The organism is Maribacter aestuarii (genome assembly GCF_027474845.2).
GTDB classification, from domain to species: Bacteria; Bacteroidota; Bacteroidia; order Flavobacteriales; family Flavobacteriaceae; genus Maribacter; species Maribacter aestuarii.
The window spans coordinates 2,318,619-2,433,961 of the sequence record NZ_CP107031.2 but is presented as its reverse complement, the minus strand read 5'-3'; the positions used below and the strand labels follow the sequence as shown (position 1 = coordinate 2,433,961).

General features: G+C 39.7%; 111 protein-coding genes, 3 tRNA genes and 2 pseudogenes (1 of these 116 only partly in view). 47 read left to right on the top strand and 69 right to left on the bottom strand.

The genetic code is table 11. The features are described from left to right. The 3 genes in view from N8A89_RS17800 to rimP are tightly spaced (at most 42 nt apart) and all read right to left on the bottom strand, a layout consistent with a single transcriptional unit that may run on beyond the window. Positions 1 to 93 carry the 5' portion of a translation initiation factor IF-2 N-terminal domain-containing protein gene (locus N8A89_RS17800; protein ID WP_430681982.1) on the bottom strand. It extends 1,524 nt beyond the left edge of the window, so 93 of the gene's 1,617 nt are visible here — the first part of the coding sequence; it begins with the start codon at positions 91 to 93; its stop codon lies beyond the left edge, outside the window. A 42-nt stretch (positions 94 to 135) separates the two neighbouring features. Continuing rightward, positions 136 to 1,368, bottom strand: coding sequence for a transcription termination factor NusA (gene nusA, locus N8A89_RS11010; RefSeq protein WP_281542318.1), 1,233 nt, complete (start codon positions 1,366 to 1,368; stop codon positions 136 to 138). 12 nt (positions 1,369 to 1,380) lie between these two features. Next, on the bottom strand, positions 1,381 to 1,842 hold the full coding sequence (gene rimP, locus N8A89_RS11005) for a ribosome assembly cofactor RimP (protein WP_281542317.1): 462 nt from the start codon (positions 1,840 to 1,842) through the stop codon (positions 1,381 to 1,383). Between the two features lie 323 nt (positions 1,843 to 2,165). Between rimP and N8A89_RS11000 the strand changes: the two genes are divergently transcribed. Then, a complete protein-coding gene (locus N8A89_RS11000; RefSeq protein ID WP_281542316.1) occupies positions 2,166 to 3,551 on the top strand; it encodes a cation:proton antiporter domain-containing protein in 1,386 nt (461 codons plus the stop codon). Positions 3,552 to 3,599: 48 nt separating this feature from the next. On the opposite strand, the gene N8A89_RS10995 is transcribed toward N8A89_RS11000, so the two are convergent. Both N8A89_RS10995 and N8A89_RS10990 read right to left on the bottom strand, forming a co-directional pair. Next, on the bottom strand, positions 3,600 to 3,911 hold the full coding sequence (locus N8A89_RS10995) for a hypothetical protein (RefSeq protein WP_281542315.1): 312 nt from the start codon (positions 3,909 to 3,911) through the stop codon (positions 3,600 to 3,602). A 279-nt stretch (positions 3,912 to 4,190) separates the two neighbouring features. Beyond that, positions 4,191 to 4,262, bottom strand: a tRNA-Gln gene (locus tag N8A89_RS10990). A 269-nt stretch (positions 4,263 to 4,531) separates the two neighbouring features. Between N8A89_RS10990 and N8A89_RS10985 the strand changes: the two genes are divergently transcribed. After that, the gene (locus N8A89_RS10985) at positions 4,532 to 7,885 is read left to right on the top strand and encodes a glycosyltransferase family 117 protein (RefSeq protein WP_281542314.1); all 3,354 of its coding nucleotides are present in this window, start codon (positions 4,532 to 4,534) and stop codon (positions 7,883 to 7,885) included. Positions 7,886 to 7,911: 26 nt separating this feature from the next. On the opposite strand, the gene N8A89_RS10980 is transcribed toward N8A89_RS10985, so the two are convergent. The 3 genes from N8A89_RS10980 to N8A89_RS10970 are packed head-to-tail and all read right to left on the bottom strand — an operon-like array spanning position 7,912 to position 10,311. Beyond that, positions 7,912 to 8,208 carry a thioredoxin family protein gene (locus N8A89_RS10980; protein ID WP_281542313.1) on the bottom strand — a complete coding sequence of 99 codons (297 nt, stop codon included), beginning with the start codon at positions 8,206 to 8,208 and terminating at the stop codon, positions 7,912 to 7,914. 41 nt (positions 8,209 to 8,249) lie between these two features. After that, a complete protein-coding gene (locus N8A89_RS10975; RefSeq protein WP_289644315.1) occupies positions 8,250 to 9,530 on the bottom strand; it encodes a metallophosphoesterase in 1,281 nt (426 codons plus the stop codon). Between the two features lie 55 nt (positions 9,531 to 9,585). After that, positions 9,586 to 10,311: a copper homeostasis protein CutC gene (locus tag N8A89_RS10970; RefSeq protein ID WP_281542311.1), complete on the bottom strand. Its 726-nt coding sequence runs from the start codon at positions 10,309 to 10,311 to the stop codon at positions 9,586 to 9,588. A gap of 38 nt (positions 10,312 to 10,349) precedes the next feature. On the opposite strand from N8A89_RS10970, the gene N8A89_RS10965 reads away from it, so the two are divergent. The 3 genes from N8A89_RS10965 to polA all read left to right on the top strand — a co-directional run bounded on the left by N8A89_RS10965 (position 10,350) and on the right by polA (position 14,729). After that, positions 10,350 to 11,342 carry an isoaspartyl peptidase/L-asparaginase family protein gene (locus tag N8A89_RS10965; protein WP_281542310.1) on the top strand — a complete coding sequence of 331 codons (993 nt, stop codon included), beginning with the start codon at positions 10,350 to 10,352 and terminating at the stop codon, positions 11,340 to 11,342. Between the two features lie 35 nt (positions 11,343 to 11,377). Then, entirely contained in the window at positions 11,378 to 11,794 is a 417-nt protein-coding gene (locus N8A89_RS10960; RefSeq protein ID WP_281542309.1) for a VOC family protein, read from the top strand. 100 nt (positions 11,795 to 11,894) lie between these two features. Then, positions 11,895 to 14,729, top strand: a complete 2,835-nt coding sequence (gene polA, locus N8A89_RS10955; RefSeq protein ID WP_281542308.1) for a DNA polymerase I — start codon at positions 11,895 to 11,897, stop codon at positions 14,727 to 14,729. Positions 14,730 to 14,796: 67 nt separating this feature from the next. Here polA and N8A89_RS10950 read toward each other — a convergent pair whose 3' ends face one another. Then, positions 14,797 to 15,363 (bottom strand): hypothetical protein, encoded by a 567-nt coding sequence (locus N8A89_RS10950; RefSeq protein ID WP_289644313.1) that lies wholly within the window; start codon positions 15,361 to 15,363, stop codon positions 14,797 to 14,799. 344 nt (positions 15,364 to 15,707) lie between these two features. Here N8A89_RS10950 and N8A89_RS10945 point away from each other — a divergent pair, with 344 nt between their 5' ends. Continuing rightward, a complete protein-coding gene (locus N8A89_RS10945; protein WP_281542306.1) occupies positions 15,708 to 15,986 on the top strand; it encodes a T9SS type A sorting domain-containing protein in 279 nt (92 codons plus the stop codon). A 2-nt stretch (positions 15,987 to 15,988) separates the two neighbouring features. On the opposite strand, the gene N8A89_RS10940 is transcribed toward N8A89_RS10945, so the two are convergent. From N8A89_RS10940 to N8A89_RS10915, 6 genes are all read right to left on the bottom strand, one after another. Continuing rightward, positions 15,989 to 18,346 carry a TonB-dependent receptor gene (locus N8A89_RS10940; RefSeq protein WP_281542305.1) on the bottom strand — a complete coding sequence of 786 codons (2,358 nt, stop codon included), beginning with the start codon at positions 18,344 to 18,346 and terminating at the stop codon, positions 15,989 to 15,991. Between the two features lie 66 nt (positions 18,347 to 18,412). Next, positions 18,413 to 19,549 (bottom strand): DUF4249 domain-containing protein, encoded by a 1,137-nt coding sequence (locus N8A89_RS10935; RefSeq protein ID WP_289644312.1) that lies wholly within the window; start codon positions 19,547 to 19,549, stop codon positions 18,413 to 18,415. Between the two features lie 22 nt (positions 19,550 to 19,571). Continuing rightward, a complete protein-coding gene (locus tag N8A89_RS10930; RefSeq protein WP_289644311.1) occupies positions 19,572 to 20,744 on the bottom strand; it encodes a DUF4249 family protein in 1,173 nt (390 codons plus the stop codon). An 80-nt stretch (positions 20,745 to 20,824) separates the two neighbouring features. After that, on the bottom strand, positions 20,825 to 21,517 hold the full coding sequence (locus N8A89_RS10925) for a carboxylesterase family protein (protein WP_281542301.1): 693 nt from the start codon (positions 21,515 to 21,517) through the stop codon (positions 20,825 to 20,827). 8 nt (positions 21,518 to 21,525) lie between these two features. Beyond that, positions 21,526 to 22,113: a hypothetical protein gene (locus N8A89_RS10920; RefSeq protein ID WP_281542300.1), complete on the bottom strand. Its 588-nt coding sequence runs from the start codon at positions 22,111 to 22,113 to the stop codon at positions 21,526 to 21,528. A gap of 174 nt (positions 22,114 to 22,287) precedes the next feature. Continuing rightward, complete coding sequence (locus N8A89_RS10915) at positions 22,288 to 22,788, bottom strand: lipocalin family protein (protein ID WP_281542299.1); 501 nt, start codon at positions 22,786 to 22,788, stop codon at positions 22,288 to 22,290. A gap of 306 nt (positions 22,789 to 23,094) precedes the next feature. Between N8A89_RS10915 and rplM the strand changes: the two genes are divergently transcribed. The 4 genes from rplM to tsf all read left to right on the top strand — a co-directional run bounded on the left by rplM (position 23,095) and on the right by tsf (position 26,279). Further along, on the top strand, positions 23,095 to 23,550 hold the full coding sequence (rplM, locus tag N8A89_RS10910) for a 50S ribosomal protein L13 (RefSeq protein ID WP_281542298.1): 456 nt from the start codon (positions 23,095 to 23,097) through the stop codon (positions 23,548 to 23,550). Beyond that, a complete protein-coding gene (gene rpsI / locus N8A89_RS10905; protein ID WP_281542297.1) occupies positions 23,550 to 23,936 on the top strand; it encodes a 30S ribosomal protein S9 in 387 nt (128 codons plus the stop codon). Before rplM ends, rpsI begins: the two co-directional genes overlap by 1 nt. Before the next feature lie 263 nt (positions 23,937 to 24,199). Then, positions 24,200 to 25,384 (top strand): 30S ribosomal protein S2, encoded by a 1,185-nt coding sequence (rpsB, locus tag N8A89_RS10900; protein WP_289644310.1) that lies wholly within the window; start codon positions 24,200 to 24,202, stop codon positions 25,382 to 25,384. Positions 25,385 to 25,454: 70 nt separating this feature from the next. Then, a complete protein-coding gene (tsf, locus tag N8A89_RS10895; RefSeq protein WP_281542294.1) occupies positions 25,455 to 26,279 on the top strand; it encodes a translation elongation factor Ts in 825 nt (274 codons plus the stop codon). 97 nt (positions 26,280 to 26,376) lie between these two features. On the opposite strand, the gene N8A89_RS10890 is transcribed toward tsf, so the two are convergent. The 5 genes from N8A89_RS10890 to N8A89_RS10870 form a co-directional block, all read right to left on the bottom strand. Beyond that, a complete protein-coding gene (locus tag N8A89_RS10890; RefSeq protein ID WP_281542293.1) occupies positions 26,377 to 27,189 on the bottom strand; it encodes a DUF4097 family beta strand repeat-containing protein in 813 nt (270 codons plus the stop codon). Between the two features lie 18 nt (positions 27,190 to 27,207). Then, positions 27,208 to 28,065, bottom strand: a complete 858-nt coding sequence (locus tag N8A89_RS10885; RefSeq protein ID WP_281542292.1) for a DUF4097 family beta strand repeat-containing protein — start codon at positions 28,063 to 28,065, stop codon at positions 27,208 to 27,210. A gap of 72 nt (positions 28,066 to 28,137) precedes the next feature. After that, complete coding sequence (locus tag N8A89_RS10880) at positions 28,138 to 28,941, bottom strand: HEAT repeat domain-containing protein (protein ID WP_281542291.1); 804 nt, start codon at positions 28,939 to 28,941, stop codon at positions 28,138 to 28,140. Positions 28,942 to 28,943: 2 nt separating this feature from the next. Further along, the gene (locus tag N8A89_RS10875; RefSeq protein WP_281542290.1) at positions 28,944 to 29,498 is read right to left on the bottom strand and encodes an RNA polymerase sigma factor; all 555 of its coding nucleotides are present in this window, start codon (positions 29,496 to 29,498) and stop codon (positions 28,944 to 28,946) included. 139 nt (positions 29,499 to 29,637) lie between these two features. Next, positions 29,638 to 31,509 carry a M61 family metallopeptidase gene (locus tag N8A89_RS10870; protein ID WP_281542289.1) on the bottom strand — a complete coding sequence of 624 codons (1,872 nt, stop codon included), beginning with the start codon at positions 31,507 to 31,509 and terminating at the stop codon, positions 29,638 to 29,640. A 167-nt stretch (positions 31,510 to 31,676) separates the two neighbouring features. Between N8A89_RS10870 and pyrH the strand changes: the two genes are divergently transcribed. From pyrH to N8A89_RS10840, 6 genes are all read left to right on the top strand, one after another. Beyond that, positions 31,677 to 32,384 (top strand): UMP kinase, encoded by a 708-nt coding sequence (gene pyrH, locus N8A89_RS10865; RefSeq protein ID WP_281542288.1) that lies wholly within the window; start codon positions 31,677 to 31,679, stop codon positions 32,382 to 32,384. A 42-nt stretch (positions 32,385 to 32,426) separates the two neighbouring features. Then, the gene (frr, locus tag N8A89_RS10860) at positions 32,427 to 32,981 is read left to right on the top strand and encodes a ribosome recycling factor (RefSeq protein ID WP_281542287.1); all 555 of its coding nucleotides are present in this window, start codon (positions 32,427 to 32,429) and stop codon (positions 32,979 to 32,981) included. Positions 32,982 to 33,093: 112 nt separating this feature from the next. Next, complete coding sequence (locus tag N8A89_RS10855) at positions 33,094 to 35,481, top strand: efflux RND transporter permease subunit (protein ID WP_281542286.1); 2,388 nt, start codon at positions 33,094 to 33,096, stop codon at positions 35,479 to 35,481. Positions 35,482 to 35,580: 99 nt separating this feature from the next. Next, positions 35,581 to 37,014: an asparagine--tRNA ligase gene (gene asnS, locus N8A89_RS10850; RefSeq protein WP_281542285.1), complete on the top strand. Its 1,434-nt coding sequence runs from the start codon at positions 35,581 to 35,583 to the stop codon at positions 37,012 to 37,014. Positions 37,015 to 37,148: 134 nt separating this feature from the next. Next, positions 37,149 to 38,606: an RNA polymerase factor sigma-54 gene (gene rpoN / locus N8A89_RS10845; protein ID WP_281542284.1), complete on the top strand. Its 1,458-nt coding sequence runs from the start codon at positions 37,149 to 37,151 to the stop codon at positions 38,604 to 38,606. Then, positions 38,606 to 39,211: a hypothetical protein gene (locus N8A89_RS10840; RefSeq protein ID WP_281542283.1), complete on the top strand. Its 606-nt coding sequence runs from the start codon at positions 38,606 to 38,608 to the stop codon at positions 39,209 to 39,211. The genes rpoN and N8A89_RS10840 overlap by 1 nt, the downstream gene beginning before the upstream one ends. Here the strand turns inward: N8A89_RS10840 and N8A89_RS10835 are convergent. From N8A89_RS10835 to N8A89_RS10800, 8 genes are all read right to left on the bottom strand, one after another. Continuing rightward, on the bottom strand, positions 39,206 to 39,892 hold the full coding sequence (locus N8A89_RS10835; RefSeq protein WP_281542282.1) for a porin family protein: 687 nt from the start codon (positions 39,890 to 39,892) through the stop codon (positions 39,206 to 39,208). The genes N8A89_RS10840 and N8A89_RS10835 overlap by 6 nt on opposite strands. Before the next feature lie 76 nt (positions 39,893 to 39,968). Then, the gene (locus N8A89_RS10830) at positions 39,969 to 40,451 is read right to left on the bottom strand and encodes an ExbD/TolR family protein (protein WP_281542281.1); all 483 of its coding nucleotides are present in this window, start codon (positions 40,449 to 40,451) and stop codon (positions 39,969 to 39,971) included. 20 nt (positions 40,452 to 40,471) lie between these two features. Next, complete coding sequence (locus tag N8A89_RS10825; RefSeq protein WP_281542280.1) at positions 40,472 to 41,095, bottom strand: ExbD/TolR family protein; 624 nt, start codon at positions 41,093 to 41,095, stop codon at positions 40,472 to 40,474. Positions 41,096 to 41,106: 11 nt separating this feature from the next. Continuing rightward, positions 41,107 to 41,538 (bottom strand): hypothetical protein, encoded by a 432-nt coding sequence (locus N8A89_RS10820; RefSeq protein ID WP_281542279.1) that lies wholly within the window; start codon positions 41,536 to 41,538, stop codon positions 41,107 to 41,109. 27 nt (positions 41,539 to 41,565) lie between these two features. Continuing rightward, a complete protein-coding gene (locus N8A89_RS10815; RefSeq protein WP_289644309.1) occupies positions 41,566 to 42,315 on the bottom strand; it encodes a MotA/TolQ/ExbB proton channel family protein in 750 nt (249 codons plus the stop codon). A 228-nt stretch (positions 42,316 to 42,543) separates the two neighbouring features. After that, positions 42,544 to 42,631: transfer RNA gene (locus N8A89_RS10810), tRNA-Ser, on the bottom strand. Between the two features lie 69 nt (positions 42,632 to 42,700). Beyond that, complete coding sequence (locus N8A89_RS10805; RefSeq protein ID WP_281542277.1) at positions 42,701 to 43,732, bottom strand: asparaginase; 1,032 nt, start codon at positions 43,730 to 43,732, stop codon at positions 42,701 to 42,703. Between the two features lie 15 nt (positions 43,733 to 43,747). Then, a complete protein-coding gene (locus tag N8A89_RS10800) occupies positions 43,748 to 44,515 on the bottom strand; it encodes a TatD family hydrolase (RefSeq protein WP_289644307.1) in 768 nt (255 codons plus the stop codon). 67 nt (positions 44,516 to 44,582) lie between these two features. On the opposite strand from N8A89_RS10800, the gene N8A89_RS10795 reads away from it, so the two are divergent. Further along, the gene (locus N8A89_RS10795) at positions 44,583 to 45,029 is read left to right on the top strand and encodes a retropepsin-like aspartic protease (RefSeq protein ID WP_281542276.1); all 447 of its coding nucleotides are present in this window, start codon (positions 44,583 to 44,585) and stop codon (positions 45,027 to 45,029) included. Between the two features lie 80 nt (positions 45,030 to 45,109). Here the strand turns inward: N8A89_RS10795 and odhB are convergent, their stop codons facing one another. Then, positions 45,110 to 46,384: a 2-oxoglutarate dehydrogenase complex dihydrolipoyllysine-residue succinyltransferase gene (gene odhB, locus N8A89_RS10790; protein ID WP_289644306.1), complete on the bottom strand. Its 1,275-nt coding sequence runs from the start codon at positions 46,382 to 46,384 to the stop codon at positions 45,110 to 45,112. 27 nt (positions 46,385 to 46,411) lie between these two features. Beyond that, a complete protein-coding gene (locus tag N8A89_RS10785; RefSeq protein WP_281542275.1) occupies positions 46,412 to 49,210 on the bottom strand; it encodes a 2-oxoglutarate dehydrogenase E1 component in 2,799 nt (932 codons plus the stop codon). 118 nt (positions 49,211 to 49,328) lie between these two features. Here N8A89_RS10785 and N8A89_RS10780 point away from each other — a divergent pair, with 118 nt between their 5' ends. Continuing rightward, a complete protein-coding gene (locus N8A89_RS10780) occupies positions 49,329 to 49,844 on the top strand; it encodes an alpha-ketoglutarate decarboxylase (RefSeq protein WP_281542274.1) in 516 nt (171 codons plus the stop codon). Here N8A89_RS10780 and N8A89_RS10775 read toward each other — a convergent pair whose 3' ends face one another. The 3 genes from N8A89_RS10775 to N8A89_RS10765 form a co-directional block, all read right to left on the bottom strand. After that, positions 49,845 to 50,195: a hypothetical protein gene (locus N8A89_RS10775; protein ID WP_281542273.1), complete on the bottom strand. Its 351-nt coding sequence runs from the start codon at positions 50,193 to 50,195 to the stop codon at positions 49,845 to 49,847. A gap of 76 nt (positions 50,196 to 50,271) precedes the next feature. Further along, positions 50,272 to 51,288, bottom strand: a complete 1,017-nt coding sequence (gene galE / locus N8A89_RS10770) for a UDP-glucose 4-epimerase GalE (protein WP_281542272.1) — start codon at positions 51,286 to 51,288, stop codon at positions 50,272 to 50,274. A gap of 44 nt (positions 51,289 to 51,332) precedes the next feature. Continuing rightward, entirely contained in the window at positions 51,333 to 52,487 is a 1,155-nt protein-coding gene (locus N8A89_RS10765) for a DegT/DnrJ/EryC1/StrS family aminotransferase (protein ID WP_281542271.1), read from the bottom strand. 90 nt (positions 52,488 to 52,577) lie between these two features. On the opposite strand from N8A89_RS10765, the gene N8A89_RS10760 reads away from it, so the two are divergent. The 4 genes from N8A89_RS10760 (at position 52,578) to N8A89_RS10745 (ending at position 54,746) form a co-directional block, all read left to right on the top strand. Next, the gene (locus N8A89_RS10760; protein ID WP_289644304.1) at positions 52,578 to 53,813 is read left to right on the top strand and encodes a 3-deoxy-D-manno-octulosonic acid transferase; all 1,236 of its coding nucleotides are present in this window, start codon (positions 52,578 to 52,580) and stop codon (positions 53,811 to 53,813) included. Positions 53,814 to 53,831: 18 nt separating this feature from the next. Further along, a complete protein-coding gene (locus N8A89_RS10755; protein ID WP_289644303.1) occupies positions 53,832 to 54,083 on the top strand; it encodes a hypothetical protein in 252 nt (83 codons plus the stop codon). A gap of 156 nt (positions 54,084 to 54,239) precedes the next feature. Then, positions 54,240 to 54,371 carry a hypothetical protein gene (locus N8A89_RS10750; protein WP_281542270.1) on the top strand — a complete coding sequence of 44 codons (132 nt, stop codon included), beginning with the start codon at positions 54,240 to 54,242 and terminating at the stop codon, positions 54,369 to 54,371. Between the two features lie 252 nt (positions 54,372 to 54,623). Further along, on the top strand, positions 54,624 to 54,746 hold the full coding sequence (locus N8A89_RS10745; protein WP_281542269.1) for a hypothetical protein: 123 nt from the start codon (positions 54,624 to 54,626) through the stop codon (positions 54,744 to 54,746). Between the two features lie 52 nt (positions 54,747 to 54,798). Here N8A89_RS10745 and N8A89_RS17795 read toward each other — a convergent pair. From N8A89_RS17795 to N8A89_RS10735, 3 genes and pseudogenes are all read right to left on the bottom strand, one after another. Then, positions 54,799 to 54,906: pseudogene (locus N8A89_RS17795) on the bottom strand (hypothetical protein); the annotation flags it as partial. Between the two features lie 15 nt (positions 54,907 to 54,921). After that, positions 54,922 to 55,863 (bottom strand): L,D-transpeptidase, encoded by a 942-nt coding sequence (locus tag N8A89_RS10740; protein WP_281542268.1) that lies wholly within the window; start codon positions 55,861 to 55,863, stop codon positions 54,922 to 54,924. Positions 55,864 to 56,128: 265 nt separating this feature from the next. Then, positions 56,129 to 57,154: a zinc-dependent alcohol dehydrogenase family protein gene (locus N8A89_RS10735; protein ID WP_289644302.1), complete on the bottom strand. Its 1,026-nt coding sequence runs from the start codon at positions 57,152 to 57,154 to the stop codon at positions 56,129 to 56,131. Between the two features lie 246 nt (positions 57,155 to 57,400). Between N8A89_RS10735 and N8A89_RS10730 the strand changes: the two genes are divergently transcribed. After that, the gene (locus tag N8A89_RS10730; RefSeq protein ID WP_289644300.1) at positions 57,401 to 58,075 is read left to right on the top strand and encodes a dienelactone hydrolase family protein; all 675 of its coding nucleotides are present in this window, start codon (positions 57,401 to 57,403) and stop codon (positions 58,073 to 58,075) included. Continuing rightward, positions 58,062 to 58,703 carry a phosphoribosyltransferase gene (locus tag N8A89_RS10725; protein ID WP_289644299.1) on the top strand — a complete coding sequence of 214 codons (642 nt, stop codon included), beginning with the start codon at positions 58,062 to 58,064 and terminating at the stop codon, positions 58,701 to 58,703. Before N8A89_RS10730 ends, N8A89_RS10725 begins: the two co-directional genes overlap by 14 nt. Here N8A89_RS10725 and N8A89_RS10720 read toward each other — a convergent pair. The 6 genes and pseudogenes from N8A89_RS10720 to N8A89_RS10695 form a co-directional block, all read right to left on the bottom strand. Beyond that, positions 58,693 to 59,942, bottom strand: a pseudogene (locus N8A89_RS10720) (RtcB family protein). The gene N8A89_RS10725 and the pseudogene N8A89_RS10720 sit on opposite strands and share 11 nt — an antisense overlap. 205 nt (positions 59,943 to 60,147) lie before the next feature. Further along, positions 60,148 to 60,561 (bottom strand): archease, encoded by a 414-nt coding sequence (locus N8A89_RS10715; RefSeq protein ID WP_281542262.1) that lies wholly within the window; start codon positions 60,559 to 60,561, stop codon positions 60,148 to 60,150. Further along, a complete protein-coding gene (locus N8A89_RS10710) occupies positions 60,558 to 61,196 on the bottom strand; it encodes a class I SAM-dependent methyltransferase (RefSeq protein ID WP_281542261.1) in 639 nt (212 codons plus the stop codon). The genes N8A89_RS10715 and N8A89_RS10710 overlap by 4 nt, the downstream gene beginning before the upstream one ends. A 280-nt stretch (positions 61,197 to 61,476) precedes the next feature. After that, on the bottom strand, positions 61,477 to 61,986 hold the full coding sequence (locus N8A89_RS10705) for a nicotinate-nucleotide adenylyltransferase (protein WP_281542260.1): 510 nt from the start codon (positions 61,984 to 61,986) through the stop codon (positions 61,477 to 61,479). 158 nt (positions 61,987 to 62,144) lie between these two features. Next, the gene (locus tag N8A89_RS10700; RefSeq protein ID WP_281542259.1) at positions 62,145 to 62,627 is read right to left on the bottom strand and encodes an archease; all 483 of its coding nucleotides are present in this window, start codon (positions 62,625 to 62,627) and stop codon (positions 62,145 to 62,147) included. Positions 62,628 to 62,762: 135 nt separating this feature from the next. Further along, a complete protein-coding gene (locus N8A89_RS10695) occupies positions 62,763 to 63,935 on the bottom strand; it encodes a baeRF7 domain-containing protein (RefSeq protein ID WP_281542258.1) in 1,173 nt (390 codons plus the stop codon). A 991-nt stretch (positions 63,936 to 64,926) separates the two neighbouring features. Between N8A89_RS10695 and N8A89_RS10690 the strand changes: the two genes are divergently transcribed. The 5 genes from N8A89_RS10690 to N8A89_RS10670 all read left to right on the top strand — a co-directional run bounded on the left by N8A89_RS10690 (position 64,927) and on the right by N8A89_RS10670 (position 69,252). Beyond that, positions 64,927 to 65,760, top strand: a complete 834-nt coding sequence (locus N8A89_RS10690; protein ID WP_281542257.1) for a S1C family serine protease — start codon at positions 64,927 to 64,929, stop codon at positions 65,758 to 65,760. Further along, on the top strand, positions 65,757 to 65,954 hold the full coding sequence (locus N8A89_RS10685) for a hypothetical protein (protein WP_281542256.1): 198 nt from the start codon (positions 65,757 to 65,759) through the stop codon (positions 65,952 to 65,954). The genes N8A89_RS10690 and N8A89_RS10685 overlap by 4 nt, the downstream gene beginning before the upstream one ends. A gap of 40 nt (positions 65,955 to 65,994) precedes the next feature. Continuing rightward, a complete protein-coding gene (locus N8A89_RS10680; RefSeq protein WP_281542255.1) occupies positions 65,995 to 66,930 on the top strand; it encodes a 1-phosphofructokinase family hexose kinase in 936 nt (311 codons plus the stop codon). A gap of 1,008 nt (positions 66,931 to 67,938) precedes the next feature. Beyond that, positions 67,939 to 68,574 (top strand): hypothetical protein, encoded by a 636-nt coding sequence (locus N8A89_RS10675; protein ID WP_289644298.1) that lies wholly within the window; start codon positions 67,939 to 67,941, stop codon positions 68,572 to 68,574. Positions 68,575 to 68,646: 72 nt separating this feature from the next. Beyond that, positions 68,647 to 69,252, top strand: coding sequence for a hypothetical protein (locus tag N8A89_RS10670; protein WP_289644297.1), 606 nt, complete (start codon positions 68,647 to 68,649; stop codon positions 69,250 to 69,252). A 35-nt stretch (positions 69,253 to 69,287) separates the two neighbouring features. On the opposite strand, the gene N8A89_RS10665 is transcribed toward N8A89_RS10670, so the two are convergent. From N8A89_RS10665 to N8A89_RS10620, 10 genes are all read right to left on the bottom strand, one after another. Continuing rightward, positions 69,288 to 70,292: an AI-2E family transporter gene (locus tag N8A89_RS10665; protein WP_281542251.1), complete on the bottom strand. Its 1,005-nt coding sequence runs from the start codon at positions 70,290 to 70,292 to the stop codon at positions 69,288 to 69,290. Positions 70,293 to 70,437: 145 nt separating this feature from the next. Next, positions 70,438 to 71,133, bottom strand: a complete 696-nt coding sequence (locus N8A89_RS10660) for a hypothetical protein (RefSeq protein WP_289644296.1) — start codon at positions 71,131 to 71,133, stop codon at positions 70,438 to 70,440. A 242-nt stretch (positions 71,134 to 71,375) separates the two neighbouring features. Next, positions 71,376 to 71,942, bottom strand: a complete 567-nt coding sequence (locus N8A89_RS10655; protein WP_281542249.1) for a lipid-binding SYLF domain-containing protein — start codon at positions 71,940 to 71,942, stop codon at positions 71,376 to 71,378. An 87-nt stretch (positions 71,943 to 72,029) separates the two neighbouring features. Beyond that, the gene (locus N8A89_RS10650; RefSeq protein WP_281542248.1) at positions 72,030 to 72,398 is read right to left on the bottom strand and encodes a VOC family protein; all 369 of its coding nucleotides are present in this window, start codon (positions 72,396 to 72,398) and stop codon (positions 72,030 to 72,032) included. A gap of 342 nt (positions 72,399 to 72,740) precedes the next feature. Beyond that, entirely contained in the window at positions 72,741 to 73,616 is an 876-nt protein-coding gene (locus N8A89_RS10645) for a universal stress protein (protein WP_289644294.1), read from the bottom strand. Between the two features lie 133 nt (positions 73,617 to 73,749). Beyond that, the gene (locus tag N8A89_RS10640) at positions 73,750 to 74,619 is read right to left on the bottom strand and encodes a universal stress protein (RefSeq protein ID WP_281542246.1); all 870 of its coding nucleotides are present in this window, start codon (positions 74,617 to 74,619) and stop codon (positions 73,750 to 73,752) included. 158 nt (positions 74,620 to 74,777) lie between these two features. After that, a complete protein-coding gene (locus N8A89_RS10635; RefSeq protein ID WP_281542245.1) occupies positions 74,778 to 75,509 on the bottom strand; it encodes an LOG family protein in 732 nt (243 codons plus the stop codon). Positions 75,510 to 75,584: 75 nt separating this feature from the next. Beyond that, the gene (locus N8A89_RS10630) at positions 75,585 to 76,685 is read right to left on the bottom strand and encodes a fatty acid desaturase family protein (protein ID WP_281542244.1); all 1,101 of its coding nucleotides are present in this window, start codon (positions 76,683 to 76,685) and stop codon (positions 75,585 to 75,587) included. A gap of 190 nt (positions 76,686 to 76,875) precedes the next feature. Beyond that, positions 76,876 to 78,381 (bottom strand): Do family serine endopeptidase, encoded by a 1,506-nt coding sequence (locus N8A89_RS10625; protein WP_281542243.1) that lies wholly within the window; start codon positions 78,379 to 78,381, stop codon positions 76,876 to 76,878. A 27-nt stretch (positions 78,382 to 78,408) separates the two neighbouring features. Then, a complete protein-coding gene (locus N8A89_RS10620) occupies positions 78,409 to 78,831 on the bottom strand; it encodes a hypothetical protein (RefSeq protein WP_281543378.1) in 423 nt (140 codons plus the stop codon). 246 nt (positions 78,832 to 79,077) lie between these two features. On the opposite strand from N8A89_RS10620, the gene N8A89_RS10615 reads away from it, so the two are divergent. The 10 genes from N8A89_RS10615 (at position 79,078) to N8A89_RS10570 (ending at position 90,616) form a co-directional block, all read left to right on the top strand. Further along, complete coding sequence (locus tag N8A89_RS10615) at positions 79,078 to 79,944, top strand: lysophospholipid acyltransferase family protein (RefSeq protein WP_281542242.1); 867 nt, start codon at positions 79,078 to 79,080, stop codon at positions 79,942 to 79,944. A gap of 280 nt (positions 79,945 to 80,224) precedes the next feature. Continuing rightward, complete coding sequence (locus tag N8A89_RS10610) at positions 80,225 to 80,596, top strand: carboxymuconolactone decarboxylase family protein (protein ID WP_281542241.1); 372 nt, start codon at positions 80,225 to 80,227, stop codon at positions 80,594 to 80,596. A gap of 98 nt (positions 80,597 to 80,694) precedes the next feature. Further along, the gene (gene ftsH / locus N8A89_RS10605; protein ID WP_289644292.1) at positions 80,695 to 82,536 is read left to right on the top strand and encodes an ATP-dependent zinc metalloprotease FtsH; all 1,842 of its coding nucleotides are present in this window, start codon (positions 80,695 to 80,697) and stop codon (positions 82,534 to 82,536) included. A gap of 29 nt (positions 82,537 to 82,565) precedes the next feature. Then, the gene (locus tag N8A89_RS10600; RefSeq protein WP_281542239.1) at positions 82,566 to 82,958 is read left to right on the top strand and encodes a hypothetical protein; all 393 of its coding nucleotides are present in this window, start codon (positions 82,566 to 82,568) and stop codon (positions 82,956 to 82,958) included. A 156-nt stretch (positions 82,959 to 83,114) separates the two neighbouring features. Next, positions 83,115 to 83,621: a hypothetical protein gene (locus N8A89_RS10595; protein ID WP_281542238.1), complete on the top strand. Its 507-nt coding sequence runs from the start codon at positions 83,115 to 83,117 to the stop codon at positions 83,619 to 83,621. A gap of 38 nt (positions 83,622 to 83,659) precedes the next feature. Further along, the gene (locus tag N8A89_RS10590; RefSeq protein ID WP_281542237.1) at positions 83,660 to 84,253 is read left to right on the top strand and encodes an HdeD family acid-resistance protein; all 594 of its coding nucleotides are present in this window, start codon (positions 83,660 to 83,662) and stop codon (positions 84,251 to 84,253) included. Between the two features lie 260 nt (positions 84,254 to 84,513). Next, complete coding sequence (locus tag N8A89_RS10585; protein WP_289644291.1) at positions 84,514 to 87,504, top strand: CheR family methyltransferase; 2,991 nt, start codon at positions 84,514 to 84,516, stop codon at positions 87,502 to 87,504. Further along, positions 87,488 to 89,206, top strand: coding sequence for a sensor histidine kinase (locus tag N8A89_RS10580; RefSeq protein ID WP_281542235.1), 1,719 nt, complete (start codon positions 87,488 to 87,490; stop codon positions 89,204 to 89,206). The genes N8A89_RS10585 and N8A89_RS10580 overlap by 17 nt, the downstream gene beginning before the upstream one ends. A gap of 145 nt (positions 89,207 to 89,351) precedes the next feature. Then, on the top strand, positions 89,352 to 89,729 hold the full coding sequence (locus tag N8A89_RS10575) for a response regulator transcription factor (RefSeq protein ID WP_281542234.1): 378 nt from the start codon (positions 89,352 to 89,354) through the stop codon (positions 89,727 to 89,729). Between the two features lie 218 nt (positions 89,730 to 89,947). Next, the gene (locus N8A89_RS10570; RefSeq protein WP_281542233.1) at positions 89,948 to 90,616 is read left to right on the top strand and encodes a BON domain-containing protein; all 669 of its coding nucleotides are present in this window, start codon (positions 89,948 to 89,950) and stop codon (positions 90,614 to 90,616) included. Positions 90,617 to 91,143: 527 nt separating this feature from the next. On the opposite strand, the gene N8A89_RS10565 is transcribed toward N8A89_RS10570, so the two are convergent. Then, the gene (locus N8A89_RS10565) at positions 91,144 to 91,512 is read right to left on the bottom strand and encodes a hypothetical protein (protein ID WP_281542232.1); all 369 of its coding nucleotides are present in this window, start codon (positions 91,510 to 91,512) and stop codon (positions 91,144 to 91,146) included. A gap of 43 nt (positions 91,513 to 91,555) precedes the next feature. Then, positions 91,556 to 91,954 (bottom strand): hypothetical protein, encoded by a 399-nt coding sequence (locus tag N8A89_RS10560; protein WP_289644290.1) that lies wholly within the window; start codon positions 91,952 to 91,954, stop codon positions 91,556 to 91,558. Between the two features lie 342 nt (positions 91,955 to 92,296). On the opposite strand from N8A89_RS10560, the gene N8A89_RS10555 reads away from it, so the two are divergent. The 3 genes from N8A89_RS10555 (at position 92,297) to N8A89_RS10545 (ending at position 95,238) form a co-directional block, all read left to right on the top strand. Further along, the gene (locus N8A89_RS10555) at positions 92,297 to 92,968 is read left to right on the top strand and encodes a BON domain-containing protein (protein ID WP_281542230.1); all 672 of its coding nucleotides are present in this window, start codon (positions 92,297 to 92,299) and stop codon (positions 92,966 to 92,968) included. Positions 92,969 to 92,979: 11 nt separating this feature from the next. Next, entirely contained in the window at positions 92,980 to 93,861 is an 882-nt protein-coding gene (gene ligD, locus N8A89_RS10550) for a non-homologous end-joining DNA ligase (protein ID WP_289644289.1), read from the top strand. A gap of 66 nt (positions 93,862 to 93,927) precedes the next feature. After that, positions 93,928 to 95,238, top strand: coding sequence for an erythromycin esterase family protein (locus N8A89_RS10545; protein ID WP_281542229.1), 1,311 nt, complete (start codon positions 93,928 to 93,930; stop codon positions 95,236 to 95,238). A 227-nt stretch (positions 95,239 to 95,465) separates the two neighbouring features. Here the strand turns inward: N8A89_RS10545 and N8A89_RS10535 are convergent, their stop codons facing one another. The 4 genes from N8A89_RS10535 to N8A89_RS10525 all read right to left on the bottom strand — a co-directional run bounded on the left by N8A89_RS10535 (position 95,466) and on the right by N8A89_RS10525 (position 99,508). Next, complete coding sequence (locus tag N8A89_RS10535; protein WP_488251362.1) at positions 95,466 to 97,406, bottom strand: cation-translocating P-type ATPase; 1,941 nt, start codon at positions 97,404 to 97,406, stop codon at positions 95,466 to 95,468. Continuing rightward, complete coding sequence (locus N8A89_RS17835) at positions 97,403 to 98,119, bottom strand: HAD-IC family P-type ATPase (RefSeq protein ID WP_488251361.1); 717 nt, start codon at positions 98,117 to 98,119, stop codon at positions 97,403 to 97,405. The genes N8A89_RS10535 and N8A89_RS17835 overlap by 4 nt, the downstream gene beginning before the upstream one ends. A gap of 119 nt (positions 98,120 to 98,238) precedes the next feature. Then, positions 98,239 to 98,703: an Hsp20/alpha crystallin family protein gene (locus tag N8A89_RS10530; protein ID WP_281542228.1), complete on the bottom strand. Its 465-nt coding sequence runs from the start codon at positions 98,701 to 98,703 to the stop codon at positions 98,239 to 98,241. Between the two features lie 115 nt (positions 98,704 to 98,818). Next, positions 98,819 to 99,508: a hypothetical protein gene (locus N8A89_RS10525; RefSeq protein WP_289644288.1), complete on the bottom strand. Its 690-nt coding sequence runs from the start codon at positions 99,506 to 99,508 to the stop codon at positions 98,819 to 98,821. 397 nt (positions 99,509 to 99,905) lie between these two features. On the opposite strand from N8A89_RS10525, the gene N8A89_RS10520 reads away from it, so the two are divergent. From N8A89_RS10520 to N8A89_RS10500, 5 genes are read left to right on the top strand one after another with little or no spacing between them, the layout of a single operon-like run. After that, positions 99,906 to 100,676, top strand: coding sequence for an outer membrane lipoprotein-sorting protein (locus N8A89_RS10520; RefSeq protein ID WP_281542226.1), 771 nt, complete (start codon positions 99,906 to 99,908; stop codon positions 100,674 to 100,676). Further along, positions 100,673 to 101,896 carry an ABC transporter permease gene (locus tag N8A89_RS10515; RefSeq protein WP_289644287.1) on the top strand — a complete coding sequence of 408 codons (1,224 nt, stop codon included), beginning with the start codon at positions 100,673 to 100,675 and terminating at the stop codon, positions 101,894 to 101,896. The genes N8A89_RS10520 and N8A89_RS10515 overlap by 4 nt, the downstream gene beginning before the upstream one ends. 2 nt (positions 101,897 to 101,898) lie before the next feature. Then, positions 101,899 to 103,116: an ABC transporter permease gene (locus N8A89_RS10510; protein WP_281542222.1), complete on the top strand. Its 1,218-nt coding sequence runs from the start codon at positions 101,899 to 101,901 to the stop codon at positions 103,114 to 103,116. A gap of 4 nt (positions 103,117 to 103,120) precedes the next feature. After that, on the top strand, positions 103,121 to 103,819 hold the full coding sequence (locus N8A89_RS10505) for an ABC transporter ATP-binding protein (protein ID WP_281542221.1): 699 nt from the start codon (positions 103,121 to 103,123) through the stop codon (positions 103,817 to 103,819). Positions 103,820 to 103,845: 26 nt separating this feature from the next. After that, the gene (locus N8A89_RS10500; RefSeq protein ID WP_281542220.1) at positions 103,846 to 104,976 is read left to right on the top strand and encodes a hypothetical protein; all 1,131 of its coding nucleotides are present in this window, start codon (positions 103,846 to 103,848) and stop codon (positions 104,974 to 104,976) included. A gap of 82 nt (positions 104,977 to 105,058) precedes the next feature. Here the strand turns inward: N8A89_RS10500 and upp are convergent, their stop codons facing one another. The 11 genes from upp to N8A89_RS10445 form a co-directional block, all read right to left on the bottom strand. Continuing rightward, positions 105,059 to 105,712, bottom strand: coding sequence for a uracil phosphoribosyltransferase (gene upp / locus N8A89_RS10495; RefSeq protein ID WP_281542219.1), 654 nt, complete (start codon positions 105,710 to 105,712; stop codon positions 105,059 to 105,061). A gap of 36 nt (positions 105,713 to 105,748) precedes the next feature. Further along, positions 105,749 to 105,934 carry a YgaP family membrane protein gene (locus N8A89_RS10490; protein WP_281542218.1) on the bottom strand — a complete coding sequence of 62 codons (186 nt, stop codon included), beginning with the start codon at positions 105,932 to 105,934 and terminating at the stop codon, positions 105,749 to 105,751. 13 nt (positions 105,935 to 105,947) lie between these two features. Continuing rightward, on the bottom strand, positions 105,948 to 106,253 hold the full coding sequence (locus N8A89_RS10485; RefSeq protein WP_281542217.1) for a hypothetical protein: 306 nt from the start codon (positions 106,251 to 106,253) through the stop codon (positions 105,948 to 105,950). Positions 106,254 to 106,321: 68 nt separating this feature from the next. After that, the gene (locus N8A89_RS10480; protein ID WP_289644286.1) at positions 106,322 to 109,552 is read right to left on the bottom strand and encodes an efflux RND transporter permease subunit; all 3,231 of its coding nucleotides are present in this window, start codon (positions 109,550 to 109,552) and stop codon (positions 106,322 to 106,324) included. A gap of 10 nt (positions 109,553 to 109,562) precedes the next feature. Further along, positions 109,563 to 110,651, bottom strand: a complete 1,089-nt coding sequence (locus tag N8A89_RS10475; protein ID WP_281542216.1) for an efflux RND transporter periplasmic adaptor subunit — start codon at positions 110,649 to 110,651, stop codon at positions 109,563 to 109,565. Between the two features lie 3 nt (positions 110,652 to 110,654). Further along, the gene (locus tag N8A89_RS10470; RefSeq protein ID WP_289644285.1) at positions 110,655 to 111,959 is read right to left on the bottom strand and encodes a TolC family protein; all 1,305 of its coding nucleotides are present in this window, start codon (positions 111,957 to 111,959) and stop codon (positions 110,655 to 110,657) included. A gap of 173 nt (positions 111,960 to 112,132) precedes the next feature. Then, entirely contained in the window at positions 112,133 to 113,041 is a 909-nt protein-coding gene (locus N8A89_RS10465; protein ID WP_281542215.1) for a hypothetical protein, read from the bottom strand. 69 nt (positions 113,042 to 113,110) lie between these two features. Next, the gene (locus N8A89_RS10460; protein ID WP_281542214.1) at positions 113,111 to 113,785 is read right to left on the bottom strand and encodes a DUF6799 domain-containing protein; all 675 of its coding nucleotides are present in this window, start codon (positions 113,783 to 113,785) and stop codon (positions 113,111 to 113,113) included. Between the two features lie 204 nt (positions 113,786 to 113,989). Continuing rightward, complete coding sequence (locus tag N8A89_RS10455) at positions 113,990 to 114,334, bottom strand: rhodanese-like domain-containing protein (RefSeq protein WP_281542213.1); 345 nt, start codon at positions 114,332 to 114,334, stop codon at positions 113,990 to 113,992. A 346-nt stretch (positions 114,335 to 114,680) separates the two neighbouring features. Beyond that, a complete protein-coding gene (locus N8A89_RS10450; RefSeq protein WP_281542212.1) occupies positions 114,681 to 114,956 on the bottom strand; it encodes a hypothetical protein in 276 nt (91 codons plus the stop codon). A gap of 228 nt (positions 114,957 to 115,184) precedes the next feature. Further along, positions 115,185 to 115,266, bottom strand: a tRNA-Leu gene (locus N8A89_RS10445). Between the last annotated feature and the right edge of the window lie 77 nt (positions 115,267 to 115,343).

Genomic DNA, 115,343 nt, shown 5'->3' with positions numbered 1-115,343 from the left:
TCCTTTGGAGCTCAAATAGTCTATCGCCCTATCCAAGGAAATATTAAGTTCCCGAAGAACTTTATTAAGCCTAATTGTTGCATTATCTGCCATAAATACTGATTCCCGTTCTTATATTCTAGTGCTAATATATAGCTAATCTTCTAATTCTTCTTTTAGGATACGTACAACTTCCAATATTGTCTCCTCCTCTAAATCCGTACGTTTTACCAAATCGTCTACATCTTGTTCCAGTACACTTCTTGCGGTATCCATACCTATCTTCTTAAACTCGTCTATAATCCAAGCTTCTATCTCATCTGAAAACTCTGTCAATTCCACATCCTCCTCAACACCTTCCCTAAATACATCTATCTCATAACCAGTTAACTGACCAGCAAGTCTAATGTTATGCCCACCTCTACCAATGGCCTTTGAAACCTCCTCTGGTTTAAGGTAAACCTGCGCTGTCATCTTCTCATCGTTCAACTTAACGGAAGAAACTCTTGCCGGACTCAATGCCCTTGTCACCAATAACTGGGGATTTGAAGTCCAGTTTATCACATCTATATTTTCGTTACCCAACTCCCGAACTATGCCGTGAATACGAGAACCCTTCATACCTACACAGGCCCCAACCGGGTCTATACGGTCATCATATGAATCCACCGCTACCTTGGCCTTTTCCCCAGGAATACGTACCGCTTTTTTAATGGTGATTAAACCATCAAAAACCTCTGGGATTTCTTGGAAAAACAATTGCTCCAAAAACAAAGGGGAACTTCTGGACATGATAATCGTTGGTTTTGCTCCTTTAAGCTCAACACTTTCAATGATACCCCTAACATTATCACCTTTACGAAAGAAATCGGAAGGGATTTGACGATCTTTTGGAAGTATAATTTCATTCCCTTCATCATCCAACAAAATTATAGCCTTATGACGGATATGATGTACCTCAGCGGTGTATATTTCTCCCTCCAAGTCTTTAAATTGCTTGTAAATGGTTGTATTATCGTGCTCATGAATTTTAGAAATAAGGTTTTGACGCAATGCCAAAATGGCCCTTCTTCCCAAGTTAATGAGCTTAACCTCTTCTGATACATCTTCCCCTACCTCAAAATCAGGTTCTATCTTTCTTGCCTCGCTCAAAGAAATTTCTTCGTTAGGCTCTTCTACTTCCCCGTCCTCTACAACGACACGATTACGCCAAATCTCCAAATCTCCCTTGTCCGGGTTAATGATGATATCAAAATTATCGTCTGAACCAAACTTCTTCTTTAGAGCGTTACGGAAAACATCCTCTAAAATTGCCATGAGCGTTACTCGGTCAATGAATTTATCATCTTTAAATTCCGAAAAAGATTCTATTAACGCAATATTTTCCATTTGTGATTACAATTAAAATTTTAATACAACTTTTGCTTTCTTAATATCAGGAAATGCTATTTCCTGTCTTTTCTGTACCGTAACCTTACCTTTACCAATAGGTTTTGGCTCCCTTGCCTTCCATTCCAAGACAATTGAATCCTCATCGGCAGCAGTCAGATTGCCTTCATATTTAGTATCCGTTGTTTCAACGGCCAACTTTCTTCCAATATGCTTTTTGTACTGTCTGGGGAGCGTCATTGGTTCCGTGGCACCTGCCGATGCAACTTCCAAAGAAAAATCAATTTCTTCCCTATCTAAATTATGTTCTATACTTCTACTTATTTTTACGCAATCCGCAACAGTCACCCCATTATCACCATCTATCACTACATGTATCCTGTTATCACCGGATATGGAAAAGTCTATCAAAAAGAGTGACTCATCCTCCTGTAAACCCGCCTCTAAAAGCCTCTTAACTTTGTCCTGTAACATCTAGCAATACTTCCAAAAGCGCAATCTATTTGAAACATCAATATAACTAACGCCTTACATTTTCATTAATATCCAAAAGGACGCAGTAAAATATTGCTAATAAAAGAGGGGACAAATTGTCCCCTCATGAATACTTTTATATCCTTTCAGTGGTGCAAATATACAATAATTTTAATTTCTACAACAACCTCTTAAAGTCCAATTAATCGAATTGTAAGGTTGATGCAGGCAAAAGGGATGAAATTTACTTGAGCTACAATCAAAACTATTTCCTTAATTAAACCTATTTTTAGGGCGCTCTAACCTCGTAAACCAAATTAGTTATGGATATTTTATCTTCTTATAACCTTATTATTGAAGCTTCAGTAATTGTCATTCTTTCTTTTTGGTTTAATGGAATTTCTAAAAAAACCAATATTCCTTCAGTACTCATGCTTATTATATTGGGAATCATACTTCAATACGTATTGAAGTATTTTGTCCCGGAAGAGCTAGACTTTTCAGGTGGACTTGAAATTTTGGGAATTGTAGGGCTTATAATGATTGTTTTGGAAGCTGCTTTGGAACTAGAGCTCAAGCGAGAAAAATTAGTCCCAATTCTAAAATCGATGGCCATTGCCCTTATTGGACTAGTAGGTTCGGCTTGGGTAGCGGCGTTGATTTTATTTCAATTTATCCCTGATATGTCCATGCAGTCGGCTTGGTTATATGCCACACCACTTTCCATACTTTCAAGTGCTATCATAATACCCAGTGTAAGTGGTCTATCCGAAGCAAAAAAAGAATTCCATATCTACGAAAGTACGTTCTCCGATATTATGGGTATAATGATGTTTTATTACCTCATTGGTGGATTGAATCCCGCAGAAGATGCAGGGGTCGTAGGTTTTGCGGGAAATTTAGTTTTAACAATTGTAATAGGACTCGTTGCCAGTTATGCCATAATCCTGATTTTTCAGCAAATCAAAAGTCAAGCGAAGTTGTTTTTGCTCATTGCCGTACTTCTCTTGTTATACGCCATTGGTAAAAAACTACATCTATCATCACTTATTATTATCTTGATTTTTGGATTGGTCATTGCTAACGTAAAATTATTTTTTCCAGGAAAAATGGCTGTTTTTTTAGAAAATGAAAAATTAAACCAAATTTACCATGAACTCCATATTATCACATTGGAAACAGCCTTCGTTGTAAGAACATTTTTCTTTGTGGTATTTGGGCTTACCATTGTTATCTCCTCCCTGTTCAGCCTAAACGTTGCGCTTATTAGTGTATTGATTGTATTGTCTATCTACGCCATACGTTTTTTAATCCTCAGGGTTTTCATTGGAAAAGACATATTGCCTCAACTATTTGTTGCTCCAAGGGGATTGATTACCGTTTTACTTTTTTACGCTATACCAGTGGAAGCACAGATTGAAGGTTTTGAATCTGGAATCCTGCTATTCGTGATTATTGCTACCAGTTTGGTCATGACCTGGGCCATGATAAAAGATAAGCGTAAAATGAGTACGCTTTTGGATGAGATAGATGAAGAAATTAAGGAAAGGAATTTTGCCGAAGATGCCCTACGGGCGTCCGAAAACAAATCTGTTATTGATAGTCCCGAATCAAATCAACCTCCTTCAACGGAAGAAACTCAGGACAATATCGATACCGGAATTTCTTTAAAGCCAAGAAGTTTAGATGATGAACTACCAGACATTTAATGGGCGAAAAGCTTCACAGGCTAGCAGTTAGCAATACTTAACGAATTTCTAATCTTGAAGCAATGCAGTATGGGATTGTACTTTGGATAGGTTTAAACTATCTACTTCCCTTCTAAATCGCAATATCATAAGCGTATCCATTTGGCGCGCAATACTATCCTTCATTACTTTCCAATTACTGGAGTTCATTTTTTTGTTGTACTCGGTAATCTTATCAAATTTGGAAAGATTATGCCTGTTGGCCTTCCAAGCATGGGCAGTACTCTTACGATGCTCCAAGTCCTGTAAGTAGATACCAACACCAAACCCTACTATAACAAGGATTAGAATTATTTTTAAGCTTTTAACGGTCAACTTCATAGTATTTACTTCGTTAGGGTGGGGTAAAACTAACAGAGACATGCTAGAACAAGGTTCTTTTTACCTTTAATTCTTAACTCATATCGCGTCCAAGATACAAAATATGCGATTTGTATTACAAAATCATGTATAATCTGCTACTTTCTATCGACAACCTGTACGATATTTTTCAATTCGGTAGTAAGTGTGTTTCCTTCAAAAATTCTTGAATATTTCCTACAAAACATTTTAAAAACAAAAATCCCGACATCATATGATAGCGGGATATAAAAAAAATTGTTGGCCCACAAGGACTCGAACCTTGAATGACGGTACCAAAAACCGGAGTGTTGCCAATTACACCATGGGCCAATATCTAATCACTAAAGCAAGTTTAGCTTTCGAGCGTGCAAATTTAAAACAAAGTTTGGTTTGCACAAACATTTTTACTCACAATAATCCAAAATATTCATCTAATGAAAAGGGCACACTCTTCCGCATCAAGATTCAAAAAACTCAAAAAAATACCGTTAATCCAAACGTTAGAGCCGCCATAGAAAGCTTGTTAAAGGTTTATAAAAATTGTCGTCGGTTCTATATTTTAATTAGTAAATTCGCCCCATAGCTTTAACCAGGGTTACATGTTTTCAAAGAACTTCCAGAAATGGGACACTATTTTAGGGTGGACCGTATTTTTTATAGCATTCATAACTTACTACATCACCGTTGAACCTACTAATAGTTTTTGGGATGCCGGGGAGTACATAGCCACTTCAGCTAAGCTCCAGGTAGGACACCCTCCGGGAGCACCACTATTACAAATGATTGGGGCGTTTTTTGCTATGTTCGCCTTTGAACCTAGTCAAGTAGCCATGATGGTGAACTTGGTTTCCGGAGTGTCCAGTGCGTTTACTATTTTATTTATGTTCTGGACCATTACCAACATAACCCGGAAACTCATAGACACCAATGAGCAATTTACGAATAGTAAGGCAATAGCCGTTTTAGGTAGTGGAATTGTAGGATCTTTGGCCTTCGCCTATTCCGACAGTTTTTGGTTCAATGCAGCAGAGACGGAGGTATATGCTATGGCCAGTTTCATTATGGCCTTGCTACTTTGGTTAGGTCTTAAATGGACAGACAACCTCGAAGACCCGAGAGGTAACCGATGGCTAATTTTGATATCATTTGTGGTCGGACTGACCTTTGGAATTCAGTTTATGGGCTTCTTGGCCATACCCTCCATCGGGCTTCTTTATTATTTCAGAACGTATAAAAAAACTACGGTCAAGAACTTTCTGTTAGCCAATATCGCCGTCATTGCTATTTTAATGTTAGTCTATAAGTTTTCATTGACTTACGTACTACAGCTCTTTGGCTGGGGTGAGGTTTTCTTTATCAATAGTATAGGGCTTCCATTCAATTCTGGCTCCATAATTATTGGCATTCTGTTTATCGCTACCTTTTATTTTGGTCTCAATTACACTCGAAAGAATCAATACAGGACAGCAAATACCATTGTCCTATGTTTGATGTTTCTCTTCCTTGGATTTTCTTCGTGGCTAATGCTCCCAATACGTGCCAATGCTAATGTTGTTATCAATGAAAATAACCCTGAAGACGCTAGAGCACTTTTAGCTTATTATAACCGAGAACAATATCCGGGCGTTGATAGCCCAATCTATGGCACCTACTATTCTGATATGTTCGCTGGAGCGGGTGAGGACAGGGATGGAAAACCCAAATACGAAAAGGATTACGCCCTTGGAAAATACATTATCGTTAATAAATACATTGATGCAGAGCAGGGCCCTAATCCCAAACATCAGGGCATACTTCCCCGTATGTGGAGTTCGCAACACGCTGCAAATTATATGCAATACTTTGGACCGTTGGAGTTTCGGATGACACAATCCAATGAGGAACTCCGACAAGCGGTAGAGCAAGTAAAAAGTGGTTTCGCAAACGGTGAAATAGACGCTGACCAGTACATAAGTTTCTTAAAACGTTTTAGTGATTACATAGAAGTAGAACCCCCATCGGTTTGGCAGAATGTTAAGTACATGTTCGAGTTTCAGTTTAATTATATGTACATGCGCTATTTTATGTGGAATTTTGTAGGCAAACAAAATGATGTGCAGGGACGTTACAATGATAACGGTAACTGGTTGAGCGGTATTAAGTTTATTGATAGCTGGCGTTTGGGGAATCAGGATAATTTGCCAAGTGATATAGAAAATAACAAAGGACGGAACACCTATTTTTTCCTACCCCTGTTGCTAGGTATTATAGGTCTTGTTTTCCAAATCTCTAAAGATTCCAAACAGTTCTGGGTACTCTTGGTCTTTTTCCTGTTTACGGGTATCGCTATTCAATTTTACACGAATCCCTATATTTTTCAGCCTAGGGAGCGTGATTATTCTTTGGTCGGATCGTTTTATGTCTTTGCACTTTGGATTGGTCTTGGCGTTTATGGGCTATATGACGGTTTTAAGGATTGGTTAGCCCCAAAAATTCTTGCGCCTTTGGTTGTCGTTATCTGTTTATTTGCCGTGCCCACGGTTATGGCGGTCCAAAACTGGGACGATCATGACCGCTCCAATCGCTTTACCGCAAACGCCTCGGCCAAAGCATATTTAGACTCCACACAAAAGGACGCAGGCGCCATTCTATTTACCATTGGGGACAATGATACTTTTCCACTTTGGTACGCTCAAGAGATTGAGGGGTACCGAACAGATGTTCGCATTGTTTGCACCAGTCTTTTCGAAACCGATTGGTACGTAGACCAGATGAAGAAGAAGGCCTATGAAAGCGACCCGATTCCATCACAAATTGAACATGACAAATATCGCTGGGGCTCCAGGGACGTGCTCTACCATCAAGCGATCACAGAAAATAGGTGGCCCATCAAGGATTTCATCAATTGGATAGATAGTGACAAACCTAGGACTAAACTCAAGTACCTATTTGAACAGAATAATGCAGATTTAAGCAACTATTCAGAAAACACACAAAATATAGTGTATTACCCTACCAACAAAATCAGGGTGCCCGTGAACAAGAAGAACGCATTGGAAAGTGGTTTGGTCAAAGAAAAAGACTCGGCCCTTATCGTTGACTATATTGACATTGACCTCCCTAGCGCCATTACCAAAAAAAGTATGATGATGTTAGACATCCTTGCCAACAACAACTGGAAAAGACCTCTATATTTTTCTGGCGGGAGTTTTGATGATGCGGAATACCTTTGGATGAAAGACTACTTGCAGTTGGACGGATTGGCCTACAAACTGGTACCTATACGTACCGAACGCCCCAACTCTTTTGATATGGGTAGAATAGATACGGATTTAATGTATGATATTGTCACCAAATGGGACTGGGGAAATGCCGGAAGCCCAGATATTTACCATGATACGCAGACCCGAATCCAAAGTGTTTCTTACCGGGGTAATTTGGCTCGTCTTATGGAAGCACTCATCAAAGAGAACAAAATAGATAGGGCAAAAGAAGTAATAGAAATATCTCTAACGAACATGCCCGTAGATTTATTTGGATACTACACGTTAGTAGAACCTTTTGTTGACGGTTATTATAAGGTTGGGGAAACACAAAAAGCTCGAGAGCTATTTGGTAAACTCAAAAAAGTATACCAAGAGCGATTGGAGTACTATGCCAGTAGTAGTTTGGATGAGCAGTATAGCAAAATTGATGAAATTATTGCCGATATGGAGGCCTACAGAAGGAACATTGATATTTTAATCGCCAATGATGATCGGGAAATCGCAGAAAAAGAAACGCTCATCTTTAATGAGTATATAGATAAATTCCAACATTTTTATAAGGATGAGGATGATATGGAATTTCTGGAACCCGAATCTGGTGATAATCCAGACATGCAAGATTCTGTTTCTATATCCGATAGTATTCAACCGGACAACACCAGAACGGACTTGATTCAAGATACAGTAGGAGTATCTCCGGAAAATTAAATGTATAATTAAAAATTGGTATTTTACTAAGCGTATTCGTTCAAAATACCGATCAGTGTATTGGCATCTTGCTCACCACTTTGGCGCCAAACCATTTCACCTTTTTTGTAAATCATAAGGGTAGGTAAACCCTTAACCCGTAAAGCTTGGGAAAGTTCCTTATTCTTGTCCACATCTATTTTAATGACCTTGCCCTTGTCTCCGAGTGCAGCGGCAACATCCCTTAGAACGGGATGCATTGCAGTGGACTGCTCGTTCCACTCCGCATAAAAATCCAAGAGTACAGGAACGTTTAAATCTATAAGTTCACCAAATTTAGACATATAATCGGCTTTGCTTTATTCGCCAAATGTAGTAAAAATTGTTAAAATAGTAACGATACCGTTATTTTTGTAGCCCCGAGCCAGGTTAAAATCATGTTAACGACTTCTTTTTTTAATGTAATCACAGTAATTTCGGGCCAAATCCCTACTCTTCCGGGATATCCCAAAAATCCAAAACCACGGTTCACATTAATGAACTGTCCCATTTCCTTATAGATGCCCGCCCAATACCTGTAACGCCACTTTACAGGGCTCCATTTAATCCAACCGGGAATTTCAATACCGAACTGCATGCCATGGGTATGACCGCTGAGGGTAAGGTGATAGTGCTTGGAATCATTAATTACCTCCTCTTCCCAATGAGATGGGTCGTGACTCATCAAAATCTTGAAATCATCATTCCCGATTCGTGAAGAGGCTTTCTTTAAATCACCTGCTTTTTTAAAGCCACCCTTTCCCCAGTTCTCAACACCTATAAGGGCAATCTTATCCGTTCCCTTTTGCAAATAACGGTGTTCGTTCAACAAAAGGTCAAAACCCATATTTTTCTGCAACACCTTTAAGTCCTTGAGGTTTTGTTGTTTTAGCTCTTCGGTTTCCCATGGGATATAGTCTCCATAATCATGATTTCCCAACACGGAAAATTTACCGTCCTTGGCCTCCAAGGAAGAAAATAAATCCGCCCATGGCAGCATTTCTTCCGTTTTATTATTTACCATATCACCAGTAAATAAAATGGTGTCACTTTTCTGTTTGTTGATAAGGTTCACCCCATACTCTATCATCTCGCGATTATCAAAACTACCGCTATGTATATCGGAAATTTGTGTTATTCGGTATCCATCAAAAGCATCGGGGAGATCGGCAAACTCCAAATCATATTTGAGCACCTTAAAGTTATATTTACCTCTATACATGCCATAAAGGAGCGCTCCAAAAGGCAGGGAGGCTATTCCTAGCGCTATTAGACTAAGAAAACGTCTCCTTTGGGGCAAACTGAACTGCTTAGATGTTCCAAAAACTTTTTCGTACAAACCTGTAACTAGTCTAAAAATATCTTCGGAAAACAGAAAAAAAATGGTAATTATTTTAAAAGTCAGAATAGTCAATAAAAATCCAAAAGCATAACTTTTTGGAACACTTAACACCCTGCCAGCCTCCTCTCCTACGGTGAATTGATAAATGAAATTGATGAGCACCGCCAGTGCCACCCCAATATATAAATAAGACCACCACGGTTGTCTAACGGTTGCTTTTATGGCTTGTATAACATATATACTTAAGCCAATATAAATCACAACAAATAGTATCCAACGGAACATAATATTTTTTTACAAAGATATTTTTTGATATGCTACCACGATGCCCTTTTGCGTTTTATTTAACCTTGTTTACCACAGCGCTTATTCTCCCCTCATTAGAAATAGCAATTTTATCATCGGACAAAAAAGCTGGTGAATTCATGCTAATTTTTGGTTTACTTGCCATTGTTTGAACCAACTCGGTACCGGACAAGTGGATGGCCTTGAACACTTTCTTTTTCATAAATACTTCTATATTGGACCCATTAACACCGGATCCAGGCATTATTATGGAGGTAGAAGCTTTGTGCTGTAGTTCTCCCAATAAGTCAATACCTTCTATTGCAGATTTATGTTGGCCAGAGGATAGGATGTAATTTACTCCCATAGCCTCTAACTGTTCCAAAGTTTTGAATGGCTCTTTGACCCAATCAAACGCACGATAAAAAGTGAATTTCAAACCTTCAGAGGCCTCGATTAATTGTTTAGTCCGTTCCGTATCCAAGGTATAATCCTTTTTCAAAACCCCTGATACAATTCCGTCAAAACCCATTTCAATACAGAGTGCGATGTCGGTTTTCATGATTTCAAATTCGGATTCCGAAAATGTGAAATCCCCACTTCTGGGACGTATCAATACATGAACCGGTATGGATATATGATCTTTAATCGCTTTCAACAAACCGTACGAAGGGGTTATACCTCCAACGGCAAGCTCCGAACATAGTTCTATTCTATCCGCTCCCGCTTTTTGTGCATTAATGGCAGATTCCAAAGAATTGGCGCAGACTTCAACGAGCATTTACTTATATTTAAAGCCCTAATATAAACAACCTTTTCATGGAAAGAAGAAAGTTCCTAAAAAATTCTACGACCGTAACCGCAGGGCTAATTTCGGCTCCGATATTGGCATCCTGTGGTCGGGAAAAAACTACTGTTGCACCGATTCAAGATTCAAAAACCGTTCTTCCCATCGTTATTTGTACTTGGAATTTTGAGAATGCCTCCGCTAGGGCATGGGAGGTTTTAAGTACAGGAGGAACTGCCTTGGATGCTATTGAACAAGGGGTAATGGTTGAAGAGAACGACGTAAATAACCAAACTGTAGGTAAAGGTGGCAGACCGGACCGCGATGGCAACGTAACCTTGGATGCTTGCATTATGGATAAGGATGGTAACTGTGGTGCCGTCCTGGCCATGCAACATATTGCCAATCCTATTTCCGTGGCCCGTAAAGTAATGGAAGATACGCCTCATGTAATGTTGGTGGGAAAGGGAGCTGAGCAGTTTGCCTATGAAAAAGGGTTTAAAAAAGTGAACCTACTTACGGAAAAATCCAAGGCTGAATGGTTAGAATGGAAAAAAACTTCCAAATACAAACCTATCATAAATATCGAAAACCATGATACCATCGGTATGTTGGCTATTGATGAAAATGGAGATATCGCCGGCGGATGTACTACAAGTGGTATGGCTTATAAAATGGCAGGGCGAGTTGGAGATTCCCCGATCATAGGAGCCGGTCTTTTCGTGGACAAGGAAGTGGGAGGAGCTACGGCTACTGGGGTTGGGGAAGAAGTTATCCGTACCGTAGGTAGTTTCCTAATCGTAGAATTGATGCGTCAAGGAAAATCACCACAAGAGGCTTGCGTAGAAGGTGTAAAAAGAATAATGGCGAAAAACGAAGGTAGAAACGATTTTCAAATCGGGTTTATCGCCATCAATAAAAAAGGGGAAACTGGGGGCTATTGTATTCAGCCTGGGTTTACTTACAGAACCTATTCCAAAGAAGGACATGTCAATAATCCTTCCAATAGCTTTTTAGGAACATAGATTATTTCCTACCAAATTTTAATTCGTTCAAAATTATGCAACAAAGATTAGCGCTTATCGCTCTAGTCGTCAAAGACTATGAGGAAGCAATTGAATTCTATACCAAAAAACTAAATTTCGAGTTAATTGAAGACACTATAATAAACAATGCAAAAAGATGGGTGGTTGTTGCTCCTCCCGGCGCTAGAGAATGTTCTTTGTTATTGGCAAAAGCTACAAATGAAAAACAGGCCAGCAGTATAGGGAATCAAACTGGAGGTAGAGTTTTCCTATTCTTATTTACGGATAATTTTGAAAGGGATTATAATGATATGATTAATAAAAAAATAAATTTCATTAGACCTCCTAAATCTTACGATTATGGAACGGTCGCAGTCTTTGAGGACCTGTATGGCAACTTATGGGATTTGCTTGAACCCAGCATTAGCAACAAAGGATTTATAAAAGGATAATAGTCTTACAAGACGGTTTGTTCTGACCCTTTAGTAATCTTTCCTATTTGTTTTCTCCTTCCATTTCGTACTTTTAACCTCGCATTTTTAACTTCTAACGATGGCCAATCAAAAAAGACTCTTTTTACTGGATGCATATGCACTCATTTTTCGTGGGTATTACGCCTTAATCAAAAATCCGAGAATCAATTCAAAGGGTATGGACACCTCTGCCATCATGGGCTTTATGAATTCCCTTTTTGATGTCATCAAGCGTGAAAAACCGGACCATTTGGCTGTATGTTTTGATAAAGGTGGAAGTGCGGAAAGGACAGAAATGTTTGCTGAATACAAAGCGAACAGGGACGAGACCCCGGATGCTATTCAGATTGCCATTCCGTACATACAAGATATTCTAAAAGCCATGCACATTCCATCCGTCGTTCTGGAGGGCTGGGAAGCGGATGATATTATAGGAACATTGGCCAAGCAAGCTGAAAAAGAAGATTATAAGGTTTTTATGGTCACCCCGGATAAGGATTTTGGTCAGTTGGTTTCAGAAAATATATTCATGTACCGTCCCGCCCGCATGGGTAACGGTATCGAAATTTGGGGTATTCCCGAGGTACAGAAACGGTTTGGTGTGGAACGTCCGGAACAAGTAATCGACTACCTAGGCATGATGGGCGATGCCAGTGATAATATTCCGGGGCTTCCCGGCGTAGGTGATAAAACCGCTAAAAAATTCATTCAGGAATTTGGTTCAATGGAAGGTCTTTTGGCCAATACCGATAAACTAAAGGGAAAGATGAAGGAGAAGGTGGAAGAAAATAAGGAACTGGGACTGCTCTCCAAAAAATTGGCCACCATCTGTGTAGATTGTGATGTAACTTTTAACGCCAAGGACTATGAGCTTTCCGTTCCGGATAGCGAGAAGGTTCAGGAACTGTTCGAGGAACTCGAATTTCGAAGACTTAAGGACCAATTCATCAAGATTTTTTCCGGGGAGATAGCCGAAACCCAAACCCAAGTAACAAGTACAGAAACAGCCAAAAAGCAATCGGCATCCGCAGGTAGCGGCCAATTTTCCCTATTTGGGGGAGATGGCGCGGCACCGGCGACCATCAAAGACGTGAACAGCAGAAACACCATTGACGATGTTCCACATGTATATCAAAGTGTGGCACCGGGAATGGCCATGAAACTATTTTTGCAGAATTTGATGAAACAGACCTCGGTTTGTTTTGATACCGAGACCACAGGCCTAAATCCGCTAACCGCAGAATTGGTCGGAATCGCTTTTTCATGGGAGCCAACGAAAGGATTTTACATTCCTTTTCCCGAGGAAAAGAATGATGCCCAAAAACTCATAGAGGAATTAAGACCCTTCTTTGAATCCGAATCCATTGAAAAAATAGGTCAGAATTTAAAGTATGACCTTAAGGTACTTCATAAGTATAACATCCAGGTAAAAGGCAAATTCTTTGATACCATGTTGGCCCATTATTTAATAAATCCGGATATGCGGCATAATATGGATGTACTATCTGAAACCTACCTCAACTACACGCCCGTTTCCATCACGGAACTTATTGGTAAGAAAGGTAAAAACCAGATGAACATGCGTGACGTTCCTTTGGAAAAACAAACCGAATATGCGGTGGAGGACGCGGACATCACTTTTCAATTGGCACAACACTTTAGGCCGGAATTGGTAGAAGCAAAGACCGATGGGCTTTTTAATGATATTGAAATTCCATTATTGCATGTGTTAGCGGATATGGAATTGGAAGGCATCAATCTTGACCAGGAGTTTTTGCATTCTCTTTCCGAGGATTTAAACAATGATATCACAGCGCTTGAAAAAAAGATTTATGAGGATGCCGGGGAAGAATTCAATATAGGATCACCAAAACAATTGGGAGAGATTCTTTTCGATAAAATGAAATTGGTGGATAAACCGAAAAAAACAAAAACAGGTCAGTATTCTACTGCAGAGGATGTTCTGTCCTCTTTGGCCAAGGACCATAAAATTATTCAAAACGTTTTGGAATATCGGGGACTTTCAAAACTTAAAAGCACTTATGTAGATGCCCTTCCTGAACAAGTAGAACCTTTTACTGGAAGGGTGCATACGGATTATATGCAAACTGTTGCCGCCACAGGTAGGTTAAGTAGTAATAATCCCAATTTACAGAACATTCCAATCAGGACAGAAAGGGGAAGACAAGTCCGAAAGGCTTTTATTCCAAGGAATGAAAACTACATTCTGCTCGCAGCAGATTATTCACAAATAGAACTACGGATAATTGCTGCGTTGAGTGAAGAAGATACGATGATTGAAGCCTTTAAGAATGGCGAAGATATCCACGCTTCAACCGCTTCTAAGGTTTTTAATATTCCAATAGAAGAGGTTACAAGAGAGCAACGTAGTAATGCCAAGACCGTCAACTTTGGTATTATTTACGGGGTTTCTGCATTTGGGCTGAGCAACCAAACCGATCTTTCCCGAGCGGAAGCCAAGGAGTTAATAGACACTTATTATAAAACCTATCCAAAACTTAGAAATTACATGAGTGAGCTCATCGATTTTGCGCGAGAGAATGGTTACGTGCAAACCGTTTTGGGAAGACGTAGATACTTAAAAGACATCAACGGCAGTAATGCCGTTGTACGTGGCGCAGCAGAACGGAATGCCGTGAATGCGCCTATTCAAGGAAGTGCCGCGGATATCATAAAAATAGCCATGATTAATATCCATAGAAAACTTACTGAGGGTAACTTCAAAACCAAAATGCTACTCCAAGTTCATGATGAATTGGTATTTGATTGCTATAAGCCGGAATTAGAGGAAATGAAGTCACTTATTAAAACGGAGATGGAAAATGCCTATAAACTAGCTGTCCCCTTGGATGTTGAAATAGGAATTGGAGAGAACTGGTTAGTGGCACATTAACTAATGGATTATTACAAAACAAAAGGCACCACAAGTGGTGCCTTTTTAATTTTAAACGGCTTTTAGTTTAACCTAAATCACTGGCCAATCTGGGCAGTTGTTCCTTTTTCCTTTTCAACCAATCTGTGAGCGGTCTAAAGTGCCTGCTAAATTGATAGGGGGCCAAATCAAACCAGAGCTTAATCACATCCTTGTCATTCTTTCCAATTACAAGCGGTTTCTCAGTCCTGAAATCCAAATAATCAAAATCGTTTGCCTTCCCTACTACTCCATCGCTATATATGAATTTATTGTTCCTTTTACCCACGTACAAACGTAGGGTCTCATAAGTTCCAGGCCTCAACGGGACCATGCGATCAGACTTTAGGAAATAGAAATGGCCCGAGCCAATTCCTTTAATAGCCACAGAATTTTGACCTTGAAAATCTAAAATATGATGCTCGTTTCCTTCCTTATCAATAGCAGCGAATTTTTTTATATTTAAGTTCATTTCAGAAACCCCTAGCTCATTTGTAATAGAATTTTTTAAAATCAATTCCTTTACAGCTCTTTCGCCATTATACCAAATGCTCATTATATTAGAACTTAATGGAGGGACGGTCCAAATTGGTAAATAAAATCTTGTCTTTTCCATAATACGTTGTATTAAATTATAGGCTACAAAATTATGCTGAAGAGGATTAGTTAAGCAACTCCAGAATTATCCAGTTTATATGCTATTTTACCTTTTTTAATACATTTTAACATATATACAGTTAATATTTAACACATGTAGGCGGGTTTTATAATTGTTTTGTCTCATCGGTACAACACTAATTTTCAACTAGTTTAAAGTGTTAAACAATCACAAAAATTACACTATAGTCTAAATATGAACGTTGCATAAAGACTGTCCATAATCAATTCCGACGGTTCCGTTTACTAATGAAGAACTACTTTTATTTTTTTATTCTACTTCTGTGTTTTAACGCTATTGGTATGGCTCAATCCGATAGCGGGACTATCCCGGTTGTAAGTGAAAATATCAAGGTTTTTCCTAATCCCGCTACTAACGTTATTAATGTATTGGGGCTGCAGAATTCCAATAAGGCTTTTATCAGCATTTCAGATATCTATGGGAATACCTTATTACAACATCAATGGGAAATAAAGAACAATGCCCTGAATATTCCCATTGCACCTTTAGAAAGGGGTATTTACCTAATTACTATCCAAACCGAAGCATATAGTTTTCAGACGAAGTTTTATAAACAGTAGTTTTATTGAAACACAAAATTATAGGTTACGGCAATAAGCGGGCTATTTAAAACGGACAACTCGTAAGTTCCCAATGGACTATCCAAGAATACTTCCGCATCCTGAGCTCCCTGCCTTTGCGAATAGTACAAATTAAATGGATTCCTCCTACTGTAGACGTTGTAAATTGTAAAGGTCCAATCTCCCTTCCATCTCCTTTCAGGATTTTTACCGTACCGTATTTTCCACGAAAAGTCTAGCCTGTGATAAGGTCTAAGACGCGCATTGTTACGCTCTAGGAATATAGGAACATCTATATCCTCCAAAACAAAAACGCTGTTGGCCACCGTATAAGGCCTTCCTGTTTGGGCTGTGAAATTAAAACTCCAGGTATTGTAAGCATCTCCTTCAAAATTAACCGTGCCATTGAATACATGGGGTCTGTCAAAATCGGAAGGATACCATTCATTATTGTTAACACGATCTGCTAAACGTTCATTTTGCGAGCGCAGGAAGCTTCTGGACCAGGTATAATTAAACCATCCATTAAATTTACCCTTAGGCTTGCGTAAACTCAGCTCAACACCATAAGCCTTTCCTTCTGCCTGCACGATATCGCGCTCCAAAAACTCTTGCAAAAAGAAATCTGCTCCAGGTTTGTACGTAAGATTGTTTTCCGAAAGCCGATAATAACCCTCTGCTCCAAGTTCTATGGTATCATCGGCAATATTCGTATAAAGACCTAGACCAAATGCATCACTGGTTTGGGGAACAATGTTCGGGTCGGCAGTTTTCCAGCGAGATGTAGGCAAGGGTGTCGTTGTATTATAAACGTTTTGTAGGTATTGGTTCAATCTGGCATAACTCCCTTTCAAAGCCGAAGTTTCGCTCAGTTTCAAATTTAATCCCAACCTTGGTTCCAAACCGTTGTACGTTTTCACGCCTGCTCCTTTCTCAAATACCCTTGTATCTATCAATTCTCCAGAAATATCATTAAAAAATCCTTGGGTATATGGCCCAACAAACACAAAATGGTTAAACCTTAGACCTGCGGAAACCTCTAATTTTTTAGTGAGTTGCCAGTTTACATTCCCAAAACCCGCGAACACATAACTATTTTCTTCGGCCAAATCTACCGGAACAATACTGTTTCCGTTACCGGGGTCTAAGGTACCGGGCTCGATTTTATATTTGTTTATCTGGGCCCCTACATAATAATCCACCTCATTATTTATAATGTTCGAAAATTCCGTTACAAAGCTTAAATAATTAATTCTGGAGGTAAATTCGATTTCATTATCATTGTCCCTTTCCGGAAAAATTGTTTTTGGAACGTAATCACTAGCCACCAAAAGCGTTCTTAAATTAGCGTCATTGGAAAAAGTGTGGGTCCAATTCAAAGTTCCATTTAAGGTTCTAAAATCATATTGGTTGTTCTCCGCATTAATATTTTCCACTTTTGAAATCAAATCAAGTTGATAGAAATCCTTTGTATAGAAACCCGTAAACGAAATTTGGTCCTTATCCGTGGGTAGAAACAATAACTTCATAGTACTATCGTAAAAGTTGGCCTTGGTGTTTTTTAGCCTTTCCGAAAACAAGGGCAATAAAAAATCCGTAAAACCGGCCCTGCCGCCAAAACTGAGCATCAATTTATCCTTTATAAGAGGAGTTTCTAGCATTAATCTACTTGATACGATTCCTACACCCCCACTAAGTTTAAACTTATCCACATACGGATTTTTTACTTTGACATCCAGAACGGATGTCGTGCGACCACCATATCTGGCCGGAATATTTGCCCTATAAAGATTTACCGTGGAAACTGCATCTGGGGTAAACACCGAAAACAAGCCAAAAAGATGTGTGGGATTAAAAACAGGTGCATAATCATAAAGTAATAAATTTTGATCCAGTGAACCACCGCGAACTGAAAGCCCATTACTGACTTCACCGGCATTATTTACTCCCGCCACCAAGGTCATGCCCCTAAGCACGTCAAACTCACCTATGGCCGCAGGGATCTTTTTCAAATCCTTCGCCTCCAGTTGTAAAGCGCCCATTTGTGGGGTTTCTACATTTTCCAAGTTTCGTTTTGCCCTAACGATAACTTCCGACAGTTGTTCTTCTTGCGGTCTAAGCTTCACGGTGATGATCTCACCCACCTGCAAATTTATGTCCAATGTTTGTGCAGCAAATCCGATGTAGGAAACAGTAACACTATATTGTCCAGGTGATAAATTGATGGAAAACCGTCCCGAGGGATTGGTTACGCCACCACAATTACATGGTGTAATAGCTATTTGTGCATTGTCTAAAGGTATATCGGTTTCTTCATTTAAAACTAAAAAAGACAATATCTGTTCTTGCGCAATTGCCATTGTTGATGAACAAATTAAAACTAAGAGGATAGAAAATAGGGTTCTGGTCATGTTGTTCATCATTAATTAGTCAATCCAGCCATCAGGTTCATTGGCCGTTCTGAATCGTGTTTCACTACAAGGTGCCGTGTTCGTTGCTGGTGGAGGGTAGGGAGAACCGACCAAAGGTTCTAAAACAATAGGCTCCCTAGTTTCCAATGGTGGTTCTTGAATGGATTCCCTTTCTATATATATTGATGCAACGGATGAGGATGCAGCCGTGAAACGGCCCAAAACGAATTCATCGGGATTTTCAGGGTTGGATAAATTCCCAATGAGGGCCGCTGGAGGAGGAGCGTTCAACCCCCCTGAATTATCAACGATATCCTTAAGAACTTTATAGTAGTCGTAAGCGGCCGGTGAAAGTGAAAATTGTTGTACTTCGACCACCATATTCTCCTTGGTGTACAAAAGTAAATTACCTACTTCCAAATTGGAAACCGTATTCCCGTTGGAGAACTGGTCATTGAAAGCGCTTACGCTCTCAGGAAACCGAATGCGCCAACAGTCCGTTTCACAGATATAATCAAAATAGCGAAGTCCGGGCCCTGGGATATCTGCCGGAATACACTCCCCGTTCCTAAAAACCCCTTCATAACACTTTTCGCAATAGTCTAGGTTTTCAAATGAGCGGTAACTCCAGTAGTAGTTATTGGTATCTGCTGGAGGGTCATCAAAACTTATAGAAACGGCATGACCGGGCACAAATTTGCCTCCGTAGATTTCCCTGAATTCCAATTCCGTATCATACCTTACGCTGATTTCATTTATGGGAACGGGAGCCAGTATCGTTTCTGGGGTTGACTCATACCTATTGCCGTTGGCAAGTACAATGGATAGTTTCCAAGTCTCTCCTGGAACCACCACAAAATCTGGTGGTGCTAAGTAGGTATTCCTAACTTCGGTAAGCGGTACCGTTCTACCCGAGACCGCGTTCTCGAAACTAACCGAAGCACCTTCAATGAAGTTAACGACCTTAACACCGAATTCTATGGCGGATTCGCTAATAGTGACAAATGAAGCTCTAGGCGCGGTTGATGCAAATCCTTCAATGAAAACCAGTCCTTCCTCTATTTGAAATTCGGGAGTCACGGGGTCCACGCATCCAACCATCGGAATGAAAACTACAACAACAAAAATTCTAAAAAATTTTATTCTGTTCATATAATGCTTTTACAAACCATTGTTATTGTTGATTCACCCATCCACTCGGTCTAATACCTGTCCTATACCTGCTTTCGAAACAAGGAGCCTTGGAAACTATCGGTGGTGGTACTTCATTCTCTTCCGGCGAATTAATAATCCGTTGTTCCAATTGCGGTTCTTCAATAAAGATACGTTCCACATATTTTGAAATAATCGTACTAGAGGCCGCGGTAAACCTCCCCAAAACGAACTCATTGGCATCACTAGGGTTATACATATTACCAACCAAGGCCGCCGGCAAAGGCGAATTAAACCCTCCATTATCATCTACAATATCCTTCAGCGTTTTTAAATACTTATACGCTTTTGAAGATATTGAAAATTGTTGTAGTTCTATCAATATATCGTCATTGCTATATAAAAGAACCTCTCCCACCGGTAACTGGGACACTAGTTTTCCATTAACAAATTGATCCGATAATAAAATAATACGCTCATTATATCTAATACGCCAGCAGTCTCCCTCACAGGAGTACGTGTAATATTCCTTCAACGGAGGACCACCACCGTTTGGATTAGGTTGAAAACATTCATCGTTTCTGTAGATGGTGTAATCGTAACATTCCCTGCAATAAATAAGTTTTTCATAAGATTTGAACCTCCAATAATAATAGTTTTCCTCATCTTCCGGGTCGCTAAAAGAGGTTGTAATTTCATGACCTGGAACGAATGTATTGAAGGCCTCGGAAAATAATAGTTCCGGCTTATAGGAAATTTCTATGGATCGGGCCTCTACCTCTGGTGGTACCCGCTCAGATTCAGACTTGAGCATACGTCCATCTTTTAAAAGCACCTCCAGTTCCCATAGTTCCTCTTCTTTCACTTTAAAATCGATAGGCGGTAAATACGCATCCTCTTTTTCAAAAAGCAGAACCTTTTCTTCGGTAATGGAATTCACAAAATAAACTTCAGCACCTAAGACAGGGACAGTTCTGTTTATGCCAAATTCAGTTAAGGTCTCGCTTATCGTAACATATGAAGTCCCAGGAGTGGTTGATGCTAAGGCATCAATATAGATAAGGCCTTCCCTAAATTCAAAATCCGGTTGTACAGCATCGATGCAGGAGGTGCTCACCAGTAAGAGCGAGCAAAAGCAAAGAACTATACGGGAAGTGATTGATTTTTGGAATAAGAGCTGTATTTTCTTCGCCACATTTAAAAATAAGCGTTATGTCCCTTTTCTACAACATCAATTGTATTAAAGGCATATATGATTAGAATTTAAACTTATTTCTATTGGTTCGCCATCCAATACATGAGTCTTACCGGCTTACCGTTAAGGATTACAGGTTTTCCATCAAAATCAAAATCAGCTTCATTGGCATGTGAATAAATCCATGACCAGTGTCCATTATACCTATAATCATCTCCTCCAAAGAAACCCGTTAAGTCGGTGACATGGTCATAAAATGAGAAATGGACATTCTCAGCCCCGGCATTAATCAATCTTTTATATAATGGGACCACCGTTTCCTCGGGCACCGTAGTTGTATCATCCGCAGCATGGATAAACCATATGGGTATATGTTTTATTTTCTCCACTTGGTCATCTGTTATATATTGATTTTGATAAGCCAAAGCGCTGATGTAAGCAGCTCCGAAATAATCAGGATGCTCCAATAAGAATTTCAAACTCATGTAACCGCCATTTGAGCAACCTCCTATATAAATTCTATCAGTGTCAATATCGGGATGATCTGCTACATATTTTTTTATAAGTCCCATTAACGCTTCATTATAAATATCATCCTTATCGCCCCGAGTATAATCACCACTTTCGCTTTGCATCCAGAAAGTAGGTGTTTGGGGTGCTAGCACAAAAGCACCGCCGAACAGTGACTGTATTTCATCCGATGCATAGTTCAACGCCTTATTTGCAATCAACGCCATGGCGGGGTCCGTTCCTCCTTCACCCCCTCCATGCAACCAAATTATTAAGGGAAGTTTTCCCTTTTTTTGGGAACAAAGGCACCGTACGTGAGGTTTATACCATTTTGCGCATACGTTCCCTTCAAATCAAAATCATCAAGCAAGGGAATAATTCTATTTACTTCGGAGTTCCAAATTCTCTCGGTAGATTTTTGCGTTATGGTCAATTTGTAGTCAATCCATTGGTTCATACCTCGATTGTTCTTCCGAATGTATTTTATTGGTGAACCAAGGGTGGCATCAGGTCCAACAAATAGAACCAATGTGATATAATTACCTTCATCAACCCTGTTCCCCTTTTCATCCGACACATAGGCATAAATTACTTTTCTTTCACCAACAGCCTCTTCAGCATCCATTTGAACACCTTCAAAACTTCGCTCCACCTTAACATCAAAGTCAGCGTCATTTACTTCAGTCAATTTATCTCCTACCGAAAGTATTACTTTGTTTGCAGCAGGACCCCAGTCGTAGCCATTTATAACCAAAGTGTAATCCTTTCCATTACCAGCATCCTGTCCATATCCGCAATTACATGAAAATGCAATCAATACCATAAACAATATGCTCTTTAGAGCTTCCATTCTATTCATAATTATCAAAGTTGTATTAATAAGCAAAAAGGTACAATTTTAATTCTATGCTTATTTCCGAGATACTCAATAATTAATATTCCCATAATTTGTTTTTTATGAATGACTTCGGTAATCATAAAAAAAGCCCTTCCAAAATATGGAAGGGCTTTTAAATAAAATATATAGTCCCGATTATCTCCTTCTAAAAATCAGTTCTCCGCTCTCATCAAAATTGGGTATCTCTAAATCTGCCGCATTTACAGTCATGATATCTCCCTGGACAGTTACCCTAACCTCTATTTGTTGCCCATCTGCATCTATGAAACTTACCACATTATCGTCATAAGTATAGGTGCTGGACTCAGTATCCGATTGTGTGGGACATGGCACGTCCAGACCCGAATTACTGGCATTGACCTCAACGTAATTGGCCGCATTTGTAGCAATTGCGGTTAAATCCTGATTGAATTGCAATGTGATAATGAAACAGTCCTTGTCTGTAAGGAAGTCTAATATTTGTTTCCCAAATTTGGCATCATCAGTGGCCGTTTCATTGTTTATCTTAAGCTCGGTAGCATCCCATGTACCCACTATATTATTGGAAGAGCTATCCTCGCTGTTTTCGTCCTTATCTGAACTACAGGAAAAAAGAAGCGATGTCGCAACGAACAAGAAAAGAAAGGATTTTTTCATAAAAATAAGTTTAGTTTACGATCTACCTAACGAAAAAACTAGGTATATATTTTAACATGGACCTGTTTTGATAGTATTGAAGGAATAAGTAGCCATATTTGAGGAAAGTATATTTTGTAAAGTCTTTCACTGTAAGGATATTTTGAGCACTCAAAAGCATCAGATATGACAACTGAGAGTGCGATACATTATTAGTTGAAAAAAGTAAAAATAAAGAGAAACAAGTATTTGCAATTCAACTTTATAATTGTACATTTGCAGCCCGTTTGACGGGATTGAATTGATTAATAGTTAAAAATAGCAGTAGTGGATACATTAAGTTATAAAACCATTTCGGCCAATAAAGCAACGGTAAACAAAGAGTGGTTACTGGTTGATGCCGATGGAGAGACACTAGGACGATTGGCTTCTAAAGTAGCAATTTTGTTAAGAGGAAAGCACAAGCCAAGTTTTACTCCACACGTTGATTGTGGTGACAATGTTGTTATCATCAATGCGGAAAAAATTTCCCTTTCCGGAAATAAATGGTCCGACAAATCTTATATAAGATATACTGGATACCCAGGTGGACAACGAACTACTACTGTAAAAGAATTATTGGAAAAAAATCCTGCGGCCATCGTTGAAAAGGCGGTAAAAGGAATGTTACCTAAGAATAGATTGGGAGCGGAACTTTTTAGAAACTTAAAGGTTTATGCCGGTACAGAGCACGGTCAAGAAGCTCAGAAACCAAAGGTGGTTAATTTAAAAGATCTTAAATAATGGACATAATTCATAAAATAGGAAGAAGAAAGACTGCTGTTGCACGAATTTATCTTTCTGAAGGAAAAGGTAACATTACCATTAACAATAAGGAATTAAGCAGTTACTTTCCTACTGCTACGTTGCAGTATAAAGTAAAACAACCGTTCATGCTTACTGGCACCGATGATAACTATGACGTTAAGATAAACGTTTTTGGTGGTGGAATCACAGGACAGGCTGAGGCAATTAGACTGGCCATTTCCAGAGCTATGTGCGAAATTGATACTGAGAATAGAGCCACCCTAAAACCAGAAGGTTTGTTAACCAGGGATCCAAGAATGGTAGAGCGTAAGAAATTCGGTCAGAAAAAAGCCCGTAAGAAATTCCAATTCTCTAAGCGTTAATATTAGAATTTTAAGCATCCGCCAACTGGTGGATGTTCTTATTATATTTTTTAACAAAGTTCATTGAAAATTCCCGTTAGAGGGAAAAATTAAAAAACCATACTTAGTATTATTCTAAAGTATGGCCCCAGGAGACCCTAAAACAACTTCGAAAATTCGGAGTAGGGCACTGTTAGTTTAGCATCTAAATGACGAAGGCTATTACCATTAGGTAGTTACCACTTTATCATTGCTAATTCAAAAGAACGTAAACTAAATTTAAAATGGCGAAAGTCGAAGTAAAACAATTATTAGAAGCAGGTGTGCATTTTGGCCACCTAACCAGAAAGTGGAATCCGAACATGGCTCCTTATATCTACATGGAGCGCAACGGCATACACGTTATCAATCTTTACAAAACGGTTGCAAAAATGGACGAGGCCAACGAGGCCTTAAGTAAAATTGCTGCGTCCGGTCGTAAAATTCTTTTTGTTGCCACTAAAAAACAGGCAAAGGACATCGTTGCTGAAAAGGCGGCAAATGTAAATATGCCATACATTACAGAAAGGTGGCCAGGTGGTATGTTGACCAACTTTGTAACTATACGAAAAGCCGTCAAGAAAATGGCCATGATCGATAGAATGAAAAAAGATGGTACTTTTCTTACCTTATCTAAAAAAGAGCGTCTTCAAGTAGACCGTTTACGTGCCAAGTTAGAAAAGAACCTTGGTTCTATTTCTGAAATGACTCGTTTGCCCGGTGCTTTGTTCATCGTGGATACAATGCGTGAGCACATTGCGGTTAAGGAAGCTCAAAAATTGAACATTCCAATATTCGCTATGGTGGATACCAATTCCGACCCTAGAGATGTGGATTATTTGATTCCTTCCAACGATGATGCTTCTAAGTCTATAGACATTATCATGACTCAAGTAACCAATGCGGTTGCAGAAGGTTTAGCGGAACGAAAGTCTGAAAAAGCCGAAGGCGATGCAAAGAAAGAAAAAGGAGATAAAGGTTCTAAAAAAGAGGACAAGGCAGCTGCCGCCCCTAAATTGAAACCAACACCTGAAAAAGTAGAAACAAAAGCACCTCCGGTACTTCAAAAAGCTACAGAGGTTGAAGTTGACGTTAAGGCAACCAAAGAAGCTGTTGAGGAAGAAAAAGCTTCCCCCAAAAAAGAGACGAAGAAGGCAACTAAGGAGAAAAAATCAGCTTCGGACGATTTAACCAAGATTGAAGGAATCGGACCGAAAGCAGCTGAAGCCCTTTCCAATGCAGGAATGGAGTCTTTTGAAAAATTAGCTAAAGGAGATGCTGAAAAAATCAAAGAAGTTTTAACCGAAGCAAGTTCCAGGATGGCACACTTAGATCCAACTTCTTGGCCTAAGCAAGCTAAAATGGCCGCTGATGGAAAGTGGGACGAGCTAAAGGAATGGCAGGATAGTGTTAAAGGTGGAGTTGAATAAAATCACCATTAACTAGATTAAATACTAATATGAAATTTGCCTTTTGGCAAATCTTAAAATAGAACAAAAAATGGCAAAGATTACAGCCGCAGAAGTAAATAAATTAAGAAAGACTACCGGAGCCGGTATGATGGATTGTAAAAATGCATTGGTAGAGGCAGATGGAGATTTTGAAAAAGCAATTGAAATCCTTCGTAAAAAAGGACAAAAGGTAGCTGCTAAAAGAGCGGACAGAGATTCTTCCGAAGGGGCTGCAATTGCCAAAGTAAATGATGCTAACACTCATGGAGTTGTTATTTCCTTGAATTGTGAAACAGATTTTGTCGCTAAGAACGATTCCTTTGTGACGTTGGCCAATGAATTGGCGGACTTAGCTTTAGATTACGACTCAAAAGATGCCTTTTTAGCTGCCGATTACAAAGGAATGACCGTTCAGGAAAAATTGACGGAACAGACCGGTGTTATCGGAGAAAAGATTGAAATTGGTGGTTTTGAAAAATTAAGCGCACCGTTCGTGGGATCTTACATACATGCGGGTAATAAAATAGCAGTTCTTACAGGACTTTCGCATGCAGTGGACGGTGCAGAAGAAGCGGCCAAAAATGTGGCCATGCAAGCTGCAGCTATGAATCCTGTTGCTTTGAATGAAGAAGGTGTTGATCAATCGGTTATTGATAAGGAGATTGAAATTGCCAAAGATCAATTGCGTCAAGAAGGAAAACCTGAAGCTATGTTAGACAACATCGCCAAAGGCAAGTTAAAGCGTTTCTTCAAGGATAATACATTGGTAAATCAAGATTATATAAAGGATAGCAAACAAAGTGTTGCTCAATATTTAAAATCCGTCAATGCTGACCTAAAGGTCGTTGGATTTAAAAGAGTTGCTCTAGGATAGTAAGAACTCAAACTAACTCAAAAGAAAAACCGCTAATCAGACTTTTTGATTGGCGGTTTTCTATTTTATTACCATTCTCCACTTAATTTCCTAGTTCCTACCAGGATTTGATGACAATGTCACCATTGAAGGTCTTGAAGAGCATTTCCGGACCGCCACCATTTATTTTTCCGTTCACCCACTGGTCTATTTTAACCTTATAGGTGTTCGATGTTTTCACTGTTTGAGGCATTGCCTTTTTCTTTTCCACAACCATATCAAAATCCGTATAAATATCTCCTTGTTCAGATTTCAATTTTAGATTTCCTTTAGCAGCTTTGGGAAAGGTTATATTCAAGTCTCCATTTAGACTACTAAAGGCCATATTCGCCCCGGCCGTGACGGTTTTAAATGTAGCATCAATATCACCATTTACTGTATCCGCTGAAGCTGAGCCATTGACCTCTGTCAGCGTTATTTCACCGTTGACATTACTGATTTCAAACTCTCCACTAACACCTGTTACACTTATATTTCCTTTATTTACGGTACCAAGTTTTAAAGAAAAATTTGTAGGCACTTTTATTTCTAGATTGATTACCTTATTCCATTGCTCATTTATAATTTGGACCACATTATCCTTTTCCTCAGCTCCAATTTTTAAGGAATTATTTTCAATACGCTTTAATCCGTTCTTTGCGTTTTCATCTACATAATGCTCCTTCCTGTTACCAAAAGATGCCTTGACGATTACTTCTTTGCCTTCATAGGCGATTACATCAATAGACCCTGCTACTTGCTCTACAACTAATTTTCCAGCTTCATTCGGACTACTGAGCGGCACCGTAAATAATTCAACCGTCTCTTCTTGTGCAAACATTAGTGCGGGTACGAACAATAATCCTATTATAACTTGCTTTATATATTTCATGATATTTTTCTTTTTAGTCTATATTTTTTTGATAATAACATTTCCGTTTAAAGTTTCGAAATCGAAAGATAAACCACCACTTCCAATTTGGACCACCGGTCTAGATTCGAACTTAAATTTGGCTTTCCCGCTTTCACCTCTGGTGGTTTTGGTAAACTGCTTTGCAATATCAAAATCCGTAAACAACTCGCCGTTCATGCTTTTAAAAGCAATGTCCGCCGATAGGTTTTTTTGATAGGTAATTTTGATATCGCCGTTCAATGAATAGTAGGTAGATACGTCCTCAGGATTTTTGGCGTAGGATATGTTTACTTCCCCGTTGATACAGTGCACCTTGGTCTGGCCCGTAATATTCTTAAGCACTATACCTCCGTTAATGTTATTTGCTTCGATATAACTTCCACCGGTGTTCGTCACAAATACCTCCCCTTTATTTATAGCTCCCACCTTTAGCTTAATATTCTTAGGCATTCTTACCTTAAAGTTTAAAGTGTGTTCATAGGGCCGTTCCGTCCAACCCTTGCAATCTACATTGGTAAAGCTACCATCCGTATAATGCATGTTCGGAACATCAGGATAAATTATGAGTCTGTCGCCTTGTTGAATCACTTTTACACCTATTTCCTTTTTCCCCAATTCAAGATTTTCCGTGGTAGTAGCAGAAACAGTTTTTTCCACTTCTAAGAGCACCACAGATCCATCATAACCTTCGACTGTAATGGAACCATTTAAGTTCTGAACTTCAAGCATGTTATTATCAACATTCTCATAAGACAGTTCTTTTGTAATAATTTCTTTAAACTCTTTTCCCTGCGCTTTTAAATTGTGTATTGTAGAACTTGCTACAAGCAGGGCACATAGGGTTAATTTTTTCATTTGATTTGATTTTTAATCCGTCGTTGACGGAAAGATTGATGAATAAACTCTTCCAACTAAGGAAAATTGATTTTAAATAATAGATTTAATGGATGTTTCCAGTTTTTGTTTTACGGATGCGTTCAATTCATTTGATCGCATTAAGGTTTTAAAAGGTGCAATGGATTTCTTTTCCTGCAATGCCACCATAAGATCTGCCAATGTAATCTGAACTATAGGTGAATCTTGATTTACAATTGATTGTACCAATCCCTCTCTTACAACTGGTTTATCTATATAATTGGTCAATGATTCAATGGCGGCCAAACGTACGTTTACATTCGCATCACCGTTTAATGTCTCCAGCAACGCTTTAATCACCTTTTCGTCTACTTTGGTAATTTTGTTCGCTTCGCTAATACCCTGCAATCTTTGATTGGCGGAAGGTTGTTCGAGTAAAGTTAGCACCAATCGCTCTCGGACCTCTTCAGTTTCTGGATTAGCTACAATAGTGGTTTCTTTTGGATTTGATGTGCTATTGAAGTTTAAAAAATAACCAAACCCCAATCCTATGCACAGCAATAATATCCCATAGGCGACTTGAGGCTTCCAAAGCCTTTCCAAGAAATAGGCAATCCAACTTCTAGAATTATTATTTGTTGTTTCACTTCTTTTTATTTCCCCATGCAGCATATCATAAAAACGTTCATCCATAATGGCTGAGGTCTCAGGAACTTCTAAATTATCCACTTCACTCCACGTCTCACTGAACCCATTAAATTTTTCCTGATATTCTGGATTATCCTTCAAGAATTTTTCAAATTCCAAGCGCTCATTCTCGTTTAAAGAATCCGTCAGGTACGCTATAGTCCATATGTCAAATCTTTCTTCCTTCATGATTATGTGCTTTCCATTTGTAAAAAAATCGTTCTTAAATCCTTTAAGGCTCTATGTGCTTTGACTTTGGCGGCACCTTCCGTACATCCCAGAATTTCCCCAATTTCACTAAACTTAATTTCCCTATACTTGCTTAAAACTAGGATTTCCCTTTTATCTCTAGGTAACCTTTGCATGGCCTTGTTCAGTTGAGCTATGTTATCACTCTTATCCATCGTACTGCTCAAATCATCAGCATCTTGGAGCTTGTGTGCTATTGAAGCTAAATCATTTTGGTTCCTTTCTTTACTATACTTCTTGTAATTATCATAGTTGACGTTTCTTGCCGTTTTGAACATCCAAGCTATAAAAGAACCTTTCCCGGTGAATGTGTGCCTATATTTCAACATGCGGATAAAGACATTCTGTACTAAGTCTTCACTTAATGATGCATTTCCATTCATATTAAAAAAGAAACCAAACACCCGTCTTTTATGGCGTTCGTACAAGAGGCCTAGTTTGTCTAAATCTCCTGATTTTACTTTCAGCATTAATGCGTTGTCGGTTAGTTGGTGCATTCCTGTTTTTGTCTACAAAAGGGTAAACCGTTATTTTTTGAAAAGGTTACAATAATGTTCAAATTACTTTTAAGGTAGTTCTTTTGTATAAAAAAAGTGCTACCGTTCAGTAGCACTTTCAATTAAACCATATGCTTGTCTATCCCCGTAACCAAGCATTCCTCAAATCAGAAAAATCTTCGGAAACCCCTTTTACAGGAATAATTTTTTCAACCTCCATAGTTGGTGTTCCCACCGGGCCCTCCACTACTATGGTTTCTCCATCCCTTATTATTTCCATTTTAATTACCGTCTCCGCATTCCAACCAAAACTTTGGCTGATGATTTGCCTTATGGATTCCAAATCAACAGAGGTACCATTAATACTTTTAATCACGTCCCCACCTTGAATGCCCAATCCATCATAAAAAGAACTCAATTCAATTCCTTCTCTAATGTAGATGCTATTCCCATTTTCTAGGTCAACGTCTATAAAAGGGATTTCGCCATCTAAAAAATATCCAGTCTGCTTATCCTCCCTTACCGTTGCCAATCCTACTTTTGCCAAATATTCGCTATAATCTATCGGCAATTCGCCTACGACATGTGCATCGAAGAAATTGCGGACTTCCGGATACGTCAATGCCACAATTTCCTCAATTAACTTGACATCTTCAAAAGGAACATCCTTACCATAATTTTTAGACAATTCCTTCATTAGCCACAATACTCCTTTTTGACCATTGCTTTCCGTTCTCAACAAAATATCAAGGCACATGTTTATTAATGCACCTTTTTCATAAACATTGGCATAATTAGACTCGTATGGCTCATTTTGAATATTACTACTCATAACCGTGAAAGACATCGAATCATCGTAAGCCTTTGAATTATTTATCTTTCTCATTATCCGCTCATAAAACTCTTCTTCGCTTATAAGTCCTTGATTGATTTGAAAAAGATTTGCAAAATATTCGGTGGTCCCTTCATACATCCATAAGTGTTGGGACATTTTTGGGTCGTTGAAATCAAAGAACTGTATTTCTTTAGAGTGTACCGTCAACGGAGTCACAATATGGAAGAACTCATGGGAAACCACATCTACCATAGCCTGTTCCAAACGTTCCTTTGGCATGGCCTCAGGCAATACTACAACAGTAGAGGTATGGTGCTCCAACGCTCCAAAACCATTTGCGTCTGTATCTTCCATAGTGGACAGATAAAGAAGAATACTATACTCTTTAGTGCCATCAATATCCCCTAAGAATGCTTTTTGAGCCGCCATCATTTCTTCCATTCGCTCCTTTAAGTCCGAAGCCTTATAAACGCCATTTGGGGAATAAACACTTAATGTAACCGTAATATCATTGATTTGAAATTTCTCTTTGTTATGTTCAGCATAAAGAATAGGGTTATCAATAACTTCAAAATACCTTGACGCGTAAAAACTATCCGTGGCAGGATCTAGTTCTTTGGGTTCAACAAGTATTAAGGAAGTAGTGGATTCCAAATTTTCAGGTTTGGATACCTCCAATCGGTAAGGAACTTCCTTAAACCCTTCAAAATAGCCTATGAAACCATGAAGGTTGAGCATAAAGTTCTTACCTGACAGAATATTGGTCCCAGCTGGAGAAAAAACTGCATCTGTAACCTCACGTTCTGTATCATAAGTATCGTTGACCTTATAGATTAGCCTGTCAAGATTTTTTCCATTGGCAACTACCCAGGTATTCTTGTCCGGTTGGTTAACTTTCATTGTATTTCCATTATAATCAAAGGCAACTAGGTCTTCTATATATTGGCCATAATCATCCGTACTATATGTTCCAGGGACAGTCTTGGGAATCTTAAAAGTTACCACCTCTGTTTGGAAAGCTCCTGGATCAATGGAAACATTTACTCTGTCATCTATGACGTTGATTAAGTCCAAAGACACTTCAATTGGTACATTATCAACGGTTAATAAAGACTTTTTAACCCCACAGCCATAAAGCATGCTAAAAATAAAAAGATAGAGAAATGAGTTTTTCATAAATAGTAAGAAATTAAAAAGGAGCCCATAAGAACAGCCCAGTACAAGATTATTAAAAATAAATATTGCGACCCATTTATTAGGAAATAATTATGTTTTAATAGTAAAGCCACACCAGCAACGGGCATCATTTTTTTCATTATTTTTGTTTCGAAACAAAATAAAAAATGCATTATAAAAGAATACTTTTAAAACTAAGTGGTGAGGCTTTAATGGGCGAAAAACAATATGGGATTGACCCCAATCGCCTCAACGAATATGCCGAAGAAATAAAAGCGGTCGTTGCGAAAGGAATTCAGGTAGCCATTGTTATTGGTGGTGGAAACATCTTTAGGGGACTTTCCGGAGCGGCCACTGGAATGGACCGGGTGCAAGGTGATCATATGGGCATGTTGGCAACCGTCATCAACGGACTGGCCTTACAGAGCGCTTTAGAAATGCAACAAGTAGAAACACGATTACAGTCCGCCATAAAAATTAACGAAGTGGCGGAACCCTTTATACGCAGAAGGGCAATAAGGCATTTGGAAAAAGGTAGAGTTGTTATTTTTGGAGGAGGAACGGGAAACCCTTATTTCACGACAGATTCCGCGGCAGTACTGCGTGCCATTGAAATAGAGGCTGATGTCATACTAAAGGGAACTCGTGTTGATGGTATTTATACCTCAGATCCAGAAAAAAATAAAGATGCAACAAAGTTTGACAACATTTCCTTTCAGGATGTACTTAATAAAGGTTTAAAAGTTATGGATACCACTGCATTTACTTTAAGTCAGGAAAACGAACTACCCATCGTAGTTTTTGATATGAATAAAAAAGGAAATCTTTTAAAAATTGTTGACGGGCAGACCATAGGAACTACAGTGAACATGTAGCGATCGGCACGATTTATGGCTAAGCTTTAGAAATATTATATTATGAACGAAGATATACAGTTTATTTTGGATTCCGCCAAGGAGAGCATGGATGCAGCAATCGCCCATTTAGAGCGGGAATTTTTAAAAATTAGAGCAGGAAAAGCCAGCCCTGCCATGTTGTCCTCCGTTTTGGTGGATTATTATGGATCACAAACTCCTCTATCACAAGTGGCCAATATCAACACTCCTGACGGAAGGACTTTATCGGTGCAACCATGGGAGAAAAGCATGCTTCAAGAAATTGAAAAAGCCATAATGAACGCCAATTTAGGATTCAATCCAATGAATAATGGAGATTACGTAATCATTAACGTACCGCCCCTCACCGAAGAGCGAAGAATACAACTTACGAAACAAGCGAAGGCCGAGGCCGAGCACGCCAAAGTAGGAGTCCGAAGTGCAAGACAGGATGCCAATAAAGAAATAAAGGATTTAGAAGTATCAGAGGATTTGGAAAAGAATGCCACTGCGGACGTCCAAGAACTAACGGACAAATATGTTACCAAAATCGATAATTTTTTAGGCCTAAAAGAGGCTGAAATCATGAAAGTTTAATACCAAAATAAACTGAAGCACCCTACATCAACCTTATCTACGATATTTATAGACTTGCAGTTTAGGAACACTATTGGTCTTTGGTTACCTTTGCACTCTGCTAATAACACCTATGGTAGCTAAACTTACTCAAGGATTTTGGGCAAAAACAGCAAAAATAATACTCAGAAATAGAATTCTGATATTATTGCTTATTGCCGCCTTCACCATATTTCTGGGAATGCAATGGCAACATATGCGTTTTTCCAGTTCGCAGGCTAACCTTCTACCAGACGATCATCCTATTAACCTAGAGTATCAACAATTCCTGAATCAATTTGGTGAAGAAGGTAATGAGGTTGTTTTTGCCGTACAAGACACAGCTCTCTTTAACCCTGTTAATTTCAATCGCTGGAACAAGTTTAGCAAACAACTGGGTGCCTTCCCGGAAGTAGACTTCGTCCTTTCTACGGACAATCTACAGGAATTGGTTAAAGATAAAGAGAAACAAGAATTTGTTCTGGTCCCCCTACTCAAAAAGGAACCGGAAACCGCAAAGGAAATTGACAGTATAAAAAAACATTTGTTCAACGACCTACCCTTTTACGATAACCTTATTTTTAATAAGGATAGCGGCACCCTGAGAACCATATTATATCTGGATAAGGACATTGTGAACACCAGTGTCCGTAAAGATTTCATTTTAAAGGATATGATTCATTTGGTCGATAGTTTCGAAGAAGAAACTGGTCTAGACGTTCATATTTCTGGTATGCCTTACGTACGTACCATGAATTCCCAAAATATTATTGATGAAATAGGAAAGTTTATTTTAGCCGCCTTGGGGGTTACATCCCTTATATTCTTTTTCTTTTTTAGAAGTTTGAGAGCAACCTTTATTTCAATGTGTGTTGTTATAATAGGGGTTATGTGGGCTTTCGGGATATTGGGACTTCTACAATATGAAATTACCGTTTTAACGGCATTGATTCCACCTCTAATTATCGTCATCGGAATTCCCAACTGTATATTTCTGATCAATAAGTACCAACAAGAAGTAAAAAAGCATGGGAATCAGGCTTTGTCTTTACAAAGAGTCATTTCTAAAATAGGCAACGCTACATTAATGACAAACATGACGACGGCGTCAGGTTTTGCCACTTTTATTATTACCGATAGTAAATTGCTTAAAGAGTTCGGTATTGTAGCCTCCATCAATATCATTGGCATTTTCATACTATCACTCTTGATTATTCCCATAGTTTACAGTTTTCTTTCCCTTCCAAAAACCCGACATCTTAAACATTTGAACAAACGGTGGATCGATGCTTTTGTCAATTGGATGGAGCGTATCGTAAGGGGACAAAGAATTACGGTCTACATTGTCTCTATAGCCCTATTGGTAATCAGTATTATTGGAATTTATACTATAAATATATCAGGAAGTCCCATAGAGGATATGCCCAAGAATGCCGAGTTTTTCAAAGACATCCGTTTTTTTGAAAAGGAATTCGACGGAATAATGCCTGTGGAAATCGTGGTCGACACCAAAAATCCAAAGGGCGTACTAAAACCAGCTACCTTAAAAAGGATGGATCGCTTGGGGGAAGTTATCGACGAAATTCCCGAGCTTTCGAAACCTGTTTCAGTAGTCAATCTGGTGAAATATTCCAAGCAGGCTTTCTATAACGGGTTGCCTAAATACTACCAACTGCCTACCAGCCAAGAGAATAATTTTATCATGGACGTTGCCCGAAAATCTTCAGACAATGGCAATCTTCTAGAAAGTTTCGTGGACAGCACAGGGCAGGTGGCACGAATAACGACTTTTATGCGTGACGTGAAAACAGATCGGATGGAACAGATTGAGGAGCGGCTCTTGGAAAATATTGCGAAAATTTTTCCCGAAGAACGCTACACGGTCTACATGACAGGAAGTGCGTTACTGTTTCTAAAGGGGACCAAGTATCTTGTTAAAAACTTAATTATATCCTTGGCATTGGCTATTGGGCTCATTGCGCTATTTATGGCCTATTTGTTCCGCTCGTTCAGAATGATCATAATTTCCTTGATTCCCAATCTTCTTCCACTAATCGTTACAGCGGGCATCATGGGCTTTGTTGGTGTACCCATTAAACCATCTACTATATTAGTCTTTAGTATTGCGTTTGGGATATCAGTAGATGACACCATTCACTTTCTGGCGAAATATAGGCAGGAACTTACGGCGAGTAAATGGAAGATAGAAAAATCGGTCTACGCCGCACTTCGAGAAACCGGGGTGAGCATGTTCTATACTTCTATCGTATTGTTCTTTGGTTTTTCGGTTTTTGTCATTTCTAATTTTGGAGGAACTGTTGCTTTAGGAGCTTTGGTCTCTGCCACATTGCTATTTGCTATGTTGGCAAATCTTATTCTTTTACCATCTTTATTGATTTCATTGGAAAGAAGTATTGCAAACAAGCAAACGCTTAAAAAACCCCAAATTGACATTCTTCCCAAGGACGAGGATAACGACTAGGGATTCCACAAAACTTTTATCACTATTTAGCACCCTTATCAACACGTAGTTTTTTATCAAAAAGCTATCTTTGGCATTTAATTTTCAATTCTGTTTAGAATGCGTTCAGCGACCATAAAAGAAATACTTTCAGGAGAAGGACTATTACGAGAAGTAACCGTAAACGGGTGGGTAAGAACCTTTAGAAGCAATCGTTTTATTGCGTTGAACGATGGTTCCACAATCAATAACATTCAGTGTGTCGTTGAATTTGAAAACTTTGATGAAAGTTTACTTAAGAAAATTAATACTGGTGCCGCCTTGAAAATTACGGGTACTTTGGTGGAAAGTCAAGGGCGTGGTCAATCCGTTGAAATACAGGTTAAGGATATATTCGTTCATGGTACGGCGGACCCCGAGGAATATCCGATTCAACCAAAAAAGCACTCATTGGAGTTTTTGAGGGAAAAAGCCCATTTACGCATACGCACCAATACCTTTGCCGCGGTGATGCGTGTAAAGTCAGCTTTGGCTTTTGCGATTCATAAGTATTTCACTGATAACGGTTTTTATTATTTTCATGCCCCCATTATTACGGGTTCCGATGCAGAGGGTGCGGGAGAAATGTTTCGTGTCACAACACTAGATGAAAAGAACCCTCCTCTTAATAAAGAAGGAGAGGTTGATTATGAGCAGGATTTTTTCGGAAAGGAAACTAACTTAACAGTCTCAGGTCAGCTAGAGGCAGAGGCCTACGCCATGGGACTTGGGAAAGTATATACCTTTGGACCTACCTTTAGAGCAGAAAATTCTAATACAAGTAGGCATTTAGCGGAATTCTGGATGATAGAGCCAGAGATGGCCTTCTTTGACCTAGATGCCAACATGGATTTAGCCGAAGACTTTATTAAAAGCGTTATTAGCTATGTTTTAAAAAATTGCGAGGAAGACCTTGAATTTTTAGAGAAAAGATTGCTAGACGAAGAAAAGACTAAGCCACAGGCCGAACGTAGCGAGATGGCGCTTAGAGATAAACTGCGATTCATCACAGATAATAATTTTAAAAGGGTTACTTATACTGAGGCTATAGAAATATTAAGAAATAGTAAACCAAACAAAAAGAAGAAATTTCAATATCCTATTAACGATTGGGGTGCCGATCTGCAAAGTGAACATGAGCGATTTTTGGTTGAAAAACACTTTAAATGCCCTGTAATCCTTTTTGACTATCCCGCAAAAATAAAAGCGTTTTATATGCGATTGAACGATGATGGTAAAACCGTAAGGGCCATGGATATCCTTTTTCCAGGAATCGGGGAAATTGTAGGCGGGTCTCAAAGGGAAGAACGTCTAGAGGTGCTAAAACAGAAAATGGCCGCTTTGGATATTCCGGAGGAGGAGCTCTGGTGGTATCTTGATCTGCGAAAATTTGGGACTGCCGTTCATAGTGGTTTTGGGCTCGGTTTCGAAAGACTTGTACTCTTCGCAACAGGTATGGGAAATATCAGGGATGTAATTCCATTTCCAAGAACCCCACAAAATGCGGAATTCTAAGGGTATTTCGTTACTTTTATATCCAGTAGCAAACAATCCCGGGGTAATCCTTCGGAGATATTAAAAGAAAATTGAACTTTATATTTCGACGTAAGCGTCGGAGCATATTAATCTCGATTATCGAGTAAAAGGCAATGCTTAAACAACACTTACAATTTAAATTATCACAGAAACTATCTCCACAACAAATCCAGTTGATGAAGCTGATACAATTGCCGACCCAGGCATTTGAACAGCGCTTAAAACAAGAGTTGGAAGAAAATCCCGCTTTGGAAAGTGGGAAGGAGGAATTGGAAAATTTAAACGATGAGTATGACGAAGTTTATGAAGCGGAATCCGATAGCGAATCCATCAATGCGGAGGATATAAATATTGATGATTATTTGAGTGATGATGAAATTCCGGAATACCGTACACATGCCAATAACTACAGTTCGGATGACGAAGAGAAAAGTGTGCCTTATGCGGCAGGAGTCTCTTTCAATCAATACCTACTCAATCAACTAAACACGGTTTATTTAAGCGATGAAGAATGGTCAATCGCCGAATTCCTTGTGGGCAGTGTAGATGAGAGTGGTTATATCAGAAGACCGATTTCAGATATTCTTGATGATTTAGCTTTTACCCAAAATGTGTATACAGACGAGGAGACCATCCAACGTGTGCTATCCATAGTCCAAGAGTTGGATCCACCCGGAGTTGCCGCACGATCTTTGGAAGAGTGTTTAATCATTCAATTAGAACGCAAGGAATTGACGCCCAGTGTGGAATTGGCCATTGCAATCCTGAAAAAGTCATTTGAACAATTTACTAAAAAACACTACCAGAAGCTTTTACAAAAACACAATATAACAGAAGAGGAACTCAAAGCAGCCATAGCGGAAATAGAGAAATTGAATCCCAAACCAGGAGGTTCCTACGCTGGTAACAATAGAATAATCGAACATGTAGTTCCCGATTTTTCCATCAGAATTGTGGAAGGAGAACTGGAGCTCACCCTAAATGGGAGAAATGCTCCTGAGCTGCATGTATCACGGGAATACAGCAACATGCTCAAAGGCTATAAGGCATCCAAGGAAAAGTCGAAGTCCCAAAAGGATACGGTGCTGTTCATAAAACAAAAATTAGATGCGGCGAAATGGTTCATAGATGCTATTCGGCAAAGACAGCAGACATTGTTCATCACAATGAATGCCATCATGAACTACCAAAAAGAATACTTTCTTACAGGTGATGAACGTAACCTTCGTCCAATGATACTAAAGGACATTGCAGACGAAATAGATATGGACGTATCTACCGTTTCCAGGGTTGCCAACAGCAAATATGTAGATACCCCCTATGGTACAAAACTCATAAAGGAATATTTTTCCGAATCCATGAAAAATGAACAAGGAGAGGATGTTTCTACAAAGGAAATAAAGAAGATATTGGAGACGGTAATAAAAGAAGAAGCGAAAAGAAAACCGCTTACAGATGATAAACTTGCATCCATACTAAAGGATAAAGGATATCCAATTGCAAGACGAACAGTGGCTAAGTACAGGGAGCAAATGGGAATTCCTGTGGCAAGGCTCCGAAAACAGATGTAATGCGATTTTTCTTTAGTTTTATTTCCTACCTGTTCCATCCTTTATTCGTTCCTATAGGTGGCACTCTTGCGTATTTTTTGATAACCCCAAAATACAGCCCATTAGAAATTCAGAGCGGTAACATTTTACCCATATTTATACTAACGGTAATCGTCCCTATGGTAAGCTATTTAATACTCAAGAATCTTGGGATGGTAAGTACAGTTCACGTGCCTACTCTTGCTGAAAGAAAATATCCACTTTATATACATATTCTAATATTGTTCATGATATTGTATAAAGTAATTCCCAATAATTACATTGTTGAACTTTATTTTTTCTTTGTAGGTCTATTGGCATCGGCTTTCGCATGCTTGTTGTTACTCTTTTTCAATCTAAAAGTAAGTATGCACCTAACAGGCATGGGAGCCATTCTCATGTACCTGATTGCATTGAGCATTCATTTTGAAATCAATATTATCATCGCCATCAGTCTGTGCACATTAATTTTGGGTTTGGTGGCAACTTCAAGAATTTACTTAAAGGCGCATTCAAAATCGGAATTAGTAGTTGGTCTTTTTATTGGCCTGTTGTGCCAATTATTGACCGTTAAGTTCTGGTTATAGGATATAGAAGATGATACCTATTCGTAAAGGTCTAAATCCAATAGCCTCACCATTTACAGTTTCCGAACTCTCAAAAAGGTCGCTGAGGGAATAATAAGCGTGAATATTAAAAGTATTATAGCCCAGATTGATCGTTAAGCCATACTGAAAATCTTTTATATCCGTATTAAAAAAACTATCCTTCAGGTTTTCGGTAACAAGCTTTGAGCGAGCACCAATTATGTAGGCTGCCTTGATACCAGCATAGACCCTCCAAAAGCGATACTCCTCAGGAGTAGAATTACGCCATCGAAATTCAAGCGGAAACTCTATAGCATGGGTTTCTAATTTACTTCGTTTAAAGTCTGGATTGTTAACAATCAATTCATAGGTAAATCCACCATCGATCTCATCGGCCACCAAATTGGAATAATATGTATTAAGTGCGAGACCTAAACCAATTCCCAAAGCTCTAGTACCAGATTCATTCAGGGGAATATCTCTTATGAAGCCAGCGTTAAGCCCGTAAGATAAATTCCGTTGACTTAAGCCATCTGGTTTATTTCTAACAAAGTTATAGGTTACCCCCAGATAAAACTGGTCTTCAAAATAGCGTTCACCTGAAGTACTGCTATCGGATAGTATTTGTGCTGTAACCCAACCAGAACAGATTAAAGTTAAGCAGGTCAAGAACTTTTTCATGAATATAAAGTTAATCAAATAAAAAACGCTCCAAATAAATTTGAAGCGTTTCGCTAAGCTTGAATAAATTACTTATCTATTGTAAATTCCTAAAAGCATCTCCTTCATAGGTAGTATAATTAACCTTTAAGGCATTTACCTTTCTCAATTCCTGCTTAATGTCCGAAATAAGACCCATATTGGCATTTTTATCGACCTTAAGGGCTGTTGTCAAAACATTTTGAAGTTCTTGAGGCTTCTTTGCTCTCTCCATCAAAATATAATCTCCAACCTCAGAAGGACTAGCAAATTTATCATTTAATTGAATCTTAGGCTCCGTACCAAATACTTTTTGATATTCCCTTGTAGGCGTACCAACATATATATAGATAACTCGATCCTTCTTCTCCAGCTTTTTTATTTCGCTCGCGTTAGGAAGTACGTTCTCTACCTTAAGCGAACTGTCTTTCATAACCGTAACGGTCATAAAGAAAAACAAGAGCATAAATACAATGTCAGGAAGCGAAGCCGTTGACACCGCTGGCACCTCCCCATCTTTCTTCTTTGCAAATTTTGACATATTATTCTATTTATGATTTGTTAGTTCGATGATGATGTTTCAGCTTCGGAAAGTTTCTGAGGAAACAAATCTTGAATACGCTTCACTTTTTCCTTCAACTCCTCCTTTACTTCATCGGAGGTCTCTGGATCTAAATATCTGGCCTCCATCTCCACAAAATTTGTATTGTACAAACGTTGTGCTTCTCTATTCCTAAGATCGTTGTATGCCCCTACCAGTTCATTTTGAACCGTAATGTAAGTGCTATACTTCGTTTCGCGGTCGTTCTTAAGCGAAATGATGGCTTTCGAAGGATTATCAGATGACGACGCATCTCTCCTTCCTTTACAATAGCTACAATAGTCTGGACTACCGGATGGCGCTCCACCATTATCAAGAAAAGCTATAGCCTTTTCCCTTAAATCCTTTAGTTCTATCAATTCATCATCTGCCAATAATTGACCGTTCTTGTTGATATTAACCTGAAAAATGTTTTTCTGTTTAATAACTACATCTGTGTCGGGCGGTTCAATGGGCGGTAACATACGATCCAATCCTGCATCAGTTTCAATAGTAGTTGTTACCAAGAAAAAGATTAGCAGTAGGAAAGCTATATCTGCCATGGAACCAGCGCTTACTTCTGGTGCTCCTGCTCTTCTAGCCATAGTTTTTATTTTTATTTACTAAACATATTTTTAATTCCTGGTATAATCAAAGATAACACAGCTATTATGGTAAGAATAAAAAACACATTTAATCCCATACCGATTTTCTTTACCGTACTCTCATCCGACATTTCCATATACTCCGGAGCTACATCGGTTCCACTGGCTAAAACATAAGAAATAACCACCACCAATAAAAATCCACCGACTACGAACAACGTTTTCTTAAGTCCCTGAGGATTGGAAAACAAGTTCTTTAAAGTAAATACTAAACTTACTACAACCGCAATTCCTAAGAGCAAATACGTTATGATAAACATGGCATTCATTGCGCCACTATCCGCAGCTTCCGCCACTGGCATATCTGAACTAGGTAATAAATACCATAACACGGCACTTACCAGACCCAGCACAACTAATGCTATTTTTACAATTTTTTGCATAATATTTTAGGTATTAAAAGGTGTAACTTATTTTTTGTGGTCTACCAACATATCGATTAATGTAATCGAAGAATCCTCCATATCATTAACAATACTATCAATCTTAGCGATAATGTAGTTATAGAAAATTTGAAGTATAATAGCCGTAATAAGACCAAATACCGTAGTCAATAGTGCCACTTGGATATCACCTGCAATAAGTGATGCACTTAAGTTACCCACCGCTGCAATTTTTTGGAATGCCTGAATCATACCAATTACCGTACCCATGAAACCAAGCATAGGGGCAATCGCGATAAATAAAGACAACCAAGAAACATTTTTCTCCAACTGACCCATTTGAACACCTCCATAAGCTACCACAGCCTTTTCAGCAGATTCAATACTATCTCCTGCCCTATCCAAGCCTTGATAATAAATAGACGCAACAGGTCCTTTTGTATTTCTACATACCTCTTTAGCCGCTTCAACACCACCGGAAGCCAAGGCATCCTCTACTTGTTGCTTTAATTTAGCGCTGTTCGTACTAGCCATGTTTAAATAGATAATCCTTTCAATAGCAACCGCTAGACCAAGAATTAAACATAAAAGAACGATGCCCATGAAGCCGGCACCACCTGTTATAAACATTTCCTTTAGAACTTGGGTAAATCCTTTCTCAGCCTCTGGAGCCGCATCTTGAACTAGCAAGGCCACTGCAGCAACCTTTGCACTTACCATATTTGTACCTGCTACAAACGCCCCAGCAACTGCTAGGCTTGGGAATAATTTTTTCATTTTTTTCAAACTTAAATTAGTTAGTTAATAGGGTTAAAGATAAAAAAAAACAATACAAAAAAAGTAAAACTTAATTGCAGACAAGCAGGGATTAACTTTTTGTTCCCGGCACGTATACAATTCATTTTAAAAGCGCTTTTACACACCTATGTTAATGCTTGGGTTCGTTAGTTTCAAAAAATCATGAAACAATCATTAATATCTTTAGATATCTAACAAAAGCATTTGCAGAGAGGAAGGGATTCGAACCCTCGATACCCTTGTGGGGTATACACACTTTCCAGGCGTGCGCCTTCGACCACTCGGCCACCTCTCTATTCTAGTATTTTTAAGGGTGGGCAAATAACAAAAAAATAATTAGTTAAAGAAATTAAACAGACTAATTTTATTGCATTTCTCCACGAAGGGAAGTCTCAAAAATCGTTTTAAAGAGCTTATCGGATATTCCACTGCCCAATAGATACATTGCCTTGGCAATCGCAGCTTCCGTAGTAATATCCTTACCGCTAACCACTTGCAGTTTTTTTAACTGCGTACTAGTATCATATTGACCCATGCTTACACTACCTCCTGAACATTGTGTAACGTTTATAATATGAATTCCATCCTTTATGGCTTCTCTAAGTCCTTCAAAGAACCAATCGCTGGTTGGAGCGTTCCCAGAACCATACGTTTCCAGAATAACTGCTTTTAATTCTGGCGTTTTTAGGATACTTCTTAGAACCTTCTCGTTCAGTCCTGGAAATAGTTTCAAAATAACCACATTCCTATCCATTTTCAAATGAACCTTAAAATTTCTGCTACGCTGAGGCAGCCATAGATATTCATCAAAAACTTTCAGATGCACCCCAGATTCTATGAGATGTGGGTAATTCAAAGAGGCAAATGCTTGAAATTGCTCCGCATTAATCTTCGTAGTCCTATTTCCTCTATACAATTTATACTCAAAATATAGACCTACCTCTCGTACTACCGCCCTACCTCTTTTCTTTAAGGCCGCTATTTGGATGGACGTAATCAGGTTTTCCTTAGCATCCGTTCTCAAGTCACCAATGGGCAGCTGTGACCCCGTAATGATTACTGGTTTAGTAAGATTTTCCAACAGAAAACTCAAAGCAGAGGCTGTATAACTCATGGTATCGCTTCCGTGCAGAACCACAAAACCATCATGCTTTTCGTAATTGGATGCAATGATTTCCGCGATATTTATCCAGTGAGACGGATTCATATCGGAAGAATCAATCGGTTTTTCAAAGGATAGCGTTTCAATTTTACAATCTAATTGATTTAGTTCAGGTATACTTTTAAGAAGTTGATTAAAATCAAAAGGCCTTAAAGCTCCGGAAGAATAATCTTTGACCATCCCTATGGTACCTCCCGTATAAATCAATAAAATTTTACTTTTATCCGTATCCAAAATCACTAATTCATTTTAAATCCCAAAAACATCTTTTGAGTTAGCGGTTGTAATCGAAGCTATCTCCTTTACATCCTTATCGTACAATAAAGCTATCTTCTCCAGTACGTTTACAATATAGGAACTTTCATTCCGTTTTCCACGGTATGGAGCTGGAGCTAAATAGGGAGCATCTGTCTCTAAAACAATGTGCTGTAAATCGATTTGATTTAAAAAAGTATCGATTTTTCCGTTTTTAAAGGTTACAACTCCGCCGATCCCCAATTTCATATTATAGGAAATGGCTTGTTTCGCCTGTTCCAAGCTTCCGGTGAAGCAGTGGAAAATTCCACGCAAATCCTCTCCTTTTTCATCCTCAAGAACTTCGAAAATTTCATCAAAAGCTTCCCTGCAATGAATTACAATGGGCAACTTATGTTCTTTAGCCATACGAATCTGACTTTTGAATGCCAGCTGCTGTTGTTTTAAGAAGCTTTTTTCCCAATACAGATCTACACCTATTTCCCCTACCGCGTAGAATTTATGCTCCTTCAGCATTTTAGATACGTGCAATAGTTCATCCTCATAATCTTCCTTAACATGTGTAGGATGCAGCCCCATCATTAGAAAAACATGCTTTGGATATTGCTGTTCCAGTTCGAACATTCTTTGGGTGTAAGTGGAATCAATGGCAGGAATAAAAAAACGCTCCACCCCTTCCGCAAGGGCCCTATTAATTATTGCTGCCCTATCCTCATCAAAAGCTTCACTATATAAATGCGTATGCGTATCCGTGATAATCATGCCGCAAAAATAGACTTATCTTTACAAAATAGAATACAAATAAGCTTCCTGCAACCTAAATTTAGAAATGAGCTCCCTTAAAAGTCTTTTAAAGAATAAGAAATATATCAGAATCCAATTGATTCTAACGTCAACGGATCATTTTGAGATTATGGCGAAAATCAATGGCGTGAAAGGACGTTTTATTCTAGACACCGGCGCCTCCAATACCTGTATAGGTTTTGACAAAATAGAATATTTTAAACTAACATCTAAAGCCTCTGAGATAAAAGCGGCAGGTGCGGGTGCCACCAACATGGAAACCTTGGTTTCCAATAAAAATTTAGTAGAGATTGGTGATTGGCGCAAGAAAAAACTTAAAATCGTACTTTTCGATTTAGTCCATGTAAACGAGGCGTTAATTACCCACAAGGCACTGCCCGTAGATGGAATTATTGGAGCCGATATTTTAAAAAAGGCCAAAGCCATAATCGATTATGATAAAAGATGCGTCTATTTAAAATTGAAAAAATAACTGCATTGTTGACATTACGCTAATAAAAATGCCCGAAGGGAGTTCCTTCGGGCATTTCTAATCGTTTTTCTAAATGTGAATTACATCTCCAATGCATTTTTAACATTTCCATCCATCAGTAACTCTTCCGGACTTTCCAATGCTTCTTTAACAGCTACCAAAAACCCAACTGATTCCTTCCCATCAATTATTCTGTGGTCGTAGGAAAGGGCTACATACATGATGGGCGCAACTGCTATAGCTCCATCCTTCGCAATAGGTCTTTCAACAATATTATGCATGCCCAAAATAGCACTTTGTGGCGGATTTATGATAGGGGTTGATAGCATAGAACCAAAAACACCCCCATTAGTTATGGTAAAAGTACCACCGGTCATTTCGTCTACGGTTATTTCTCCTTCCCTAGCCCTGATTGCCAAGCGCTTCACCTCTGATTCTATACCTCTAAAACTTAGGTTTTCAGCATTTCTGATAACAGGAACCATTAAGCCCTTTGGACCGGATACCGCTATACTGATATCACAGAAATCATAAGAAATCATTTCTTTCCCGTCTATCATGGAATTTACTGCAGGGTACATTTCCAAAGCGCGGACTACCGCCTTTGTGAAAAAGGACATAAATCCAAGTCCCACGCCGTGTTTCTCTTTAAAATCTTCTTTGTATTCATTGCGTAAATCAAAAATAGCTGACATGTCCACCTCATTAAAGGTAGTTAACATGGCCGTTTCATTTTTTGCGGCAACCAAACGCTCCGCTACCTTCCTCCTTAGCATAGACAGTTTGGAACGCTTTTCTCCACGAATACCACCTGTTGGAGTACCCATTGAGGGCACCGCCTTGACAGCATCATCTTTCGTAATCCTGCCATCACGACCTGTACCGCTAACCGAGGAAGCATCAACTCCCTTTTCATCTAGAATTTTCTTAGCTGCCGGCGAAGGGACCCCAGAGGCATACGTCTCCTTTGCTTTTGGCGGTTGTGGAGCTTTCTCACTATTTTTTTTATCTGGAGTGGATTCCTGCTGTTTGGTCAAATCCTTTTCCGCATCAGAGCCAGACCCTTCATCTCCTCCATTGGCAGAACTAGCGGCTTTGCTGGCTCCCTCTGGTTTATCTGCGCTTGTATCTATAAGGCAAACCACCGCCCCGACTTCCACGGCATCACCAACTTCTGCTTTTAAGGTAATTACTCCACTAGCTTCCGCTGGCAATTCCAAGGTGGCCTTATCCGAATCAACTTCCGCTATTGCTTGGTCCTTTTCCACATAATCGCCATCAGCAACCAGCCATTCTGCAATTTCTACTTCAGTGATGGACTCACCCGGGGAGGGGACTTTCATTTCTAATACCATTCTTTCTGTAATTTGATATTCTACTTTCTAATCTTTTGGTTTGGACATATTGTCCTTGGTTTTATCAAAGACATAATCTATTACTTGCTGATGTCGCATCTTAGAACGCACCGAACTTCCTGCAGCTGGAGCCGCATAGAAACGTCTTGAAGCAACCCTAAATTTATGAGCTTCGCTAAAATGCATCATCAAATGGCTCCATGCGCCCATATTTCTAGGTTCTTCCTGGGCCCAAACAATATCATCAGCATTCTTGTACTTGTCCATTAACTCTTTCATCTCTTTTTCTGGTAGTGGGAATAATTGCTCTACCCGAACTAGCGCCACATCATCTCGCTTAAGTTCTTCCTTAACCGCAAGCAAATCATAGTAGAACTTGCCCGTACAGAAAACCAAACTTTTGATATTTTTAATATCTGCCGAAGCATCATCTATAACCATCTGAAAGCTTCCATTGGCCATCTCATCAGCCGTCGAAACCGCTTTTGGATGCCTCAAAAGGCTTTTAGGCGTAAATATAATCAGGGGTTTTCTGAAGTTGACCTTCATCTGGCGTCTAAGGATATGGAACATTTGAGCCGGTGTGGTAACATCCGCTATGTACATATTGTCCTTGGCACATAATTGTAGATAACGCTCCATTCGTGCCGATGAATGCTCCGCACCTTGTCCTTCATAACCATGCGGCAACAACATGACAAGACCGTTCTGTAATTTCCATTTATCCTCGGCGGCCGATATATACTGATCAATCATTATCTGGGCACCATTACTAAAATCCCCGAACTGTGCTTCCCAAATAGTCAAGGTATTGGGACTCGCCATTGCGTAACCATAATCAAAACCAACAACACCGTATTCGGACAAAAGCGAGTTGTAAATCTGAAAAATTCCTTGTTTCTCTGAAATATGGTTCAAAAGCAAAACCTCCTCCTCACTTTCTTCCACCTTCATTACTGCATGGCGGTGGGAAAACGTACCGCGCTCCACATCCTGACCGGACATACGAACGCCAAAGCCTTCTTCCAATAAAGTTCCATAGGCTAACAGTTCGCCCATTGCCCAATCTAATGTATCCGTTTCAAAGAACATTTTCTTACGGTCGTTGACTAATTTTTCGACCTTGCGCAGAAATTTCTTTCCTTTAGGAAGTTCCGTTATAACTTTTGCTATTTCTTCAAGTTTCTTTTTGTCGTAGGTAGTATCTACGGGATCCATCATCTCCCATTCCCTAACATTCTCAAACCCCTTCCACTCGTCCTTCATAAAAGGAGTAATCTCGGTCTTGTCCTCTTTTCTGGAATCCTCTAATTTCTCCTCTAAGGCCTCCTTGTATTTGTTTTCCAGCTCGGTAACATAGCTATCGTTTATGACGCCTTCTTTTATCAACCGCTCCGCATAAATATCCCTTGGGTTCTTGTGCTTAGCTATGGCCTTATATAATTTTGGCTGGGTAAACCTTGGCTCGTCACCCTCGTTATGACCATATTTTCTATACCCTAAAAGGTCGATAAAAACATCCCTTTTAAACTTCATGCGGTATTCCAGAGCAAATAACGAAGCATGAACAACGGCCTCGGCATCATCTGCATTTACGTGAAGCACTGGGCTTAAGGTAACTTTTCCAACATCAGTACAATATGTAGATGTCCTTGCATCCAAATAATTGGTAGTAAATCCAATCTGATTGTTTACAACAATATGAATGGTTCCGCCAGTTTTATATCCATCTAAATTGGCCATTTGAACCACCTCATAAACCAAACCTTGGCCTGCAATGGCGGCATCACCATGAACTACTATTGGAAGTACTTTAGAAAAATCGTCTGGAAAATGGGCATCCTGTTTAGCCCTTGCTATACCCTCTACCACAGCACCAACCGTTTCCAAATGGGAGGGATTTGGCGCAATATTCATTTTAATCTTATTCCCGTTGTCTGACATACGGTCCGAGGTCCAACCCAAATGGTATTTTACATCGCCATCAAAAATCTCCTGTTCGTAATCTTTACCGTCAAACTCGCTAAAGATATCCTTTGCAGATTTACCGAAAATATTGGTCAACACGTTAAGGCGTCCCCTATGGGCCATACCCATTACGAATTGTTTTACCCCCATCTCGGCGGCGCGCTCCACTATGGCATCCAAACCAGGAATTAGAGATTCGTTGCCCTCGAGTGAAAATCGCTTCTGACCTACATATTTTGTGTGCAAAAAACCTTCAAACGAGACCGCATCGTTCAACTTTTTCAGGATGTGCTTTTTACGCTCTGGGGAATAGTTGGGGTGATTATCGTTGACATTAATCCAATTTTGAATCCATTTTACCCTTTCCGGCTTGCGAATATACATGTACTCGACACCAATGGAATCACAGTAGATACTGGTCAGATGTCTAATGATCTCTTTTAGTGTGCTTGGTCCTATTCCAATAATATCACCGGCATTAAAAACGGTGTCCAAATCCGAATTCTCCAGTCCAAAATTTTCAATTTCTAGTGTAGGAATATATTTTCTTCTTTCCCTAACAGGATTGGTCTTTGTGAAAAGGTGTCCACGACTTCTGTAACCATCAATTAGTCGGATTACCTGAAATTCCTTCTGTAAAGATTCGGGCATTTCAATTTGACTTCCATTTACCATGGAAACCACACGGTTCTCAGATTCAATTTCCAGTTCCTCCGAGGAACTTTCCATACCAAAATCAAAACCTTGGAAAAAGGCACGCCAACTTGGTTCTACACTATCTGGATTAGTTAAATACTTGTCATACATCTCTGAAAAAAATGAGGTGTGGGCAGCATTTAAAAAGGAATATTTATCCATGAATTACTTTCTGTATCTTTAGAATAAATTTCATCAAAAATACAACATTTACAATATCTATAAGAAAGTTGTAGCCTATTATTAAAAAAAATGAAAGTTTACTTCACAATCCTCTAAAATGACCTTAAAAAAGTACTTGCTAACCCTATTATTCATCTCTTTTACCTGCTTTGCACAATCGCAAGGTAGCGTCGGTTCCAGTGATTTCTGGAGGCAAGTACGTTTCGGTGGCGGGATAGGACTTGGGTTCACAAATGGCGGCTTCAACGGCTCTATAGCTCCCAGCGCGATCTATCAATTTAATCCGCAATTTGCAGCTGGTGTTAGCCTGAGTTTTAATTACGCCAAGTTTAATGACAATAAGTTGCTGGCCTACGGCGGGAGCCTATTATCCCTTTATAATCCTATTCCACAAATTCAACTGTCCGCCGAGCTTGAACAACTACGAATCAACAGAACGTTAAATGCCTTTCCAAATGACATTACGGATAATTATTGGTCCCCTGCCCTATTCTTGGGGGTGGGCTACAGTACCTATAATGTGACGGTTGGGCTACGTTATGATGTTCTGTACAACGACGAAAAAAGCATCTATTTAAATGCACTCATGCCTTTTGTCAGGGTCTATTTCTGATTATGAAGAATAGCTGTCCCTAGTTAAAATTTTCTCCAACTCTCTTTTAAGGATAATAAAGGATACTTGTTGTGACACTTCTACGGCATCGGTCACTCTGATTTCTTTAAAAGCCTTTTCAGAAATATCAATTACATAAAGCAAGTTCAGGTAACGATCAAAGTGCTCCATGACCAGCAGGTAAATCTTCTCCTGAAGCAAATCCTTCAAACCATCAATCGAGATGTCACTTTTAATATCGAATGCAATATTGGCCAAAGTAAAGTCTTTTCGCAATTGCTGATGAAGCCTTTGTAACAAGGCATTATCCTGTGCATATTGAAGTAACTGAATGGTATTTGAAAAGTCCATTCCTAAATCTACAAAATGAAATATTTATAGGGGTCTATTCAATTTTTAACTTCAGATTAAATTGAGAACAGTTTAATCAGTCCCTTATTTTCTGCTCCCAAATCCATGCATATTTCATGGCCTCATCCAAGGAATATTCCGCTTTCCATCCCAGAACGGTATTTGCTTTTGTGGTATCAGCATAGGCAGCCGTGATGTCTCCGGGTCGTCTGCCAACTATTTTATAGTTAAGCTTTTTACCTGATACCCTTTCAAAACTTTCAATCACTTCCAGTACCGAACTACCCTTTCCTGTACCAACGTTAAACACCTCGTAATTTTCTTCGTTCTTTCCTTCCAACAATCTCTCCAAAGCTACCACATGCGCCTTGGCCAAATCTACCACATAAATATAATCTCTGATACAGGTGCCATCTGGTGTAGGGTAATCATCTCCAAAAACGGATAGCTGATTCCGCATGCCTATCCCAGTCTGAGTAATAAATGGAACCAGATTCTGGGGAACCCCTTTAGGAAGCTCACCAATTTCCGTGGAAGGATGCGCACCCATAGGGTTAAAATATCTCAAGGCTATGGCATTAAGGTTTGGGGTAACTTTGCATGTATCCGCTATGATTTCCTCCCCCATTTGTTTGGTATTCCCATAAGGTGATTCAGCAACTTTTACAGGGGCGTCCTCCGTAATGGGCATTTTATCTGCCTGACCATATACCGTACAAGATGAACTAAATATAAAACTGGCCTTTTCCTTTTTACACAGTTCTTTTAAGATATAAACCAGGGTTCCTAAATTATTTTCATAATACAAAAGTGGTTTTTCTACACTTTCCCCAACGGCTTTTGAGGCGGCAAAATGAATGACGCCTTGGACATCTTGATGTCTTTTGAAAAAGTCCTCAACTATACTCTTTTCCTTTAAATCCAATTTTTCAAAGACCGGTTTTTTTCCAGTAATGGCCTCTATACCTTCCAATACCTTTTCTTCCGAGTTAGAACAGTCATCAATAATAACCACCTCAAATCCTTTGTTTTGAAGTTCTACAACGGTATGCGAACCAATAAAGCCTAGACCTCCTGTTACCAGTACTTTCATTTTTAATTTTTACGTATTGACGCGAATTTATTCTAAACCATTAATTATCCGTTAACAAAACCGATAACCGTGGAAGTTATATAGTCGATCTGTTCATCATCAAGTTCCGTATGCATAGGTAAGGAAATCACCTCCTTCACTAACTGATTGGTTACCGGAAAATCTTTTTCTAAGTAACGCTCATCCAGATAAGCCTTTTGCCGATGCAGGGGGATAGGATAATAAACACCACAGGGTACATCGTTAGCATTCAAGAACTTTACTAGTTCATCCCTTTTTCCATTGGTAATTCGAAGCGTGTATTGATGAAAAACATGACAATCACAAATATCACAAATCCCTTCACAGCCGTTGACCGTTGTAGGGACAATTATATTTGGCTGATCTTTAAAAGCTTTTGAATATTTTCTGGCTGCATTTCTCCTTGCCTCACAATAGGTATCCAATTTTGGTAATTTTGACCTTAATACCGCTGCTTGAATGGAATCTAACCTGGAGTTGACCCCTATTACATCGTGATGGTATCTTTCATACATACCATGATTAACGATTCCGCGGATGGTATGCGCCAAATCATCGTCATTGGTGAAAATTGCTCCCCCATCGCCGTAACAGCCAAGGTTTTTGGAAGGGAAAAATGATGTTGCCCCCACATGTCCCATAGTACCGGCCATGCTTTTCTTTCCCGTTCTGGATAGATACTTTGCTCCAATGGCCTGTGCATTGTCCTCAATCACGAATAAATCATGTCTCTCCGCTATTTCCAATATCGCATCCATATCGGCGCACTGCCCGAACAGATGCACAGGAACGATTGCCTTAGTTTTTGGGGTTATGGCTTTCTCTATTGCCTGTATATCAATATTAAAAGTCTCTGGGTCCACATCCACCAATACAGGGGTGAGCTGTAAGAGTGCAATGACCTCTACTGTTGCGGCAAAAGTAAAGTCCGCAGTAATAACCTCGTCACCAGGCTTAAGCCCAAGGCCCATCATCGCTATCTGAAGGGCATCGGTACCATTGGCACAAGGTATTACGTGCTTTACATCCAAATAGTCCTCTAAATCTTTTTGAAAGGCATGAACCTCTGGTCCGTTTATAAATGCCGATGTTTCTAAAATTTGGTTGATGGAGGCGTTGACCTGCTCCTTTATTTCCTGATATTGACCTCCTAGGTCTACCATTTGGATTTTCTTCATCTTTTGAGATTAGCTATACTGGGCAAAAATACGAAACGCGCTACAATGATTTTCTGGAAAGAAATGTAATTTAGCCGTAAATACATCGGTTTGCCAACAATCTATAATTTTATTGTTTCCCTAACATGGCAGTTTTTAAAACTTCTGTCCCACATAAACCCCAAACTCAACCTTTTTGTCAAAGGCAGGAAAAATACCTTATCCACACTTAAAAAACACGTTTCAGAAACCGATAGCGTTATCTGGGTGCATGCCGCATCTCTGGGAGAATACGAGCAAGGTTTGCCTGTTATGGAAAAAATCAGACAACGATATCCTCAGCATAAATTATTGCTGACTTTCTTCTCTCCTTCGGGTTATGAAATTAAGAAAAACACAAAAGCAGCCCATGTGGTTTGTTACCTTCCCATGGATACCAAAAAAAAAGTAAGCGCCTTCCTAGATTTGGCTCATCCAGAGTTAGTCCTGTTCATTAAATATGAAATTTGGCCGAACTACCTGGCCGAATTGAAAAAGCGTGCCATACCCACCCTACTGGTATCCGCCTTGTTTAAATCCAATCAAATTTATTTTAAGGGTTATGGTGGATTTATGAGAAAAGCATTATTGGCCTTCACACATTTCTATGTACAAGATGATACTTCCAAAAAGCTTTTAGAGTCCATTAATTTGAGCAATGTAACTGTTTCTGGGGACACCCGCTTTGATAGGGTTCATGAGATTTTGGAAAGAGACAACCAGTTGGATTTCATCAAAAAATTTAAACAATCAAGTTTTTGCACGGTAGCTGGCAGTACTTGGCCAGAAGACGAAAAGATAATTGTTCCCTACATAAATACATCCTCTATGGATGAAAAGTTTATTATCGCCCCACACACCTTAAAATCAGCACATATTCAAGATTTAAAAAAGAGTATTACCAAGAAAAGTATACTATTCTCCAATCTTGAGAACCAAAATATCGAGGATGCCGATGTACTTATTCTGGATACCATTGGAATTTTGACAAAGGTATATAGTTACGCAGACGTTTCCTATGTGGGCGGAGGTTTCGCTACGGGACTTCACAATACCTTAGAACCTGCGGTTTTCGGGGTTCCCGTACTAATCGGCCCGAATTACAAAGGCTTTAGAGAGGCGGAGAATTTAGTGGAATTAGGTGGAATCATTCCAGTCAAAAGTGAAATAAGTTTTTCTGAGACGGTAAAAAAATTATTCAGTAATAAAGATTTAAGAGATAGAATAGGAAAAATTAACGAGCAATTTATACTTAACAACAAAGGGGCAAGCATCCAAATTATGGAGCATATCCGTACATTATTATAGCACAACACCCTGTTTTATATGAAGTTTTTCCGAATAGCAATATACTTACTTGTAATTTTTATACTGTTTTCCTGCAGGGAATCATTCGTAAAAACGAAAGATACAGTTCCTGTAAAAGGCGTGCCTGAACCCAATGAAGAAAAGGTAGACTCCATAAACCTCTTTAAAAAAAATCCTGAAGAAAGAGAGAAAACCAAATTCAAGCAAAATTTGGATACGTTAAAACCTAAATTGGCTTTGAGCGGAGATAGCATTCCTTCCTCTTTTTGAATATCGGAGATTGAATAATTAAACCAGCGCTTGAATAACCTACAACCTAAAAGATTGTATTTATAGGTGTTTTTTAACTTTTAGTCGATTTACAACTCCATTCGGTCTTTTTTCGCCACATTCTCCATATATTAGAGAAAACAACACTATATGATTATGGAACAGGAACTTAGCTCAGGCGTGAAAATGCTTAATGGGTTTTTAAAATTGATGATATTTTGCTTAGTAGCTATTCTAATTGCTATTCCCTTAGCGGCAATTGCCGAAATGATTGGTTTTTTTGACTAATTATTACCCGTTTTCAAGAATCAGTTCACCTTACGTTGACTATCAAATGGTCGTCCTAATTGCTAATATATTCTAGGGAATCAGAATCCGATAAAATTCCAAGTTCTTCGGTAAAATGCATATTATCCGAAATTTAGACCACAAAAAAGTACCCATACACCACATATTTGTAGGATTTTACAACATTGCCACGTCGTTCATCGAAAGCATATCTTAATTTTAATAGGATATAACTTTAAAGTAGGTAACGTTATGAACCATTTATCATTTAAATCTGTGGTAGATTCCTATCTATCAGTATTAATTATTGCGATGAACGCCTTTTTGGCCGTAGTTGCAGTTGGAACTTTAATGGCCTTAGTTGGCTTAATCTAAATTTAATTGAAACGATAATTTATTCGATTAAAAATTACTTTAGGAAAACCCCTCATTGAGGGGTTTTTGTATTAAATATTTTGAGATTCTGATTATTAATCTTTAAAATATTGTCAAGATGTTCTTCTCTTTTATTTAGGTATTTGACGTAATGCGTATGTTCCCATAAATTTGTTCAATTACCGTAGGCATAGATATCCTTCAGTACGCTTTCAGTATCCGTTGAATCCTTGACCTTTAAGTCATACCGAATAGTAATTTTTGTACCTATCGGCGCATGATAATAAATTATCCACGCATCGGATTCCCTGGTTCCGATACAGCCATTGGAATAGGCTTTACCCAATGATTTGGGGTTGGTGGTGGGATGTATGAGCTGTCCGTTACGCATACCATTAATCTCGGTTTCTATCCAAGGTATCTGTGGCATCATTGTGGTTCTGTCATCGTCCCGTTTGGTCCGGTAAAATCGTTTCCCATCCACAGGATTATAGAAAAAAGGGTCGCGCCTATAATCCACAATTTCACCCTTGCCGGTTTTGGTTCGCAAATCGGTAATTCTGTCGCCCATTTTCAAATAACGTTTGCGGTTTTGTCCAACCCTTATGGGAAAAGTATACAGCAAAGTGGCATCCTCATAAATACGCAACTTAAATTCAGGGATATTAATATCAATATGCGTCTTATTCATTTTTTCGATAAGACCATACGCGGTAGCGGCATCGGGTATGAATATAGAATCGGCCGGACGCAACACAATAAGCTGTTTTTGGTCGTAAACGAACGAATCTCGTTGCATTAAACGATAATAATCCGTATTGGCCAAGGTGTCCATTATCCAAGGGTTGGCACGTACCAAAAGATGTTCTGACAATGGATAATTGGTCAAGGAATCGTAGGCGACGACTAATGAATCAAGGTATCTAAAATAGTCGTGAATGTGAACGGTATCAATATTGCTTACCCATTTGGGAATATTGGGCCTTTTAATACTGTCGTATAGGCTATCAGGATTCTTATAGAAACCAATATCCGAGGGTTTAACTATTGTTCCTATGCTCAACAATACCAAAGGAAGCAGCAGGAAAATGACAGAAGTTTTAGGGTTGTTTTTCATTAGTATTTTTTGTTAAACTGATTTCTTAGGATTAACGAACCGATGTTTCTTCTTGATGGTGATAGCCGAGTTCAAGTAGTTTTCCCTCCATACCGCTTTACAATCTGTTTTAATCTAATATTCATCATTTTGAAATATGATTACATGTTCTTGCTTAGTTATGGTTCACAACAATATATATTTGAGTTACAGAATTGATGAAAAAATTACGCCTAATGTCTGTTAATTTAAATGATACTTATCAGTACTGTGGATTATTATACTGCTAAATCAGCAATACTTTGGCTCCCCTGATCTGTTGCTCCTTCAGTTCCGTCAGGGCCTTGTTCGCTTCTTCCAAGGGATATACATGAAAATTAGGTCTGATTTTCGCTTGTGCCGCCAATTCTAAAAATTCGGAAACATCCTTGCCCGTTACATTGGCAACAGACTTGAGTTCCTTCTCCATCCACAAATCATCTTGATAGGATAGGTCTTGAAAGTAATGCCTGTCATAGTCCTCTTTTCGGATGGCGTTGATAACCAATCGTCCTCCTTTTTCGAGATTTCCCAAGGCTTCAATAACGGGTTTCCAAGCGGGGGTGGTGTCGATGATGGCGTTCATTTTCTCGGGGGGTGAATCTGTAATATCACCCGCCCAAACGGCTCCGAGTCCTTTGGCAAATTCACGTTCCTCTTCCTTTCTTGCAAAAACGAATACTTGGGTATTGGGATAGCAATACTTGACCATTTTTAGTACCAAATGGGCCGAAGCTCCAAAACCTGTTAGTCCCAACCTATCGCCATTATTTATTTGAGCCAGCCGAATGGACCGGTAACCAATAGCTCCTGCGCATAGCAAAGGTGCCGCCTCGGTATCGGTAAAAAATCCAGGAATTTCATGTGCATATTTTTCGGAAACGATCATATATTCGGCATAGCCGCCATTAACATCTTTGCCAGTAGCTTTAAAATTGTCACAAAGATTCTCATGGCCATCCCTACAAAATTTGCACTTACCGCAAGCTGAAAAAATCCAAGCGACACCCACCCGATCGCCGACCTTTAATTTTGTTATCCCTGAGCCCAATTTTTCTACCAGACCAACAACCTGATGCCCAAGTACCACCGGAAGTTTTGGAGGCGCCAATCTCCCTTCAATTTCGTCAAGCTCGGTACGGCAGACTCCACAGACAGAGATTTTAATGCGAACTTCATTTTCATTTGGTTCTGGAATGGGAATGTCAACCAATTCTAGCGGAAATCTGTTTTTCTTTAAATCAGATATTTCTTTAAGAATCATTGCTTTCATATCTCCAATTGTAATATTTCAATTTTCTTCAAAAATGTCTATTGACCTGAGGTAATCTATATCAATATCTTCCATCATAGTCAATCATTACAAAAAGTCCTGCTGGTCAATTTTGATAAATGTAATTGAACCCAAACGGATTATGAATGATGAATATCATCCCAAATATTCTGGCTCAAATGATGTTGGTCATTTTTTAACCTTAGGTATTACCATAATTTTGGTAGGACTCCAAAGAATGGTAAAATGCAAAGTGAGCAGAATTACAAATCCGTAAACATCGTGTTGGATGGACTTGTCCTAAAAGGAAATCTTGCAGTTCCCAAAAATGCTATAGGAATAGTCATTTTTTCCCATGGTAGCGGTAGTAGTCGCCTTAGCCCTAGAAACAATTATGTGGCTGAAGTTCTACAAGCAAAAGGCTTAGCCACCTTACTGTTTGATTTATTGACCGAAGATGAGGACCGTATCTATGAGAACCGGTTTAATATCGATTTATTGACCATGCGTCTGATAGATGTGACCCAATGGGTACAACGGCAAAAGGAAACCGAAGCACTGTCCATAGGATATTTTGGGGCTAGTACGGGTGCGGCTTCAGCATTACGTGCTGCCGCTTTCTATGGTAATGATATCAAGGCGGTTGTTTCCAGAGGGGGCAGGCCGGATATGGCCATCCACGAATTACACAAGGTAATTGCTCCCACTCTTCTTATTGTGGGTGGCTGGGACGATGTGGTCATAGAGCTCAACCAAAAAGCATATCAAAAACTACAAAGCGAACGTAAATTGGAAATCGTACCTAGGGCCTCCCATTTGTTCGAAGAGGCAGGAAAATTGGAAGAAGTGGCCCGGATATCAGCCAATTGGTTTGCAAAATATTTACAGCGACAAAAAATGGAAAAAGATGTTCAAGAATAGAATAGACGCAGGTCGTCAGTTGGCAGAAAAAATAATGAAGTTCAAGGATGAAAATGTAGTGGTCCTGGCCATTCCTAGAGGCGGACTTCCTCTGGGAGCAATCATTGCAAAGGCATTGGAAGCTCCCTTGGATGTTGCCCTTACTAAAAAAATAGGTCATCCTTTCCACAAGGAATATGCCATTGGGGCAGTAAGTTTAGATGACATTATTCTGACCGATGCCATGGGGGTGACCCAAGGTTATATAAGCGAAGAGACCAAGCGCATCCGTAAAAAACTGCAACAACGGTATGACGAATATTATAAAGAACGTTCACCTGTAAATGTAAAGGATAAAACAGTAATCATAGTCGATGACGGAATCGCGACCGGGAATACACTACTGGCAACTATACAACTCGTGAGCAAACGAACCCCGAAAAAAATTGTCGTAGCAATTCCCGTAGCACCAAACTCGGCAATAAAAAAACTTGAAAACACAGAAAAAGTTCATGAGGTAATCTGTTTACAGGTACCGTACAATTTTCAGGCGGTTGGTCAATTTTACAAAGAATTCCGTCAGGTTTCCGATGAGGAAGCCATAATTTATTTGGAGCAGGCCGATACATCAAAAAAAACTAACCCTTAACAACTGCCACTGGTCTCAATTTCGCGACTTTCTTGGCAATACCCGAATCGCTTACGGTATCGACCACCATATTGACATCCTTATATGCTATGGGTGCTTCTTCGGCAATTCCTTTAAAAGAACCCGCTTCTACAAAAATACCTTCTTCCTTGAGTTTCTCTTTGAGGACAGGAGCATTTACCTGCTTTTTGGCAGCTGTCCTTGATAACCGTCTACCCGCCCCATGGCAACAGGAACCGAAGGTCAGTTCTTTGCTTCTGTCGGTACCGGCCAATACATAGGAACAGGTACCCATGCTTCCGGGGATGATTACAGGTTGCCCATTGGCTTTATAACTTTCTGGTATTTCCTCAAAACCTGGGCCGAAAGCTCTTGTGGCCCCTTTGCGGTGTACAATTACCTCTGTTTGCACCCCATTTATGTCATGTGTTTCAACTTTGGCAATATTGTGAGCCACATCGTACATCAGTTTCAAAGGCGCAACGGTAGGTCCAAAGATATTGCTCCAGGCCATTCTAGCCTCCCAAGAAATTACTTCCCTGTTGCACCATGCATAATTGGCAGCAGCGCACATAGCCTTAAAATAGTTTTGTCCTTCTTCAGAGTTGAAAGGTACACAGGCCAATTCCCTATCGGGAACTTCAATGCCATAGTTGGGCATTGCGGTCATAATCTGCCTAATATAGTCCGTGGCGACTTGATGCCCCAGCCCTCGAGATCCGGTGTGAATCAATATCACTACCTGACCTAAGGACAGACCGTAGGCTTCCGCAATGATCTCATCATAAATTTTTTCAACATAATCTACCTCCACAAAATGGTTTCCAGAACCTATCGTGCCCAGTTGGTTGGTACCCCTTTTTTTGCCATGGCAGAAACCAAGGATGGATCAGCATTTTTCAACCGACCATTACTTTCCATAAACGCCAAATCCTCTTTGATACCATATCCTTTTTCAACGGCCCACTCCGCACCATTCAAAAGTACTTCGTCAATTTCTTGTTCAGAGAGTTTGATTTGTCCGCCTTTTCCCATTCCAGAGGGAATCTGGGCATACAATTCTTTGGATAAAGCTTCCAATTTGCCCTTTATCTCATCAATTTTTTTATCAGACGTCAACAATCGTACTCCGCAATTGATATCGTAGCCGATACCCCCAGGGGAAATGGCCCCATCCGGATGCATCGTGGCCGCTACGCCACCAATAGGAAAACCATAGCCTTCATGAACATCGGGCATAACTAGGGAGGCTCCCTGGATACCGGGCAACGAAGCCACGTTAACCAATTGTGCCAAAGACCGATCTTCCATAATCGCATCTAACAAGGGTTCGGATGCCAATACCCTGGCGGGCACCCGCATTTTAGGACGGAACGTTCTGGGAATCTCCCACAAGTAATCCTCGATTTTATGGATGTCTTCTTTGCTGATTTTCATCTGTCTCTTAGATATCAAAAATGACCAAGGTTGCCCACTGATCTCTATTATTTTTGCATACGTCGGCTTCATGGTAGGTTACCGCCTTGATTTCCTCATCAAAACCCTGGATTTTCTTCCCTCGGATTTCAGCTATCGTATGATGCGGCGTAAAATCTAAAAATTCAACCTCGCAAAAAATCGCGTTTTCGGCATAGGAAGTCGATAGTGCCTCAGATAAAAAATCAATAAGCAAACAGGTACTGTCTAACGCAGTAATTTCTAGTACCAACTTGCAATCGAAACCCACATTCCGATCACAAAACCCAGCCTTTAGAATATGGCTCATTCCCTTTACTCCTGCCCGAAACAATTCCTCCAAATGGGAACCCTCAATTTTCATCCGGATATCAGCAGTATGGGGAAGGTATTCGATTTTCATTTTTTGGTCGCTTTCACGACAACAAAAGAACCCTCTCCGAAACCCTGCTTCGGTAGTTGCACTTCCTTAATTGTATCCAAATCGCCAAAAAGAGTCTGATTGAATTCCAAATCCTTAAATCCGAACTCTTTTAGTAATCTCTGAATTCGGTCAACAGTATAAAAATTTGCTTTTGCAAAGAAAGTACTGCGATGGCGTTTTTCGATATATTGTTTTGCTACACTTTGGTCTTTATCCAAAAACGCTATTATAACGCACCCCTTATGCTTTAATACCCTATGGGCTTCTGCTAGCGCATTCTTCATATTTTCTAGGTGGCAAATAGTTACGAAAAGCACAAAATCAAAATGCAAATCGCCATAGGGTAGCCTCTCCGCTGTTCCATCTATGACCTCGATCCCCCTATTTATAGCTTTTTTGGCCATGGCTTCAGAAGGTTCAACGCCTTCCTTTATACCTAAGGGAAGAGCAAACCTTCCCGTGCCCAAACCCACTTCAATACCTCTTATGTTCTCCGGCAATTTCTGTAACTGTTCCCTTATGGCATCTATCTCTGATTGATAGACCTCAGGGTACTCTTCATACCAGTGTTCGTAAGCTTCGACATTTTTATCAAAAATTTCTGTTTGTAACATAAAGTCCTTTGTTTAAAATTTACTTATCTCTCATTAAATTGGACAATGGTCAATTTCCTATATTAACCAAAGTGATTTTAACCATGAACCTAATCCATTTCACAAGTAACATTTAATTGAAGATTACGCGCTTAAACTGATCTGATGTGATTAATAGTCTAGAAACCTTCTTGCATAATACGTTAAATGATAACCTCAAAACTGTGGTTGGAATCACCTTCTCCTCAATGACTTTTTAAAATGAATTGATTCGTTTTATATACTAAATGAGTATGTTTCCTTAAAGATATTCGCCTTTTTCATTCATTTTGACGCGCACGATATCATCCCCATTTTTCAATTTAATCTTGTATTTCTTCGTCACTCCTCTATCCTCGTTATAATTGACCAGATAAACATCTTTTGTAATTTTCCATCCCGGATAACGGTCTGAAACTGCTTTTTTAACGGCTTTGGGCAATTTGACGTTTTTAAACCTTTCGGCCGTTCGTAATAATTTGCCTTCACTATCGTAAGCTGCTAGAATTCTGCCATTGGGTATGTAAAAGTTGATACTATAAACACCCCAATCATCTTCGTAATATTCGGAATCTTTAAGGTTAAAGGCCGCTACTTTGCGTTCCAATAATTCTACCGGTACCGAAGCTACTTCCTCGGTATTCACATTCTGTAAATACTTATAATTGGTTGCATACACCACCACTTCAGAAAGCTGTTCTGTTTTTATGATTTGAGCACTGGCTGGGATGGTCAAGCCCAAGGCTAATAGACCTAATACTAGTTTTGTCATGATCAAATATTTAAGTTATTTTTAATTAATTCTCATAGTATACAAATTGAATAGCTCAAAGCTAGAGCATTGCTTTACCCATTACAATGACTTGAGTCAGTCTGACGGGTGTTTAATACACTACGTTAACCCATAAAGAAAAGACAGACTACAGGTTTTTATGAAGTTGGAATTGGCGTGATCATATCTCCTAATTCAAAGACAATGGTACCTGTATATGAAAAGTCCTCTTTTCTGTTGATATAACATTTTGATTTGGCTATAGATTTTATTTTCATGTCAAAATTCTTGAACCAAGTGCCATAAACTTGTGCGACAATTTTGCTTTCGGTAATTTCTTCGGCATACATGGTGCAAAAAATAGTATGGTGCTTGTGGGTCAATGCCAATATTTCGGTCAAAAAATTGAGCAGCAAATCTTTACTATTCTCCGCCGTTACCTGAATTTTCATTGTGCAATCATAATGTTTAGCCGAACTACATGCTCCGGGACTTAACAGGTGACCCAAACCTCTAAGACTATTTTTAAACAAATGTTGTAACGATAGTCCCTCGACTGTGATTTGCGAACGTGGAGTTTCCAAGGCTTTTTTAATAGGCCTCCTTTTGTGTTTCTTAGATTTTTCAACTTCTAAGTGCATGAGTGTATTATTTTGATTCAGATTTATTCGTAACCAGCACCCAGAATTTAAAGAAGACAACAAATTATTACAATGACCTGTGTCAGTATTTATGACTTTCAGACTATCAATTTGTAATACATGGGGTGGGGCCGTTCAATACCTAAAAACCGCATTCATAGAACTCTCTTTTAATGGCATTTCATTTGAGGGCAAAACATAGACTTTGCCACCTCTCTTAAAGGCTTCTATCGCTGCCAAATTGGTCAATGAGGTATTGCTTAAGTCCTTTTCGTCATCGGTTATAATCTTGTTATTTTCAAAATCATAAGTGCCGAAGATATCGTCTTCATCAGCAATGAAGAGGGTATCGACCTTTCCATGTAAGGCAGCGTTGAGAATATCATCTATTTCGTAAGAGGTCTTCTGAGTATGATAAAGCTCGTTAAATTGTAGTGCCTTCTGGGATTGGTGCTTTGTAAAATGCTTTTCCATCAAATTCCAAGATGCTTCGTGCAAACTGGTTTTACCTCTAAATTCCGGATCGCCTCCCAAATTCTCTGGATGAAGTTCTGGATACGTACTGGCGTCTTTATAGATATCGAATAAATGGTCTACACAAACCAATACCAAGGGAACATTTTTGTGCCCAATCACTTTTTTCACACCTTTGTCAACGGCCCTGAAGAAGGTCACTAGTTCTTTTCTTTCGTCATCTTTACCTTCGCCATGCCCATGAAATGAACCAGCGCTATGCACATTTTGCCCAGTTCTAAACTGCAACATTTTTGGCTTGTGATCAAAACCTACCGCTTCTTCTAGGCGCTTAGGGGCAAAATCTTCAACGTATACATCTTTGAAATGAAACCTAGATGCTTCGTACAATTTTACATAATCTTGGCTGAGTTCCAATAGGTAATACATACCCACATTATGGTATAATGGCAATAATGGTTTTAAATAGTAATGGCTGGAGACATAGGTTTTCACCTCGAAAGAAATTGGGACCTTAAAATACTGCATCCCATCTTTAGGGTTTAAAAAAATGGCTAGTCCGTCTGAGGGGTTTCGCCAAAAATCCACTCTGTCCAGAAGTTGTGCTACGGGATCGAGATGTTTGTTAATTTCATCAATATGCATTTGATGTTGCGTCAACGTATCCCGTACTTCGTTAATACACTTTTTAAGAAAGCCTTGTGCTAGATGTAAGTTTTGTTCCTGTCCCTTTTTATCCATGGGAAGATAGATAGAAACACAATGCAGTGCGTGGGTTTCTATTAATGATTCAAAAATCTCTTTCGGTAACGGGTGAATTTCAGAAGTATGCATAACCAAACTTTTTGGCCAAAGTAACGATTGGATTGAAATATCAAAATGACTTCTATCAGGATGTAGAAATTAGAGTTATTAGTGACACCTTAAAAATTAGAAACTAACCACTTTTATCGGTAGCCGAGAACGCTTAGAAATTCTTTTTTGAATTCCATTAAAATGATAATTGTCACGTATCATAACTCTATGAATCTTTAAAATATGTAAGATTGGCAGTAAATTTTTTAAAAGCATATTGGGATACTGATGGGTGCAAAAGGTACCATCACTTCAGATAAGGTCAATTTTTACCTCCACCTAGCAACCTTTCGACTCGTCATATTGTAATCTGTAATTTTTAGATTATCAATTTTATTGATTGGATGACGACGAAAAAAGGCAGAAAGTATTGCACACCACTATGACCTGAGTCATTTGGCACCTTTTTTTTCACTCGTTTCTTTGTAAATGGAAACGATTAAATGGTTCTAAAAAATTTATAATGAAAAACACTAGTATTTATCAACTTTATAATGGATTAATTCACGACGTCATGTTTTACACAGAAGAAATACAACACCTTTTTGAATAAGGACGAGTTCTGTGAAACCAACTTGAGCAGCAGCCAATATGAGAATATTCTATTAAAGGCAACTCTTGAAAATAAAAAGAGCTTGACAAAATCACTTGAACAGTAAATGAATTTTAAAAGCCAAAATACCGATTTGCTAGCGCGTCTGTGCAATCTTTCAGTGATGAATAACCACAGGAGCGGAAAGTACTAGAAAAATCCTTAGAAGCGATGATGGAACAGAATAGACACATAAAGAATCTAACCACATCCATACAACGAAAAAGACTCTTTTAGCTCGGTCTTGGTCATGATCTTAAAGCGTTCCTCAATTGTTTTGGACGACCAGTTTTTGAACTGTTAGAGCCTCCGGTAGCCAGTATTAAAAAAACAGAAATTACTAGATTAAAACCGTTCATAACCTCTTATATATTAAAAATGACCCGAATAAAATTAATAGTGGCGTTCTTCTGGCTTACGTTCGGTTTCTCCCAGAGCTTAAGTAAATTATACAACAAGGTTAGTGAATCTGTGGTATTGATTAAGACTTGGCAACCTAGAGAATTGGGCCGGGGCGAATTGTCAATGATTGTGCCGCTGGAAGGCATCGGTTCCGGATTTGTGGTTTCAAATGAGGGCGACATCATGACTGCCTCACATATAGTGCAACGAGCTTCATTGGTTCGGGTTAAATTTTCAGACGGTGAGGAACTTCCGGCCAAGGTAGTATACTCTTATCCCTTTGCCGATGTAGCACTTATAAGACTTACCGAACAGAAAAGCACTCCCCTTTCGGTAGCTCACCTAACGGACTCGGATGACGTTAAAATAGGAGATCAGGTTTTTCTCATTGGGGCTCCTTTTGGACTGGGGCATTCCCTTTCGGTCGGGTATGTCAGCGGTATACACGCTAGACCAAATTTTGCTAGCGGATTTCCTATTGCAGAGTTCATACAGACCGATGCAGCAGTTAACGAAGGTAGTTCCGGTGGGCCGTTGTTCAATATGAAGGGCCAGGTAATTGGTGTTGCTAGTTTTATATTGAGTAATTCCCATGGTTTTCAAGGGGTATCCTTTGCAGCAACATCTAATATCGCACAAGAACTATTGGGTGAAGAGCATCCCATTTGGATAGGGATAGATGCTACTATACTAAGTGGGTCTTTAGCAGAAATATTTAATCTACCACAGGAAGCGGGGATACTAGTACAAAACGTGGCGCCATTCTCCTTAGGGGAAGCCATGGGTCTTTATGGTGGTTATAGTAAATGACCATAGACGATGACGAATTTATAGTTGGTGGCGATATTCTGTTGACTCTGGAGGACATTCCCTTGATTAATAGGCAAAACCTCGGAAGAGCTTGGTCGCTTTTGCAAAATTTTAAATCCGGTGATACTGTAGAAGCGACTATTTTAAGAAAAGGGAAGGTTATGCGGTTATTGGCGAAAATTCCAAAAAGGTAATTAAGGAAAACCCAAAAAAAATAAGGGACAAATTTAACAAATGCCTAAAATAATTACACTTACCATGAACCCTGTGGTTCAGAAAGATACTGCTGTAGCCGGTATCATACCAAATACTAAGTTAAGGTGCGACCCACCTGTTTACGATATAGGTGGAGGAGGTATCAACGTTTCGCGCGTTCTAAAAGAGCTAGGCTCACCATCTTTATGCATGCATTTATCTGGAGGTTCTACTGGGGATCATCTTAGACAAATGATAGCAATGAGAGAGATAACACAAAAAGCTATTTCAATTGAAGATAGGACTAGGGATTACCTGTCGGTTACTGACACCCTTACCAACTTACAATATCGGTTTGGGGTTCCTGGGCCACATGTGCAAAAACAGGAATGGGAAAAAGTACTAACGCAACTGCAAGAAAGTTTGCAAAAGGGGGATATTCTGGTAGCTAGCGGTAAACTACCCCAGGGGGTGCCTTCGGATTTTTATATAAGGGTTTCGAAAATAACCGATAAAAATGGGGCAAAGCTTATTATAGATACCTCTGGTGATGCATTGCTCCCAAGCAAAAAGGCCAGTATTTTTATGATGAAGCCAAATTTAAAAGAGTTTAGCATTTTAATGGGTGTTGAATCAATCTCGGCGTTACACTTAGATTCCTTAGCGAAAAAGTTTTTAACTCAAAATAAATGTGAGGTTCTAGTTATTTCTTTGGGCGCCAAAGGAGCGTTACTTGCTACAAAAGAGTTTGTAGAATATATCCCCTCACCAGTTGTCCATCAAAAAACTACTATTGGAACTGGTGATAGTATGGTAGCCGGCATGGTATACAGTCTAGTACAGGGAAAATCACTAAGGGAGATGGTCCACTATGGAGTGGCCTGTGGTGCGGCAGCCACCATGCGTTCTGGCACTCAATTTTGCAACAAGTATGAGGTGGAGGACCTGTACGAATGGTTAAAGAAAAATTGTTAAAAAATATAAAAATACCATAAACTGACCTAGGTCATTTTAAGTGGTACCATAAGCGCATATTTTAGTGGTCTGGAAATTAAAAATAAGTTCTTTGAAAAATAATAATTTGGATTTTAATCGGGGGAAACTAAATCCAAAAAACAAGAAGAGGTAACGAAAACTCTTTTATACCATTTGAATTCTGAACGGATTTAGTAATAAATTCTACTAGATGTCAGTGTAAGCGGAAATTGGGTTGAAATATTCTCTTCTTAGATACCGGATCACTTCGGTGATCCGGTATCTTATACAACAGGAAGGTATTGACTTATATTTTTGCAAGAAGATATAGGTTAAAGTAAAGAAAAGGATGCAGTTGGTGCCCAAATTGATCAGTTAGGTCATTTTAGCAATAAAGTGATTTAAAAGATTGATAGACGGTACAGATGAATTTCATTTCTTTATGGAAAACAGGAGGCTTCGGCTTCCTGTTTTTTCTCTTTGGAAGTCATGAAAAAGCTCCTAAGCAGTAATGCCTTAGCAGCTATAAATGGGTATTGCATTAATACTTAAGTTCAGAATTCCAAGTGTATACGCGGCTAGTGCGTTCCAGCTTGATCTGCATTCAAAAATTTAAGTAATGTGATACCAATTAAAAGGACTGGGATATTTCGGTTTCTCGGTCCTTTTTATACTATTACGGAAAGGTCAATATTGTTGCAAGGCGATAAAGGCCGGAAAGGGTTCGGATTATTTTTTACCCATATCGCCCCTATATCATTTTAGAGATAAGATGACTTAAGGATTGATTGAAGGTTTATAGTAGAACGAACGCTTCAAAGGAAACAGGAGACCAGAGGTCTCCTGTTTCTGTTTATAAACTTGTCAAATTTACGATACTTGTACAGCCTTGAAACGGGCCTTTTTAGGAAGTCAAGATATTCTTTAAGGCGCAAGCTCTACGGCTGATAGAGGTCATTGTTATCACAACCTCAGGTTCATATTTTTGCTCCATAAAATATAAATATCATGAAGAAAATCGCTTGTATCCTCACTATACTTATGACTACGGCATGTTCCTCAACACGATTTGTGGACAGCTGGAGAAACGAAGAAGTTGAAATCTTCAGTCCTCAAAAGCTTTTGATTATTGGTATGACGGATAACCTTACAGCACGCAAAATTTTTGAGGAAAAACTAAAAGAAGAGTTTATGTCCAGAGGAATCAATGCTTACGAAAGCAGTGTGGCCATAGATCAATCCTTCACAGCTGTAAAAAGGAGCGAAGAAGAAATAGAGACTCTAAAGGAAGAGCTTTTGCAAAAAGGTTTTGATGCTGTTGCAATTACGGCAATTATAGGGGTAGATGACAAAACAATGCATAGGGGCGGATATTACACCTTTGGGTACAACTGGTGGTATCGTTTCGGACCATATTTTTATAGGTTTCAGGATATCTATTACACGCCAGACTATTACGAAGATTACAAAGTTTTTCATATTGAGACTTCAATTTATAATATCAAGGATGATAAGGATAAATCCTTGGTCTGGGTCGGTACTTTTGATATTATTGATCCTGTTAATATTACCTTGTCCGTTAATGATTATGTAATCCGCATCATCGAACAACTGGAGCGTGAGGCTCTTGTTAAAAGATTGTAATGGACCAAAAGAAATAATTACAGGATTGGCTAATCACTAACAGTTTTTATGCTTAATAACTCAAAACCATATATGTTTCTTTTCCCATTGGTAGGCATGGGATTGTTCCTAGTATTATATCTTTTGGCGGCCTTGAATTATCCAGGAGGTTCATGGGCTTTTCCAAAGAGAGAAGGCTTTAGTTTTAGGCATAATTATCTCTGTGATTTAATGGATAATTATGCTATTAATGGAGAGGTCAATTCGGCCAGACCCTACGCCATATTAGCTTTAGCTCTGTTATGTATAGCTCTTTTTTGGTTATGGAGAAATTTACCTATGCTGTTCAGGGAGTATAACTTTAATCAAAAAGTAATGAAAACCTCAGGCTTTATATCGTTACTAACATTGGTTTTTCTAGCCATTGGCAATCACGATAAAATTGTAAGGATTGCAGGATTTTTTGGGGTTATCGCTTTTGTAACCTGTTTCATCGAGCTATTTAAGACCGGCCATAAAAATCTCTTCGTTTTTGGCATTCTCTGTCTTTTGGTGTTTCTAATCAATTTTTATATTTATGAAACTGGTTTATTCCTTGAAACGCTTCCCGTAATTCAAAAAATTACATTCCTAATGTTTATAAGTTGGTTTATTTTTTTGGACGTTACGCTGTATCGAAAAGCAACGCTAGCCTTTTAAAAGGTTCTATGAAATTCTCAAATAAACTAATTGAACTATTCTACTTTTTCTGAAAAGAAAAGATTAAAAAGGCGGTACTTTTCGTTATCAAAACGTTTTGTGAAAACATCACTTTTTCGCGTAAGACCGTCTTCCATAAGATAGCTTAAAGGTTCTAGGATATGAAAATTCCTAAAAACTTCTTTTGAAAGTGCTAATATCGGTAAGGCCAAGATCATGCCAGCAATACCCCACATGACCCCTCCAACAAAAAGCCCCAGAATAATGAACATGGGGTTTATTTTGATACTGCGACCCATTATATTCGGCGAAATAAAATTACCCTCAATTTGTTGTACAGTAATATATAGAACCAAGACCGCCAGAGGTTGCCAAACAGTATCTGAAACCATTAACATATAAAAGAAAGGCAATATACCTCCAACGCTGGTTCCCACATATGGGATAATTTCAAGAAAACCTGCCAAAAAACCCCAAAAGAACGGATAGGGAACTCCAATTAACCACAATCCAGATCCAATTAGAAGGCCAAGAATGACTACAACCAATCCTTGCCCCAACATATAACGTTTGGTAAGGTTTTCTACCTTGTCCAATAATCGCGTAACGGTTTCCCTGCTTTTGGCATTTACCTGTACGAGTAAAAAATTCTTAAAAGCGGATCGGTACAACAACATAAAATAGGTAATCACCACAATCAATATTAAATTGGCCAAGACGTTGGTAGTGGATTGCAGGCTTCCTCTTAAAACACTTATGGAAAAATCGGAGACCTCCAGAATGTTCTCAGATAACCAACTAGCAGTAGCATCACTTTCTAAATTGAATTTGCGATCTGACCAATCGGAAACCAAGACAACGATATTTTTTAACCGTTCTCGAACGGATGGAAGATTATTAAAAAGTATTCTAGTTTGGTTGAAGAAGAAGAAAAGAATAATGAATAACGGTATAACCGCTAGTACATACGAGATAAATATGGCCAAAACCCTAAAGCGAAATTTCTTTTCAAAAAAAGTAACTATGGGTTTTAGCATCAAGGCAAAAAAAAACTGAAGACTATCGGGACCAGAATTACCTTAGCCTCTATAAAAATCCAGATAACCGCTGTAGTGGTAAATACCAGATAAAAAGTATTGGCCAGATTTATGGTATATTTCCTCATTGGTTTTGGTGGTGTTTCGATTAAAGTAGCTTGAACCTTTCCTTGACCTTGAACATAACTTTTTCAACTACCTCTTCGGGAACCTCGATAATTTCAGCGATTTCATGCTTGTCCTGATTTCCAAAAATATGCAGTTCAATTACTGTTTTACTTCTTTCGGGGATGGTAGTGTACAATATCCCAAGAGTCCTTCTTTTTTCTTCTGATAGTAGTGCACTTTCATTAAGCCCAAGCTTTCGTACTAATTGCTTTTCTAAAAAATCATCTAAATGAATCTCTTTTGACCAAGCCTTTTTTTGTTTATAGGAAATATCGTCCAAATCCTCAAAAAGTATTCGATCTCCGTCCGCTTCGGTCGTGAAATCTTCGTTCAATGTTTTAAGTTCCGCTTTTAAAAGGGAATGGGTGTTTACTTCATCGGGTACTTCCTCCGCTTCTTTCCCCTCTAATTTTTTAATTGCCTTTCTAAACAGTGATCGGCGAAGTTTTATCGCATCGGTTTCAGAAGCAAAATCCTGGAAGGCTTCCAAATAGACTTCATCCAACATTTCATCTGTATCGTAGAATCCCTTGTCCAGCAGCCCTTGATATTCTGCAGCTTTTAGACTCCCCGTCATAAACCTTTTTAAGTCAGGAATAATGTTGGCGATTTTTTTGTAAAACTGTTCAAACTGAATTTCCTTCTTATCCTTTTGTAATTCTTTATTAGACATCATAAACGTGGTTCTGTAGATTAGTTGCAGTCTACTTTGGTAATTAACTCATTTGAGTTTCCAATTGAGACAACTTGGTATAAAACTAGGGGTAAATCGTTGGGATAAAAATGACATCTATCAGTCCGAACCCAATTATTTAATAGATGGTGATCTATGGTATTTCAGAATAACAGTTCAGATATCCCTGTTGCTTATTAGTAATTTTTAAAGTAAATACCAGCTACAGTCTTTTACTCTTCTTACTAATTATCCTCCATTGCACGATATTTAAATTTTTGTCCACCTACAGAAGCTTCGTACATTAAACCACCCTTGGTCATGGTAAATACGGCTACCCCATTTTGGTAAGCGACATTGGCAGAAGCACCCAGCGTTACCGCTACAGCGGAGACTTGCCCGGCAAATTTAAGTTTCCCTCGTTTAAACCTTTTCATAGCCTTTTCATCTTCAAAGAATATAAGCTCACTATAGACCTGCCCGCCAAGCTGGAAGCCCACGGTGACTTGGGTCAAGGTGACCCGTCCTATGGCAGCGTCCGCTTGGAACACGATTCCCGATCCGTGGGCACCTCCAATGCCCACTGCACCTTTTCCGACTTCCGGAAAAACTGCATATCCGTAAGCCTCTTCAAAAAAATTCTCCAATTCAGGGTCTTTTTCCTTGAACATTTTTATGGCTTCTCGCGCCTTAGTTTCAAGCTCGGGATTCCATCCGCCTATCTGTGCCTGTACAGAGTTACAAAAGCAGACTAAGAATACGGTCATACTTAAAAGCCATAGACAATTCCTAAGTTCTATTTTCATTTTCATGATCCTTCTTTTATTCAATTTTGTCCTATTTACTTCTTAACTCAGAACCCGTTCTTGCGAACTGCATAGCAACGGCAGCAAACATCACTACTCCTTTACAACCTCCATAAGCCCAAAAACGTTCCCCTCGGTATCCTTACAGGCAGCGATGTAGCCAATATTCGGTATAGCGGATTTAGGCTCATGGATTTCTCCACCAAGTTCTTTCACCTTAGCTATGGCTTCATCAATGGAATCCACCTCTATAAAATTAGTAATTTGCTGATCTGCCTTTTCCCTTTTTGCTATACCGCCACCAATTCCTTGCTTTCCAGTCTTTGCCAAAGTTTCAATAAGATAATATTCTTGAGGGCCAGTAGGATATTTTTCAATTTTCCAACCAAATAATTTTTCATAAAAGTTTTTAGCCCTGAGCACATCGTCCGCAGAAATATCAAAATGTATGATAGATGCCATCTTTATTTTTTTAATAAGTGATTAATCAATTCGATTTTGAGGGATAAATTTGGTTCTTTCTAACCTTTCGGGAAATGACCAAGGTCACTTTTGCCATTTCCGACCGGAAATTAATGAATAGGGTTTCGGAGGGTCATATGTATAAAATTTCCAACCCTTATTGAACGTGTACTTTGAACCGTTACGTCTTTAAATCCTGTAGAAAAACTGATGCCAGGATAAGTATTGATAGTACACTGTACGCGCTAAGGTATAATTTGCCTTACGGAGAATTCTTTTGCATTTCAAACAAGGCACAAGATTTGATACCGGGTGTAGTCTAACTTTCTCAAATAGAAAATTTCAAAGGACGGCACTGAAATAAAAGAGTTGATGATTGCCCTCCCTAAAACTCAGCAGGGGTACCTTACTGTACGATTCCATTTTTTTTACTAGATCACCATGAAACCATTTCTTAAAGATTCCCTTGTGTTCTCTTTCTAGCATAACGACCATGTCTGCTTCGACGTCGTCGAGATAAAGTCGAAGCGAATGCAAGATATTATCGGAAAACATATACTTGAATTCTATTTCTTCGTAATTAACCTTTTCTTGAAGCATGTCCTTGAACCATTCCATTTGTGTTTCTCCTTCATATTCATCTTCGGTTACAATGTGTACCACCTGTATTTCTGCCTTAAAAACCTGGGCAAGTTCTGTTAGTTTACGAATGGCGTATACATCTTCCTCCTCAAATGCCGTGGCGTATACAATTGTTTTTAACGGCACTTGTCCGGCATCCTCAGGAATTGCCAAGATAGGACAGGGCGCTTTTTCAATGAGATTCTTGGTAGTACTACCTATAATAATTTCCTTTAAAACGTTTTCGCCTTTCATACCCGCCACAACCATTTGAGCGTGCCATTCTTCTGCAGTTGAAAGAATACCGTTCATCACAGATTTATTTTCAACAGGTTGAAGCTGTACATTAGGCCCTTTCCAGCCTGGCTCCAGATGTTCCTTACAAAAATCCTCCAATTTTGTACGATGTGTTTTGAACGCATTCTTTTCCAATTTGGGAAAAGGTTCGGAAAGTACTGTAGATCCTAAAATAGTTGGGTATTTGAATACATGGCAGACCACCAACCTATAATTTAATCTTTCGGCCAGAAATTTGGAATACTTTAAAGCGGCAACCGAATTATCCGAGTAATCCGTAGCATACAGGATGGTTTTCATACGTTCAATTTTATTTCTTAGGGGTCATACTTCGATTTTGCTCAATAAACGAATGTAATTGGCCATTGAACAATTACTCACGAAATGGATTTGTTAACTCTACGTTGTTCGAGTAACTAAGATTTAAACGGGTTCAACGCAACGATAAGTCTAAAACGTCCAGATTCACTTCGTTAAAACTCAATAACGGTATTTCACCATAAGAGTGCATTTTTTTCACTAAATCACGATGGAATATTTTTTTAAGAAAACCATGTTTTTCTCTTTCGAGCATAACGACTAAATCGGCATGGGCTTCTTCTAGATAATCCCTAAGGGATTTAAAAATATCTTCCGAGAAAAACAGTTTAAATTCAAGATGTTCGTAGGTAACTTTCTCCGATAATGAATTTTGGAACCACTCCATTTGTGTCTCTCCCGCATATTCGTTTTTGGTAGAGATGTGGACTATTTTTATTTTAGATTTAAAACGCTCTGCCAGTTCGACCGTTTTTTGAATGGCGTAAACGTCTTCCTGCTCAAAATCGGTAGCATAAACAATTATTTTAGGAGCGATGAAGACTGCTTCCGAAGGAATGGCGAGTACGGGGCATGCTGCTTTTTTAATCAGTCGCTTCGTCGTTGTGCCCAATAACACATCTTGTAAAGCACTCTCGCCCTGAGCACCAGCAACAATCAGATCGGCCTGCCAATCTGCAGCAACGCCCAAAATACCGTCCAGAATAGCCAAATCCTCGACAGGTGCGATTTTTATGTTCATGCTTTTCCATTGCTCGCCCAAATGCTGTTTGCAGAAATCCTCTAATTTTTCACGGTGCGTTTTGAGGTTTTCCTTTCTTATATCCGGCATTTGTTCGGCAAAGCCACCATCAATAATTATGGGAAACCCAAAAACATGTGTAACCACCAAATGAGCGCTAACCAGTTCACTCAGTTTTTGGGCATATTTTAAGGCGGCCACAGAATTCTCGGAATAATCAGTGGCGCATAGAATCGTTTTCATGGTATTTAGTCTTAGTTAACTCAAATGTAAATTCTAAAAACGGCCCGGTAAATGATTTTTATCATATCTAGTACTTTATCATCTATAACGTTATTGATTGCAAATCGGCCGCATGTGAAGTGTCAATATCCATACATCAAAAACGTTATTGGTCGAATCTAGCTCCTCTCGCCAAACCATCGACTTGCCTTTTGCTGCTTTCTGACGAGTTTGAACTTTTTGATGGAGTGCGCCTGTATATGATTTTTCATTTCATCTACAGAATCGGTAATGAACAACAGCTTCATATCTTCCTTGTCAATGCTTTCCTTCTCTGCCATGATTTGAATATGTTGGTAGAGTTCTTTATGGTACTCTGAACCGAATATGACTACGGGAAAGTCTTGAATCATCTTGGTCTGTATTAAGGTGATGGATTCAAAGAGTTCATCCAAAGTACCCATCCCGCCTGGCATAACCACAAAGGCGTAGGAGTATTTGACCAATAGGAATTTGCGCACAAAAAAGTAGCGGATGTTAATCCATTTATGCAAATACGGATTTGGTTTTTGTTCAAACGGTAGAATAATATTACAGCCAACGGAATACCCTCCGGTCTCATATGCACCCTTGTTAGCAGCTTCCATAATACCTGGTCCACCACCTGTCATGACAGTGAAACCCATTTGAGCCAAGGCTGCACCCACTTTTTCGGCTTGTTTGTAATAGGAATTGCCAGGTTCAAATCGTGCCGAACCAAAAACCGTAACGCAAGGTCCTAAAAAGTGCATCTTTCTAAACGCCTTTATAAAACTGAACATGACCCTGAACGTAAAAAATAGTTCGTTCAAACGCGAACGTGGTCCGCTTAGAAATTTGGATTCTGCAGGGCTTAGTTGGTTCGTATTCATTTAAATAAGTATTAATCGACGAAAGAGAAAAAAGACACAAAGTCAAGAATTTCTAAGTGGCACGAATCTATGATTTCAAAAAGCATGCTCCGTTGTCATATGGCCTAGTTCTTTGAGTCTTCTGTAATGGGATGCTAGCGCATCGAATATGGTAGGCTTGCTATTGTAGTTCAAACCGAATTCCTTAGCGGTTGACTCTACTATGGCTGCAATAGCGGGATAGTGAACATGGCAAATATTACTGAACATATGATGTTCAACTTGATAATCCAACCCCCCGATATACCAACTCAACGGACCATTGTTTCTGCCAAAGTCGGATGTCGTGTGCAATTGATGAACCAACCATTCGGAATGGACAATATTATCCTTATCGGGCAAAGGTTGAGAGGTGCCCTCCACTACATGGGCCATCTGAAAAACCGTAGTCATTATAACACCCGCGGTCATTTGCATGATTACAAATCCTACCAGCACTTGCCAAAAATTAATATTGGTAAAGAGCAACGGCAAGCCAAAAATAATGCCGAAGTAAATGAGCTTTGTTGCCAAAAGTTTTGTGAACTCTAAGGTTGGACTGGATTTCTGTGCTTGAGTAATGCCTTCACGATTATGTTTCAACAACACACCAAAGTCCCCGAACAAGCGTAATATTGTGGCAAAACCATATAGGAAAAAGCTATACAAGTGTTGAAAACGATGGTAGCTTTTTAACTGGGAATGTTCACTTAAACGTACTACGGCCTTTGTGGAAATGTCAGGATCAAAATCGAACATATTGGTAAAGGTGTGGTGCTGAATATTGTGTTGGATCTTCCAGTTGAAAGTATTACTGCCCAACAAGAACATGGTGGAAGCGGCCAGTTTATTTACCCACTGCTTAGAGGAGTACGCTCCATGTGCGCCGTCATGCATGATGCACATACCTATACCGGCTTCGCCGATTCCCATTAGCACCACCATGCCCAAAGCGGCCCAAAGCGATAATTCCAGGCTAAGTATCAGAATAAATGGTCCCAAATACAGGCTTAGCATGACCACGGTTTTAAGGTACATGTTTAAATTGCCATGTATTGAAATTTGATTGTCTTTAAAATACGTACGGACTCGTTTCCGTACTTCTCTTGAGAACGCTTTTTCTGTTGGATTTTCACTACGGAATTGAACTACATCCATAATAATATTTTAGTTTAAAAAATGAAAAAACTTTATTTATTAGCTATACGAATTGGTTATGAGCCACTTCAATTTTTTCTTTGACCACAATAAAGCCAAGACCCAGGTCATTCATTTTTATGTTTCTTTTGCATTAATCGCTTTCCGTAAAACGGATTGAAAAAACAGTATCAGTGTTTTCTAATGCATATCAAGAATCAAGTCCAAAAGCATAATACTGTTTTCCGGGCGTATCTTCATAAATCCCTTCGAACATTACACCTCCTTTTTTCTTTTCAAGAGCGGAAACCAGCTCCTTTATATCGGTCACTTTTTTTCCATCTACATGGGTAATGATATAACCGGCGCGTATCTGGGTTTTTTGCCGTAATAATCCGGGATACAGATTTACTACGCGCACCCCACCGTCTAAATTCAATTTTTTGGCTGTTTCCTTGTCCAACGTTTCAAAATCGGCCCCTAAATAATTTAGCATTTCTACATTCTCTTTTTTAGAGATGTCCGTAGTTCCTTTCACATTTTCAAGGGTTACTTGAAATTCTTTTTCCTTACCTTTTCTGTTAACAACAACGGAAACTTTGTCGCCCGGTCTATGTTGTGCTATGATTTCCTGTAACCTTGGCGAGGTCGTTACTTTTATACCATCCACTTTGACAATTATATCTCCTGCCGCTATACCCGCCTTTTCAGCGGCACTTTCTTCACCCACAGTTTCGACCCAAACACCCTCCATGAAATCAATTTTCTTTTCCTTGGCCAAATTACCGTTCATGGTGGTTATTGTAACACCGAGCATTCCGCGTTGCACACTACCATATTTTAAAAGGTCGCTTACCACCTTGGTAACAATATTACTGGGAATAGCAAAACCATAGCCCGTATAGCTACCTGTTCGGGTGGCAATGGCCGAGTTGATTCCCACAATTTTACCATCAAGGTCCACCAAAGCTCCGCCGCTATTACCGGGGTTGATGGCCGCATCGGTCTGGATAAAACTCTCGATAGCCAATCGCTCTGGATTGATGTTGATATTACGTGCTTTTGCGCTGACGATACCTGCAGTGACCGTAGAATAAAGGCTATAAGGATTACCTACGGCCAATACCCATTCCCCGATTTCCACGTCATCGGAATCGACGAACGACAAGGCCTTTAGGTTTTCGCCCTTTACTTTTAGCAAAGCAAGGTCCGTTGCAGGGTCCGCACCTATCACTATTGCCTTATAGGTTTCGTTATTATGCAGGGTGACCTCCAGTTCCGATGCATTATTAATTACATGGTTGTTGGTTACGATATGGCCTTTCTCGTCGATAATTACGCCTGAACCCGAACCGTACATAGGTTGCTGCGGCATATTTTCTGGCATTTGAAAACGGTCGCCAAAAAATTCCCTGAATAAATCTGGCAGTTGTTGTGGTTGCACGGCCTGATTTCTACCGGGATCGGACTGCGTTGACCGAATATGTACCACGGCATCCAAGACCTTTTTGGCGGTACCCGTAAAATCAACCGCGCCAACTTTAAAATCTCTACTGTTCTTTTCTGCCGATTCATCAGAACTTCTGTTCTCCGTATAAAACTGAATCTGCTCGTTTTCATTGTCTACTTCAAGATCGCTTACTTCCTTACAGGAAAGCATCGAAACCAACACCAAGGTCGGCAGAAGAACGCCCAAACTCATTTTGATTTTTTTCATGGCTTTCGTTTTTATTACAGTATCATTTTAACCACTTCTTCTTGTAGTGTTACGATTACTTCTTGGGGTATTCCTATTACTTCTCCCCCTATTTGCATTATTTTTTTCATGGTACTCGCGTATATCATCGTTGCGATATCCTTTAACCCGTTCGTACCTTGAACGCCTTAAATTCAAATTACGGTAGCGTGGGGGTAGAATCTTGCGACGTACCCAAACCCCTCCATCCAAATAAACATAGGTGCGTGCAGAGAGGTCATAATAAAAACGGTAATCGGGAAAATACACGTAACGCACTACTTCCAGTCGATTAGGGTAGAACCACGGTGGGGGCGGTTCATAGACCCCCGCAGTCATGACCATTGGTCCACAGCTTGCCAATAGCAATAAGATGAGTGCAATGAGAAATAGGATTGCTGACTTATATAAATCTTTGAGAGTAATATTCATCACGTAGTAAATTTTGTTAAACAAAATAAAACGACCTCCACCGTCCTTGAAATGACCTGTGTCATTTTGTGGCTTTTTGGCATCATATAGATTTGAAAAAACATGGCAGAACTACTTGATTAATGAAAACCAAATGCTAGAATTTTCCATAAAAAAGAATGCCCTTGAACTACATTGATTTCACGGAAACCCTATATGGACCCAAGTATTAAAGTAACCGACGAAATCTTTCTTTAAGAATATAAAATGAAAAACCTTTTAATAATAAAATACCTGCCGTTCTATACTATGTCCATATTACCCATGCCCGTATTATATCTACTTTCAGACCTGAGCTTTATATTGATATATTATATTGTGGGTTATCGTAAAAAAGTGGTGTTCGGAAACCTTAAAAGTTCGTTTCCCGAGAAAAACTACCGTGAAATTCAAAAAATAGCCCGTGATTTCTATCGCCATTTTTGTGACCTGATTTTCGAATCGATAAAAAGTTTGACCATTAGTAGGAAGGAGGTGAAGAAACGTCTTCGCATTGAAAATCCTGAGCTGGTACAACACTATTTGAAAAGCCGAAAGGACATATTATTATACGCCGCACATCAGGGAAATTGGGAGTGGTTGATATTTCTGCCCCTGTTTTTTCCATATTACTCCACCACTTTTTACAGACCTCTTAAGAATAATTATTTCAACGGACTTTTACGATTGATAAGGCAACGTTTCGGAGTAAACTTAATAGAGGAAAAGAATGGTTACAGGACGATTTCCAAATTAAAAAAAGCGCAAATTCCCCTGATGAACTGTATGATCGGTGATCAAAGTCCGACAAGAAAGAGTGCAAAATATTGGCATCCTTTTTTAAACCGCACTACCGCTTTTCTGAAAGGTCCCGATATCATTGCCAGGAAGACGGACCAAATTGTACTTTTCCCAAATTTTAAAAAAATTAAAAGAGGATATTATCAGCTGACGTTCGATTTGATTGCCGATAATCCGCAATCAAATTATAGCTCTGGTATTGTAAAAAAGTACGCGAGAAAATTGGAGATCACCATCAAAAACTCACCAGAACTTTGGCTATGGAGTCATAGACGATGGAAATTGAGTCCCTGATAGGGTCCAGTTGCCAAACACTAAAAAGTAAGGGACATGAATAATACTCCTACTCCCTTATTCTTTAGCATTTAAATTCAATATACTGCACCGATCATCGCCTCAATACCTACCCCATTACATCGGTCAACGAAGGGTAATCGCTGAAATTTCATCCAGCAAAATCAATTAGGGAAAACATAACCGCAAAATGGTTCCGTTAGGCATGATTTATATCATTTGGAAATCGAAGCACTTAAAATAGTTTTGGTTAAACAAGTCTTATCATTAAAACACCACAATGATGATGCGAGATTATTCAAAAAATTACAACGAGCTTAAAAGGTCAATGAATAAATTGGGGACAAGAATCCCAAATACTTTAAGCGGTTTTACCAAGTTGCATAAAGCAAGTACAACCTCAGGCGTACTTTCAAAAAAAACTAAAGAATTGATTGCATTGGGCATAGCCATTACGGTTCGTTGTGACGGCTGCATCGCCTACCATGTACACGATTCCTTAAAGGCCGGATCAAGTTCAGAAGAGATTTTAGAGACCATTGGAGTGGCCGTGATGATGGGTGGTGGCCCCTCGGTTGTATATGGCTGTGAGGCTATGGAAGCATTAGATCAATTTGCCATATTGGAAAAAAATGAAACAACCCTCGGATAAAAAAGAAGCAACTGGACTTACCTGAAAAGAAAAGACCCAAACCGCCTTTTGGCGGCTATGGTTTTAGTTGGTTCTATCTATTTCTTTTAGGAATTATATTGTGGTTTTCCGTAATATCCAACCCAGCCGTAGGAACAGGGGAAATCAGCTGGACATTTTTACAGGATTCCTTGATAGCTGATCGTAAAGTTGAAAAAATCCTTGTAGTCAATAAGGAACTGGCCGAAATATACCTCAAAAAAAACGGTAAGGTAAGTTCGGAAAAAGTAGAAGAACCTAAAAATTTGTTCCAATTATCGGGTACTCCAGATTACGTTATGACCATTGGTTCAGTGGAAACCTTTGAGAACAAACTACAAAGAGCGCAAGAGAATTTTTCCTCTGAAGATCTCATCGACGTCCGTTATGCAAAACGCACCAGTTGGTTGAGCATACTATCATGGCTCCTGCCTTTTGGAATAATAATCTTCTTTTGGATATATATGCTGCGGAGAATGGGCCGAGGTGGCACTGGAGCTAATCCACTGTTTAATTTCGGGAAGTCCACACCAAAAATATCGGAAAAAGGTACTAAAAGTTCCGCAACCTTTAAAGATGTAGCCGGGCTTAAAGAGGCAAAAACAGAGGTCATGGAAGTGGTAGATTTCCTTAAGAACCCTGAAACCTATACCAAATTAGGAGCAAAAATTCCGAAGGGCGTTATGCTGGTAGGGCCACCGGGAACTGGTAAGACCCTCATGGCCAAGGCGGTAGCGGGTGAAGCGGGCGTACCTTTTTTCTCCATGTCCGGATCTGAGTTTGTAGAAATGTTTGTCGGTGTAGGTGCTTCTCGGGTACGCGACCTCTTTAAGAAAGCTAAGGAAAAAGCACCGAGCATCATCTTTATCGATGAAATCGATGCCGTGGGCCGTTCGCGCGGGAAGGTCAACGCTTTCCAGGCTAATGACGAACGTGAAAGTACGCTGAACCAATTACTGACCGAACTTGATGGTTTTGGCCCCAATACGGGAGTTATCGTATTGGCCGCTACCAACCGCCCAGATGTATTGGACAAGGCACTTTTGCGCCCCGGCAGGTTCGACCGCCATATTTACCTGGAACTTCCAACCAAAGAAGAGCGTAAGGAGATTTTTGGCGTACACCTTCGTCCCCTAAAACTTTCGAAAAACGTAGATGTGAATTTACTGGCCAAATTAAGTCCAGGATTTTCCGGAGCCGATATCGCAAATATCTGCAACGAAGCTGCGCTTATAGCCGCACGCAAGAAAAAGAAAGAAGTGGAACAGATAGATTTTATGGAAGCGCGAGATCGAATTATTGGTGGAATGGAACGAAAAAGCAAAATCATATCTCCAAAGGAAAAAGAAATCGTCGCCCATCACGAAGCTGGCCATGCTGTAGCAAGTTGGTACTTGAAAAATGTTGATGCCCTGGTGAAGGTATCCATCATTCCCCGCGGAAAATCGTTAGGCGCAGCTTGGTACTTGCCAGAAGAACGACAAATCGTGACTAAAACCCAATTTTTAGATCAGATTTGCGCCTCGTTGGGTGGTCGTGCCGCCGAGGATATCATCTTTGACGAAATATCCTCTGGAGCATTGGATGACCTCGAAAAGGTAACAAAACAGGCCTATACCATGGTAGCCTACTACGGATTGGACAAAGAAATTGGGCCCATTAGCTATTATGATTCCACAGGTCAGAACGAGCGTATGTTCGGCAAGCCCTATAGTGAAAAAATGGCGGAAATGATTGATAAGGAAGTACAAGAACTGGTAACCACGGCCTATGAACGCACAAAGAATTTATTGACCGAACACAAAGAGCAATTGGTGAAACTGGCCCAACTTTTATTGGCAAAAGAGGTCGTTGAGATAGAAGATTTGGAACAAATACTGGGCAAAAGGGAAATCGAAGAATTGGTAGAAAATAAGGAGTAAAAAAGTAAACAGTTAAACAAGAATATATTATGGAAAAGACAAAAGAAGTACTCTACAACGAAGACCTACATTTTGAGCACAAACAATGGCAATCTGAACTTGCTTTTTGGGAAGACGAACTAAAATCGTTTAATAATCGATTGGCTGAGCTAGTACATCGATGGACAAAAAAAGAGGTATTGGCTAAATTAGAGCATTATCAAAATGAATTTATACTTCATGATGGAATAATAGACAAATTACAAGAGGAAATTGAAATTCATGAGACACGAATCGCTGGCCAAACTAAAACAGGTCACAATGCCCTCGATACCGCGATGACCAAAAAACATCTGGAGTTCCGAAATAAAATGGAAACCCAACGGCAGATTTATGCCGATCTTAAAAAAGAGTTCTTTCACTTTTTATCCAAATACATGTAAGGAACATAGTATACTTTAGGTTAAAAGATCTGCGCTTTTTATCTAGGACCGGTAAATTCTGGATTGCAATGGATGTTTTTATAATACTGACATAGGTCATTGCAGTCGTTTTAAACCAACTTTATTTTTAGGATATTCTTTTGAAGGACACCCGTTATGAAAAAAAGAATCCTTTTGACGATAATGTCGAGCATTCTAATATGTAGCCTATTAGAAAGTTGTAGGGATTCTGCAACCAAGAATGCAAATGTTGATGCTACTGACGAAAATATACAACAGGCAGCTGATAACTTGGCCAAAATAGCGAGACAGTCCCAAGAAGATATCGAGATTGAGATGAAGGCAGAGTGGGAAAAATTCAGGTCTGAATCCGAAGTTGCGATAGATAATACCGGAACCGAAATCCAAGTGCTACGAGACAAAATCGCAATTGTTGGTAAAAAAGAAAGTGAAGGACTCAATAAAGAGCTAGACACCCTTGAGCAAAGGAACAAAAGGCTAAAAGAAAGGTTGGCGGAACGTAGCCGTAGATTCAAGGAGAACCTGGTAGAATTTAATGAGGCCGCCAAAGAAAAACAGGGGAAGTTCCAAAGAGAGTTTCAACACGATATGAAAGAATTAGGTTCTGCCCTAAAGAATTTTTTTAAGGATAATGTAGATTAAGGACTAGAATTATGACAACGCTATTATACTCGGGAAGAATGAAGCTAAAACAATGGTGGGTTTCCCTGTTGTTAGGGTTTCTATATATCGGATTGGGCGTCTGGATGTTGCGAACCCCGTTACCACATTTTGAATTACTCAGTATGATATTTGGCGGTTTTATATTACTACTAGGGCTATTTTGGACGACGTTGTCCATTTCTTCCAATAGAATTTTATCAAATTGGGGTTGGTTGTTTGCTGTGGGGCTGATAGAACTACTAATCGGTATTCCACTCTTGTTGTATCCTACAGATATGCCTAGTTCAATACCCATCCTTACAGGTTTCCTAGTACTTTTCGGCGGCATTCTTGCTATCAGTAGCTCATTACACTATAAACATTTAGGAGGAAGGAGTTGGGCTTGGACATTGATTCTTGGTTTTATAACGATTCCCTATGCCGTTCTTTTGTTGGCCGGAACCAATTTTGCAGGTATCAAGCTAAACTTTATGATTTTATTTTGCTTGTTTGCTTCGGGAGTTTATAAGTTGATTTTTGGTCTCACGTTAAGAAAGTTGACAATTAAAGGAAAGAAGACTGAAAATACCACTGATTCTCATTCGGATCACTTGGGCAAGGCCTTAGCCTAACCAATCATAGGCAAAAAAACTTAACCATCTTCTTAAGACTCTTCATACCTTTATGTAAACGTATCCCGACAGGACTTTTTACCGCAAAAATTTTTGAATACGACATTGGGAATTGCTTGGCTCACTTAATTAAACAATAACTAAAACACTGAACAGATCAGTAAAAAGGGTGCTGATATATATCATTTATTTACCTCCGAGTCTTTGCTACATTTATTTAACTTTGGTACAAACCATATTAAGAATACCAAAGAAGTACCATGGCAAAACAAGATAAAACGCCCAAAAAGTCCTCAACCCATAAAAAGCCCTTAAAAAAGGATATTGAATCTAAGAAGGAAGCATCAAAATTCTTGATTGTAGGTATGGGTGCTTCAGCTGGTGGATTAGAAGCTTTTAAGGAATTCTTTGAAGCAATGCCCGATGCTCCGGGAATGGCTTTTGTTCTGGTTCAACACCTAGACCCCACACATAAAAGTTTGATGGTCTCCCTTTTAAAAAGCCATACAAAAATGACCGTGACAGAGGTTAGGGATAATACGACGGTTGTTCCCAACCATGTTTATATTATTCCGCCGAATAAGGATATGGCCATTCTAAACGGTAAGCTCCATTTAATGGACCCAACAGCGGCCCGGGGTTTTCGCAAACCTATCGATTTTTTCTTTCGCTCCCTTGCTGAAGATCAAACAGACAGGGCGGTCGGCATCATTCTCTCGGGTACGGGTACGGAAGGCACATTGAGCTTAAAGGATATTAAAGGTAAGGGTGGACTCTCCATTGTTCAAGATCCGACTACTGCAAAATACGATGGTATGCCCAGGAGTGCCATAGCGGCAGGAGCGGAAGATTTTATACTTGCTGTTAAGGAAATGCCCAACATGCTCCTTAAATACGCCAAGAACCGCAAGTTCACACCAGAGGAAAAACTTATTCCAGTATCAACCCCAAATGAGCTGTTGGATAAAATATTTATTGTTTTACGGAATGAAACGGGCTGTAATTTTAGCGATTACAAGAGCAGTACGGTAATCCGCAGGATAGAAAAACGCATGGCGCTCAACCAAATCGACAAACTTGAAAACTATATTAAGCATCTTCAAAAACAACGTGAGGAAGTTGTAAAGCTCTTTAAAGAACTGCTCATTGGTGTTACCAGTTTTTTTAGGGACAAGGAGGCTTTTGCTGCATTACAGCAAACCGCCATATCCGAAATTATTGAAAACAAACAAGACGGTGAGATGATACGTGTTTGGGTCGCTGGCTGTTCCACAGGGGAAGAGGCCTACTCAATCGCCATTCTTTTTGATGAGGCCATACGTAAACAGACCAAGTCTCTGAAGGTGCAGATCTTTGCGTCTGACCTTGATGAGGATGCCATCAATTTGGCCAGACAGGGCGTGTATCCGGAAACCATTTCCTCCGATGTAAGTATAAAACGCCTTTCCCGCTATTTTCAGGGTGAAACCAATACCTATCGGATAAAAAAGGAAATTCGAGATCAAATCATTTTTGCCGAGCACAATCTCATTAAAGATCCCCTTTTTTCAAAACTCGACATGGTCACATGTCGCAACCTGCTGATATATTTGAATGCGGAGGCCCAACGAAAGGTGTTTGCGATTTTCCATTATGCATTGAATCCAAAAGGCATTCTTTTTCTCGGTAACTCGGAATCCTTAGGCGAATATGCTAGTTTGTTCGATGTTCTGGACAGAAAGCATAAGATTTTTAGGTTTAAGGACGTAAAACAGGCTAGAATGCCGGATATAGGACACTTATTTCAGGAGCCCATTCACCTTAAAATGGCAAACACCGCTCCTCAAAAACGGGAATGGCAGAGCAGTCTTTCTGGGATAACGGAAAAAATGCTGTTGGCCAATTATGCCCCGGCCTGCGCCATTGTAAACACTAAGGGAGATGCAGTCTATTTTTCCGGTAATACGGGCAAGTACTTACAACCCTCTCCGGGTGAAGCTAAGTTGAATATTATCGATATGGCCCGCGAGGGACTTAAGACCGACCTTCGTAGTCTGCTCACCAAAGGTCGAAATAGTAAAAAGACCGAAACGAGAAAGAATATAAAGGTCAAGACCAACGGCAACACACAATTGATCGATCTTTACTTACGACCCTTAGTCGATGTGGGGCTTGACGATGAATATTGGATGGTCACGTTTGAGGATGTTGCCATTGTTCCAGAAAGTGTTGATGAAGGTAGGGATAAAAAATCTGCAACTGATACCACAGAACTTCATGCCCTGGAACAAGAACTTGCCGCCACTAAGGAATACCTCCGGTCTACCATAGAACAGTTGGAAATATCGAACGAAGAACTGAAATCCTCAAACGAAGAACTACAGTCCAGTAACGAGGAACTACAGAGTACTAACGAGGAAATGGAAACCTCCAAAGAAGAGCTACAGAGCGTTAACGAAGAGATTGTTACTGTGAACACGGAGCTGCAGGGAAAAATTGATGAGCTTGCCCAGGCCTATGACGACATGAACAACCTGTTGGCCAGTACGGAAATCGGCACCATATTTCTAGATTCAAATCTGAAGATAAAACGTTTTACGCCCTCCATGTCAAAGATCATTAACCTTATCCAGACCGATGTGGGGCGGCCCATTGGGCACCTATCTTCCAATCTCATTTACGATGGTATACAGCAAGATGTAAAAACAGTTTTGAACAAGCTGACGCCCATACAAAAAACTATTAGAAGTAATGATGGTATCTGGTACAAGATGCAGATCATGCCCTATCGCACTGCAGAAAATGTAATTGAAGGGGTGGTCATCACTTTTGTTGACATTACGGAGGAAAAGCTGTTGGCAGAGGAATTGCGCGATTACAAAATCAAATATGAACATCTGCTAGAAATGACCAAGACCGTAATCTATACGCAGGACAAGAATCTAACCTATACCAGCATGCCCAATATACATCCTGATTTTCAGTTCAAGGACATGATTGGAAAGACCGATGCCGATTTTTTCGACAAAGAGGATGCCAAGAAATTGGGCGTAATAAAGAAAAAAGTGCTGAAGACAGGGAAAGCGGAACGAGCAACCGTTTCCCTAAAGCTAGCCGGTGAGACCCGTTTTTATGACCTTTTGGTACGGCCAGTGGTAGAAGTTGATAAGATTACCGGTATAGCATGTACCTCGGTAGATATTACCGAATTAACCCTTGTGGAAAAACAGTTGAAAAAGATTAAAAAGGAAAAAAATGGGCAGCGAGAATGACATAAATAAGAAATTGCGCTCCATGGCGGAAGCCCAGGTGAAAAAAATGCCAGATACAAAACTGGACCTGACCATGGATAAGGCAAGAACCCTTATGCACGAGCTTGAAGTACATCAGGTAGAACTGGAGATGCAAAATCAAGAACTGCGTGAAGCCCAGCATCTATTGGAAGATGCACGGGATCAATATACCGATCTTTTTGATTTTGCCCCCATTGGCTATCTTATACTGGATGATAAGGGAGTGATTGAAAACATTAACCTTACCGCCTGTACGATGATGGGTATAGATCGTTCACTTATAAAGGGCAAGCCATTTTCAGCATACATGTCCAGCGGGGAATCAGGTACCTTGTTCCTAAAACTAAGGGAAGCCTTTGAACACGGAACGCTCAAACCATTTGAGCTTCAAATTAAACGCAATGGCACCGATGTGTTTACCGCATTGATACATGGTACTGTAACAGAAAATGGAACGGGCAAACCCATTTGCCGGCTATCTATGCAGGATGTTACTGAGATACGCGAGGCCGAGGCCCTACAACAACAGCATGAAGACCTGCAAGAGGAAAAAGAGCGTATTGCACGGTATTTAAATCTGGCCCCGGTTATTTTTTTATTGTTGGACAATGAATATAGGGTACAGCTCATCAACCAAAAAGGTTGCGATTTATTGGGGTATGAAAAGCACGCACTGCAAGGTGAGAAATGGTTTGAATACGTTATGCCCACTAAAAATAAAACTGAAAATGACGATATACCCCATTTTTTCAAATACAAAAAAATGCTATCGTTACCCTATTTTGAAAGCGAGGTACGATCCAAGGCCGGCGAGCGGCGACTTATCGGATGGACGAATACCGTTCTAAAAGACAAGTTTGGCAAAACCATTGGTACCTTAAGTGCTGGCGAGGATATTACGGAGCGAAAAAGATTGGAGGCAATCAAAGAAAAATATACAGCAAATCTAGAGGAAACCGTTAAAGAGCGTACGAAGGAACTTAGCGAAGCCCTAGAAGCGGAAAAGAAAATCAACGAGTTAAAAAGTGCTTTCATCAACATTGCCTCTCATGAACTGCGCACTCCTATTACCATTATATTGTCTTCCATCATTCTAATTGAAAAGTATAGTGAAAAAGCAGAATACCATAAGCAACCGAGATTGATCGAACGTGTAAAGAAGGCCTCAAAACAATTTACTGCCATTTTAGATGATTTCCTTTCTTTGGAAAAGCTGGAAAGAGGCGACCTGCGTATCAAAAAGGAAAATCTAAATATAAAAGAATTTTTAAGACCCCTATTGGACGATATGGAGGGGATTTTGAAACCCCAACAGCAGATTATCCATACCCACACCGGACGTGCGGAGATATTCCAAGACCGGAAAATATTGCACCATATCGTATCCAATCTGCTATCAAACGCCATAAAATATTCAGATTCAGCTGTTGAGCTGCATACAGCAGTAGCCAACGGGAATCTAATAATAAAAATTAAGGATAGCGGTATCGGCATTCCAAAGGAGGACCAGAAATTCCTATTTCAGCGGTTTTTCAGGGCAAAGAATGTAGAACACCTTCAAGGCACCGGCCTTGGACTAAGTATCGTAGAACGTTATTTGGATCTCTTGGAAGGAACTATCGATTTTTCTAGTACCGTAGGCCAAGGAAGCACTTTTACCCTTACGATACCCTCGGTATAACATTCAATTCTTCTCGTTTTTAGTACGTAAAAAATCAGCTTTAGTACATTTTAAATTCCGCCTACGATCTGTTACTTAAAATTACCCGATGAATTGTAGGAATTTTAACTATATTTAAGGTACTCTAAATTTTAAACGCTAACCTATGACCTCTATCGTACTCGTTGAGGATAATCCAACTATCTGTGAAAATACTGCGGAAATTCTAGAGATGGAAGGGTATACGGTTATCACGGCGAGAAATGGTAAAGAAGGTTTTCAAAAAATTAAGGCCAATCGTCCAGATATAATTATTTGTGATGTTCTTATGCCAGAAATGAATGGTCTTGACCTTTTGGCAAAGTTAGGATTGGATAGCGAACTAAAGACTATTCCATTTATATTTTATAGCGCAAAAAGCGAAAGAAAGGATGTACAACAAGGTATGGATCTTGGTGCATACGACTATATCGTAAAACCATCAGACCTTGGAGATCTCTTAGCATCGATTCAAAAATGTATTAAGGACAAAAAACATTCTTAACACATACTTCTTCCAAGGCAAATTTAAAATCACCAAAAGCTCCTTTGCGTAGGCACAAATTTTTCTAAGACCACAGATTCTGTATCTGATTTCGGTAAAGATGAATTAAACTTTTTTTTGTTAAATATTAACGGTAATGATCTGTATCATTTTCAACAGTTCCGATCAAGAATATCTTTGCTATCATAATTAAGAGTTTAACCTAAAATTAAAATATCATGAAAACAGATGTAGAAATTAAAGATGATGTATTGGATGAATTGGCGTGGCAACCCAATATTGACGAAACAGAAATTGGAGTTATTGTTGAAAACGGAATAGTAACCCTCAGCGGTGTAGTCAACAACTTTTCTAAAAAAATTGCCGCGGAAAAGGCAGTTAAAAGTGTTGAAGGCGTTAAAGCGATAGCTAGTGACATTGAGGTAAAATACGGTAACGACTTTAAGAAAACCGACAAAGAGATTGCAAAGGCTGTTGTAGAGGCCTTGGAATGGAACTCTTCCGTGCCTGAAGAAAACCTGAGCGTAAAGGTAGAAGATGGCTGGGTATACCTTTCTGGCGAGGTTAAATGGAGCTATCAAAAAAATGCGGCAAAACGCGCGGTCGAGAAATTGCTGGGTGTTCGCAGTGTCATTAATAATATTTCCATAAAGCAGGATGTGAAGCCTACTGAAGTGAAGGAAAGGATTGAAAAAGCATTTGAACGCGCAGCCGAAATAGATGCAAAGAATATTACGGTCTTGACCGATGGTCATACGGTTACCCTAAAAGGCAAGGTCCACTCAATTAAAGAGAAGGAAGATGCCGAAACAGCCGCATATCGGGCCCCAGGTGTATTCAACGTAAAAAACGAGCTAAAGGTTCAATATTACACCGAGTATGCTTAGTTAATGTCAAAATCACTCATGGCTTACTACCATAAATGTAGAAAACGGCCCTTATTTACATGATAAATTAGGGCCGTTTTTATGTATAAAGCGACATATTTTTAATTAGGCAAAATAAAGAAAATGAGAATCATTTTGTGGAACATCAACGGAATTCGCGCTATTATAAAAAAAGACTTTTTTGAATCGATAAAAAATTGAATCCCCAAATTCTCTGTCTTCAAGAAACAAAGGCTCAAGATACCGAGATCGAAAAAGCGCTGTCTGTATTCGACGGGTACAGATATTTTTACAATTCTGCTGATAAAAGAGGGTATGTCGGTACGGCATTATTAAGTAAAGCGAAACACGCTAAGCTAATTTTTGATATGGGCATTACGAAACATGATGCAGAATGAAGGGTACAATGTGCGGAATACAAAAGCTTTTGTTTGGTCGGCTCAGTCTTAATGAAAATAGTACCTTCTGTCAATATTTATTCAGATATTGTGGGGTTGGACCGTTGTCCTATTGGCCTTAAAATAGATTTATGATTCAAACTCCCTAGCCTTTGCCAAATAATCCTCCAAGACTTCAAGTTGCCATTTACCAACTACCGATAGTTTTGTTTCCGCGTTCATTAAAACCAGCCCATATCCCAATCGGGAAAGTTTACAATCAGTGATAATTTCTTTTTCAATACTGCTAAAAACAGGCTTGAAATGTGCACGGATGTTCATCCCGGAAGACTTGCCAACATTTACTGCTTTCAGTACGGCATCACTAATCTGTTTGGGGGTTAAGCCCTTGTATAGTAAGTCGCTCGCCAAGAATCGTAGGCGCAGACTGTAATAGAAATCCATAAAATTTTCAATGCTGTCGCAGTTTGGTTCTTTGGTCAATAGGGTGAATTCCATTACGAGTCTTTTTTAGCTTAACTATCTTCTGTACAATATTGGTTTAAAGCTTTTTGGCATATACAAAAACCATTTTCTTAAATTCTCTAAAATCTTTGGAAAAATTATTCATTCGCTCGTTGAGTTTTCGGTGTTGCTCTCGATACATTATATCGGATAATCCTTTTTCACCCCTTATCAAACGGGACAGTAGCTTTTCATGTGCAACAATATCATCGGCCAAATAGTCGAACAGATTCTCATGAATCTTGTCCAAATTCTTCAACATTTTTCCGTATTCAGTTTCCTTGATGTCCTTTTTATTGAGCAGGTCCGCAAAAAATCGGGTCTCATCTTTCCATAAGGCAATGGTGTCTAGCCATTCATAACTTTCTTGGTGAAGTACATTTAAGCTTGCACCTAAAAGTAATTCTGTTTTGGGGTTTGAACTTGTCGTATTCATCTGATTCTTTTTTTTGCTCAATTAATAGTACTACGTTTCTAAAACATACCGCTAACGAAAACTGTCTCATAATCCTATCCTTTTATGTAATAGGCGCCCTTGTTTTAGAAAGCACTATATCATAGTTTACTACAAAAATGCATACTCCTGGCATTTTTCAAAATGATTTGAGTCAGTCCTATTATTTTCTTACTACAGTAAGTGCAAGTTAAATTGATTGCTGACTGATGTGTGTCATTTTGTATACTATCAAATGCCGCTACCTTTAATTCTTATAAATGAGATTTCGTCCCTAGCTGTAAAAAAGCAGATTCGAGGAAATGAAAATAAAATATTGTGATTATGAAAACGGATGCACAAATCAAACAGGATATTCTGGATGAGCTGGTATTTCTACCAGATATCGACGAGACCCAAATCGGGGTCATTGTCGAGGACGGAGTGGTTACTTTAACCGGCTTCGTAAATGCCTATCCCAAGAAAGTGGCTGCGGAAAAAGCGGTAAAAAGGGTCACGGGCGTAAAGGCAGTAGCCGAGGACATCGACGTAATGTACGGCGATGACTATAAAAAAACCGATAAGGAGATTGCAAAAGCAGCAGTAAATGCTTTGGAATGGAACGCTTCGGTTCCCAAGGAAAAGGTGATGGTGAAAGTAGAGAACGGTTTTATCTTTCTTACAGGAAACTTACCTTGGGCCTATCAAAGGGATGCTGCAAAACGAACCGTACAAAATCTTTTGGGTGTAAAGGGTGTAATCAACAATATAGTGCTCGCTCCCGCAGTAGAACCTGGTAATATCTCGGAAGAAATTCAAAAGGCCCTTGAGCGATCCGCAGATCTTGAGGCCAAGGGTATACGGGTTCAAGTAAACGGCAGCACCGTACAACTAAAGGGTAGGGTACATTCGCATCACGAAAAGAAATTGGCCGAAAGGGCTGCTTATAATGCCAAAGGGGTAACCAAGGTACAGAATGATATAGCGGTACAACTCTATCCCGAGTTTGCCGATTAAAACAAATCTAAATGATTTCCCTTGAAAAAAAACGGCACAGTGAGAAGATACTTTTCCCCAAATCGGGGATTACTAAAGGTCAACTCATAAGGTATTATGAGGCCATAGCAGCCTATATGTTACCTTACCTAAAGGACAGACCTTTGACCTTGCATCGTTTTCCCGATGGTATTGGAAAGAAAGGATTTTTCCAAAAGAATGCTGCCGATTATTTCCCCCAGTGGATTAAAACAATGAAAATTAAAAAAGAAGGGGGATGGGTAAACCATGTTATCTGCGATAGCGAAGAAACCTTGCTATATCTCGTGGGCCAAGGAACAATAACATTTCATGTAACGCTCAGTAAAACCGATAAATTGGACTATCCGGATAAATTGATATTCGACCTTGACCCTCCCAACGGTTCGTTCGAGCATGTAACAGAAAGCGCCCAGATCTTACGTTCGTTGTTGGAAAGCGAATTGGGGCTCACTACCTATCCAATGCTAACGGGCTCGTCAGGAATCCATTTGGTAGTACCACTTGACCGATCCGAGAATTTTGACGGGGTTCGCGACTTTGCCAAAAAAATAGCCAGGTACATAGCAAAGGAACATTCGGGGTTATTTACCGCTGAAATACGAAAAGACCAGCGCAAGGGCAGGCTGTTCGTGGATTACCTTCGCAATTCGTATGCACAAACGGCGGTCTGTCCATTTTCGGTTCGGGCCTTTGAAAATGCCCCAGTTGCCGTGCCCATCGGTTGGAACGAATTGCAGAATGGAATTCAAAGTGCACGGGCGTATACCATTGTTACCCTTTTACACAGGGTAGAACACGTATCAGATCCATGGAAGGATTTTGGCAAAAAAACCATCATTTGGGCGATGCTAAATCCAAACTGGAAAAATTAATAACAGCAGCTGTTAGTACCGACATAACTTCCAAATCCACTTGAAAAACATTTAATTGAAAGCTTTATGGACATCATAGCGCAACGAATAAATACACTTTCTAAAGTGACCCGAAAACTAGAGAACACTCTTGACCTTGATCCATTAATCGAGAGACTCTCCAGTTCAAAACTTGTACTTTTGGGCGAGGCTTCCCACGGTACGCATGACTATTATACTTGGCGAACGGCCATTAGCAAACGACTCATAGAGGAACACGGATTCAATTTTATCGCCGTAGAGGGCGATTGGCCCGATTTCTATCGCGTTAACCGCTACGTAAAGCACTATGAAAACAGCCATAGCAGTTCGGTGGAGGTGCTTAAGGAATTCAATCGCTGGCCTACTTGGATGTGGGCGAATTGGGAAATTGAGACCCTGGTAAATTGGCTACATAAACACAATACCGGCTTGTCCGCCCACAACAGGGTTGGCATTTTTGGTTTGGACGTTTATAGCCTATGGGAATCCATTGAGGCCATTGTCGACTATCTGCAAACACATGATAGAACCCTATTACCAGCTGCCAAAAGGGCAATGGGTTGTTTTGAGCCCTTTGGGGATGAAATGGGCATGGCTTATGCGAGATCTTTACAGCGTTTTTTACCTAAAACCTGTGAAAATGAAGTCGTTTCACTTTTGAGCGATATTAAGAAACGAGCACAAACCTTCAATACAGATATTGAAGCCGCCCTAAATATTGAACAAAATGCCTACATCGCTACAAACGCGGAGAAATATTACCGTTCTATGGTCTCGGCGAATCAAAGTTCGTGGAACTTGCGGGACCATCATATGATGGACACTTTAAAACGATTGTTACATTTTCATGGTCCCGATGCCAAGGCCATTATTTGGGAACATAACACCCATGTCGGAGATGCCCGTGCCACTGATATGGCCATTGATAATACGATTAATGTTGGACAATTGGTACGCGAGCAACTGCCTAGTTACAATCCTAAAATTGTTGGCTTTGGTTCGTACCAGGGTACTGTGGTAGCAGGTTCGGAATGGGGCGCACCAATGCGCAATATGCAAGTTCCAAAGGCAATTGAAGGTTCTTGGGAACACCTGATGCATCAGAATGGAAAAGGCGATCAGTGGCTTTTTATGGATGAACTGAAAGAGAATCATCTTTTTAAAGTTCCTATAGGGCACCGTGCCATTGGGGTAGTGTATCATCCAAAATACGAAAGAATAGGTAACTATGTGCCCTCTGTAATGCCCGAACGGTATGATGCCTTTATCTTTATAGATACTTCTGAAGGGGTACATGCCATGGACGTGTATGTGGATAAGTCGCAGCTGCCGGAAACCTATCCGTGGGCTTTTTAGCTATCATAGCCTTTACCCAATTGAGCCTTACCAAAACAACATCAAAGAAGTCGAGATCAGTATGATTTCTTCCGGTTAAAAATGGACAGAGCTCTTGACAGCTTGAATAAGTAATGCTACGAGCTTCATACCGGTAACGATGGCCTTTCAAAACTATGGCCGGATGTGGATGTCGTTCTGAAACTCCCGATTAAGAATACTTCATTATCCGACTGACCGGTAGTGCTTTATTTTCCACCCCAAAAGCCAATCAACCGTTTTACGAACTGCGCCAGTACCAACGAACCCATAGCAAAAAGCATGGTAATCCCCAGAAGTTTAAAAGAGAGGGGTTCCAAGGAAAGTGCCTGGGCGACGGGCGATATTAGATAGGCTCCAAGCGTAATCAATAAAGATATAAAGATAGCACTCCATACCCACGGATTTTTGGTCACTTCGTTGATAAAGAACGATTCTTTGCGTTTGGGGATATTGAAGACGTTAAACAATTGTGCCAGTACCAAGGTGTAGAAGGCCATGTTATTTATGGTTATGGGTTCAAGTTCAAGAACAAAATTCGCATAGACCACAATGCCCAATACGGAAGCACTTATACATAGACCATATACTATTGTTTCGTACCAATTTTGGCGTTTCATTATAGGCTCTTTGGGATTTCTGGGCGGTTGTTCCATACTATCTTCCTCTCCTTTTCCAAGACCTAAGGCTAGCGCGGGAAAAACATCTGTTACCAAATTCAGGAACAAAATCTGTAAGGGCAATAAAGGTGCTGGAAGGTTCAGTAAAGCGGCCAACCCTACGGATAAGATTTCGGCCAGATTACAGGACAATAGATATACCACGAACTGGCGGATATTTTGAAACACTACCCTTCCCTGTCGTATGGCCAGCTCTATAGCCGTGAACTTGTCATTTTTCAAGATGACATCGGCGACTTCGCGGGCTGCCTCAGTACCACGAATTCCCATGGCTATGCCAATGTCCGCTTTTTTTAGGGCAGGCACGTCATTGATACCATCGCCGATCATTCCTACAATATGATTGTTGTTTTGATAAAAGGTTACCAAATCCAGTTTCTGTTCTGGGGTTACCCGGGCAAAAACAGAAGCATCCAGCAGTTTTGCGCCATTATTGAGATCGACCTCATCCCTATTGGGAATAACCTTACCATGCATTACCTTTTCAGAAGATGCACCAATTTGTAATAAACCGACCTCCTGTGCTATTTTTTTTGCGGTACCTGCGTGGTCACCGGTGACCATCACCACTTTTATCCCAGCTTTTTTATAGATGTCTATCGTGTCCTTCACATCTTCGCGTGCGGGATCGATGAAACCTATAATGCCCAGAAAAGTCAGATGCTGCAAAACGGTCTCCTTTTTCGGCATGGTAATTACTTCCTTGTAGGCAAATGCCAAAGTCCTTAGGCCTTGGGACGCCAATACATCTAATTTGTTGCTCCATTTGCCTTTTTCATCAAAGGGTTTACTTCCGTCTTTATTTAAAATAGAATCACAACGGGCAACTAGGCTCTCAAAGGCACCCTTTACAAATATGTGAAAGTGTTCTTTATGACGATGCGCCGATGCCATTAGTTTAAGTTCCGCATCAAAAGGGAGTTCCAATTTCTCCGGGTTGTCGTTTTTAACGGAAACTGGGTCATATTTCAAATATCTGGCCAAATCCATTAAGGCCAATTCAATGGAATCACCTAGTTTTTCTGTGGCCATTGGGTCTACATTATTACAAAGAATAGCAGCCATCATCATTTTATCAAAAACGTGGTTCTTTTTTACCAGTTCCAGCAAACCCCTTTCTGTACGATACACATCCTTTATCGATTCTTCATTGAAAATCAGTGTATGCGCTTTCATCTGATCTTCTGTTAACGTGCCGGTTTTGTCCGTACAAATAATATTGGTTGCACCCAAGGTCTGAACAGCATCAAGCTTTTTTATGATAACCTGCTTTTTCGACAACCGTAACATCCCCTGTGCCAAAGCGATGGTCGCTACTATGGGTAGGCCTTCAGGTATGGCGGCTACGGCAAGGGCTACCCCTGTTTCTATCATCAACAAGAGGTCTTTTCCGCGAATATATCCTGTAACAACAATCAATACCGCAAAGAAAAGTGTCAACCAGATCAACCATTTGCTCAGTTGGTTCAATTTTTTTCCAGGGGAGTACGTTCCTTTTCGGCCTCAACGCCCATCTGCTGAATATACCCTAATTGAGTGTATTTGCCTGTAGCAGTTACTAACGCCTTTCCAGATCCGGCAACGGCCATCGTTCCTCTAAATACCATATTGTCCTGATCGGTAATGGGAGCTTTATCAGGAAGTACTACCGTCTTTTTCGTTACGGGGATACTTTCCCCGGTCAGGGCAGATTCCTTTACTGCTAAATTTTCGACCTCCATTAGTCGGGCATCCGCAGGTATTACATCGCCAGTGTGTATAATAATGATATCACCTGGCACGACCTCGGAGGCCTTGATTTTAATATTTTTACCGGAGCGTAAGACACGGATCATGGCCTGCCCCATTTTTCGTAATGCCTCCAAGGAACGTATCGCCTGCAGTTCCATAAAAAATCCAATGCCTACGGAAATCAGTATTACGACCATTATGGCAATCCCTTCCAATACATCGCTGAAGACGAAGGCCAGCAAAGCCGCAACTGCAAGAATATAAATAATGGGATCTAGTAACTGATCGGCAAGAATACGCCATCTCTTTTTCGGGCCCTGCTCTGGTATTTGGTTTGGGCCGTATTTTCCGAGACGCTTTTGTGCCTCTTCCATGTCCAGTCCATGTTCATGGTCTCCACCCAGTTTTGTAATGCAATCCTCAATGGAAAGTGTTGAAGGGTTTTTAAGCATATCGGAGTATTAATTTTTATAAGGAATAAGCAATGCCCCCCAACCAAACCTGTTTATATAGACACATTCAGGACTGGTAAGAGGGCCTTTTTAGAAAAACCGATTTGATTAAAAGTGTGCTATGAAATAGCTATCTTTTTAGGTGGTGCTTTCTTAGCCTCTTCTTTTTTGGCTAACTTAAAACTCAAAATACCATCGTTATATTTGGCCTTTATTTCTTCCTCTTTTACGCTATCGGGTAATTGTAAAGAGCGTTCAAAAGAATTGTAACTGAATTCCTGTCGGGTATAGTTGTCTTCTTTTTCCTCTTTTTCACTAGACTTTTCAGCAGAAATGTTCAAGCAACCATCATCTATGGTGACATCGAAATCCTTCTTGTTAAAACCTGGAGCGGCAAGTTCAATCTCGAAATTATCTTCGTTTTCCCTTATGTTTAAGGCCGGCTCTGCAGTTTTACTATTCCAAAAGCCAACGGGCACCATGTTCCGCATCCAACCACGGTTGTCAAAAAAATCATCCATATCGAAAAAATCTTGGGTTATCAAGTTTCCAAATGGCATTCTTCTAAATTTTACTAGTGACATAATTTTTATTTTAGGTTAAACAACTATTAATACTATCCGAAAGTATTGCTAGTGACACAACTGTAAAATGATTTGGGTCAGTCTGTAGTTTGAAAGTGATATTTCAGAAAGCAGCCTAATAGAAACGTTCCTCTTGTGGAATAATACGTTCGAATTCCAAACAGTAGGTATCGAACAGTAGACCACGATCTAGGATGCGCCCAAACTGCTCGGCGGTTGGTGTAATATAAATCTGCGTACTTTTTTCACCATTCTCCGATAACATTTTTACAGGGGTGATGGAATCCAATTGACTGAGATTTTCAGGAATTTCCGCTTGCGCAAGCGAAAGTAGTCCTGGACCTTTAAGGGAAGCTACCATAACGTTCCATGCGTTTTCATCCAATTTGGTGTTCAATATCAAATGCCCTTTAAGAGGTTTTAGAATTTGTTCTTTTGCAACGGAAAAAATGGTATCTCGTATAACTACTTTTGAGATTATCGTATCCTCTTTTTCCTCAATAGGAAAATAGCTTCCCCAATCACTGACATATAATCTTCCATTTTTAAGCTCTAAGTCATTACTAGAATCAATTTCAGCTTTTGTCAGTTTTATTAGGAACTCCTTCCGTTTTATAAAAGTCCGGTCATCGACGAACAAGGAGGCACTATCTACTTTACACCAATAAATGCCTCTATAGTTATCTGGAATATAGGTCAGTCTGTCTATCCCAACAGGTTGCGGCTCGCCAAAAACTACGGGGGGCTGGCATGCAGAAAAAAAAGTTACGTAAATAGCACTTAAAATAAATTTGGCCGTCTTCATTTTATTCCTTTAAATAAAACAGGTAACAATTTCGGTAGTTGGCGTATTTTAAATAAAAGTAAACAGTATGTCCTAGCTTCAAAATGATTTGTATCAGTTCAACTTCTCTATTAAAACAGGCTGTGCATTCAAATTTGGATAAATCGGAATACATTTATCTGTTCGGTTGCACCCGTCTGTATTGATATATCTGCTTAGGTCTATTTGTCCTGCCTACTGCTCGCTTCCCATTATCTGTCGTAATCGGTTAATAGTTTTTCCAGAATTTACATCTTTCAGGCTGTGGACTTTCCTAAAAAAATAGGACGATTGCCCTATTTAAATTACCTCTTGAAATGGTTTGTCCTTGATGATATCCATCATTTTATAGTGGTCAAGAGTCAACTAGATTTGATGTATGAAAAATTTACATTTCATAATAGTGATTGTAGGCATCCTTACTTTCACCGCATCCTCAAAACCCAGTAAAATACTCCAGGATCTTTCAGCCAAGGAGGTCGTTAAGAGGGCAGATGACAATATGCGGGGCAATACTTCCCAGGCGGATATCACCATACAAATCATTCGGCCCAAGTGGCATAGGGAAATGAATATGAAAGCTTGGACCAAGGGAGATGAGTATTCAATGATTTTGGTTACTTCCCCGGCGAAGGAGAAAGGCATTACTTTTTTAAAGCGGATAAAAGAAGTCTGGAATTGGATTCCTTCGATCGAACGCACCATAAAATTACCACCTTCTATGATGTCCCAAAGTTGGATGGGTACGGATTTCACCAACGACGATCTGGTAAAGGAGGCGTCCGCCGTAGACGATTATGACCATAAACATTTGGGGAAAGAGATGATACAGGGAAGCGATTGCTATAAAATAGAAATGATCCCCAAACCTTCTGCTGCCATCGTCTGGGAAAAGGTAATCGTTTGGATAGACTCGGAAGACTTTTTACAGTTAAAGGCAGAATTCTATGATGAGGACGGTACGTTGATCAACATCATGAATTCGAGTGAGGTAAAAATATTGGGAGGCCGGAAAGTAACTTCCAGATTGGAGATGATTCCGGTTGATAAGGAAGGTAATAAAACGGTTATTATCTATAACGATATCCTGTTCGACGAAGAAATCAAGGACGATTTCTTTTCTACGCGAAATATGAAACAAATGAAATGATGTTCTTAAAAATAGCCTGGTTGAATATTTGGCGTAACAAACGCAGAACCTTGATTGCTTCTACTTCGGTATTCTTTGCGGTCCTTTTCGCCATTATGTTCCGGTCGTTTACAGATGGGATATACGAAAACATGATACACAACGTGGTGAGTTATTCCTCAGGGTATCTTCAAATCCATCAAAACGGGTACTGGGAAGAGCGGTCAATCGATAACACTTTTGAAGCGGATGAACAACTCGGACAACGTTTAATGAAGAATCCCAATATTACCAACATCATGCCGCGCTTGGAAACCTTTGCCTTGGCATCTTATGGTGATAAAACGAAAGGAGTCTTGCTATTAGGAATCAACCAAAAAAAAGAAATGGAGGTCAATAACCTTGACGAAAAAGTAGTACGCGGACACTATTTTGAAACCATAAACGACAATGCGGTGGCTATTGGTGAAGGATTGGCAAACCAACTCAAAATCGCCATCAACGACACACTCGTGTTGATAGGTCAAGGGTATCATGCCAGTAGCGCTGCCGGAAAATATAGGGTCAAGGCCATTATTGCATTGGGTTCCCCGGAACTCAACAAAAATGTTGTATACATGCCATTGCAACAGGCACAATACATGCATGGTGCGGATAATAGAATAACGGCTCTGTCCATTATGTTGGGCAAGACATCAAACTTGGAGAAGCAGAAGCTCATGATAGAAAAAAACCTTGACCCTAATCGCTACGAAGTCATGGCATGGAAAGAGATGATGCCGGAAATGGACCAGTTCATTGAAGCCGATAGCACGGGGCATTATATTATTATTGGTATTCTTTACTTTATTATTTCATTTGGCCTCTTCGGCACTTTGCTAATGATGACCTATGAACGTACACGTGAATTTGGGATACTCATCGCCATCGGGATGAAAAAGCACCTGTTGGCCTTTATCCTGTTGCTAGAGTCGGTAATGATATCGCTAATCGGTTGTGTCGCGGGTATTATTGGCGGAATACTATTGGTGCAAATACTCACCAAGTATCCGATACGCTTTTCAGGTGAATTGGAACAGGTATATGAAAATTGGGGCATGGAGCCGATCATCTATTTATCGGCACATGAGAAAATTTTTATAGTGCAAACTCTTATAGTTTTGACCCTGTCGATCCTTTTGGCATTCTATCCCGGATTCAAGTTGATGAAGTTAAAACCGATCGAAGCTATAAACAGTTAAGGATGTTGGTACAAATTGCTTGGCGAAATATTTGGCGGAACAAGACCCGAAGTCTAGTGGTGATCTGTTCCATTATCATTGGTCTATGGGCAGGGGTTTTCATACTTGCATTTGCCTGGGGCCTATACCAAAACAATATTGATGACTCGGTGTTCAGGCAATTGTCACATATTCAAATTCACCATCCTTTGTTCGATGTGGAAAACGAATCAAAGTATGCGTTGTCGAGAGCAAAGGAAATCGTAGCCGAGCTTCAATCAGACGATAGGGTACACTCTGTTAGTTCACGGGTCATAGCCACGGGAATGATTACTTCCCCGACCACGGCAAGTGGCGTGAAGGTTTTCGGTATTGAACCGGCAGTCGAGAAAGAACAGATCAGGTTGCATGAAAATTTGGTCGAGGGATCTTATTTTGAAACGGGCAAGGAAAACGAACTGCTTATCGGAGTAAAATTGGCCAAAAAACTCAAGGTAAAACTCAAGAGCAAGGTGGTCTTGATGTTTACGAATGTGAAATCAGAGATGGTATCGGCAGCCTTTCGGGTGGGCGGTATCTATCGATCCAAGAATATTTCCTTGGATGAAGTACATGTTTACGTGCCCCAAGACCATTTGGGAAAATTGTTGTTTCTGAAACCGGACGAAAGTAATGAAATAGCCATTTTGTTAAATGATGAAAAGCAACTTGCTTGGGTAAAGGAACGCAGCAAACGCTTGGTGCCCCAAGGAAAAGTGGAAGACTGGAAAGCGCTTTCACCGGAATTGAGTATGGTCATCGATTCCTTTAATATGTACACCTACATTGTTACCGGCATCATCTTATTAGCGCTGACTTTCGGAATCATTAATACCATGTTGATGTCGGTTCTGGAACGGGTACGGGAACTCGGTATGTTGATGGCCATCGGACTGAACAAAACCAAGTTATTTTCAATGATCATGCTGGAGACGCTGTACCTCACATTAATAGGGTGCCCCATCGGACTGTTGATCGGATGGGCAAGTATCGCTTATTTGGGCAAACAGGGCATCGATATCTCTATGTTTTCCGAAGGATTGTCCTCTTATGGGTTCACCTCGATCATTTACCCGGCCTTGGAGAACCAAAAATACGGGATTGTAGCGGTGATGTTCTTGATTACGGCCCTGATATCCGCCCTCTATCCTGCCTACAGGGCTTTACAGCTAAACCCATCGGAAGCGATACGAAAAATTTAGAATCATGGCCAAAACAATTATCGATGCACATAATGTGAGTAAAACATTCAATCCTAAAACAATTCCTGTTCACGCGGTTCAAAATGTGCATCTTCACATAGAAGAAGGGGAATTCGTAGCTCTGGTAGGACCGTCGGGCTCTGGTAAATCTACCTTACTGAACATGATCGGTGGTTTGGATGAGCCAACCTCCGGTACCGTTTTTATCGATGGTGTAGAGATCACCAAGCTATCGCAAAATAAATTGATCGACTTTCGGCTTCAGAATATCGGCTTTGTTTTTCAGTCGTTCAACTTGCTTCCCGTGCTTACCGCTAAGGAAAATGTAGGCTTTGTGCTCCAACTGCAAAAGATGTCTAAAAAGGATAGGGAGGAGCGCGTTATGACCTTGTTGGAAGAAGTGGGCCTTGAGGATAAGGTAAACAGCAGGCCCGGGGAACTTTCGGGCGGACAGCAGCAACGGGTGGCCGTGGCCAGGGCCTTGGCCTCCAAACCAAAGATCATCCTTGCTGATGAACCAACGGCAAACCTCGACTCCAAGTCTGCAGGGAACCTATTGGATATCATGGCCAAACTCAATAAAGAAGAAAAGATTACATTCCTATTCTCTACCCATGACCAAAGGGTGATTAAAAAGGCGAGAAGGGTAATCACCTTGGTAGATGGTATGGTAGATTCAGATAAGCAACAGATTCCTACATAGCCATGATGCCCTATTCAACAAAAACCATGGCCGTTTTTCTGTTTTGTGCATTCACGGTTTTCGGCCAGGAAAAGGATACCAAATTATTCCTGACGGGTTATATCAAAAATCTACATGAATTCAGTTTTGTGGATCGACTTGAGCAATTGCAGTGGACCACCTTTTTGCATAATAGGCTCAATTTCAAATATATTCCATCCCAGGAATTCACCGCCCGATTGGAGTTTAGAAATCGTATGTTCTATGGGGACAACATCGAAAATATTTCCGGGTTTTCAGACATTATTTCACAGGATAATGGTTGGGTCGGTCTTTCATGGAACCTTTTGGATACGAACGAAACGGTACTCAATGTAGCCATAGATAGGGCGCTGGTCAATTATACCAAAGGCCATTGGGACATAACTTTGGGAAGGCAGAGGGTAAACTGGGCCAGAAACCTGATCTGGAACCCGAACGATATTTTCAATACATATAATTTTCTTGATTTTGACTATGAAGAGCGTCCGGGAAGTGATGCCGTACGAATACAGTACTTTTTGGATGGTTTCAGTAAAATTGAACTGGCAGCAAAAAAGGGAAGCCGTGGAGACGATGATATCGTTGCTGTCATGTATAATTTTAACAAGTGGTCCTACGACATTCAAATACTGACAGGGATGTATCAAAATGATTGGGTAATCGGCACCGGCTGGGCAGGGAATATGAAAGACGCAGGGTTTAAGGGCGAGTTTTCCTATTTTGTTCCTTATAAGGATACCGATGATTCTCAAAACGTTTTAAGTGCATCTTTTTCGACAGACTACGGTTTTGAAAATGGTCTTTACATCAACGGATCCTTATTGTATAACAGCGTGGAGGATAATTTTTCTGGAGGGGTCGAAAACCTCAAATTCCTGAATATTTCGGCCAAGAACCTTATGCCTTTTGAATTTTCTAGTTTCCTTCAACTGTCAAAAGAATTTTCCCCAATTTTTTCGGCTACTACAAGTTTTATCTATTCCCCCACGAATCATTCCGTAATCCTGATTCCTTCGTTCAAGTATTCCATTGCTACGAACTGGGAGTTGGATTTTACCGGACAATCCTTCTTTGAGTTTGGGCGGTATCAAAGCTTAGGAAACAGCTTTTTTGCCAGATTACGTTGGAGTTTTTGAGTGTATTGACCTCTGAGTTTCCAAAAAGGCCATTTACCCCAATCTGATTGGCACTTGAATCATAAATAAATACAAGTTCTAGTCACAACTTTTCCCCAAATGCTAAGTCACCCGCGTCACCAATACCAGGAAGAATATAGCCTTTGTTATTCAGTTCAGGATCGATAGCCGCAATCCATAAGTGAGTGTTATCAGGAAAAACTTTTTTGACATGTTCTATGCCTCCTCTAGAACCAATTACGGAAATAATATGAATCTGCGAAGGTACGCCATGATCTTTCAATGCGCTAAGTACGTTCTCCAAAGTTTTACCCGTTGCCAGCATGGGATCGGTCAATACTAAGGTTTTATTTTCTAAGGAGGGTGCTGCAAAATATTTTACGATAACCTCAAAGGCGTCCTCATCGCCCCGATGATGGCGATAAGCAGAAATAAAAGCATTTTCGGCCCCATCAAAATAGTTGAGCATACCTTGATGCAAAGGCAATCCGGCACGTAAAACCGAACATAGCACTAAATTATCGGTGGGTAGATGCATTTCTTTTTTGCCAAAGGGAGTTTCAACCGTTTTATTGACATAGCTCAAAGACTTACTCATTTCATAACTGAGTATTTCCCCAATACGTTCAATATTACGCCGAAACCTCATGGAGTCTTTTTGTATTTCAACATCCCTGATTTCTGAGATAAACTTATTCAAAAGCGAATTTCCTTCGCCAAAATGGTGGATGGTCATGATATGATGCTTAATCCATAAAAATACAACATTACCCTAGTCTTTGATTCCGAATTTGGACAGGATATCTTCCATCAAACACCATTTGGTAAAAGCAGATTGCAATAGGTTGGCCCCTACGAAGGCAGTAAACCAAAGCCAATTGAGGTTGACATAAATGGCCATTAACAAACTGATTAATATAAACGAGCCTGCTATGGCCCTTACGATTCTATTTTTCATATTACTTAATTCTTCAAATTGATTTTTCGATAGGCACTACAATTGCCTTGATAGGATTGTTTGTTTCCAGCTTGTTATTGAATTCTTTTATCATTTCAAAAAGTGAGTCGATATTCTCATCTTCCGTAAATGAAAAGAATAAACTTGATTCTACCCCTCCTTTCTCACTAGGGAACCAACTGGATGTGTGTACCATCGAAGTGACGTTTTTATAGCCATCAATATCAGAACCACTGAAATTTTCTATACGAGCTTCCTTAAAAAGTCTTAGAATTTCTTTCTCGAATTCCTCTACTACTGTTACAATTAATAGTTTCATGAATAATTAGTTTTTATATCATTCCTGCGAAGGCTGAAATTGTTTCGTTCGTATCCTTCCTGTATTCCTTATTCGTCAACTTTACCTTTTACTTCTTGAATCACTGTTTCTGGATAATTCTTTCTTTCGATCATGAAGTACACCAAAGGAACGACCAAAAGCGTCAATACCGTTGAAACAATAGTGCCACCCATCAAGGAGATGGCCAACCCCTGAAAAATTGGGTCGAACAGAATAACAAAGGCCCCAATAACCACTGTGCCCGCTGTCAATAAGATAGGAGTAGTACGTACGGCACCTGCTTCGATAACGGACTGTTTCAAAGATATTCCCTCTGCTAAACGCAGATTTATAAAATCAATCAGCAAAACGGAGTTTCGTACCATAATACCGGCCAAGGCAATCATTCCAATAAAAGAAGTCGCCGTAAAAAACGCACCTAGCATCCAATGGCCCAATATGATTCCAATCAATGACAGCGGAATGGCTACCATCATTACAATGGGAGCCTTAAAATTCTGGAACCATCCGACAATCAAGATATAAATGATGATGATGACCCCTAAAAATGCTAGTCCCAAATCTCGAAACACCTCCAAGGTAATTTGCCATTCGCCATCCCATTTCACCGTATAATCATCTTCAAACTCGGGTTGATTCAAATAAAGTTCATCAAGGGAAAATCCTTTGGGCAGGTTCATTTCTGCCAGTTTATCAGTCATGCCCAATATCGCATATACAGGGCTTTCCAATTCTCCTGCCATATCTGCCAGTACATAGACAACGCGTTTCTGGTTCTTTCGATAAATATTTTTAGCCCGTGTTGTTTCCTCAATTTGAACCAAATCACCGACCGTAATCATTGTTCCTTGCAATGATTTCACCTTGAGTTGGGCAATATCGCTTATGGTGGACTTCTCCTTTTCATCCAAAGCCAAAATCAAGCATATTTGCTCAGAGGCATCCTCGTCATACAAAGTGGTCACAGCTCTTTCTGAAAGCGCCATGTTCATGGTATGTACTATTTGCTGAGGCGCTACGCCATAAAGCATCGCTTTTTCCTTATCGATAACGAACTCGTACTCGGTCTGATCTGCCTCCACCATCCAATCCACGTCCACTACATCCTGAGTATTGTTCAAGATACCCTGTACCTGATTAGCTATTTGGATTTGTTGGTCATAATCCGGCCCGTAGATTTCCCCGACGATAGTGGAGAGCACAGGTGGTCCTGGAGGCACCTCGACAATTTTAATATTAGCATCGTATCTATTACCTATTTTCTGGATCTTTGGGCGCAAGAGACTGGCGATGTCATGACTTTGTGCGCTCCGTTCTCCCTTATCAATAAGGTTCACTTGAATGTCCGCCATATTACTACCTCCGCGCAGGTCATAATGTCGTACCAAACCGTTAAAAGTTATTGGGGCGGAAGTACCTACATAACTTTGGTAATTTATGACTTCAGGCCTCGTGGATAAGTATTGCGAAATCTCTTGGGCAACCACTCCGGTGCGCTCCAAAGTAGTGCCTTCGGGCATATCGATTACAACCTGAAATTCATTTTTATTATCGAACGGCAACATCTTTACAGCAACCGATTTGGTAAAGAACAGTCCGATAGAACCCAATAACAACAAGAAGGTGATTCCTAAAAAGAGCCAACGCTTCTTTCTGTTCTCAATCAAAGGTTTTTCAAACTTCTCATAGATGCGGTAGATAAAAGTATCCTCCAAAGGTTTCTCTACTTTTCCCTCTCCTTTCTTCTCTTTTCCCCGAAGGAAGATATATCCCAAGTAGGGTGTTATGGTCAATGCCACAAAGAGCGACAATATCATCGCTATAGAAGCCCCAATGGGCATCGGCGACATATACGGGCCCATAAGACCCGAAACGAAGGCCATGGGCAATACCGATGCAATTACCGTAAACGTGGCCAGAATCGTTGGGTTACCCACTTCATTAATAGCATATAATGCTGCTTGCTTGAACGGTAGCCTTTTCATCTTGAAATGTCGGTGCATGTTCTCCGCAATGATGATGGAATCATCTACAACAATACCCGTCACAAAAACCAACGCAAAAAGCGTAATCCTGTTCAATGTATAATTCAGCATATAATAGCTCAACAGGGTAAGTGCGAAAGTAATGGGTACCGATAAAAACACTACTAAACCACCGCGCCAGCCCATGGCCAACATGACCACAAAGGTCACCGCGATTATCGCACCGATAAGGTGCATCAGTAGTTCCGATACTTTATGGGAGGCGGTTTCACCATAGTTCCGCGTAACCTCTACATGTACGTCATCGGGAATCAGGTCTTTTTTTAAATGATTTACTTTCTCCAGAATGATGTCTGAAATCTTCATCGCATCGGCACCTTTGCGTTTGGCAATGGAAATGGTTACCGCAGGATATTCCGATCTATAAGTGGCGGCATTTTCGCTGGCCTGACCAAAACCTAATGACACATAATTTTTGGGTACTTCCGGACCATCTTGTATGGCAGCGATTTGTTTTAGATATATGGGTTTGTTCTGTTGCGTACCAACAATCAAATTTTCAACATCCTCGTTGTTTTTCAGAAATCGTCCGGTAGTCACCAAAAACTCGATATCGTTCTTGTCAAAACTGCCGCTGGCCATTTGTTGGTTATTGGCCTTGATCATTTCGGAAACGGATAGAAAATCCAATCCGCTTTCCGCCATTTTATCCTTGTCCAAAACAACTCTAAGCTGTCGGTCACGACCCCCGATTTTATGGGTCGCGGATACATCGTTTACTTTTTCAATTTCGTTAGTAAGTTCTTGTGCAATTTGTTTGAGTTGATAATCGTCATAATTCTCGCTCCACAGCGTTAGCCCCAACATAGGAACGTCATCGATAGCTCGTGTCTTGACCAAAGGAAATGTAACGCCTTGGGGCATAATGTCCATATGTTTGTTAATTTCATTGTACAATTTCACGAACGAACGTTCTATATCCTCGCCTACATAAAACTGTACGATGACCATTCCCTGCTCTTTCATGGCAGTGGAATACACATACTCTACCCCTTTTATGTTCGAAATCAATTTCTCCAAGGGTTTGATGACCCGCGATTCCACTTCCGTAGGACTTGCCCCGGGGTATCCGACAAAAATATCCGCCATAGGCACATCAATCTGCGGTTCTTCCTCCCTAGGAATGAGAAAGGAACTGTACACGCCGATGACCATAAAAACAATCATCAATAGTACGGTAAGTTTTGAGTTGATAAAAACCTTGGCAATTTTGCCTGCTAAGCCTTCTTTCATATTCCTAAAATTATTTTACGTAAAGACTAATCTTGGCACCGTTGAACAACTTCCCTTGGGAGTCGACGATATATTGTTCATCAGGTGATAGCCCGGAAAGCACCTCTACTTCTTCGCCTAAAGTGCGCCCCAAGCGCAACCAGCGCAACAAAGCGGTGTTGCTTTGGCTCACCGTATAGATACCCGATAATTGTCCGCGTTCGACAATGGCCTCTACCGGTACAAAAACTGATTGGGACATCGCTTTTTGCGAGGTTGGAAAACGAACAGTGACATACATGCCCGACAATACATTGATTTCCGTTTTGTCCAATAAGACTTTTACCAGATACTGACCCCCTGTACTTTTGGCCGAAGTACTTACCTCGACCACTTTTCCGGTTATTCTTTCATTCAAGGATTTTAGGAGTAGCTCAACGTCAGTACCTACCTTGATTTGTGAGATTTCCGATTCGGGCACCATGGCCAATACTTGAAAATACCCTGGAGCTTCCACTCCCAGTAAAGGCATACCAGGGTTGGCCATATCGCCTGCATTAATGAATTTGTTTGTAACCACCCCATCAAAAGGTGCTCTTATATTAGAGTACGAAAATTGTGCATTGACCTCGTTTTTCATTTGAATGGCAGATTCCAATCTTGCTTTTGCCATTTTGTAGTTTGCTGTAATATCATCCAGTTCTTTCTGTGAGGCACTAGTTTCTTTAAATAGTTCGGTATACCGATTATAATCTTTTTCAGCATTATTAAACGCTACCGATGCTTCGGTAATACCCGCATTTACTTGGGCCAGTTTGGCGGATAGATCGGCGTTATTGATGCTCAACAAAAGTTGTCCCTTTCTTACTTTATCTCCGATATTCACATAGATTTTATCTACATATCCCATCATTCGGGTACTTAATTCACTGCTTTTTACCGCCTCTATGGAGCCACTCGCCACTAAAAATGAACTACGGTCTTCCTGTGTAACGGTATTGACGGTTACTGGCACGGCCGCTGTAGTATCCCCATCGACTTTGGGTTTATCCCCTCGGCAGCTCGCTAATACTAGCGTCATTGTAAGGATTGCCGTTTTTATATAATTTCTCTTTTCCATCTTTTATTTATTGGTTAAAAATTGCATATAGGCCAAAGCATAGTTGTGCTGAAAAATGGTGGTGTAGTATTCCAATTGCTTCTGCGCATATTGTGATTCAGCCATAAGCAATTCGGTCGTTTTCTCAAGTCCTTGTTTAAATCGATTGGTACGAATACGAAGCGCTTCTTTAGACTGGAACATCGCCAATTCTGTAAGCTTTAAATTGTTCTTGGCATCGGCCAAACCGCGGATTGCCTTGTTAAGTTCCAGCTGGCTTTCTGACTTATACTGATGAAGTTTCAATTTTGATTTTTCAAGCTCTGCCCTGCTTTTTTGGGCCTTCCCAAAGCGTTTGGTTCCTTCCAAAATATTCCATTGTAATGACGCTCCAAAAAGAAAGCCGTTAGCACCTCCCTGGAATATTTCATTATCATGTAATTCATAGGTGCCAAAGGCGTTCAAACGGGGCAGAAAACTCATTTTATCAGCCTTATATTGTTGTTTGTAGGCTTCGGAGACGGACTCCATAGCCTGAATATCTTTTCTATTTTCAGAGAATTCTTCCGATAAAATCGTTTCAGTAATCAAGGTCAAGGAATCCGTCGGTTGTAGAATCTGATAGGGAGTTTCATCCATCAAAACAGAAAGGTAGTTCGAGCTATTTAGGATATTGCTTTTGGCATACTGCAGCTGATTATCGATTTCGGTAACCCTCACCTGCACTACCAATATATCGGATTTTTGCAGGTAACCTTGTTCAAAACTATTGGTCGCAATTCGCAGATTTTCTGTGGCCGACTTTTTTGCTTTTTGTAGCACTTCTACAGTTTTATAGGCCAACTGTAATTGCATATATGCCATATCTACTTCTAGAGCTACATAATCTTGGGTCCGTTGCGATTCCAATTCGGTGGCATTCCACTTGGCTTTTGCAGCTTTTCGCTGGTATAGGCCGTCTAAATTCAATATTGGTTGTTGTATTTCAACTCGTGTGGCAAAGTCCTGTATTTGGGATGGATTGTTCAACAGCTCAGGGTTAAAATCCGCCTGTGTCAAAATTTCTTGATTCAGTTTAGAGCCAAAGGCCATTAACGGATTTGTAGTCGCGATACCTGTATGGGAAATACCAATGGTTGGTAACAATACGGCATTAGTCTGATTAAAATCGCCCTTGGCCATCAACACATCTTGTTCTGCCATTTTCATGGTATTGTTCCGTTCTTTTACCTTTGCCAAGGCTTCCTGTTTGGAAATCGGAACCGTTTCCTGTGCTTTTATGTGGAGCTGAAATAGAAATGCCAACAGTATGAATGCAATATTTTTCATCGGTGATTTTTGTTTTTCACTTTACTTCTTACTTCTGCAAAATTATAATCTAAAAGTTTGCTGGTCAGTAACTTGGGTTACCGAGTAAATCATATGTACTATCGTTCAAAACCGTAATTCTTAATCCAAAACTTCTTACAAGGAATTTTAATAATAGAAACGTCGGTAATAAACTATTGCGATTTCTTTTTGGCAATAAACCAATAGCTAATACCTGCAGAGAAATAGAACTTACTTTCCAAATCTTCCTTTATAACAGTATCCTCTGTGGTAATCGTTGCGCTGCTCTGGGGTATTGCCAGTACAGGTGTAAAGGAAAAAACAAACTGTTTGTGATAGTATTGCAGGGGAAGACTGATCTCTACATTTAGAATATTGAACTCTGAAGCCTCCTGAATCTCCACCGTGTTAGCGGCATTTGAAGCAGAACCTCCAGTACCTTGGCCTTGACCCTGCCCTTTTCTATTGCCCAAACGGCTAGTGCTATAATATTCCTGATAGAAATATTGAGATCCCGCATATACCGATATCGAAGGGTCAATTAAAAAACTCTTGTCATTACTATAAAAAACACGGTCCAGCATAAGGCCTACGAAAATATCGGTGGAACTACCATCATTGAAGTAGGTACTGCCCATTGCGGATACCTCCAATACGTTAAGGTCATAGCTTAAAAAAGCTGAAATATCCCCTAAAACAGAGGATTTGGCGTTATAGCTATCTTCATTGAAAAAATAGGCAGTACCGGAAATGCCCCCGTTGAGTTTTTCGCCGTTGAATGTGTACCCCAAACTGGTCAGGAACAGATCAATCCGATTCTCTTCCGTGCCGACCAAGTAGGATAACGAAGCATCTACAAAAAAGCCCGATTTATCATAATAACCTATTGAAGGAAAAATATAAGGGGCCGCAATGGAATCTCGCCTACCCATAAAGACGGCGTCATTGATATAACTGATATCCGTTAAGATGTAGGATTCTGTATTGTCCGAGATTTCTTCAGCGGATTTCTTGTTGTTCTGAGCCATCAAAAATAGGGGCATACAAAACAACACAAATGAATAGATGTGCCAGGTTTTCATGATTGTGGAATTTAGGTGAGAAAGATATGGGCTTTGCCATGATCATATGACAAAGCCCTCAAATACAATTTATCCAGTTACCTTTTTACCTTTCTTTTTCGTAGAAGGTTTTTTGATTCCTTTTTTTAACATCTTTTTATTGGTCATCTTATTCTTCTGAACCATCATTTTACGATGTTGGTACATGTTCTTGAACATGGCCCCATCCATATTGATACATTCGCCGTCCCGAAGTCTCAATTGTTTCCGTTGTGCATTCTGATAGCTGCCATCGGGATTTACAATCATACCATCACCAAGGTTTACTTCATTTTCGATTCGGTTTTGCTCTCTGTTCCTAATTTGATAAGCTTCTCCATCAATCATCATTACTTGATACCTATTTTGGTTGCGCTCCTGTATTTGTGCTTGGCTCAATCCGTGGTTTTCTTGTTTTACTTTATACCTGTATTGATACTCATTGCGGTATTTAATTCCATCATTATCCAGACATTCACCATCTTGAAGGCGTAGTCTATCCCTATCTCTTGTTAAGTATGAACCATCTGGGTTTACAACGGTACCATCATTTAGAGTAATCGGATCTTGTAATCGTATTTGATCGCGGTCCCGAATTTGAAGCACATCTCCGTCTACCAGCATTAATCGGTCTTGATCTCGGTCTTGTGCTTTATCTTGATCTTGGGCCACTAAGGTGACAGTACCTATCACCGCTAACGATACTACTAATATTAGCTTTCTCATTACTATAGTTTTACATTAATACTTGGGCAAATTTATGGCGGGTCTTATGGCAGCGAAATGACCTAGGTCATTCAAGATCAATAATATAGGGGTTCTGTTTAACTTTTGTTATAAAAAAAGAGCCTTCCATTTTACTGGAAAGCCCTTTCTTCATCAATCAAAAACAAACATCATAAACAACTTGAAAAACATTATCCTATCATATTATTTTGCTGCATTTATTCCTCCTTTTAAATCAAAAACTCGAACAAAACCCAATTCCGCAATTTTTCTAGCTGCCTTTTGGCTTCTATTGCCAGTTCTGCAATACACATAAACCGGCCTTTCTTTATCTATTTTTCGAATAGCTCTATTAAACTGTGAAGGTTGAAACCAATCAATATTGATGGCTCCGTTAATGTGCTCTTTATCATACTCATAATAAGTTCGCACATCTATTAGTTGTTCTCCTTTGTCGATAGCCGCTTTCAAAAACTCTGTTGATGGTAATATTTCAACATTGTTCGGGCTGGGTTCATTTTTACCAAAGAGGAAATGAAAAAAAGCCATACTGATTTGGGTTTTTCCTTTAAGAAGGGAGCGGCTTATTACTAAACATTACTCCCGAATTTTGATATAAAACCGGATTTGGACTTTTCGAGGATACATAACAAGTTAAACTTGTCAAAAGCCATCATTCATCCCTTGCATCTGCCGATAAAACTATCTTAATACAAAAATACCCTGTAATGGAAAGGAGTCTCAGTAAGTTTTGTTACATAAGACCGTATTTTATGCTAAAAAGATGCCAAACTTTAGGTTTGGCATCTGAAAATTTCCAAATTTTATAAAACTTAGTAAAGTGAATATTACTGGAGTTCACATCATTGAACATTTTCTATTTTGGTTCCTTCGCTCATGTTTTAAAACTTTTCTCCGCGTGTTTTTCGACATAGTAGTCAATAGAATCTCGGACATAAAGGATAATTTTCTTTTGGTATTGGGAGAACCTGATTTTACCTCCGTCTCTTAATTTCTGTAAGGTAGTAGTATATTTTATCTTAAAATGGGACATGGCCTCATCGCAATCGATATATTTTGAGAGTACATTTTTACGTTTCGATTCAACATGTTCCAGCACCTTATCAAATAAGGCGTAGAATGCTTTCTCTTGCAAACAGACAACTTCCATTCATTACATTATAACTAGTTTGAAGATAAATAATGCGTTTAAGTTGAGAAGGGCTATTTAATTTCGAATATCACAATTATTAATTCGTTGACAAGTATTAAGAGAATTCGCTTCCCTTTTGTCGTCCTGAATAGCTTTTCTACTGATTAGAGTAAAACCGTCATTTGTTTTAACATTGTTTGACCAAAACAAAAAAAGCCGACTCCAAAAAGTCGGCTTTTCCCTTTGTACAGGCGGAGAGACTCGAACTCTCACACCTTGCGGCACTAGATCCTAAGTCTAGCGTGTCTACCAATTCCACCACGCCTGCATATCCGTTCTAAAACGGGATGCAAATATAAAGCAAAAAATCAATTCTCTAAATTTTCAATCTTTAATTTCCTTCTT

Excerpts from the sequence above, each read along its gene's own strand:
- nusA (WP_281542318.1), bottom strand. The coding sequence starts at position 1,368 with ATGGAAAATATTGCGTTAATAGAATCTTTTTCGGAATTTAAAGATGAT.
- rimP (WP_281542317.1), bottom strand. The coding sequence starts at position 1,842 with ATGTTACAGGACAAAGTTAAGAGGCTTTTAGAGGCGGGTTTACAGGAG.
- N8A89_RS11000 (WP_281542316.1), top strand. The coding sequence starts at position 2,166 with ATGGATATTTTATCTTCTTATAACCTTATTATTGAAGCTTCAGTAATT.
- N8A89_RS10995 (WP_281542315.1), bottom strand. The coding sequence starts at position 3,911 with ATGAAGTTGACCGTTAAAAGCTTAAAAATAATTCTAATCCTTGTTATA.
- N8A89_RS10985 (WP_281542314.1), top strand. The coding sequence starts at position 4,532 with ATGTTTTCAAAGAACTTCCAGAAATGGGACACTATTTTAGGGTGGACC.
- N8A89_RS10980 (WP_281542313.1), bottom strand. The coding sequence starts at position 8,208 with ATGTCTAAATTTGGTGAACTTATAGATTTAAACGTTCCTGTACTCTTG.
- N8A89_RS10975 (WP_289644315.1), bottom strand. The coding sequence starts at position 9,530 with ATGTTCCGTTGGATACTATTTGTTGTGATTTATATTGGCTTAAGTATA.
- N8A89_RS10970 (WP_281542311.1), bottom strand. The coding sequence starts at position 10,311 with ATGCTCGTTGAAGTCTGCGCCAATTCTTTGGAATCTGCCATTAATGCA.
- N8A89_RS10965 (WP_281542310.1), top strand. The coding sequence starts at position 10,350 with ATGGAAAGAAGAAAGTTCCTAAAAAATTCTACGACCGTAACCGCAGGG.
- N8A89_RS10960 (WP_281542309.1), top strand. The coding sequence starts at position 11,378 with ATGCAACAAAGATTAGCGCTTATCGCTCTAGTCGTCAAAGACTATGAG.
- polA (WP_281542308.1), top strand. The coding sequence starts at position 11,895 with ATGGCCAATCAAAAAAGACTCTTTTTACTGGATGCATATGCACTCATT.
- N8A89_RS10950 (WP_289644313.1), bottom strand. The coding sequence starts at position 15,363 with ATGGAAAAGACAAGATTTTATTTACCAATTTGGACCGTCCCTCCATTA.
- N8A89_RS10945 (WP_281542306.1), top strand. The coding sequence starts at position 15,708 with ATGGCTCAATCCGATAGCGGGACTATCCCGGTTGTAAGTGAAAATATC.
- N8A89_RS10940 (WP_281542305.1), bottom strand. The coding sequence starts at position 18,346 with ATGGCAATTGCGCAAGAACAGATATTGTCTTTTTTAGTTTTAAATGAA.
- N8A89_RS10935 (WP_289644312.1), bottom strand. The coding sequence starts at position 19,549 with ATGAACAGAATAAAATTTTTTAGAATTTTTGTTGTTGTAGTTTTCATT.
- N8A89_RS10920 (WP_281542300.1), bottom strand. The coding sequence starts at position 22,113 with ATGAATAGAATGGAAGCTCTAAAGAGCATATTGTTTATGGTATTGATT.
- N8A89_RS10915 (WP_281542299.1), bottom strand. The coding sequence starts at position 22,788 with ATGAAAAAATCCTTTCTTTTCTTGTTCGTTGCGACATCGCTTCTTTTT.
- rpsI (WP_281542297.1), top strand. The coding sequence starts at position 23,550 with ATGGACATAATTCATAAAATAGGAAGAAGAAAGACTGCTGTTGCACGA.
- rpsB (WP_289644310.1), top strand. The coding sequence starts at position 24,200 with ATGGCGAAAGTCGAAGTAAAACAATTATTAGAAGCAGGTGTGCATTTT.
- tsf (WP_281542294.1), top strand. The coding sequence starts at position 25,455 with ATGGCAAAGATTACAGCCGCAGAAGTAAATAAATTAAGAAAGACTACC.
- N8A89_RS10890 (WP_281542293.1), bottom strand. The coding sequence starts at position 27,189 with ATGAAATATATAAAGCAAGTTATAATAGGATTATTGTTCGTACCCGCA.
- N8A89_RS10885 (WP_281542292.1), bottom strand. The coding sequence starts at position 28,065 with ATGAAAAAATTAACCCTATGTGCCCTGCTTGTAGCAAGTTCTACAATA.
- N8A89_RS10880 (WP_281542291.1), bottom strand. The coding sequence starts at position 28,941 with ATGAAGGAAGAAAGATTTGACATATGGACTATAGCGTACCTGACGGAT.
- N8A89_RS10875 (WP_281542290.1), bottom strand. The coding sequence starts at position 29,498 with ATGCACCAACTAACCGACAACGCATTAATGCTGAAAGTAAAATCAGGA.
- N8A89_RS10870 (WP_281542289.1), bottom strand. The coding sequence starts at position 31,509 with ATGAAAAACTCATTTCTCTATCTTTTTATTTTTAGCATGCTTTATGGC.
- pyrH (WP_281542288.1), top strand. The coding sequence starts at position 31,677 with ATGCATTATAAAAGAATACTTTTAAAACTAAGTGGTGAGGCTTTAATG.
- frr (WP_281542287.1), top strand. The coding sequence starts at position 32,427 with ATGAACGAAGATATACAGTTTATTTTGGATTCCGCCAAGGAGAGCATG.
- N8A89_RS10855 (WP_281542286.1), top strand. The coding sequence starts at position 33,094 with ATGGTAGCTAAACTTACTCAAGGATTTTGGGCAAAAACAGCAAAAATA.
- asnS (WP_281542285.1), top strand. The coding sequence starts at position 35,581 with ATGCGTTCAGCGACCATAAAAGAAATACTTTCAGGAGAAGGACTATTA.
- rpoN (WP_281542284.1), top strand. The coding sequence starts at position 37,149 with ATGCTTAAACAACACTTACAATTTAAATTATCACAGAAACTATCTCCA.
- N8A89_RS10840 (WP_281542283.1), top strand. The coding sequence starts at position 38,606 with ATGCGATTTTTCTTTAGTTTTATTTCCTACCTGTTCCATCCTTTATTC.
- N8A89_RS10835 (WP_281542282.1), bottom strand. The coding sequence starts at position 39,892 with ATGAAAAAGTTCTTGACCTGCTTAACTTTAATCTGTTCTGGTTGGGTT.
- N8A89_RS10830 (WP_281542281.1), bottom strand. The coding sequence starts at position 40,451 with ATGTCAAAATTTGCAAAGAAGAAAGATGGGGAGGTGCCAGCGGTGTCA.
- N8A89_RS10825 (WP_281542280.1), bottom strand. The coding sequence starts at position 41,095 with ATGGCTAGAAGAGCAGGAGCACCAGAAGTAAGCGCTGGTTCCATGGCA.
- N8A89_RS10820 (WP_281542279.1), bottom strand. The coding sequence starts at position 41,538 with ATGCAAAAAATTGTAAAAATAGCATTAGTTGTGCTGGGTCTGGTAAGT.
- N8A89_RS10815 (WP_289644309.1), bottom strand. The coding sequence starts at position 42,315 with ATGAAAAAATTATTCCCAAGCCTAGCAGTTGCTGGGGCGTTTGTAGCA.
- N8A89_RS10800 (WP_289644307.1), bottom strand. The coding sequence starts at position 44,515 with ATGATTATCACGGATACGCATACGCATTTATATAGTGAAGCTTTTGAT.
- N8A89_RS10795 (WP_281542276.1), top strand. The coding sequence starts at position 44,583 with ATGAGCTCCCTTAAAAGTCTTTTAAAGAATAAGAAATATATCAGAATC.
- odhB (WP_289644306.1), bottom strand. The coding sequence starts at position 46,384 with ATGGTATTAGAAATGAAAGTCCCCTCCCCGGGTGAGTCCATCACTGAA.
- N8A89_RS10785 (WP_281542275.1), bottom strand. The coding sequence starts at position 49,210 with ATGGATAAATATTCCTTTTTAAATGCTGCCCACACCTCATTTTTTTCA.
- N8A89_RS10780 (WP_281542274.1), top strand. The coding sequence starts at position 49,329 with ATGACCTTAAAAAAGTACTTGCTAACCCTATTATTCATCTCTTTTACC.
- N8A89_RS10775 (WP_281542273.1), bottom strand. The coding sequence starts at position 50,195 with ATGGACTTTTCAAATACCATTCAGTTACTTCAATATGCACAGGATAAT.
- galE (WP_281542272.1), bottom strand. The coding sequence starts at position 51,288 with ATGAAAGTACTGGTAACAGGAGGTCTAGGCTTTATTGGTTCGCATACC.
- N8A89_RS10765 (WP_281542271.1), bottom strand. The coding sequence starts at position 52,487 with ATGAAGAAAATCCAAATGGTAGACCTAGGAGGTCAATATCAGGAAATA.
- N8A89_RS10755 (WP_289644303.1), top strand. The coding sequence starts at position 53,832 with ATGAAGTTTTTCCGAATAGCAATATACTTACTTGTAATTTTTATACTG.
- N8A89_RS10750 (WP_281542270.1), top strand. The coding sequence starts at position 54,240 with ATGGAACAGGAACTTAGCTCAGGCGTGAAAATGCTTAATGGGTTTTTA.
- N8A89_RS10745 (WP_281542269.1), top strand. The coding sequence starts at position 54,624 with ATGAACCATTTATCATTTAAATCTGTGGTAGATTCCTATCTATCAGTA.
- N8A89_RS10740 (WP_281542268.1), bottom strand. The coding sequence starts at position 55,863 with ATGAAAAACAACCCTAAAACTTCTGTCATTTTCCTGCTGCTTCCTTTG.
- N8A89_RS10735 (WP_289644302.1), bottom strand. The coding sequence starts at position 57,154 with ATGAAAGCAATGATTCTTAAAGAAATATCTGATTTAAAGAAAAACAGA.
- N8A89_RS10730 (WP_289644300.1), top strand. The coding sequence starts at position 57,401 with ATGCAAAGTGAGCAGAATTACAAATCCGTAAACATCGTGTTGGATGGA.
- N8A89_RS10725 (WP_289644299.1), top strand. The coding sequence starts at position 58,062 with ATGTTCAAGAATAGAATAGACGCAGGTCGTCAGTTGGCAGAAAAAATA.
- N8A89_RS10715 (WP_281542262.1), bottom strand. The coding sequence starts at position 60,561 with ATGAAAATCGAATACCTTCCCCATACTGCTGATATCCGGATGAAAATT.
- N8A89_RS10710 (WP_281542261.1), bottom strand. The coding sequence starts at position 61,196 with ATGTTACAAACAGAAATTTTTGATAAAAATGTCGAAGCTTACGAACAC.
- N8A89_RS10705 (WP_281542260.1), bottom strand. The coding sequence starts at position 61,986 with ATGACAAAACTAGTATTAGGTCTATTAGCCTTGGGCTTGACCATCCCA.
- N8A89_RS10700 (WP_281542259.1), bottom strand. The coding sequence starts at position 62,627 with ATGCACTTAGAAGTTGAAAAATCTAAGAAACACAAAAGGAGGCCTATT.
- N8A89_RS10695 (WP_281542258.1), bottom strand. The coding sequence starts at position 63,935 with ATGCATACTTCTGAAATTCACCCGTTACCGAAAGAGATTTTTGAATCA.
- N8A89_RS10690 (WP_281542257.1), top strand. The coding sequence starts at position 64,927 with ATGACCCGAATAAAATTAATAGTGGCGTTCTTCTGGCTTACGTTCGGT.
- N8A89_RS10685 (WP_281542256.1), top strand. The coding sequence starts at position 65,757 with ATGACCATAGACGATGACGAATTTATAGTTGGTGGCGATATTCTGTTG.
- N8A89_RS10680 (WP_281542255.1), top strand. The coding sequence starts at position 65,995 with ATGCCTAAAATAATTACACTTACCATGAACCCTGTGGTTCAGAAAGAT.
- N8A89_RS10675 (WP_289644298.1), top strand. The coding sequence starts at position 67,939 with ATGAAGAAAATCGCTTGTATCCTCACTATACTTATGACTACGGCATGT.
- N8A89_RS10670 (WP_289644297.1), top strand. The coding sequence starts at position 68,647 with ATGTTTCTTTTCCCATTGGTAGGCATGGGATTGTTCCTAGTATTATAT.
- N8A89_RS10660 (WP_289644296.1), bottom strand. The coding sequence starts at position 71,133 with ATGATGTCTAATAAAGAATTACAAAAGGATAAGAAGGAAATTCAGTTT.
- N8A89_RS10655 (WP_281542249.1), bottom strand. The coding sequence starts at position 71,942 with ATGAAAATGAAAATAGAACTTAGGAATTGTCTATGGCTTTTAAGTATG.
- N8A89_RS10650 (WP_281542248.1), bottom strand. The coding sequence starts at position 72,398 with ATGGCATCTATCATACATTTTGATATTTCTGCGGACGATGTGCTCAGG.
- N8A89_RS10645 (WP_289644294.1), bottom strand. The coding sequence starts at position 73,616 with ATGAAAACCATCCTGTATGCTACGGATTACTCGGATAATTCGGTTGCC.
- N8A89_RS10640 (WP_281542246.1), bottom strand. The coding sequence starts at position 74,619 with ATGAAAACGATTCTATGCGCCACTGATTATTCCGAGAATTCTGTGGCC.
- N8A89_RS10635 (WP_281542245.1), bottom strand. The coding sequence starts at position 75,509 with ATGAATACGAACCAACTAAGCCCTGCAGAATCCAAATTTCTAAGCGGA.
- N8A89_RS10630 (WP_281542244.1), bottom strand. The coding sequence starts at position 76,685 with ATGGATGTAGTTCAATTCCGTAGTGAAAATCCAACAGAAAAAGCGTTC.
- N8A89_RS10625 (WP_281542243.1), bottom strand. The coding sequence starts at position 78,381 with ATGAAAAAAATCAAAATGAGTTTGGGCGTTCTTCTGCCGACCTTGGTG.
- N8A89_RS10620 (WP_281543378.1), bottom strand. The coding sequence starts at position 78,831 with ATGAATATTACTCTCAAAGATTTATATAAGTCAGCAATCCTATTTCTC.
- N8A89_RS10615 (WP_281542242.1), top strand. The coding sequence starts at position 79,078 with ATGAAAAACCTTTTAATAATAAAATACCTGCCGTTCTATACTATGTCC.
- N8A89_RS10610 (WP_281542241.1), top strand. The coding sequence starts at position 80,225 with ATGATGATGCGAGATTATTCAAAAAATTACAACGAGCTTAAAAGGTCA.
- N8A89_RS10600 (WP_281542239.1), top strand. The coding sequence starts at position 82,566 with ATGGAAAAGACAAAAGAAGTACTCTACAACGAAGACCTACATTTTGAG.
- N8A89_RS10595 (WP_281542238.1), top strand. The coding sequence starts at position 83,115 with ATGAAAAAAAGAATCCTTTTGACGATAATGTCGAGCATTCTAATATGT.
- N8A89_RS10590 (WP_281542237.1), top strand. The coding sequence starts at position 83,660 with ATGAAGCTAAAACAATGGTGGGTTTCCCTGTTGTTAGGGTTTCTATAT.
- N8A89_RS10585 (WP_289644291.1), top strand. The coding sequence starts at position 84,514 with ATGGCAAAACAAGATAAAACGCCCAAAAAGTCCTCAACCCATAAAAAG.
- N8A89_RS10580 (WP_281542235.1), top strand. The coding sequence starts at position 87,488 with ATGGGCAGCGAGAATGACATAAATAAGAAATTGCGCTCCATGGCGGAA.
- N8A89_RS10575 (WP_281542234.1), top strand. The coding sequence starts at position 89,352 with ATGACCTCTATCGTACTCGTTGAGGATAATCCAACTATCTGTGAAAAT.
- N8A89_RS10570 (WP_281542233.1), top strand. The coding sequence starts at position 89,948 with ATGAAAACAGATGTAGAAATTAAAGATGATGTATTGGATGAATTGGCG.
- N8A89_RS10565 (WP_281542232.1), bottom strand. The coding sequence starts at position 91,512 with ATGGAATTCACCCTATTGACCAAAGAACCAAACTGCGACAGCATTGAA.
- N8A89_RS10560 (WP_289644290.1), bottom strand. The coding sequence starts at position 91,954 with ATGAATACGACAAGTTCAAACCCCAAAACAGAATTACTTTTAGGTGCA.
- N8A89_RS10555 (WP_281542230.1), top strand. The coding sequence starts at position 92,297 with ATGAAAACGGATGCACAAATCAAACAGGATATTCTGGATGAGCTGGTA.
- ligD (WP_289644289.1), top strand. The coding sequence starts at position 92,980 with ATGATTTCCCTTGAAAAAAAACGGCACAGTGAGAAGATACTTTTCCCC.
- N8A89_RS10545 (WP_281542229.1), top strand. The coding sequence starts at position 93,928 with ATGGACATCATAGCGCAACGAATAAATACACTTTCTAAAGTGACCCGA.
- N8A89_RS17835 (WP_488251361.1), bottom strand. The coding sequence starts at position 98,119 with ATGCTTAAAAACCCTTCAACACTTTCCATTGAGGATTGCATTACAAAA.
- N8A89_RS10530 (WP_281542228.1), bottom strand. The coding sequence starts at position 98,703 with ATGTCACTAGTAAAATTTAGAAGAATGCCATTTGGAAACTTGATAACC.
- N8A89_RS10525 (WP_289644288.1), bottom strand. The coding sequence starts at position 99,508 with ATGAAGACGGCCAAATTTATTTTAAGTGCTATTTACGTAACTTTTTTT.
- N8A89_RS10520 (WP_281542226.1), top strand. The coding sequence starts at position 99,906 with ATGAAAAATTTACATTTCATAATAGTGATTGTAGGCATCCTTACTTTC.
- N8A89_RS10515 (WP_289644287.1), top strand. The coding sequence starts at position 100,673 with ATGATGTTCTTAAAAATAGCCTGGTTGAATATTTGGCGTAACAAACGC.
- N8A89_RS10510 (WP_281542222.1), top strand. The coding sequence starts at position 101,899 with ATGTTGGTACAAATTGCTTGGCGAAATATTTGGCGGAACAAGACCCGA.
- N8A89_RS10505 (WP_281542221.1), top strand. The coding sequence starts at position 103,121 with ATGGCCAAAACAATTATCGATGCACATAATGTGAGTAAAACATTCAAT.
- N8A89_RS10500 (WP_281542220.1), top strand. The coding sequence starts at position 103,846 with ATGGCCGTTTTTCTGTTTTGTGCATTCACGGTTTTCGGCCAGGAAAAG.
- upp (WP_281542219.1), bottom strand. The coding sequence starts at position 105,712 with ATGACCATCCACCATTTTGGCGAAGGAAATTCGCTTTTGAATAAGTTT.
- N8A89_RS10490 (WP_281542218.1), bottom strand. The coding sequence starts at position 105,934 with ATGAAAAATAGAATCGTAAGGGCCATAGCAGGCTCGTTTATATTAATC.
- N8A89_RS10485 (WP_281542217.1), bottom strand. The coding sequence starts at position 106,253 with ATGAAACTATTAATTGTAACAGTAGTAGAGGAATTCGAGAAAGAAATT.
- N8A89_RS10480 (WP_289644286.1), bottom strand. The coding sequence starts at position 109,552 with ATGAAAGAAGGCTTAGCAGGCAAAATTGCCAAGGTTTTTATCAACTCA.
- N8A89_RS10475 (WP_281542216.1), bottom strand. The coding sequence starts at position 110,651 with ATGGAAAAGAGAAATTATATAAAAACGGCAATCCTTACAATGACGCTA.
- N8A89_RS10470 (WP_289644285.1), bottom strand. The coding sequence starts at position 111,959 with ATGAAAAATATTGCATTCATACTGTTGGCATTTCTATTTCAGCTCCAC.
- N8A89_RS10465 (WP_281542215.1), bottom strand. The coding sequence starts at position 113,041 with ATGAAAACCTGGCACATCTATTCATTTGTGTTGTTTTGTATGCCCCTA.
- N8A89_RS10460 (WP_281542214.1), bottom strand. The coding sequence starts at position 113,785 with ATGAGAAAGCTAATATTAGTAGTATCGTTAGCGGTGATAGGTACTGTC.
- N8A89_RS10455 (WP_281542213.1), bottom strand. The coding sequence starts at position 114,334 with ATGGCTTTTTTTCATTTCCTCTTTGGTAAAAATGAACCCAGCCCGAAC.
- N8A89_RS10450 (WP_281542212.1), bottom strand. The coding sequence starts at position 114,956 with ATGGAAGTTGTCTGTTTGCAAGAGAAAGCATTCTACGCCTTATTTGAT.